Source organism: Marinobacterium sp. xm-g-59 (assembly GCF_013283315.1).
Taxonomy (GTDB): Bacteria; Pseudomonadota; Gammaproteobacteria; order Pseudomonadales; family Balneatricaceae; genus Marinobacterium_E.
The window spans coordinates 229,383-344,725 of record NZ_WBYR01000002.1 but is presented as its reverse complement, the minus strand read 5'-3'; the positions used below and the strand labels follow the sequence as shown (position 1 = coordinate 344,725).

Genomic DNA, 115,343 nt, shown 5'->3' with positions numbered 1-115,343 from the left:
GCCTTAAGAACGAATACGTTCATGCCAATCGGTGGGGTAATTAGGGCTATTTCAGTAACGACCACGACAATAATGCCGAACCAAATAAGATCGAATCCATTAGCGAGTACGATTGGGACGAATAGAGGTACACAGATCAAAATAATGGCCAGTGAATCCATTACACATCCTAACAGTAGGAATATGATCATGATCAGAGCGATCAATTCATAATTACTCAGACCTGAAGCCTCTACTGCACTCAATATACCTTCGGCTAGCCCTGAGAAAGATACAAATTTTGCGAACAGCATAGCGCCAAATAGGACAGAGTAGAGCATGACGGAGGTAAAAGATGCATCTAAGAAGATGTTTTTTAACTTCGCCCAGGTCATCCGTTTTTGCCAAACAGCTATGATTAAGGCAAATCCTGCCCCCATGCCAGCTGCTTCTGTAGCTGTGAATACCTTCGCGTAGATGCCTCCAAATATCAGAATAAACAGCATAAAGAATGGCCACACTCCTTTTAAGGATTCAACCTTCTCTTTAGCGTCTGATCGATCGCCTCGTGGTGCATGTTCTGGCTTGAAGAGTGCTACGACGTATATTGCTAACATATAAAATGCTAGTCCTAATAATCCCGGCACAACACCGGCTATGAACAGTTCCCCAATGTTTGTCTGTGTCAGAATGCCATAGATCATTAGAATAATTGATGGCGGTATAAGAATACCCAGAGTGCCACCAGCTGCTATTGACGCAGATGCCAGAGAATCCGAATATCCGTATTTTTTCATACTGGGGTAGGCGACTTTTGACATGGTAGCGGCCGTTGCAAGACTCGATCCGCATACAGCGCTAAATCCGGCACAGGTCACCATCGTAGAGAGGGCTAGTCCACCTCTAATGTGTCCTAGATAAGCATTGGCTGCTCTGAATAAATCCGCCGCTATTCCCGTTTTAGATAGGATGTTACCCATCAATATAAACAGGGGTACCACGGCTAGATCGTATGAAAATACAGCGTCTGATATGGTCATGGAGAGCATAGTGATCGACGTCGAATAGCCATAATCCCAAGCAATACCAAAGAAACTAACGGTTAGAAGAGAGAAGGCCAAAGGCACTCTTAAAAATGCCAGTACTAGCACTAGCCCTAGGCAGATTAAACCAAGAGTCATATTGGTTCCTCGGATGTGATATCTGAATGGTGTCTAGCCGGTAATAGACTTGCTAAACCTGCTGTAAATGAGCCGAAAGCAAATAGGTAGTACATGTAACTGCGTGGAATTAGAAGCTCATGACTCACTTCGTGAATCTCAGTTGCATCCAAGGCCGCAATGACAAATTGATAACCAATCAAACCTAATGCAGCTGCTACAAGGCAGCGAATTAAGAAGTGCCACCAGTTCAGACTATCCTTCATTAGGAATCCATCTAATAGGTCGACGCAGAGATGACCTCTCGCTGCAGTGAGTAGAGGCAAACCGGTGAATACAATAACAGCCATAAAGTGTTCGGTTAAATCGTGTGCACCGTAAATGGGAGTATTAAATAGACGACGGCCTAATACATCTGCAAAGGTGAGAGCCACCATTAGGAATAGTGAGATCATTAAGATGATCTCAATGGTTTTGAAGGTCTTATCTATAATAGGCTTCATTTTCTTCCGCCTCTATAAAGCAAGGGGCTATCTAACAGACAGCCCCTTTTTGTTATTTATTAGCGTGAGCGTTGTAACGTTCTTTATGGTAGTTGACAATTTCCATTGGATTGTCGATACCAAAGTTACTAGCATCAGAGGCCCACTCATTGATGATTTTCTCGCGAGCTTCTGTAATTAAGGCCATCAGTTCTGGAGATGGTTCGCTGAAGCTGTGCTCACCAGAGGCGCGCATTTTTTCTTCTGCTGCTTTTGATTGAGCGTCAAATGTCCCACCCCATAGTTTAGCAAATGCGGCACCTGAAACAGTTTCGATCGCTTCTTTATCAGCTTTAGAAAGCTTATTCCATCTTTTCTCATTCATAGCCAAGAAGAACGAAGCATCATAGAAACCTTCTGGGATCTTAGTATGGTGGGTTAAAACGCCATCCAGACGGAAGTTAACAACTGATTCCATAGGGTGTAGTGATGCATCAATGACACCACCATTCAACATTTCGTAGGCTTTAGTAGCCGGGGCAGCGACAGGTATCGCACCCACTGTTTCAATCAGAACTTTTTGAATAGGTCCGCCCATGCGAACCTTTTGATTTGCGAGGTCTGCCGGTGTAACTATGTCTTTAGAACCATGGTTGATGACTCCAGGACCGAGTGTCCCTACACCAAGGACCTTAACCCCGTCGAACGCTGTATTAGCCTCTAGATGAGTTTTGTAGGTATCCCATAAAGCAAGCGATGAAGCTTCAGCTGAGTCACCAATAAAAGGCACTTCCGAGAACCAAACTGCTTTGAAACGTTCTGGCTCGTATGTCCAGTTTCCCCAAGTGATGTCAGCGACCCCTTTGCGAGCTAGCTCCCAATGCTGTGGTGGACTACCAACTGCTTTTGGCAGCATGCGGACAGTCACTCGGCCCTCAGTTGCTTCGCTAACATCTTCAGCCCAGTCTTTCAAAATTACACTAACAAAGTGAGCTGGTGGAACCCAATTTGACATTGTGAGTGTTTCAGCTTGAGCGTTGAAGGATAGAGATCCAATCATTGTGGCCGCTGTTAGCGTGCCCATAATATTTGTTTTTATAGTCATTATTTGATCCTCAATAAAGGTCTATTTTATGGATGTTTCGCAGAAAAACTGCTCTATTAGGTCTACCCACATTTGAGTACCCACAGATAAAGCATCATCATTGAAATCATAGTGCGGGTTGTGTACGCTGCACGGCCCCACGCGTTTGCCATCGGTATGGCCGTTATCACCATTACCAATTAAGAAGTAACAGCCAGGAACGCTGTTTAACATGTAAGCAAAGTCTTCACTTCCAGTCAGAGGGGCTGCTTGTGAATCCACGAGCTCTTCACCGAATGCTCGCTCGGCTACTGTTCTAACAACCTCTGCATATTGAGCGCTGTTTTGCAGCACAGGGTAGCCGTATTGATAGCTGATTTGTGCGTTACAGTCATAAGCGGCTGCTTGATTATCGACCAGTTGTCTTATGCGCCTTTCAAGCGTGTCACGTACTTCTGGTTGCAGTGCGCGAACACTTAATTCAAGCTCGGCTCTCTCTGGAATAACGTTGTAGCTTTGGCCGGCTGTAATTTTTCCAACACTAATAACGCCTGTGTGAATTGGATCGGTATTGCGGCCAATAATTGTTTGCAGACCAAGTACGGTGGCAGATAACGGTAGTGTTGGGTCGATCGACATTTGCGGGAGTCCGCCGTGGCCGCCTTTTCCTGTAAAGGTAATCTTCACAAGATCTGATGAGCACATGAAGGGACCACTTCGGAATTCGACACGACCAACAGGAACGCCAGGGTAATTATGGAGTGCAAAGATGGCATCGCATGGGAATTGTTCGAACAAGCCCTCATTGATCATGCGTTGTGCACCACCTCCACCACCAACCTCTTCTGCTGGCTGAAAGATAAGGTTGAGTGTGCCATTAAACGAACTTGTATCCGCTTCGGATATCGATTTCGCAGCCCCTAACAAAATAGAGGTATGCCCATCATGCCCACAGGCGTGCATCTTGCCTCTATTTTTGCTCTGGTAGGGTAGACCCGTCATCTCTTGGATCGGTAGCGCATCCATATCGGCTCTTAGGCCTATTTTAGGACCACTGCCATCACCAAATACCTTTTGAGCAACCACTCCTGTTTCTGCAATGCCTGTGGTGACTTGATAGTTCCATGATGTTAGGAGTTGTTGTACCAATTGGCTCGTATCGTTCTCCTCAAAACCTAATTCTGGATTTGAGTGAATACTGTGGCGCCAACTCTTCATGAGGTTGATCTGTGTATCGGTGATTTTTTTCATATCAGTACTTCTTGTAATTTCCAAACAGATTAAAACGAGTATATGATCTCAGCTATATGACTTTTTTGGCTATGTGATCATTTTTTGGTGTCACTAATATGAAGCAGCAACAAATACGTGCATTGGTTGCGATTGCGGATATGGGATCTATTCGCAGTGCAGCTGTTGAGCTCAACACCAGTCAGAGTGCTTTGACTAGGGCGATGCGTGAGCTTGAAGAGAGTCTAGGTGTGGAACTTTTGCAGCGCAGTTATCGGGGAGTTACTTTCACCCCTGCAGGTGAAGCGCTTTTAAAGCGGGCAAGATTAATTGTTGCGACCATCGAAAGAGCCAAGGATGAGGTTCAGCAGATCGGTGGTGGACGAGGCGCTAAGGTCTCAATTGGCGTCACTCCTGTTGTTGCTGCAACGATCTTAGCGGATATCTACAAAGGGTTTCACTCTCGCATGCCAGAAGCAAAGTTGGTTCTGACAGAGGGCTTGTTGACGACAATTGTTCCAGGATTGATTGAAGGGGCCCTGGATTTTGGTATTGCACTTGCATCCAAAGAGTCCATACCGTCTGAGTTAGTGTTCGAACCCTTATGCAACGTTAAAACAGTGGTTGCTGGAAGGGCTGGACATCCTCTTGCACACTCTAATGACTGGTGTGAGCTACTGGATGCCTCTTGGGTTCTTAATATGTCACTAGGTAGTAGTTCAAACTCCTTACTCCAATGGTTAGAAGAGGAGGGTTTGCCAAGGCCAAAAGAGGTTGTTCAGTGTACCTCTCCGCAAGTGATGCTGGAGATGATGCGAAGAACCGACTTAATAGGTTATGCGCCTGGGAGATACATCACTGATTGCTTTTCTGGAGCAGGGGTAGAGCCCTTCTCTGTTGATAAATTGCCTCCAGAAAATCAGTTGGGTATCGTCAAAGTAAGGGGTGTTCCGTTAACCCCTGCAGCACAGTATCTTCAGACTATGGCTCAAAGGTTGTTAGGCAGTGACTTTTCAAAAGAGTTAAGCGATCCTAATATTGTGTAAAGATCTAGTTAGATACATTTTATTTTAATCACCTCTTCTTAGATGAAGTTGGATTCAATGTTGAGAACAATTATGTCCGTTGAAAAAGCACTGCTTAACAGAAAAACCGTTAGGGCCTTTAAACCTGATCCTGTTCCGAAAGCGTTAATCGAAGAGCTGGTTGAGATTGCCAATCGCGCACCATCCAACGGGAATTTACAACCTTGGCGTGTTATTGCTCTGAGTGGAGAGTCGCTGGAGGTTTTAAAAACCAAGGCTGTGCAGAAACTTCAGCAAGATGGTTTTGAACAACCAGAGTACCAAGTCTATGTTTCACCTATGCCAGAACCCTATAGATCTCACCGTTTCGCTGTAGGAGAAGCCCTCTACAAGACGATTGGTGTGGCGCGTGAGGATAAAGCTGGACGACAGGCTCAGTTTGCAAAGAATGCCGAACTATTTGGCGCTCCTTTGGGTCTATTCTTTTATATAGATCGCCGTCTTGGACCTGGGCAGTGGATGGATTTGGGGATGTACATTCAGAGTCTTATGTTGTTGTTGGAAGAGAGAGGGTTGAGTAGTTGTGCTCAAGGTTATTGGAGCTTTTTGCACGAGACGGTCACTTCAGTTACTGAAGCGAGTACTGAGTGGATGTTAGCCTGCGGTTTAGCTGTTGGATACGAAGATAAAGAGGCGTTTATTAATAGTTTAGAGTCTAGTCGTCAGCCATTAGGTGAATTCTTCCATCTCAAAGAGTAGTGAGCCAGTTGTCATAATAGAGCTGCAGTAGCTTATCTTTTAGCTATATCGTGGTTAGACTTATTTTAACTAGATGATCTAAAATTGATGTCATCCCTTTGCATCTGTTTTTTTAATATTTCTTAAAAGTAGGTTACCAATAATAGTCCTTACACTAAGGTGTATCTAATGACTAAACGGGCTGGATATCCAATAAAATAAAGGGCTCAGGCTCTTTATTCCTATTTTTAATTCAAAAAATTAACTCCTATAAATTTCCTTTCGTTAATAAATCCGTGGATGACTCCCCTCAAAAACAGTGTTCCATAAATTGTCTGGAAAATTGGTATAGGGTTGTTCTTTACAAAACGATGAGATAGTTTGATCTCAATGGATCGTCCGGGAGAGAGTATTTTATAGCGCATAAAATACCGCCGAAGGAGCACGTGCCCCGCAAACTCTCAGGCAAAAGGACCGGCGATCTTTAAAACATCCGAAGAGTGATCTGCGCACTTTCAGATCCACCGAAGGAGCAAGCGCAGTCGTCAAAGGGGCGGCGAGCGTGAATCTCTCAGGTACCATGACGGAGAGGGCAGTCGGACATAAATGCAGTTCTGCTTATCAATTATTGTCCGCAAAAAAGAGTGCAATCCTATGCAAAATATTGCTGTTTTAGGTGCCGGTATCACCGGTATTACGACTGCCGCTAAATTACACGAACAGGGTTTCAACGTTACGGTTATTGATCGTCAACGCTACGCTGCAATGGACACTAGCTTTGCCAATGGGGGGCAACTGTCCGCTTCGAATGCAGAGGTGTGGAATACTTGGTCAACGATTCTGAAGGGTCTTAAATGGATGCTTCAGTCTGATGCTCCCTTGCTTGTGAACCCTAAACCCTCTTGGCACAAGATCAGTTGGATGCTCGAATTTATGGGTAACATTCCCAACTACGAGCGAAATACAATTGCAACGACAGAGCTTGCGATAGCCTCTCGAGCGCACATGCATGCCCTTGCAGATCGGTGGGGGGTGGAATATGACTCATCAGACTGCGGTATTTTACATTTCTACTCTGACAAAAAAGACTTTGAACATGCTCGGCGTGTAAACAAACTATTGGCTAAAGGTGGCTTAGAACGTTTCGAGTTATCACCCTCAGAGATCATCGAAAAAGAACCACAACTTCATGGTGACTTTGTCGGCGGTTTTTGGACGCCTAGCGATTTTACCGGCGACATCCATAAGTATGCTTTTGGTTTGGCGGAGGCTATTCGTAAGGACGGCGTTAATTTTTTGATGGAGACCGAGCTGGTTGACGTTAAAACTGAGCAAGATGTCGTAAGGCTGAAAGATGCCAATGGCAGCGAGCTGGAGTTCGATGGCATCGTTGTTTGCTTGGGGGTTGGCAGCCGAGCGCTCGCCGCTAAGTTAGGCGATCGCATCAACATCTATCCAGTTAAAGGCTACTCGATTACCGTCAATTTGCGTGATGAGCAGAGCCAGCAGAGTGCGCCTATCCGTTCCCTTCTTGATGATAAAGCGAAGATAGTGACAAGTCGCTTGGGTGTTGATCGCTTCCGTATCGCTGGCACAGCTGAGTTTAATGGCTACAACCGAGATATTCGAGCAGACCGCATCAAACCGCTCGTTGATTGGTGTCAACATCACTTTCCTGGAGTGTCGACCGAAAGTGTGGTGCCTTGGGCAGGTCTTCGTCCAATGATGCCAAATATGATGCCTAAAGTAGGCGTTGGACGCCGTCAAAATGTCTTCTACAACACAGGGCATGGCCATCTAGGTTGGACGCTCAGTGCTGCAACCGCTGATATCGTGACGGCCGCTGTTGTCGAGGCCCGAGAAGGTAATGAGCACTTTAAAAAGCTTGCGCTTTAATCCTAACTTTTAAGCTATGAAACCCCTTTGTTAACAAGGGGTTCATAGTCAAAACCAAATTCAATTGGAGAAATTTATGTTAAATATTACACGCCTAGATATAGCTGATGCCGGACTTTTAATTGAGGGGGCTCGTGAAAAGGCTCAAGAGATTGGCATTCCAATGTGTATCTCAATTGTAGATGAGTCAGGAAATCTTATCGCTTTTGAACGTATGGATGGTGGCAAGATCACCAGTGTGACCATTTCTCAGGATAAAGCGTTCACTGCGGCTGCCGCTAAAAAAGCGACCCATGATTACAATGCTGTGTGTCAGCCAGGTTCTCTCGTTTTTGGCATACATACCGCGTTGGGTGGTCGTTTATGTGTTGTTGGTGGCGGTTTACCGATCGAACATGATGGCCAAGTCGTTGGGGGTATTGGTTTAAGTTCTGGCACGCCTACACAGGATATGGAGTGTGCACAGGCAGGTATTGATCACTGGCGCTCTAAGACCAAAACGCAATAAGGATTTTAATTGGCTACATTAGAGTAGCGCTTGGCCTAAACAAAAAGGGAAGCCGAAGCTTCCCTTTGATTAGTTAGTAAACATTACTTCTGGTATTTGCGGAACGCTTCTAGAGCGGCTTTTGCATCGACACCGCGATCGGCTACCGATTCCATCCACATTGCGTCAAGACCTTTCATGGTGTTACGCATGTCTGCAGCAAGTTTTTCGTAGCTATCAACCATATGAATGTTGGTACCTACCTCTTTTGCATGCGCCATACCGATCGCATCCATATCCTGCCATGTCTTACCCTGCATTCGAGATAGATTTTCACCTAGAGCTGCACGGATTGCTTCAGCATCTTTTGGATCTAGATCTTCCATGAATTCCTGGTTAGCTACGAAGCTGAATACTATGGTGTACAGTGCTGTTGGGAAGACGGTTAGGTGGTCAGTGACTTCATCCAGTTTAAAGAACTTGTGTTCACCAGCTGGAAGGAAGGTACCATCAACAACACCTTGCTGCAGCTTCTCGTAAGAGCTAGGCGCTGAACCGCCGACAGGGGTCACTTCCAAGCGTGCAGCTAGTTCATTGACCATACCGCCGCCAAGACGGATCTTTTTACCCTTGAGGTCGTCTAAGCTGTTGATACGGAATTTAGAGTGGATAATGCCAGGTGCGTGTACCCACATGCCTAGTAGTTCTAGGCCTTCGTATTCGTTGGCATCAGCAAAATACTCTTGCTGCACCTTCCATAATGCTACAGATGCATCTTCTGCATCCGACATTTCACCTGGGATTTCAGCAACACCGGTTAAAGCAAAGCGACCTGGCGTGTAAGCGTTTACACCCCAAGAGGCATCAATGATGCCATCTTCTACTGACGAGTAGATTGTCTTTGGGTGACCTTGGAAGTTTTCGATAACAACCTTAACGCGGCCTTCAGTTGCCTCTTCAACCATCTTTTTGAACTCTGGCATCGCAACAGAGTTTTGTGGGTGAGTAGGTGGTAGCCAAGTCGCAACACGCATGGTTGTTTCAGCCATTGCGTTCATTGAGATTGCAGCGCCTACCGCTAGGCCGATTGCTTTAAGTTTTAGGTTGGTCATGTTTATTGCTCTCATTTTAAATGGTTATTTTTATAGTAAAAAAACAGTAAAAGTTATTTTAGGGATGACTTCCACTGCACCTTAGTCGAAACTGTTAACGATATAGCAGATCCGGCAAGAATAGGGTGATCGGTACAAAAGCGACGATCAGTGCTAAGCGTACAATGTCGGCACACCAGAATGGTGTTACGCCTTTAAAGATCGTGCCGGTTTTAATGTCTTTGAGAACAGCGCTGAGGACAAAGACATTCATACCCACCGGCGGTGTAATCAGACTGATCTCTGTCACTACAACCACCACGATGCCATACCAGACAAGATCGAATCCTAGGCTATCAATCAACGGGTAGAACACAGGGACCGTTAGCAGCAGCATTGATAGGCTTTCAAATACCATTCCCAAAAGAATGTAGATGCAAAGAATAACGATAATGACGGCCATGGGAGAGACATCAAGCGACTGCACAAACTCAAGAAGCCAAACGGGTAGACCGGCACGGTTGATGAAGTCAGAGAAGATCAATGCGCCGATGATCACGGCAAATAGCATGGTCGATGTTCGAACGGTATCCGACAGTACTTCGTAGGTTTTCACCAGATTGAGTTGTCCACGAAGTAGGGCGATCAAGAATGCGCCTGCCGCACCAATACCGGCTGCTTCGGTAGGCGTAAAGACGCCTAAGTAGATACCGCCCATTACGATCGTGAACAGCAGAAGTACACCCCAGATGCCTTTCAGTGCCTGCATGCGTTCTGCCCAGGTGAATTTCTCACCGGCTGGGCCCGATTTAGGATTGCGCATAACGACCCAGCGCACAGCTAACATGTAAAGAATGACGCCTAAAAGACCTGGTATAAAACCTGCCGCAAACAGTTCGCGGATACTGGTCTCTGTCAGTAGGCCGTAAATAACAAGGATGACTGACGGTGGTATCAGAATGCCAAGTGTACCGCCCGCTGCAATGGATGCGGTTGCAAGTGAATCGGCATAACCAAACTTACGCATTGGTGGCAGTGCAACCTTGGCCATGGTCGCCGACGTTGCTAGGCTGGAGCCACAAATAGCAGAGAAGCCACCACACGCAACAACCGTAGACATGGCGAGACCGCCGCGACGATGACCCAAAAAAGTATAAGCGGCGTTGTATAGCTCTTGAGACAGGCCTGAGCGAGTGACAAAGTTACCCATTAATATGAACAGAGGGACTACTGAGAGAGAGTACTCCTGTGCCGTCTCAATGACACGGTTAGAAGCCAAAGTCAGTGATGCTTTCCAACGGAAGTCGAAAAGGTTATCAAGAGTTAGGCCCTGTAAAATAGCGAAACCAAAGAACCCGACGATCGCCATCGCAAAGGCGATGGGCATTCGGATGACTAGAATTAAAAAGATAAGGAGCGCGAAGCCTATAATTACTGCGGTCATCGTGATAAATCCTTAATGCTTCTCTTTGTATATACGATAGATGCCATAGGTGATCATACCCAGTGCAGTGAACCAACTCATGACGGCGATGTACTCAATTAGATAGCCTACTGGTAGTTCCAAGTATTCTGTTACCTCGCCTCGGCGCAGTTTTCGTGCACCCAGTTGCCAAATACGTACACCGACAACGTAGAAGGAGGTTGAGATCGCCAGTGCCGAAAACATAGCCAGAATACGCACGATTTTGTGGCCAAGTGTTGAGTCTAAAAGGTCCACTAAAATGTGTCCTCCACGCCATGTCACAACAGGCATTTCGGCGAAGATAATGATGGCAAGACCTAGTTGGGTGATCTCAAAAGCACCATCAACCCCATTGTTGAAGAGGTAACGGCCGAAGACATCGGCAACGGTCAACATCATTAAAAAGAAGAGGCCACAAGCCGCTATGACTTCTAAGCCAAAAGCGATCCATCTGAAGGGGCCGGGCTCTGGGTAGTGTTGATCTAGCCACTCCGCGCGGCTAAGGGTAGTCTCGTTACTCATATGACCTCAAAAAAATCGATCTCTACACAGTCAGGTTTACGAACACCCGTGCCGATAAACAGACGTTCCGTAATCCACTGAAAGCGTTCGGCACTGGTTTCAAAAATAGGGGTGCACTTGAAGTAGACTTCGCTTGGATCGACGGGGATTCCATCGATGATCTTTTGTGTTACTTCTGGATCAGCAGCGCGCAGTGCTCGATTCTGTACAAATATGGTCTCGCCATCATCCGACTCAAGCACATAACGTGCATCCAGTTCGGCTAATCCTGGTGAAACGATACGTTGAAAGTCAGCACCACCAGGTAAAACACGGCCATTCCAGCCCTTACCTTGAACGGTGCCACCTGTAATCGGAATCACTCTGCGCGTGCCAAATTGTGCTGCACCTATCTCCTGGGGTGTAGCAATTTCAACACGCAGTGATGCGAAGTGCTTTAACTGTGGAATATCCATTAACGCTATACTCTATTTATTATCTGTAGTTTTTGGATACGAAGCTTATTGTTTAGGTGTACAACATATCACGTGTCGTCTCTAAATCTATGCACTTTTCCAACTAATTCACAAAAAATTATGGCTTTTGCGATTTTTGAACAAGGGTCAGGATATCGTAGCTTGCGACAAGCTCACCGTTTTGATTAACGACTTCGACATCCCAAGAGACAACACCGATAGCATCGCCTTTGTTGTTGACTTTACCTTGGTCAATTTTCGTCTTGCATGTGATTCTAGCTTGTATGGTATCGCCGATACCAACAGGGTTTACGAATCTGAGTGTGTCTAAACCATAGTTGGCCAGGACAGGCCCTACACCCGGATCAACGAATAGGCCAGCGGCCGCTGAAAGCACAAAATAGCCATGAGCGATGCGTTTCTCGAACATGGAGTCACAGGCCGCTTGCTCATCGAAGTGCATGTAAAAATGATCGCCTGAGAGGCATCCAAAATTAACAATATCAGCTTCTGTAACCGTTCTTCTGTGAGTTAATAGAGTCTGACCGATCTCGAGCTCATCGAAATGGTAACGGAATGGATGAAGCGGTTTTTCGATTTTGTCTGCGCCACGGACATATTGGCCTGTCACCGCCATCAGCATCGTTGGTGATCCTTGAACAGAAGCACGTTGCATGTAGTGTTTAACCGCTCGAATTCCGCCTAGTTCTTCACCGCCGCCAGCTCGACCTGGTCCGCCATGTTTAAGCATGGGTAACGGTGACCCGTGACCAGTAGATTCTTTTGATGAACGTTCGTCCAAAATGTGAACGCGTCCATGCCATACAGCCAGTTTAGGTGCTACCACGCCTGCGATGGCAGGGTCTTTAGTGGTTAATGTTGTCACCAAAGAGCCTTTGCCGCGTGCAGCGAGTGTGCAAGCGTGATCAACGTCTCTGTACGGCATCAGTGTGCTAACAGGTCCAAAAGGTTCAATATCGTGAGCCCCTCCCTCTGCGTCTGGAGAGGTGTTTAGTAGCAATGTAGGTTCAAAGAACGCGCCCTTTTCAGTGCCTTCACCAAAGGGTTTGCACTCTGCACCTCTACCAAGAAGCACGTCGCTGCTGGACATCAACATCTCTAGTTTTTCTTGTACATCACGCTGCTGATCTATTGAAGCAAGGGCTCCCATTCGAACACCTTCAATCGTTGGATCACCTAAAGTCGTTTTACCCAGTCTCTGTGTTAATGCACCTGAAACCGGTTCGATAAGATGCTCTGGGACTAGGATACGACGGATTGCAGTACATTTTTGTCCTGCTTTGACCGTCATCTCACGCGCCACCTCTTTAACAAAAAGCTCGAATTCCGCATCCTCTGGTGTCACATCAGGTGCTAGGATCGCACAGTTTAATGAGTCTGCCTCTGCATTGAATGGAATAGAGTGATTTAGAATGTTCGCATTGCTTTTTAACATCCGAGCGGTGTCTGCAGAGCCGGTAAAGGTTACGATGTCTTGAGAATCAAGTCGATCCAACAGGTCACCTGTAGACCCTATGATCAGTTGTATAGATCCTAATGGAAGCAGATTAGATTGATGCATCAGCTTCACGCACGCCTCGGTTAAGTAAGAGGTTTGCGAGGCAGGTTTAACGATAGCGGGCACGCCAGCAAGAAAATTGGGGGCGAATTTTTCTAACATTCCCCAAATAGGAAAGTTAAATGCATTGATGTGAACCGCAGCACCTTGCTTCGGAACTAGGATGTGGCTGCCAAAAAATTGTCCGACCTTACCCAGTTGGACAGGATCTCCCTCGTGAAGTGTATTGCCAGAGGGGAGTTCATTACGCCCCATGCTTGAATAAGCAAACAGTGTTGCAATACCACCTTCTATATCGATCCAGCTGTCATTTCTTGTAGCACCAGTATGAGCAGAAATCTGATAAAGAGACTCTTTGTGCTCCATCAGATATTTGCCTAGGTTTCTCAACACCGTGGCTCGTTGTTGAAAATCGAGAGCCAACAGACTTTTGTGACCAATCGTCTTTGCGTAGTCCAGACTTGAACTAAAATCTATTGCTTCAGAGTGAGTAGAAAAGACGGCATCACCATTAATTGCACTATTGAGTGTTTGATGAGCATTCTGACCAATCCATTGGCCTGCGATGAAACTTTGAACGATTGGTGTTGATGACATGATAAATCCGTTTATTGATTATAGTTTTTTATATTTGATCGAAATCTAGAACGACTTTGTCGCTTATTGGGTATGATTGGCAGGAGAGTACAAACCCCTCTTTGACCTCATAGTCTTCAAGCCCGATGCTAACATCCATCTCAACCTGACCCTCAACCACCTTGCATTTGCAGGTTGAGCAGACGCCTGCTTTACAAGAGTAGGGCAACTCTGCACCTTGTTCATTCGCTGCATCTAGGATGTTTTGAGTGTTCTGGGCAAGATCAAACTGCTTAACATGCCCATCGCGCATGATTTCAATGCTAGATAGGTGTGTTGCACGCTCAGCGGCTTCTGTTCGCTGTGCTCTTTTTTCACTACCCTGAGTCGTTCCGAAGAGCTCAAAATGAACGTTTTGCTTCGCGACTCCCGCTTTAATAAGTGATTCACTCACGGTTTCTGTCATTGATTGAGGACCACAAATAAAGACATCCGTTAATTGCTTAACATCGATCCATTTAGAGAAGAGGGCTTCACATTTCTCTGCGTCGATATGACCGTTATAAAGGTCTATGTCCTGTTGTTCGCGACTGAAGATGAAAATGAGATTTAAACGTCCCATGTAACTGTTTTTAAGATCTTCCAATTGATCTTTGAACATGGTGGAACCCGTCGCTCTGTTGCCATATATCAGTGTGACGCGGCTTTTTGGCTCCGATCTCAAAATGGTTTTGACCTGCGATAGAATAGGTGTGATACCACTGCCTGCTGCCATTAAAAGATAGTTACCTGAGCGCTCTTCATTAAGATCGGTATAGAAGTGCCCCATGGGTTCCATGACATCAATTTCATCCCCAATTGCCAACTGATCATTGGCAAAGTTGGAGAACAAACCGTCAGGCACTCGCTTTACAGCAACTCTAAGCTCGTTGTCATGGACACCACTGCAGATTGAATAAGAGCGGCGTACCTCTTCGTTATTGATGTTAGCTTTTAATGTTAGGTATTGACCTTGATTAAATCGAAAACGTTCCTGAATCTCGCACGGTACTTCGAAAGCTAACGAGACTGAGTCGCGTGTCTCTTCTGTGCGATCAGCAATTTTTAAACGGTGGAAGTTGCTCATTTTATCTCCCTAGCTTAGATGCATTTGAAGTAATCAAATGGTTCTAGACAGTCGTTACATTGGTACAGCGCTTTACACGCTGTGGAACCAAATTCTGTAATCTCTTTCGTATTGCTACTATCACAAACTGGACAAGGAATCGCTTGATCGAGTTGTGGCTTGTCAGCACTGCCGATGGGCGGTGCTATGCCATACTCTTTTAAACGGAGGCGACCGCGTTCTGTGATCCAGTCTGTCGTCCAAGCGGGTGCAAGTCTTTGCTCAATAGTAACGGCATTGAACCCCGAATCTTCAAGGGCTCGTTTAGCGCTCTGTTCAATGTGCTCTGTGGCTGGACAACCGGAATAGGTTGGCGTTAAAACGACTTGTAATAGTCCACCAACGGGTGTGATTTCGCGAACAATACCCAAGTCAGTAAGACTCACAACCGGTACTTCCGGATCCATGACTTCATCCAGAACTGACCAAGCTAACTTAATTGACTCTTCTGTCAGCTCAGGTCGATCAGTTGCAATCAACTCACCAGCTTGCATTCGGGTATGCTCGTTGTAAAAACTGCATCTCAGCTAAGATAAAACCAAGGCTTTCTGTATGCAGACCCTTAGCTCCACTGAGGTAGTTGTTATCAGCAGCCTCAGGTTGCATCAGTGTTGCTTCAGTTAATGTCTTTGAGATGATCGCGTGCCAATCACTGCAAAGATCATTTACACCTGGTGCAATACCAGATGAATCCAATGTCTTGAACAGTTCGCACGGCTTGGCTGGCTCGAATGTGAAATGCCAGATTTTGTCTAATGCGGATTGCATGCGTTCGTGGCTTTCAGAAGTGCCGTCGCCCAGTCGTTTTATCCATTCACTCGAACGACGGATATGATAACTAGACTCTTTAAGGGACTTAGCCGCGATGCCCGCTATTTTCTCATCAGATGAACTACACAGTTTTTCAAGAAGAGGATAGTGCCAAGCATCAAATAGAAACTGCTTAGCCATCGTCATCGCAAAGTCACCGTTTGGCTGTTCAACAATTAGAAGATTTCTGTACTCGCCTTGGTCTCTCAGGAAGACCAGATCGTCGGCTGTGCGACCATCACCAATACGTTCAGCGGCATACTCTAACCAGTTACGCGCTTGTCCGACTAGATCAAGGCCGACATTCATCAATGCGACTTCTTCTTCAAGAGCGGGTGCTCCTCCAACAAGTTCACACAGACGCTGGGCCTGTATCATGGCGCTATCGCCAAGTTGAAGCAGAAGTTCCGTTGTATCATCAAAACGTTTCATAGGGGCCTCTACATGTGTCCAACTTCATCAGGCAGTTTGTAAAAGCCAGCATGTCGGTAAATTTTGTCATCGGATGGATCGAATAACGCCTCTTTTTCATCCGTTGCTGTGGCCGTTATCGATGCAGATGGTACGACCCAAATACTCACTCCCTCGTTGCGTCGTGTATATAGATCGCGCGCGTTCTCGATAGCCATCTCAGAATCCGCGGCATGCACACTCCCGACATGCTTATGGTTTAGGCCGTGTTTACTTCGGATAAACACTTCAAATAGGGTCCAATCAGCCATAGTAGTTCTCCAAATTAAGCAGCATTACGCTGTTGTTTTTTGTTGGCGTAAGCAACAGCAGCTTCACGAACCCAAGCGCCTTCATCAATCGCCTTTTTACGCTGGGCAACACGCTCTTTATTACAAGGGCCGTTACCTTTGAGTACTTCGAAGAACTCTGTCCAATCGATTTCTCCATATTCCCAATGTCCGGTCTCTTCATTAAATTTCAGATCAGGGTCAGGCGCAGTACAGCCTAGAATTTGCAGTTGTGGAATGGTTTGATCGATAAAACGCTGGCGTAGCTCATCATTTGAGTGACGTTTGATTTTCCAAGCCATTGATTGGGCGCTATTGGGTGAGTGAGCATCGGATGGCCCAAACATCATCAGTACAGGCCACCAGAAACGGTTAATGGAGTCTTGAACCATCTCCTTTTGAGCGTCGTTTCCTTCGCGCATAAGGTGCAGAAGAATTTCATAGCCCTGGCGTTGGTGGAAACTCTCCTCTTTGCAGACTCGGATCATTGCTCGAGAGTAGGGTCCATAAGAGGTTCTTTGCAAAGGTACTTGGTTCACTATGGCCGCACCATCGACAAGCCAACCAATGGTTCCCATATCAGCCCAGTTCAAAGTAGGGTAGTTGAAAATACTGGAGTATTTCGCCTTGCCCTCGTGCATTTTTTGGACCTCTTCATCACGATCAGCGCCCAGTGTTTCCATAGCACTGTACAGGTACAGACCATGCCCGGCTTCATCTTGAATTTTGGCCATTAATTGAAGTTTTCGCTTTAAGGTAGGGGCGCGGGTCACCCAGTTGCCCTCAGGCAGCATGCCCACGATTTCTGAATGCGCATGTTGTGAAATTTGACGTATCAGTGTTTTCCGGTATGCCTCTGGCATCCAGTTCTTAGGTTCAATCTTTATTTCCGCGTCAATACGAGCCTGAAATGCCTGTTCTTCTGATGACATCTCTGTAGTTGATTTGACACTTTTAACACCGGTTTCAACCATCTGTGCGTACATAACAGACCTCTCTTTAAATGATTCAAGTCATCATATCAAAAGCGACACTAAAAAATAACAAGTATTTAAATTTTTGTATCGCATTTGGGCTCAAGTTCACACGATATTGCGTGTGTTCATTTATCGCTCATCAAATACGCGCTGTGCTTTACCTTCTGAACGAGCTATGGACCCTATGTCTCGAAGTTGAACACCGATACTGATGCCGACTGACGATTTTACATGATGCTTCAATGCCGCGATTTGTTGAGCCGTTGTCTCCTCAGGTTGTTGAGCAAACTCTGAACGTAACTCTATATGAACCATCATGCTGTCCATGTTTCCTTCGCGGTGCAGGTGGATTTCGTAATTTTCCGAGAATTGCGGAACTTTACAAACCTCTTCCTCAATTTGAGTAGGAAATACGTTTACACCGCGAATGATCATCATGTCATCACTACGGCCGGTGATTTTATCGATTCGACGCATAGGGCGAGCGGTACCCGGAAGAAGCCTTGTCAGGTCTCGCGTTCGATAGCGCAGCATAGGCAAAGCTTCTTTGCTCAGGGTTGTGAAGACTAATTCACCAAGCTCACCATCGGGCAGTACTTCACCGGTTTCAGGGTTAATAATCTCGGGGTAGAAGTGATCTTCCCATACTGTGGGTCCATCCTGTGTTTCGCCACACTCTTGTGCTACACCTGGTCCCATGATCTCTGAGAGACCGTAGATATCGGTAGCCGTGATGCCAAGACGTCGCTGCATGGAAAGACGAAGATCATTTGTCCAAGGCTCAGCACCAAATATCCCGAGTTTTAGACTCAATTGATGTGGGTCGATACCCTGTCTCTCCATCTCATCGGCAATATTGAGCATGTAAGAGGGTGTGACCATAATGATGTCAGGATTGAAATCCCTAATTAAGCGAACCTGCTTTTCTGTCTGTCCACCGGACATAGGGATGACAGTACAGCCAAGCCGCTCTGCACCATAGTGGGCGCCTAGACCACCCGTAAATAGACCGTATCCATACGATACATGAACCTTATCGCCCGGTTTTCCTCCTGCCGCACGAATCGATCGTGCTACGAGATTGGCCCAGTGATCGATATCATTTTTAGTATAACCCACCACAGTTGGATTACCTGTTGTGCCACTTGAAGCATGAAGTCGCACGATCTGATCCATGGGCGTTGCAAACAACCCAAATGGGTAGTGGTCTCTCAAGTCACTCTTGGTGGTAAATGGGATAATAGATAAATCATCCAGTGTTTTGATGTCTGAAGGGTGTATACCTTTATCATCAAAGCGCTTTTTGTATAGAGCGACATTATCATAAGCGTGAGATACGCTTTTCTTTAAACGATCTAGTTGTGTGGCGCGAAGCTCATCAATACTGGCCCGTTCCATCGGGTCCAGTTGATCTGGTGTGAAAGAGGTATCAACCATCATTGCTTAATTCCTTTTAAAATCTTGTTATGAGTGCTCACTTTCCGGAAGAACAGTTCCTTTTAAGGCATAGGATTTGCCTCTAAAAATCGCAATTAATTTATTATCTTGATTACGTATCTCAACATCATAATTACCCGTACGCCCTGATCGACTTCTCTCTTGTGCAGTTGCAGTTAAATGATCACCCATCAAACCAGGTGCAACGTAGTCGATGCTGCAACCTATCGCAACGCAGGGCTGATTGTAGGTATTACAGGCGAGTGCAAAGGCTGAGTCAGCCAGTGTGAACAGATAACCACCATGACATGTATTGTGGCCCTGTACCATAAAGTCTTTAACGAACATCGACATAGAGGCTTGACCAGGTGACACGCTGCTCATCTTCATTTCAAGATGATTGGTTGCAGTATCACGGGAATAGAGCTCCTTTGCGCAGGCTTCAGCAAGCTCTTGTGCTGTTTGAGATCTTGAATCCTTCATAATTAGCAACCTTTATAGTCAGGCTGGCGCTTTTCAATGAAGGCGTTAACACCCTCTTTATAATCATCTGAATTGCCAAGACGGGTCTGTATGTCTCGTTCAACGTCCAATTGATCCTCAAGGGAATTGTTAAAGCTTAGGTCCAGTGCCTGCTTTGTTTTGGCCAGCGCTAGTGTGGGTTGTGTCGCCAGTTGCTTTGCGAACGCGATCGATTCTTCATGAAGGAGGTCGTCGTCAACGGCTTTAAATATTAGGCCCCAATCAACGGCTTGTTCGGCGCTTAAAGGGTTCCCAAGCATAGCGAGTTGCTTCGCACGTGCCAGGCCAACCAAACGAGGTAATAGCCATGTGCCGGCTGAATCGGGTATCAGACCTATCTTACAAAAGGCTTGAACAAACTTAGCGGATTTAGCAGCGATAACGAAATCACACGCCAGTGGAATATTGGCACCTGCGCCTGCTGCGATGCCATTGACTGCACAAACGACGGGTTTTTCCATGTGGTAGAGACGTTTTACAGTGTTATTGTAGTAGGACTCGATAACATTTCCGAGGTTTGGCATTGGCTCAGCAGGCTTAACCATAGCATCAGAGAGATCCTGACCAGCGCAAAAAGCACGTCCAGCACCGGTTAAATAAACAGCTCTTACTTGAGAGTCCTTGGCGGCTGAATCCAATGCTAAATGCAGCGAATGATGCATTGCTTCATTAAAACTGTTTAAAGTGTCTGGTCTGTTGAGTGTAATCATAGCTACACCCTCAGACACCTCATATATGATATCGGTTAAATTCATTACTTAGACTCGTGCTCTTGTCGTTATTCATTAATGCACAGAAATTAAGTACCCGTGTACTGGATACTTTGTTAACGTATCTAAATATGCCGTAAAAAAAGATACATTTCAAATTATGCTTTCTGTATTTTTGTATCGCTTTATTTGGAAATAGATTAATGCAACAAACCTTATGCGCCGATTTGTGCATCCAGCGCTTTCAATCTCAAACACCTCTCAGGGTGCCTTCTCTTATTATTAGTGTTTGGGGAGATTCGATTGTTGCCCATGGTGGTGAAGTATGGCTCGGAAGTCTGATTCGACTTTTGGAACCCTTTGGTATCAATGAACGTTTGATGCGAACATCCGTTTTTCGCCTGACACAAGAGGGCTGGCTCCTATCCCATAAAGTGGGACGCAAAAGCTTTTATCGACTAAGCCCTGATGGTGAGTACCGTTTTAGTGCAGCGTTTAATCGCGTCTATCGGCTGAATGTCCCTCAGTGGCAAGGAGTTTGGACGTTATTGCTAATCTCCGCTCTAACTGCAGATGAGAAAAAGTCGCTTTCAGATGATTTATCACTCAGCGGCTTTGGCTCACTCAGTAACTCTGTACTAGCCTTTCCTCAAGCCGATCGCGATGACGTCATATCAATCCTGAGAGAAAATGGATTAGCTGATAGAGTGGTTCTGTTCGAATCTCAGGTAGTGAATGAAAGTGAACAAGCATTTCGAAATCTTATTTGGCAGGGCTGGGGTCTGAAGTCTTTGAATGACGCCTATATTGATTTTGTCGATTTCTATCAGTCTCTTAATGCCCCTGCGATGCATGCTCAGCTTCAAGATCCCAAAACGGCATTCATTACTCGAACGCTCATGATTCATGAATATCGAAAACTGGCACTAAGAGACCCTTCTTTTCCTGATCAAATACTCGGCAGCCGATGGCTAGGCAATGAAGCTAGAAGCTTATGTGCATCACTTTATAAGCAACTGACACCGGCGGCCCATCATTGGATTATCAATGAGTTAGAGGGGAGGCAGGGTAAATTGCCGCCGATATCCAATGATTTTTTGAATAGATTCGACGGCATTAATGTTTAAATTTGGATTCCAGGGCTAAGGTGCAGGGTTTGGTTGTGAGTTATGAATCTTGTTAATTGCTTTTAGCTGATCTTTATCCAACACTAACGCTTCACTAACAATGTTGGATTTCAGTTGTTCCATTGTAGTTGCACCAATGATCGTTGAGAGAACAAAGGGTTGTTGGTTAACAAATGCCAGTGCCATTTGGGAAGGTTCCATCCCCCACTGCTCTGCAAGCTGACAGTACGCTTCGATTGTTGTTTCACACTCTTTGCTTGAGTAACGCGCGAAACGTTCAAAAAGAGTGATTCGAGCGTTTTCAGGCTTGGCTCCATTTCGATATTTACCACTCAGGGCTCCAAATGCCATGGGCGAATAGGCCATTAAACCGACGTCCTCCCTATGGGATACTTCGGCCATGCCAATTTCATACACACGACTCAACAAGTTGTAAGGATTTTGAACCGTTTCGATTTTAGGGAGTCCCTGTGTTCGAGCGAGCTCTAAATACCGCATAGTTCCCCACGGATTCTCATTTGAAAGCCCAATTGAGCGAATTTTTCCGCTCTTAATCAGTATGTTCAGAGCCTCTAGAGTTTCATGAATCGGGGTGTCATCGGTTTCGCGGTGGCGATAGCCAAGCTGACCAAATATATTCGTACTTCGCTCTGGCCAGTGTAGCTGGTAAAGATCAATGTAATCTGTCTGCATTCTGCGAAGACTGTCATCGACCGCTTTGGTTAAGTACTCTAAATTGTGTTTTGGGCCGCCGCGGAGATACTCCATGCTGGCGCCGGATCCAGCTGCCTTAGTTGCTATTACCCAATCCTCTCGATGTCCATTCTTTGCAAACCAAGTACCAATGATCTCTTCAGATCGGCCAGCTGTCTCAGCAACAGGGGGAACAGGGTACATTTCAGCACAGTCCATGAAGTTGATGCCTTGATCCATTGAGTATTGGATCTGTTCGTGGGCTTCTGCTTCACTGTTCTGCTCACCCCAAGTCATAGTGCCTAGGCAGAGCTTGGATACCTTTTTTCCATCAATGCGGGTTAGTGACATGTTTAATTCCTTAACTACTTAACGGTGTCCTGTTTTGGTAAAACTTTCTCACCAATACTGATCGTTTTTCTATTTGGCTCAGCTTCTGTGAGTGGCTCTACTTCTACACATGATTTGAGAGACTCTTTCGCCAGTGCAATATAAGCCTCTGTGCCTTTGTGTTTCCAAGCCATCTCTTGCTCTGATAGTTCGCGCACTACTTTTGCGGGTGTTCCCAAAATCATCGAACCCTCAGGAAAAGAGTCCCCTGTTTTTACAAAGCTGTGAGCCCCGACAAAGCTTCTAGCACCGATCTCGACTTTATCCATGACGGTTGCGCTCATACCTACCAGTACACCTTCACGGATGGTGCATCCATGCAATATTGCACCATGCCCTATGTGGCCATAATCCTCGACAACAACCGTGATATCTTGGAAGCTGTGGACCACTACGCAGTCTTGGATATTGACACCCTTGCCTAGTTTGATGGCTCCAAAATCACCTCGCAGGCTTGCCAGAGGTCCTACGTAGCAATCTTCACCAATGTGTACATCACCCAAAACGACAGCTGTTGGATGAACATAGGCGCTAGGGTGAATGACGGGTGTGACACCTGCTAATTGATAGATGGGCATGTTACTTTACCAATATTATTTTGATTGAATGTGTAATATATTGCATGTTTGGTTTTATTGATAGTCAGTTCGAAGGTTTGGTATGGATACTCTAGAAAATCTTAATAGCGATCGTTTTCCGTCGCTTAATCTTTCACTTCATGGATCCGTGTTGTTGATTCAATTCAACAGACCTCGTGAGCTCAATGCGTTATCGACTGATATGTTGGGTCAAATAGCGACGTGTTTGGTCGAGGCGGATGCTGATACCAACATTTCGGTGATGGTCCTAACGGGTGATGAACGAGCTTTTGCTGCGGGTGCTGATATTGATGAGTTGCAACGTAAAACAGGCGCGGACGTAGCAACCGATCCGCGAAATCAACACTGGGCAGCTATACGACAACTACAAAAGCCTTTACTCGGTGCCGTTAACGGCTTTTGTTTGGGTGGCGGTAATGAATTGGCTATGCTGTGTGATTTCTTGGTAGCAGGCAATAATGCTAAGTTCGGACAGCCCGAGGTTAATCTTGCTATCTTGCCGGGAGCAGGGGGTACTCAAAGACTTGCTACCCTTGTTGGAAAGGGGAAAGCGATGCGCTGGTGTTTAACGGGCGAGTTTATTGATGCCAATGAGGCTCTCTCTTGTGGTTTGGTAACAGAAGTCTGTCAACCCGAGCTAACGATCGAAAAGACTTTGGATATTGCTAAGTTGATCTCAACCAAAGCACCACTTGCAGTTATCGAAAATAAGAGAGCTATTAAAGCAGCCGTTGATCTGCCACTTGATGCAGGTTTGGATGCTGAGCGCTCATCATTTTCTCGTCTTCTTGACAGTGAAGATAAGCATGAGGGTATTTCTGCTTTTAAGGAAAAACGACGCCCTAATTATCAGGGGAAATAACAATATGAAATATATTGCATTGACTTATCTCAAAGATAATGCAACATATAGCCTATAACAATATATAAAATAGGCTTCAGATTATGAATCAAGCGCGTTTCCACGACCTTATTGCGCCGGTGACCCAGTGGTTGGCTGGCCGTGATATTTCTCCTGCCCTAACCGACTCCCTCAACTCAGAGTTTGCCAGTGACAGTGAATGGTTTTCTGAACTCAAAAGTCTCTGCTCCATCGGTGTAGATGAGGGGTGGCTGTGCCAATACGAGGCTGGCGGCATCAAATATGGTCGGGTGTTTAAGCCTAGTAATGACCTTGCAGGTTTCAGCGTCGATGTTGTGCTGATGAATGATGTGGTTGGTCCGCATCACTCGCATCCTAATGGTGAAGTGGATCTGGTTATTCCATTGAACGAAGGCGCTGCATTTGATGGCACCGATCATGGTTGGAAAGTTTACTCACCTGGCAGTGCGCATAAACCGACAGTGGCCAACGGTGAAGCCTTTGTCATCTATCTGTTGCCTGATGGTGCAATAGAGTTTACTCGATAATTCTAAAAATAATTTCTCTTAAGACGGTCCTTAGAACTGTCATTAATAATAAAGGAATCAAGCAATGGATTTTGAATTAAGCAGCTGCGATCACTCGCAAAATCCGCCTGTGGTCAATGTACCTCGAAACTATAATGCAGCCTATGATTTGATGCAGCGTAACTTAAACGCTGGCTTCGGTGATAAGCTTGCTTATATTGATGATCAAGCGACAATTACCTTCTCAGAATTAGACCGAAGGTCCAATCGTCTCGGTTCATCACTTAACTCGCTAGGCGTTCAGGCTGAGCAAAGGGTTTTCTTGTGTGCGCTGGATACTATTGATTGGCCCGTATCGTTCTTGGGTTGTATCAAAGCGGGTGTATTGCCAATAGCAGTCAATACGCTACTCACTTCTAAAGATTATGAGTACATGCTTAATGATAGTCGCGCTAAAGTGGCTATTATAGATCCTAGTTTTGTTCCGACGTTTAAAGAACTTCTAGGTAAAGTACCTACGTTAGAAACTCTGATTGTAACGGGATCAGAGTCTGTGGATGGGTGTGATTCGGTGGCGGATTTAGAAGCAAAAGGCACCGACTCATTCGTAGGGCCTATGACGACTTGTGATGATCCCTGTTTTTGGTTGTACTCGTCAGGTTCGACTGGTGCACCCAAGGGTACGGTTCATATTCACTCCTCCATCATTCAAACGGCGGAATTGTTTGGCAAGGGCGTTCTTGATCTTCAGCAGGATGATGTTGTTTTCTCGGCGGCTAAATTATTCTTTGCCTATGGTTTAGGTAATGCGTTTAGTTTTCCACTATCGGTGGGGGCTACAACGATTCTCTATTCTGGTCGTCCAACGCCTGATTCCGTTTATGAGCGTCTTGAGAAGCATTCGGTAACGGTATTCTGCGGCGTACCTACTTTGTATGCCGGAATGTTGGCAAAACAAGATAAACCTGCAAAAGGCTTATTGCCTATACGTATGAGTACCTCGGCTGGTGAGGCCCTACCTGCTCAATTGTTAGAACAGTGGAGAGAGGAAAGGGGTAGCGACATTATTGATGGCATCGGTTCTACCGAGATGCTTCACATATTCCTATCTAATGCTCCAGGTCGCGTGGCACCCGGTACTACAGGTCAACCGGTGCCGGGCTATGAGGTTAAGTTGTTGGATGCTGACGATAATGAAGTACCTTCTGGTGAAATTGGTGATCTTGTAACCAAGGGGCCCTCTACAGCGATCATGTATTGGAATAACCGTGCAAAAAGTACTGCGACCTTCCAAGGTGAATGGACTCGCAGTGGCGATAAGTTCTACATCAATGAAGAGGGTAATTACGTCTACGCAGGTCGCTCAGATGACATGCTCAAAGTGAGCGGAATATATGTATCTCCTGCTGAAGTAGAAGCGACACTTATTCGGCATCCTGCGGTACTTGAAGCCGCCGTTGTCGGAGCGATGGATGATAACGACCTGGTCAAGCCGAAAGCGTACATCATTCTCAAAGAGTCTGTTCAAGAGACTCCAGAGTTAAATCAAGAGTTGAAAGACTTTGTTAAGGCTAATCTTGCGCCGCATAAATATCCGCGTTGGTTTATTTATGTCACGGATTTACCAAAAACAGCGACCGGTAAAATTCAACGGTTCAAATTGCGCGAGCTTGGTTAGTGGTTAATTTTATTGAAGTAGATGGCCGCCAGCATGAGGCGGTTATAACAACACCAGCAGGTGGCGCTAGAAATAGCGTCGCCTTTATTTTGTTGCACGAGGGGCTTGGTTGTGTTGAGTTGTGGAAGGATTTTCCTCAGCAACTTGCGGATCAAACCGGTTCGGATGTTGTTTCTTATAGCAGGGGTGGGTACGGTAAATCGTCTCCCGTTGAGGTACCTCGTCGATTGGACTACATGGCTGAAGAAGCCACAGTCTGGCTGCCCCAAATTATGCAGCAACTTGAGTACGATCAATTTATTCTAGTTGGCCATAGTGATGGCGGTTCAATCGCGTTGATTTTTGCAGGCACCTCAACGGATGATCGTGTGATCGGTGTTGTAACACTTGCAGCCCATGTGTTTAACGAACCTGTTTGTGTAGCAAGTATCGAGAAGGCCCGTGACGCTTATGAGTCAGGCGGTCTTCGCCAAGGGTTGGCCCGTTACCATGGTGACAATGTTGACTGCGCCTTTTGGGGATGGAATAAGGCTTGGCTTGATCCAGACTTTCTCGATTTTAATATCGAGTCCTACTTGGAGTCGATCCGAGTGCCTTTGCTCGTTGTTCAAGGTGATCTAGATGAGTATGGAACACTTGATCAAGTTGATGCAATTGTCTCACAGGCCGGTTCTAGATCCGAGTCATTAGTCATCCCAAATTGTCGTCACTCTATCCATAGAGATGCGCCGGAGCAGTTAATTGCTGCAATAAAAGAATTTAAGCACAGTTTATAAGACGTTAAGGAGTAAATAACCATGCGAATGATGAGTTACCTATTAGGTGAGTGGCAAGATAACGGTAGCACCGCAGCAGACGTTTATTGCGCGTTGGATGGCTCAGTAATGGGTAACATCGCAGGTTACGAAGTCAGTGGGGGTGATATTCTCGATTTTGCTCGAACAGAGGGCGGTTCAGCGCTTCGTGGCATGACCTATTTAGAGCGTGCCGGCCTATTGAAACAGATAGCCGCTGTTCTGGGTGAGAACAAAGAGGAGTACGCTGAACTCAGCGCAAAAAATAATGGTGCCACCGCAATGGATACATTTCTAGATGTGGAAGGCGGTATCGGTACACTAAAATACTACGCTTCATTGGGTAAGAAGCTTGGTGATCGTAAATGGATTGCAGATGGTGAATTTGAACAGCTCACAAAAGATGAGAACTTCAGAGCGATTCATGTAAAGACGCCACTGCGAGGTGCTGCTGTTCACATAAATGCATTCAATTTCCCAGCATGGGGCATGCTAGAAAAGCTCGGTGTTGCGCTTCTGTCTGGTGTGCCCGCGGTGGTTAAACCAGCGGCTGTCTCTTTGCCGGTTGCATGGGTCATGGCGCGCGATATTATTAATGCAGACATTCTTCCTAAAGGTGCATTTAGCTTTTTGGCGGGAGGTGGTCGAGATTTAATGGATCACATTACATCTGCAGACGCGGTAGCGTTTACAGGTTCAGCGGATACCGCGGCCATGCTTGCATCGCACCCAAGGGTTATCAGTGAATCAGTTCGATTCAATGCCGAAGCCGATAGTATTAATTCATCCATCCTTGGACCCGATCTTACTGCAGGTTCAGACGGATTTAATTCATTTATTCACGAGGTCTCTAAAGAGATGACGATTAAGTCGGGGCAGAAATGTACCGCTGTTCGTCGCATCTTTGTGCCTGATTCGGAGTTAGAGGCTGCGAAGGAAGCGTTGGTTGCAAAGCTTTCTAAAGGAAAACCAGGTAACCCCGCTAATGAAGGTGTTACTTATGGTCCATTAGTCAGTGCAGCGCAACAGTTAGCAGCAGAAGAGGGTGTCAAAGCACTGCTAAGTGAGACAGAGATAGCTTTTGAAGGTGATATTGGAACATTAGATGGCGAATCATCTGGTTTTTACGTCACGCAAAAACTATTGGTGTGTCAGGACCCTAAATCAGCTACTCAAGTACATGAAACAGAAGTGTTTGGTCCTGTTGCAACACTGATGCCTTACAGCAGCGAAACAGAACTTTTCGAGTTGGTGCGCCGAGGTGGAGGTTCATTGGTGAGTTCAATTTTCACTAACGATGATCAATTTGCTATGAACGCAGTGGTCGAGCTCGGCTCGACTCATGGGCGTCTTTTGATTGTTGATGACAGTGTTAGTCGCGGTCATTCAGGTCATGGCAATGTGATGCCGATGTGTATTCACGGTGGCCCGGGTCGTGCAGGCGGTGGTCAAGAATTAGGTGGTTTACGAGGATTAGACTTCTACCATGTGACAACTGCTGTGCAGACTAATCTAGCGCGGGCAACTGCGTTAAGAGGTGAGTGATGTCTTTATCAAATAACTACGAATGTCTTCAAGTTACAGAGACAGATGGTGTTGTTGAATTAAAATTGAGCCGTCCTGACAGACTCAATGCGTTCAGTAAAACTATGCACGCAGAGTTAAAAGTAGCTCTTAGAGAGATTGAGCGTTTGGAGTCTTTACGCTGTCTCATTTTGACAGGCGAGGGTCGTGGTTTCTGTGCAGGGCAGGACCTTGAGGAGCGTCGTATTCCTCATGGAGAACCCAAGCCTGATTTGGGGGACTCTCTAAAAAACACCTACAGTCCTCTGGTTATTAGATTGAGAAATCTGCCTGTTCCTGTCATTGCTGCAGTTAATGGTGTCGCTGCTGGAGCTGGTGCATCGCTCGCGCTAGCTTGTGACATTGTTATTGCAAAGAAACAGGCAAAGTTCACTTTTCCTTTTAGTCATTTAGGTTTGGTGCCTGATGCTGGTGCAACAGCGACGCTGGTGAGGAATGCCGGTCAGGCTAAAGCTATGGCTATTACCATGCTCGGTGAGGTTGTTACGGGTGAAGAGGCAGCTGAATATGGACTCATCTGGAAAGCGGTAGAAGAGGATCAGTTCTCATCAGAGGTAGATAATATTGTTTCCAACTTAAAGGGTAAGCCTAAGTTGGGCTTGGAGCTCATTAAACGTAGCCTCTATCGCGCTTTTGATAATGACTTTGCCGCTCAACTGGAACTGGAAAGTCAATGCCAGAAGCTAGCCGGTCGCAATCCGGAATTTTGGCAGAAAGTTCAGCAATTTTTAGATAAGAAGTAATGATATGACCACACAATACAAAACGGTTGACCAAATTAAACAGGTGGGCGTAGTTGGTGCAGGCACTATGGGTGCAGGAATCGCTCAGGTCGCTTCTCAAGCTGGTTTAGATGTAGTGCTCTTTGACTTGAGTGAATCGGTACTCGAGGCTGCAAAAGCGAATCTAAAAAAATCGATGGATAAGCTGGTTTCACGCGGTAAATTCAGTGAGGAAGATGCACAGGGCATTTGCGATCGAATCTCCTACGTCAATGATATCAACTCTATGGAACGGGCCGATCTGGTTGTAGAAGCTATTGTTGAGCGTTTGGACATTAAGCAACAGCTGTTTCAACAACTGGAGTCGATCTGTTCAGACCAAACTATTTTAGCAACTAATACCTCCTCAATCTCCGTGACTGCTATTGGATCGGCGTTGAAAGATCCTGCTCGCTTAGCAGGTCTGCACTTTTTTAATCCTGCACCTATTATGAAGTTGGTTGAGGTGATTCATGGCTTGGCGACCGACGCTAAGGTTGTTGAAACATTACTTGCACTGTCTAAGCAGTGGGGCAAAGTGGGTGTGGCTGCTAAATCCTCGCCAGGTTTTATTGTTAACCGAGTAGCACGTCCTTTTTACGCTGAAGGGCTTCGAATGGCTGAAGAGGGTGTCACTGAACCTGAGCGAATCGATCTTTTATTAAAAGAAGCCGGCGGTTTTCGTATGGGGCCTTTCGAGTTGACTGATCTTATCGGGCAGGACGTTAACTACGCAGTGACGAGCTCAGTATTTGAATCTTACTATTTTGATCCTCGATTTAAACCATCGCTCATGCAAAAAGAGTTAGTTGATGCCGGTTGGCTTGGACGTAAGAGTGGTCGTGGCTTTTATCAGTACCCTGAGGGTAAACAGTTAGTCCCAAACCTTGAGTGGGATGATATCCGTTTTGGTGGGTTCTTTAATATTAGCAGTGCTGTGGTATCACCCGCGATTAAGTCGCTTATTGATAGAATTAAGGCGCGTGGAATAGAGATTCCTACCGAGACTGAAGGTGATGAGGGCGAAATCGTGTTTGCTAACGGCGCAACACTGGTTTTGACGGATGGTCGCACAACCCTAGAGCGTTCTCTGGCTGAAGATAATCGCAACCTTATTCAAATGGATCTCGCTATCGACTATTCGACATGTGAATCTCTAGCGCTATCAACACATCCGGAAATGCCTGAAGAGGTTTGGACTGAAGTCTATGCAATGTTCGATTTCTTGGGTGTCAAAACTCGGGTTGTAAAGGACTTGCCAGGTCTGATAGTGATGCGAACAGTCGCTATGCTTATTAATGAAGCGTCTGATGCGCTTCATTTAGGAATTGCTGATGCCGCTGGAATAGATGCCGCTATGCAGGCAGGTGTGAACTATCCGACCGGTCTATTAGCATGGGCCGATAAGCTAGGCACCAGTTTCGTAGCCGATGTGTTGGATAACATCAGCCTATATTATGGCGATGATCGTTACCGAGTATCGCCTGCGCTGCTCCAGCGTGCATTCGTAAATGCCCCTTTTCATCAGATTGATTAAACAAGGATTTAAACATGGCTGAAGCTTTTATTTGTGCAGCAAAACGCTCTGCTATTGGTCGTTACGCAGGTTCACTGGCCACCGTTCGCCCTGATGACTTATTAGCTCAGGTTATTAAAGCAACTCTGGCTGAGGTTCCCTCTTTAGATACAGCGTCAATTGATGATGTGCTGATGGGCTGTGCTAATCAGGCAGGTGAGGATAATCGAAATGTTGCTCGCATGTCAGTATTGCTCTCAGGTTTGCCCACTTCGGTTCCTGCTTCAACCATCAACCGCCTATGTGGTTCTGGTTTGGATGCCATTGGTACCATGGCTAGAGGCATTAAAGCGGGTGAGCTGAATGTTGCACTTGCTGGCGGCGTCGAATCGATGACGCGAGCTCCCTTTGTTATGGGTAAGTCTGAAACTTCTTTTGGGCGTTCTCAAATTTTAGAAGACACCACGATGGGGTGGCGATTTACTAACCTTGCGCTTAAAGCGATGTATGGCGTTGATACCATGCCACAAACGGCTGATAACGTAGCGGCTGAATATGGTATCAGCCGTGAAGAGCAAGATCTGTTTGCATTTAACAGTCAGGCTAAAACAGCGGCTGCTCAAAAAGCGGGTCTTTTTGCTGATGAGATTGTACCAATCGAAATTAAAGACCGTCGCGGCAACATTAGCTATTTTGATGTCGATGAGCACCCGCGTGAATCATCACTCGAGAAGTTAGCTCAATTAAGAACAGTTAATGGTGGTGATGGTTCGGTGACTGCGGGCAACGCTTCCGGCATAAATGATGGCGCCTGTGCCGTGCTGCTGGCCAGCGAATCCGGTGCCGCTGCTAACGGGTTAACACCTCGAGCGCGTGTTGTTGCTATGGCAACCGCTGGTATCGATCCTCGAATCATGGGTGTTGGCCCAATCGAAGCAGTCAATAAAGTACTGAAACTATCTGGTCTAACATTGGATCAAATGGATCTTATTGAGTTAAACGAGGCCTTCGCTTCTCAGGCATTGGGCGTATTGAGGGGACTCGATATTGATCCCAATGATACTCGACTTAATCCTCAGGGTGGTGCTATCGCGTTGGGTCATCCACTTGGCATGAGCGGTGCACGTCTTGTCACAACTGCTATGACTCAGCTTGAGCGTAGCGGAGGTAGATATGCACTGTGTACCATGTGTATCGGTGTGGGGCAGGGTATTGCTGCCATTATCGAGAGAGTCTAGTGTGCTTAATGAACTAGAGTTCCGGTTTCATTTCTATTATCAGAAATTTAATTCAAATAAATGATAAAAAACTGTAGTAAATCAATAAAAGATGAACTATAGTGCATTTATTGAATGGACAAAACGATAATAAGTGTATCCGGAGAAAGGACAGATGATCGATTTTCAAACCAAACCAGCCGACTACAATCACTGGAAACTAGAATTTGAAGGTGATGTTTGTCGCCTGATTATGGACGTTAATCCTGATGCAACTCTTGCAGAGGGCTACCAGCTTAAAATGAACTCATACGACCTAGGTGTTGATATTGAGTTAAATGACGCATTGCAGCGCATCCGTTTTGAGCATCCTGAAGTTAAGACGGTTGTCATTGCATCAGGTAATGATAAGATCTTCTGTGCCGGTGCTAACATTAAAATGTTAGGTCTCTCTACTCATGCACACAAAGTAAATTTCTGTAAATTTACTAATGAGACTCGTAACTCAATCGAAGACTCTAGTCAGAACTCTGGTCTTAAGTTCTTGTGTGCGGTTTCTGGCACTGCTGCAGGCGGTGGTTATGAATTGGCTCTTGCTGCTGACGAAATCTACTTGGTTGATGACGGAAGTACAGCTGTTTCACTGCCTGAAGTGCCGCTCCTAGCTGTTCTGCCAGGTACTGGCGGTCTAACTCGTGTCGTTGATAAGCGTAAAGTGCGTCGTGACCGTGCTGATATTTTCTGTTCTATTGAAGAGGGTGCTGCTGGTCAGAAAGCAGTCGATTGGCGTTTGGTGGATGCTGCTGTGCCTCGCTCTAAATTCGCTGAGGCAGTCGATGTGCGTGCGAAGGAATTGGCCTCTTTGTCAGATCGTCCAGGTGGTCAGGGTTGTGATTTGACTCAGCTTAACCGCACTATTTCTGATAATGCAGTTGAGTACTCTACTGTCTCTGTTGCCGTTGACCGCGATGCACGCACAGCAGAAATTACCATCAAAACAAACGATTCATCTATGCCAGCTACAGCCGATGCTGCGCTAGCTCAAGGTGCTGAGTTCTGGGTTCTTCGTATGACTCGTGAATTGGATGATGCCATCCTTCACTTGCGTGCTAACGAGCTAGAGCAGGGCGTTTTATCTCTGAAAACCCAAGGTGATTTGGATGCCGTAATGGCAGCTGATGCCTTCTTGCAAGCAAACGCTGATCATTGGTTCATTCGTGAAGTGACCGCCTACTTCAAACGCGTTATGAAGCGTGTTGACATGACCTCACGTACTCTTGTGACGCTTGTTGAGCCAGGAAGCTGTTTTGGTGGCTTCCTAGCGGAACTGATGTTTGCGTCAGATCGTACTTACATGCTTGAAGGTCAGTTTGAGGGTGATGATACCCCAGAAGCCTCTATTGAGCTGAGTGCGATGAACTTTGGAACACTGCCAATGAGTAATGATATTTCCCGTTTGGATACGCGATTTTTAGGTGAGCCAGAATCTGTTGAAAAAGCAAAAGCAACAATAGGAAACCGTTTAGACGCAGCTGCTTGTGCTGTGTTGGGTCTTGTAACGGACGCGCTTGATGACATTGACTGGGAAGATGAAGTCCCTCATGTCATTCAATCACGTGCCAGTTACTCACCAGATGCATTAACAGGCCTTGAAGCTAACTTGCGATTTGCGGGTCCTGAAACAATGGAAACTAAAATCTTTGGTCGCTTAACAGCATGGCAAAACTGGATCTTCCAGCGTCCAAATGCAGTTGCCGAGGGCGGTGCATTGAAGCTCTACGGTACGGGTACCCGTGCTGAATATGATTTTAAACGTGTATAACTGAACGAAGTGTTGGAGAGTATAAAAATGACTACTGAAAACGTCCGCGTAGAAGTTAACTACGACGATTTAATTCCAAACAATGTTGATCTATCAAGTGACCGTCGTCTTTTAAAGGCGCTTGAAGAGTGGCACCCTAAATTCCTTGAGTGGTGGGGCGATCTTGGTCCAGACGGCTTCAATGATAAAGAAGTTTACCTGCGCACAGCTGTTGGTGTTGACCCTAAAGGCTGGGCTGTATTTGGCCACGTTAAAATGCCGGAGTATCGTTGGGGTGTGCTTTTAGCACCTCAAGTTGAGGGTCGTACCATTCCATTTGGTAAACATAAAGGCGAGCCTGCTTGGCAAGAAGTCCCAGCTGAATACCGTTCACTGTTGCGTCGAATGATTGTTGTTCAGGGTGATACTGAGCCGGCTTCAGTTGAACAGCAGCGCCATCTCGGTTCTACGGCACCATCATTGTATGATATGCGTAACCTTTTCCAGATCAATGTTGAAGAAGGTCGCCACCTTTGGGCAATGGTCTACCTTCTAATGAAGTACTTTGGCAAAGAGGGTCGTGAAGAAGCTAAGATGATGCTAGAGCGTAACTCTGGTAACGAAGACAAACCACGTATTCTTGGTGCCTTCAATGAAGAGACTCCAGATTGGTTGTCATTCTTCATGTTTACTTACTTTACTGATCGCGACGGTAAGATGCAGCTTGAATCCCTAGCTCAGTCTGGTTTTGATCCGTTGTCACGTACGTGTCGATTCATGTTGACTGAAGAAGCGCATCACATGTTTGTTGGTGAGTCGGGTGTTATGCGTGTGTTAGAGCGTACTTGTGCAGCGATGAAGGAAGCGGGCATTACTGATCCTAACGATATCGAAGCTGTGCGCGCACTTGGCGTAATCGATCTGCCGACTATTCAGAAAAAACTGAACTTCCATATGGCGGTTACACTGGATCTGTTCGGTGCTGAGCTGTCGACTAACGGCGCTGCTGCATTTGAGGCAGGTATCAAGGGTCGTTACATGGAAGATAAGTTAGATGACGACCACCAGCTCTACAATGAGAAGTATCCAGTACTTCAAGTTGTTGATGGTCAGCTAGTTGAGGTTGAGGAAGACGCAATTTCAGCTATTAACGGTCGTCTACTTGATGATTACATCAAAGATGCGACGAGCGGCATTAAGCGTTGGAACAAGGCGATTGCTAAAGCTGGTATTGAGTTCGAATTGGTACCACCACACAAAGCCTTCAACCGTAAGATTGGTACGTTCGCTGATATCAATGTTACCCCATCTGGTGAAATTGTTGATGCGCAGACGTTTGAGGCAAACCTTGCTAACTGGTTGCCTAATGACTCTGATCTAGAGTTTATCAACAGCCTCATGGTTCAGTGTACTGAGCCAGGCAAGTATGCAAACTGGATTGCTCCTCCGAAAGTGGGCGTAAACCAGCAAGCGTCTGACTTTGAGTACGTAAAACTAGCGTAACTCACTCTGCCCGGTTCCAACAGAACCGGGCATTTTATTCACTTATAACAAGAGCAATCAGTCATGACTTCACTTAGACAGCACCTTATCGATCCTGAAGTTTGTATTCGTTGTAATACCTGTGAAGAGAACTGCCCAGTAGATGGAGCAATCGAGCATAACGATGATAACTACGTTGTGAATGCCGAGCTTTGTAACAACTGTATGAGCTGTATAGCTCCTTGCCCTACAGGTGCAATTGATAGTTGGCAACTAGTTAATGTGCCTTACTCTCTAGAGGAACAGTACTCTTGGGATGAGCTGCCTGAAGAGATTGAGCTTGTTAATGTTGATTCGGAGTCTGAAGCATCAGAGTCTGAAGCTAATGATATTCTTGATGTTGCCCACGCTTCTAGCGGCGCAGTGCCAGCTCCAGCAACAGCATCAAAACCACAGATTAATCTCTGGACCCGTGATAACCCAGCTAAGGCTAAGGTAACAGGTAATATGCGTATTACTGAAGAGGGTACAGAGTCTGATATCCATCACATTGTTTTGGATTTTGGTTCGCAGAGTTTCCCTGTTTTAGAGGGACAGTCAATTGGTATTATTCCACCGGGCGTAGATGATAAAGGGAAGCCGCATTTGGTTCGGCTCTACTCAATTGCGAGTGCCCGTGACGGCGAGCGTCCTGGTTACAACAATCTAGCGCTTACTATTAAGCGCGTTACTTTCGATGTTGATGGCGAATCACGTCAAGGTGTCGGTTCAGGTTACATGTGTGACCTACAGAAAGGCGATGAGGTTCAAGTAACTGGACCATTTGGTAGTACCTTCCTAATGCCTAATGATCCTGATGCCAATCTGATGATGATCTGTACAGGTACAGGCGCGGCACCATTCCGCGGTATGACAGAGCGCCGTCGTCGTTTAGCTGCCAATGGCAAAGGCAAGATGATGCTGTTCTTTGGGGCCCGCACCGCTAGCGAGTTACCTTATTTCGGGCCACTACAAAAGGTTCCTGCAGACCTTCTTGATCAAGAGCTTGTTTTCTCACGAATGACCCGACTTGATGAGAACGATAAAGAGTACGTTCAAGATCGTATGTTGAAGCGTTCAGACGATGTTGCAGCACTTCTTAAAGATAACAACACTCACATTTACATCTGTGGTCTGAAAGGCATGGAAGAGGGTGTTGAATCTAGCTTTACACAGATCTGTGCAGATAATGGCATGGATTGGAGTGAAATTCGTTCGTCACTTAAATCGGAAGGTAGGTATCATATAGAGACCTATTAATTCGTTAAGAGTCTTTCCAATGAATGCTCCTCTGATTTATAAGCGTCGCCCCCAATGGGGCGACACTGATGCAGCTCAAATAGTCTATACAGGTCGGATTGCTGATTACGTCTTGGAAGCGATCGATCACTTCATGCGTGAAGTGTTAAAAATGCCTTGGTTTGAACTCAATATAGATGAGCATATTGGTACGCCATTTGTTTCCGTTAAGTACGATATTTTCGCACCCTTAACCCCTCGGTCTGAACTCGATTGCAAAGTACTAGTTAGCAAGGTTGGTCAGACCTCTGTTGGCTTTCATGTCACCATCAGAAATGATGACGGCCTTAAGTGTGTTGAAGCTAAAACAGTCAATGTCTTCGTCGATAACCAATCGATGACAAAAATCGATATTCCTGATAAGTATCGTGATCTTCTTGAGTCTTATGTAAAAGCTTGTGGAGAGATCGATGACTGAATCAGAACTTCAGACCCAGTTTGACGAAATCGCATTGCAAAAATACATAGAAGAGATCGGTAATAGAGTTCGGTCCCTCAGAGCTAAGCGCGGCATGACTCGTAAGAGTTTATCTAAGCACTCTGACGTTTCTGAACGTTATCTTGCTCAGTTGGAGACGGGTAAAGCTAACATCACACTGAGTGTCTTGTGGCGAGTCGCTGAGGCGTTTGATATTCCGTTTTCAGAGATTATTCCTGATCAATGCCGTGACGGTATTAATCCACTGTTTGCTAGCTTTGTATCCTCTTTGACTGAGGAGCAACAAAATAGCGCTTTACAGCTTTTGAAACGACATTTCGCAAGCAGCTTAGCATCGGGGCATGGTGTTGCATTGGTTGGCCTTCGCGGAGCAGGTAAAACCACTTTGGGCCAACTGCTTGCCAAAGAGATGAATGTTCGCTTCATCCGCCTGACTGCTCTAATCGAAGAACTCGCAAATATGTCTATCGGAGAGATTTTAGATCTTGGTGGGCAGAAGAAATTCCGTCGTATTGAAGCGCAAGCGCTTGAATATGTTTTAAACCTGAATGAACCGGTTATTTTAGAAACGGGTGGTTCACTGGTCTCTCAAACTGAGTCGTTCAAATTACTCCTCGATAACTTCTTCTCGGTTTGGATTAAAGCTTCGCCAGAAGAGCATCTTTCTCGAGTTATGGATCAAGGTGATACTCGTCCAATGGCTGGTCTTAAAGAGGCGATAGAGGATCTTAAACTGATCTTAGAAGAGCGTGAATCGGGCTACAAACTGTCTGATTATACTCTTGATACGACAGGCCGAACTGAATCCGAGTGTTTAGCAGAACTTAAAAAAACGGCAGGAGCTTTCCTTCACTGAATTCTACCTGGCTAGAAGTTGACCGTTTTTAGTCAGGCACACATAGGTCTAATGATGACAATAAAAAAAGGAGTCAATCATGAAAAAAACAGCAATGATTTCGGCATTAACTGCAGGTGTGCTAAGTGCCTCAATTGCGTCAGCTGAGACGACTAAAGTTGGCGTTCTTCTTCCTTTTTCCGGTGTTTATGCGGCACTGGGTAAAGAGATTGATGCAGGTTTTGCATTGGGTATGGAAGAGTTTGGTTCAGGTCTAGACATCGAATATGTTCGTGAGGATTCTGAAGCTGATCCAGGTAAATCAGTTGCCAAGGCCCGTAAGCTGGTTCTTCAAGATAAAGTCGATGTGATGACTGGTTTGGTCTCTTCGGCCGTTGCTGGTGCGCTTCGTGATTTTGTTCATGGTGCTAAAGTACCGCTTCTAATTACTAACGCTGGTGATAACTCTGTAACAGGAGCGAAGTGTAGCCCTTACATCTCTCGCTTCTCGTTCTCTAATGGTCAAATCAACCGTCCAATGGGAACTTGGATGGCAGAAAACGGCATCAAAAAAGTGTATACACTCGCACCTGATTACACAGCGGGCCGTGAAATGATTGAAGGTTTCACTGGCACGTTTGAAGCTGCAGGTGGCGAAGTCGTGGGTGGCGAATACACGCCATTCCGCAAGACAAAAGACTTTGGTCCTTACCTAGCTAAAGCCAAAGCATCGGGTGCAGATGCTGTTTACAGCTTCTACGCTGGCGGTGAAGCCATTGCTTTTGTTAAGCAATACGATAGCTTCGGTCTAGATGAGACTATGCCACTATACGGCTCAGGCTTCCTGACTTCACCACTTTACGTGAAGGCTGAGGGTGATGCTGCTGTAGGTGTTACAACCGTTCTGCACTACGCCCCAACGATTGACACTGATTTGAACAATGCCTTTGTTCAAAAATTCCAATCAATCAACGATGGTCGTTCCCCATCTGAGTTTGCTGTGGCGGGTTATGACGCTGCTCAGGCTCTAGCGCTTGCCCTAAAAGGCGGTGCAGATGATCGTGCTTCTATTGCAGAAGCTATCTCGAAAGTTTCGTTCTCGGGTCCACGTGGCGAAGTCTCTATTGATCCTAAGACAAACAACATTGTGCAGCCACTTTACGTCTATGAAACCGTAAAAGATGGTGAAAAATTGACTCAGAAAGTTGTTGCTCAACTTCCGAGTGAACGTGACCCAGCGGGTAGTTGTTCACTCTAATTTCGTTTCAATTTGCAATAAAAGCTGGGCGCAAGCCCAGCTCATTTCGAGGCCTTCCAATGGATACCGGTTTTTGGATTCTGCAATTGCTGAATGCGTTGCAGCTATCGATGCTTTTGTTTCTTTTATCAGTGGGTTTGACCGTAATTTTCGGTCTAATGCACTTCGTTAACCTTGCGCACGGTGCGCTCTATGCCTTTGGTGCTTATGTTGCTGCTACGATCGCAGCCAGCATGGGTTATTGGGTAGGGCTGTTTGTCGCGCCTTTAGCCGTTGCTGTTCTTGGGTTGGTGCTCTATCAATTTTTGATCAAAAGTATGCGCTCCAGTGGTCCAATGGCTCAGGTCTTGGTGACCTTTGGATTGATCTTCGCATTTCTGGATATTACTCGGATTATTTGGGGTGACTTGGCTTTGGCTCTTGATGTGCCAGAGATTCTTTCCGGCCGATTGTCGCTGTTAGGTGTTGAATATCCTGCCTATCGCTTCTTTGTGATGCTGGTTGGCTTGACTGCACTTATCATTCTTAATTTAGTGCTAAATAAAACACAAATTGGCGCAATGATTCGTGCGGGGGTTGATAACGATAAGATGGCCTCTTGCTTGGGGATCAACGTTGAACGTCTATTCTTTTTAGTCTTCTGTGTGGGCTGTGCCTTGGCAGGCCTAGCAGGCGCAGTGGCGGCTCCCTTGCTATCGGTTGTTCCCGAGATGGGATTAGAAATTCTTATACCCACGCTTATCGTTATTGTTATTGGCGGATTGGGTTCTTTAAAAGGAGCTATTGCTGGCTCGCTTATATATGGTTTTGTACAAACCTTTGGCTCTGTTTTTGCTCCTCAGTTTGCGTCAGTTGTTATCTACCTTCTTTTGGCGTTTATTTTGGTCACCAAACCTGCTGGTCTGTTCCCAGCAAAAGGAGGGTAAATCATGTTTTTTCAAACGCCTTTAAGAAATTTTATAATGATAGGCTATCTATTGATTTGCGCGTACATCGCAATGACAGCCGACTATTTTGGTGTCGAGATACTCACTGAATTGCTCATCTTAGCGATGATCGCTCTGGCGCTTGATTTGGTTGCAGGGTTCGGCGGCATGGTGTCGCTCTGTCACGGTGCTCTGGCCGGTCTAGGTGCCTATGTCTTTGCAACTTTGTGTACTAAGTTGGGTTTTGGGGCTTTGGAGTCGGTACTGATAGCATGTGTTCTGACGGGGATGGTCTCTTGGTTAATCGGCCTTATCTGCTCTAAATCCCATGGCATCTATTTCATTATGGCAACTTTAGCTTTCGGACAAATGGCCTACTCTTTCGTATTTGAGTCAAGTTACTTAGGGGGTGATAACGGAATGGCAGGGATTCCCCGTCTAGACCTAACTCCCATCAGTATCGATCTATTTGATTCAACTAACTTTGCTCTGTTTTGCCTGTTTTGTTTGGCTATCTCATATCTATTTGTCGCTAAAGTGCTTTCATCAGGCTTAGGTCGAAGCATGGTAGGTATCATGTACAGCGAGAAACGTTCTAGAGCGCTGGGTCAGCCAGTCACGCTGATTAAGGCCAATATATTTGGACTTTCAGGTATTGTGTTAGGTCTTGCAGGCTCTCTATCGGCTCAGCATTTTATGTTTATCTCACCTAGCTTGCTTTCGTGGACGCACTCGGGGGAGGTGCTAGTTGTAGTCATACTGGGTGGATTGGGAACCCTGGTAGGCCCAATTATCGGCGCAACGGCCTTTGTCGTGCTGAAACATGAGATTAGTAATTACACCGACCATTGGCATTTGATTGTTGGCATTATTCTCATTTTGGTTGTTATGGGTGGTGCCAAAGGGATCTACGGTATGTTGGAAAGTTATATCGAGCAGCGCAGAACTAAAGCGGCTGGTCCACGAAAAGTATTGAGCGAGGAGTAAGCATGCTTGAGGTAACTAATTTATCTAAGCACTTTGGTGCTCTTCATGTGACACGTGATGTCTCTATGAGTGTTGCCAAAGGTGAGCGAAGAGTCATTCTTGGGCCGAATGGCGCTGGCAAAACAACCCTGTTCAATCAGTTGGTTGGTGAATTTATGCCAGACTCAGGAAGTATCAAAATCAATAACGAAGATGTGACCTCCTGGAGTGTAGCGAAACGCGCTAATTTTGGTTTGAGTCGAAGCTATCAACAAAATACTTTGTTTGATGGTCTAACTATTGCTGAAAATCTAGGCTTAGCAGCGTCCGTTAAAACTAAAAAATCAACCGCACTTTGGCGTGACTCGCTCACTTCTCCTGACGTGCGAGCCTTAGTAAGAGAGACTGCTGCTCAAGTTGATCTTACAGAGCATCTGAATAAGCGTGTTTCTGATGTAGCTTATGGTATTCGTCGTCAGCTAGAGGTTGGTATTGCCCTTGCTACTCAACCACGTGTGTTGCTGATGGATGAGCCTACGTCTGGTGTTGGGCCTGAAATGATTGGCGCATTTCATCACCTTTTAAAGCGCCTGCCCGAGGATCTAACCGTTGTAATCATAGAGCATGATATGGGTTTGGCATTTGATGTTGCTGACAGTATGACGGTTCTAAATTACGGCGAAGTGGTGTTTGAAGGGACTCCTGATGAGGCCCGTGAAAGCACTCTATTGCAAGAGATTTATCTGGGGACGTTTGAAGATGCTTGATGTTAAAGGTTTAGAATCTGGCTACGGTGAGACACAGGTTCTATTTGATTTGTCGTTTACAGCTCGCGCTGGCAAGGTTCATACTCTGCTTGGTCGAAATGGCGCTGGTAAATCAACCACACTAAAAACCATAATGGGACTTGTTAAACCCAAGCAGGGTCGTATCGCTTTGGAAGGGACCGAAATTCAAAAATTGGAGCCCTATACCGTTGCTGGAAAAGGCATCGCCTACGTGCCTGAAACGCGTGATATATTTCCCTCTTTAACCGTGCTCGAAAATTTAGAGCTAACTGCTAAACGTTATGTTGACGCTGACAATGCTGGGCAGAAACGTTGGACGATTGAACGAGTGTTTGACGTTTTTCCGCGTCTGTCTGAGCGTGCTAACAATTTTGGTAATGAGTTGTCGGGCGGTGAGCAGCAAATGCTAACGATTGCTCGTGCGCTTTTAATGAACCCTAAGCTGCTTATTCTTGACGAACCAACAGAGGGTCTTGCTCCAATCATCGTAAAGCAGATTCATGCTCAGCTTAAGTCCCTAAAAGAGACAGGTTTGACGATTATTTTGGTTGAACAAAATTTTGGCTTTGCGGTTAGCTTAGCCGATGATGTCAGTGTGGTGGGTAAAGGACAGATCGTGTGGCAAGGTTCACCGGAAGAGATTAAGGCCAATACCGAAGTCCAGAAGCAGTGGTTGGGCGTATAACTCAGTAAATTTATTAAAGGTGTTTAACTAAGAGTGTTTAGAGGCATTTTTCCCAAGACTCACTGGAATGATCTGCTTGATCACTTGGAAAGGTCAGGTCCAGATATTGTTGAAGTTGAGATTAATAGAGATGGGGTCATTGTTGATCATGAGCTCGTCTCTTTTATTAGCGAACTTGATGATGATGTAGTGATGCTAATTGAGCGCGATAAGCTTTTGGAGACTCGTACCGACGGTCTAGTGGAGTTGAAACACTACTCTAATGAATCTCTATTAATCGAGGACGAGACAAATAGACAGCAGTGGGTCGTAGAGTTAGTACGGCCCATCTATTTACATTAATCATTCAAAGCCTAGGCCGAACATTGCCTCCAAATCGTGTTTTGAATAGGCTTTAAAAGCCAGCATCGTCTCAGTCTCTTCAATATGATCAACCTCAGCTAATTTGTTGGTAATCAGATCAGATAACGCCTCGTTATTTTCAACACGAGCCATCGCAACTAAATCAAAATTTCCGCTGACAGAGAAAACTTCTGTAAAACCTTCCATTCCAGCGAGAAGCGTAGCGGTATCTTGAATTTTTTGTCTTTGAACTTTTAACAATATGATCGCTGTAACCATTTTTATCTCCAGTTAATTACTGCTTCATTTATAGCATGGATTTAGTTGTGGTTAATAGGTACAAAAAAGCGACCCGTAGGTCGCTTTCTTATTGAGCAGTATGGCGATTAGCCGTTGTACTTCTCGAACACCAGAGTCGAGTTGGTACCGCCAAAGCCGAAGCTGTTCGACATAACGCGCTGTAGGTCGACGCCATCTTTGCGTGTAGTCACGACAGGTAGGCCTTCAGCCTCTGGGTCGATCTCTTCAATGTTCGCTGAGGCGCAGATGAAGTTGTTCTCTTGCATCAGTAGACAGTAGATCGCTTCCTGTACGCCTGTAGCGCCCAGTGAGTGTCCCGCCAGTGACTTAGTCGAGCTGACCGGTGGCATCTCTGTACCGAAGGTCTCTTTCATCGCTTTCAGCTCTTGAATATCGCCTGCTGGTGTCGAAGTGCCGTGTGAGTTGATGTAATCGATCTTGCCATCAACCGTGCTCATAGCCTGTTGCATACAACGAACAGCGCCTTCGCCGGATGGAGCAACCATGTCGTAACCATCGGAGGTTGCGCCATAACCTACGAGTTCAGCGTAGATTTTAGCGCCGCGTGCTTTAGCGTGCTCCAGCTCTTCAAGAACCAGCATGCCGCCGCCACCTGCGATCACGAAACCGTCACGGTTTGCATCGTAAGCGCGAGACGCTTTTTCTGGTGTTTCGTTGTATTTGCTTGATAGGGCGCCCATGGCATCAAACATGACACTCAAAGACCAGTGTAGCTCTTCACCACCGCCAGCAAAGACAATGTCCTGTTTGCCGAGTTGGATCTGCTCCATCGCGTTGCCAATACAGTGTGCGCTGGTCGCACAAGCAGAGGTGATTGAGTAGTTCACACCTTTGATTTTGAATGGGGTTGCAAGACAGGCTGATACAGTAGAGCCCATGGTGCGAGTCACACGGTATGGACCGACACGACGAACACCTTTATCGCGAAGAATGTCAGCGGTTTCAACAATGTCGGCTGACGATGCACCACCAGAACCCGCGATTAGGCCTGTACGTACATTTGATACCTGATCTTCAGTCAGGCCAGCATCTTTGATGGCTTGTTCCATTGAGATGTAAGAGTAAGCAGCTGCATTACCCATGAAACGGCGCAGTTTACGATCGATCAGTTCATCAAGATCCAGGTCATCAATACTGCCAGCAACCTGGCTACGGAAACCAAGGTCAGCGTATTCCTGTTGGAATTTGATGCCTGACTTGCCCTCTTTTAGTGATTCCAGAACGCTCTCTTTGTCAGAACCTAGACAAGAAACGATACCCATTCCGGTAACAACTACTCGACGCATGTTTACTCTCTCTCTAATTGTGTTTCTAAGCGTTAACGCTCTTAGAAGTTTTCGGTGCTGGTGAATAGACCGACTTTAAGATCTGTTGCTGTGTAGATCTCGCGACCATCCACTGATACCGAACCGTCTGCAATACCCATAACCAATTTACGCTCAATCACGCGTTTCATCTGGATGTTGTAAGTGACCTTCTTAGCAGTCGGTAGTATCTGACCTGTGAATTTAACCTCACCTGAACCCAGTGCGCGACCGCGACCTGGGTTGCCTTTCCAGCCTAGGTAGAAGCCAACGATCTGCCACATTGCGTCTAGACCAAGACAGCCAGGCATTACAGGATCGCTAGGGAAGTGACAGTCGAAGAACCAAAGATCTGGACGGATATCAAGTTCAGCGATGATTTCGCCTTTACCGTGCTCGCCACCTTCAGCAGAGATCTTGGTAATACGGTCCATCATAAGCATGTTGCCAACAGGTAGGCGGGCGTTGCCTTCGCCAAACATTTCGCCGTGGCCACAGCTTAGAAGTTCGTCACGGTTAAAAGATGATTGTCTAGTCATGGTGTTCTAATTCACAGTCTTAATTACAAAAATTTGCCGGATTATACCTTTTTAGGGCTCGCTAAGCACGACATCGATCAGTTAAATTACCCGAATCACCCCATTTTAAGGAAAAACCCCTATGAAACACGCCTTCTGGCATGAGCGCTGGACTGAAAATCGCATCGGTTTTCACCAGTCAGATTTTAACCATTGGTTGACGAAATATTGGTCCACACTTGAGCTGTCTGGAGAGGAGTCTGTCTTTGTCCCGCTCTGTGGTAAAAGCCGTGACATGCTCTGGTTGCGTGAACAGGGTCATAAGGTGACCGGTGTTGAGTTGAGTGATCTGGCGTGCCGTGACTTTTTTGCAGAGCAGGGTGTCGATATCGATGCCATTGGCGATGGTGCTTTTCACCGTCGTGAGCGTGATGGAATCTCTCTGTTGGCTGGTGATGTGTTTAAAACCACCCGTGCAGCGCTCAATAACCCGCGAGCCATCTACGATCGAGCGGCATTGATAGCACTACCGCCTGAGATGCGAATCGACTACGCCGCCCATATTGCTAAGGTGACGGTTGCAGGCGATCAGATTTTGTTGATTGCGCTTGAGTATGACAATCCTAGAGACGAACCGCCGTTCTCAGTAAAAGGTGATGAAGTGCAACGTCTATTCTCTGCTGAGTTTGAGATTGAAGAGCTTGATAGCGCTGATCTAAGTGAAGGGCGTTTTGAAAATCAGCGTGAAGTGGTTTATCGGTTGGTGCGTCGGTAAGGCGGGGGTCTGACCTCTGGTCTGACCCGACTTTATCAGCGTCTTCCAGAATCCGCAGTGTAACAATAGAGCGGTGTCAGACCATAGGTCAGACACCGGTCGTCTACTGGGTTCTTGCGATAGCCAAATCAGCAATCTGATTCAGCGTCTCTTTAAACGAAGTGTCTGGTAGAGAGGCGATGGCGTTTTTCGCTTTATCGATCTCTTCGGCTGCTTTTTGACGCGAGTAGTCGATCGATCCATTGCGTTGCACGATCTCGAGTACCGGTGATAAATCATCCAGTCCGCCTTTGCGAATCGCTTGGCGAATCAACTCTCTATCTTCATCGCTGCCGACGCGCATTGCATGAATCAGCGGCAGTGTGGCTTTGCCTTCGGCGAGGTCATCACCAACGTTCTTACCCATGGTTTCGCTATCAGATAGATAATCGAGTAGGTCATCGACGATTTGGAAGGCGATGCCAAGGTGGCGACCATAAAGTCTTAGGGCTTCGCGATTCTCTGCAGAGCTGTCCGCTAGAATTGCTCCGACCTCTGTTGCTGCTTCAAACAGCATGGCCGTTTTGCCAAGAATGACCTGAAGGTAAGACTCTTCACTGGTATCTGGGTTGCGCTGGTTTAGCAGCTGCAGAACTTCGCCTTCGGCAATGATCGTAGTGGCGTGTGAAATGACCTGCATGATCTCCATGCGGCCAATCTCAACCATGATCTGGAATGAGCGAGAGTAGAGGAAGTCACCGACTAATACGCTCGGCGCATTACCCCACTGAGCGTTTGCGGTGGCGTTACCGCGACGTAGCTCAGAGTTGTCGACCACATCGTCATGCAGCAGTGTTGCCGTATGAATGAATTCGATGACCGCTGCCAGTGGAATGTGTTGTTCCCCTTTATAGCCAGCGGCATTGGCAGCCAGTAGAACCAACAACGGACGCAAGCGCTTACCGCCACCTTCAACAATGTGATGTGCAATCTTCTCTACTAGAGGGACATTGGAGCCAAGATTGTTAAGGATGTAATCCGTAACGGCATCGAATTGAGGCTCGATCAGTGGGTTGAGTTGGTGTGGTTGCATTTTGGTTACTACTTATAAATGACAGACGGATGCTAGGGGGTGAGAGCGGGGGTGTCAATATGACTCTGGTGTATAGGCCTTCCAATGCCTCAATTTAGTGTAAATAAGGGTTGAGTTTGAGTGGGGGGTTCTGTATTATTCTGCGCCCTAGCTTGTCCAAATAACGCTCCCTGTGCGAGGGTGTCGTAAGACATCAGCCCTTCAGAGCAGGTTTCGTATTAGTAGCCGGGTAAGCAAAATATTGGAGAACACAGATGTTTGCAGTAATCGTAAGCGGTGGTAAACAGTACCGCGTACAAGAGGGTCAGACCCTTAAAGTAGAAAAGCTAGCTGTTGAAGCTGGTTCAAACGTTGATTTCGATCGCGTACTACTTGTTAGCAACGGCGACGACGTTAAAGTTGGCGCGCCAGTTGTTGAAGGTGCTAAAGTTTCTGCTGAAGTGGTATCACACGGTCGCGGTGACAAGGTGAAAATCATCAAGTTCCGTCGTCGTAAGCACCACATGAAGCGTCAGGGCCACCGTCAGTGGTACACTGAAGTTAAAATCACTGGCATTAACGGCTGATCAACGAATCTAGGAGATTAGAGAATGGCTCATAAGAAGGCAGCCGGCTCAACGCGTAACGGACGCGACTCGGAGTCGAAACGCTTAGGCGTTAAACGTTTTGGTGGTCAGGAAGTACTTGCGGGTAACATCCTGGTTCGTCAGCGCGGTACTAAATTCCACGCTGGTACAAACGTAGGCATCGGCAAAGACCACACTCTATTTGCGAAAGCAAACGGTGTTGTTAAGTTCGAAGTTAAAGGCCCTCACAACCGTAAATTCGTTAGCATCGAAACTGCCTAAGTTTCGTTGTTACGTAAAAAACCCGCTTAGGCGGGTTTTTTTGTTTTTTAGGCCGTGTCAGCGTGTCAGGCTGAAGCCAGACGCGGTTTCAAAAGGCATAAAGATTAAAAAAGCATGTAAGGTTGATTCTTACCAGAGTAAAATCAGCCCACTGAGGGAAAATAGGATCATGTCGTTAGTTTTGGTAGACGATCTGGCCCTATTTTTCCTCCATTTAGGAGAAAGAGATGAAGTTTGTTGATGAAGCACTGATTACCGTACAAGCCGGTAAAGGCGGAAACGGTTGTATGAGTTTCCGTCGCGAGAAGTACATTCCAAAAGGTGGCCCAGATGGTGGCGACGGTGGTGATGGTGGTTCTATTTTTGTCGAAGCCGATTCAGGTCTTAATACGCTAATCGATTACCGCTTTACGCGTCACTACAAAGCACAAAACGGTGAGGGCGGTCAGGGTCGTCAGTGTACCGGTTCCAAAGGGGAAGATCTGGTGCTTAAAGTGCCAGTCGGTACCACCATTGTGGATGTGGATACCGATGAGGTGTTGGCGGATCTGACGGCTGTCGGTCAGGTCGAAAAGATCGCTCAGGGCGGTTGGCACGGCTTGGGTAATACGCGTTTTAAAAGCAGTGTAAACCGTGCGCCTCGTCAAACGACTAAAGGTTCCGAGGGTGAGTTGCGTAACGTTCGTCTGGAGTTGCGTGTCCTGGCTGATGTCGGCCTTCTTGGTCTGCCAAATGCCGGCAAATCGACGCTGATTCGTTCGATCTCAGCCGCTAAGCCTAAAGTGGCTAACTACCCATTCACTACCTTGGTACCTAACCTGGGTGTCGTTCGCACCGAAGCGCACCGCAGTTTCGTCGTTGCCGATATCCCTGGAATCATTGAAGGTGCCGCAGAGGGTGCCGGTCTTGGTATTCGCTTCCTAAAACACTTGGCGCGTAACCGTGTACTGTTGCACCTGGTTGATATGGCGCCTTGGGACGAGGTGACACCTGCTGAAGCAGCGGTCACTGCAGTTAATGAGCTGAATAAGTTCTCGCCTACCTTGGCTGATCAGCCTCGCTGGTTGTTGCTGAATAAGATCGACATGGTGCCAGAAGAGGAGCTTGAAGAGCGTTGTCAGTCAGTGATCGATGCGTTGGAATGGGATGGTCCGGTATTCCGTATCTCTGCGATTAACAAGCAAGGCACTGATCTTTTGGTCCATCAGTTGCAAGACTATCTTGATGAGAAGAAAGAGGCGCTTGCAGAGAATCCAGAATTGGTGGATGCAGAGCGTGAGCTGCGTATGCAGATTGACCGTGAAGCGCGTGAAAATCTTGAGCGTATGCGTGCCGAAATGCGTGCGCGTCGTGAAGCGGGCGAAGCTGATGATTGGGATGACTTCGATGATGACGATTACGATGTTGAAGTGGAGTACGTAAAGTAACATGTCTGCATCACGTCAACGGTTAACAGAAAAGGGTCGTTGGGTCGTCAAAATCGGCAGTGCGCTGCTGACGGATGATGGTAAAGGTCTAGATCAGCAAGCGATTGTTGGCTGGGTTGAGCAGATCGCTAAACTGGTGCAGCAAGGTGTTGAGGTGGTTCTTGTCTCTTCGGGTGCTGTAGCCGAGGGGATGAATCGTTTGGGCTGGTCAGAACGTCCAAGCGAGATGTATAAACTGCAAGCCGCCGCCGCTGTCGGTCAGATGGGTTTGGTGCAAGCGTATGAGTCCAGCTTTCAGCAACACAACCTTCATACCGCTCAGGTTCTTCTGACGCATGATGACCTCTCTAACCGTAAGCGTTATCTAAACGCACGTTCGACGTTGCGCTCTCTAATCGATCTGGGCGTTGTAGCCATCGTTAATGAGAATGACACGGTTGTGACCAGTGAGATTCAGTTTGGTGATAACGATACGCTCGGTGCGTTGGTGGCTAATGCCATTGAAGCTGATGCGCTCATTCTACTGACGGATCAGAAAGGGCTGTTCACTGCGGATCCTCGCTCTAACCCTAATGCTGAATTAATCGCCGAAGGTCGTGCCGAAGATGATCACTTCCTTCAGATCGCCGGTGGCGGTGGTAAGTTGGGTCGTGGTGGTATGGCAACCAAAGTGCGTGCTGCTCGACTTGCGGCTCGTTCAGGTGCTGTAACGGTTATTGCTAGCGGTCGTGAAGAGAGTGCGTTGTTAAGAATCTTCTCGGGTGAAGAGATTGGTACGTTGTTAGTACCTGATCACGGTCGCCAAGCTGCGCGTAAACACTGGATCGCAGGGCATCTTCAGGCGCGTGGTCGTCTAGTCTTGGATGCTGGCGCGGTGAAAGCGCTTAAAACGGGTGGCAAATCACTGCTGCCTGCGGGCGTTGTCAAAGTAGAGGGTGATTTCTCACGGGGTGAGATGGTCGAGCTGGTCGATACTGACGGTGAGGTTATCGCACGCGGCTTGGTTAACTACGCCTTCGATGAGGCGGACCGTATCAAAGGTCACGCCAGCCAAGAGATCGAATCCCTTATCGGTCATATCACCGATCCAGAGCTAGTCCATCGCGATAATATGGCGTTGGCTTAAATCGTTGGAGCGGTTTTGGTGTCTGGCTTCAGCCTGACAACCGCTATCCCAGCAGGTTAATCCTCTAGCTAATAGCACCAGTGACAGGCTTCAGCCTGTCATCTGCTTTATCGGTGTTTTCCAGATTGGCAGTAAGGTCTACCAGTGGATGACAGGCTAAAGCCTGTTAAGCACAAGGATGTGATGTATACAGTAATTGCAGGAGCAAATTACTGTCACCGGTATGTGCTCTGTCAGCATCTTCCAGATTGCAGGCAACAAAAAACCCGCTAATAAGCGGGTTTTTAGAAAAGCTTTTAAGCAGTCGCTTATGCAGCCATCGCTTTGATGCGTGCGTTTAGGCGGCTCTTAGTGCGTGCAACAGCGCTCTTCTTGAAGATTCCTTTGTTTACTGAGCTATCTAGGATAGGCTGAGCAACTTTGAATGCTTCGTTAGCAGCAGCTTGGTCACCACCAGCAACTTCTTTTAGTACTTTCTTGATGTAAGTACGTACCATGGAGCGCAGGCTAGCGTTATGTTGACGACGCTTTTCCGCCTGGCGAGCACGTTTACGAGATCCTGCGGAATTTGCCACAGCTGAGCTCCTTAAATTTGAGTTAAATAAACGAGACAAGTGTCTCTCAAAATTGGATGCGAAATTATTCCGATATCGTTGCCGTCTGTCAAGCATTAAACACAGAAGAAATGCACTTTTAGTTGACCTTCTTCTTAGGTAGGCGATAATCGACGGATTAATTCGGCACTTTGAGGTTAAAAGTTGAGTCAAAAAGCGACATCTGGCGGCGGTCTGCTGCGCTCAAGTGCTGTAGTTGGCATCATGACCATGATCTCGCGAGTGCTGGGATTAATTCGTGATGTGGTGGTCGCGGGTTACTTTGGTGCCAGCGGTGCATCCGACGCCTTTTTTGTCGCATTTAAAATTCCCAACTTTTTACGACGTCTTTTTGCTGAAGGGGCTTTTGCTCAGGCTTTCGTGCCGGTGCTCTCTGAGTATCGATCGCAACGTGATCTAACTGCGGTTCAATTTCTCGTCAATCGTACCGCCGGCAGCTTGGGTTCGGTGTTGTTGCTGGTCACGCTGCTGGGCAGTCTGGGTTCGCCCCTATTGGCGATGCTGTTTGCGCCTGGGTTCTATATGTCAGGCTCCGAGAGCTTTGGTCTTGCGGCTGACATGCTGCGCATTACCTTCCCCTATCTGATGCTGATATCCCTAACCGCATTTTGTGGTGCCATTCTTAACTCCTATGAGCGATTTGCGGTGCCCGCGTTTACCCCCGTGTTGCTCAATGTCTGTCTGATCGGTTCAGCGGTCTACCTAAGCCCCATGTTTGATCCGCCCATTATGGCGCTGGCTTGGGGTGTGTTGATGGCCGGTACCGTCCAACTGCTGTTCCAGTTGCCGTTTTTAGCGCGCTTGCGTCTGTTGCCCGTGCCGCAAGCCGGTTGGAAGGATGAAGGGGTTCGGCGCATCCTGAAACTGATGCTGCCGGCTCTATTTGGTGTATCGGTTGCACAGATTAACCTGCTACTGGATACCGTGCTTGCCTCGTTCTTGCAGACGGGCAGTGTCTCTTGGCTCTACTACTCAGATCGTCTTGTAGAGCTACCCTTGGGGGTATTTGGTATCGCGATTGCGACGGTGATTCTGCCAAGCCTCTCTCGTAAACACTCTGAAAAGTCAGGGGAAGAGTTCGCTAAGATGTTGGATTGGGCGGTGCGAATGGTGCTTTTGATCGGCATTCCTTCGGCTGTGGCGCTGATTCTGTTGGCGGAGCCTCTGCTAACGACGCTGTTCCACTATGGTGAGATGACCGATCGCGATGTCAGTATGGCGGCTATGAGTCTTCGCGCTTATGGCTTAGGTCTGCTCGCATTTATGCTCATCAAGGTGCTGGCGCCTGGCTACTTCTCTCGCCAAGATACCAAAACCCCCGTCAAAATTGCTGTTAAAGCGATGGTGGCGAATATGGTATTTAACCTGATTCTTATCTTCCCTCTGGCGCATGCAGGACTTGCTTTAGCAACCGCGCTGTCGGCCTTCATGAATGCGGGTTGGTTGTTGCATGGCTTAATTAAACAGGGTGTCTTCAAGTGGCAAACTGGCTGGTTAAGGTGGTCGATGCAGTTGTTGTTTGCCAATGCATTGATGGCGGCGGTTATTCTTCTGTTCGCACCAGCTGCTTCCGACTGGTTATCGGCCGGTTTGTGGCAGAGAGTCGAGTGGATGTTCCTGCTCGTGGCTAGTGCTGTTCTGGTTTACTGCGCCGCTTTGATCCTTTCCGGTGTGCGAATTCGTCATTTGCGCGGCTAAATTTCCTTCAAACATAGTGCTTTAGGTCTTAATTAGAGGGGCCTGTATGCGCTATAATCGCGCGTTTATTATTTGTCTGATGCTTGGGTGAAACTGATAACGCAATGGAACTGATTCGAGGGCTTCACAATTTACGCGATCATCATCGCGGCTGCGTTGCGACGATCGGTAACTTTGACGGCGTTCACTTAGGTCATCAGATGATACTGTCGGGTGTGCGAGAAAAAGCGCAACAACTGGGTTTGCCCTCTGTTGTGATTGTATTTGAACCGCAACCACGTGAATTTTTTTCGCCAGAGTCAGCGCCACCTCGCCTAACGCGTTTCGGCGAGAAGCTTCGCCTGTTAGAAGCTGAAGGGGTTGATCGCGTGCTGTGTCTTAGCTTCAACGAGCGTTTACGTTCACTGTCAGCTGAGGCGTTTATTGATGAGCTGCTGCTGAAGGGCTTGGATGTAAAGCACTTTGTGGTGGGTGATGATTTTCGTTTTGGTTGTGATCGCCGTGGCGATTACGCACTGCTTAAGGCTGCAGGTGAATCACACGGTTTTACCGTCGCTGACACACCGACACTGATTTTAGAGGATGAGCGCGTCAGCAGTTCACGCGTTCGTGAAACGCTTACCGCTAACAACTTATCCTTAGCTGCTCGTTTGTTAGGGCGTCGCTATCGCGTCACCGGCCGTGTGCAACATGGGCAAAAAGTGGGTCGTGAGCTCGGCTTTCCGACAGCCAATGTACGCATGCACAAGTACGCCTGCCCTATGCGGGGTGTCTACACGGTAAGGGCGCACTTGGCGGGTAAGGCCTACAACGCGATTTGCAATGTTGGCAGTCGGCCGACACTTAATGGTGTTCGTCCTGTATTGGAAGTGCACCTGCTAGATTTTACGGGGCAGCTCTATGGTGAGCTGCTCAGTGTTGAATTTTTACATCCAATGCGTGCGGAGCAACGCTTTGATGGATTGGATGCTTTGCGAGAACAGATCGCAAAAGATATCGCTGCAGCGCGCGCTTGGTTCGCTGCCGCAAATACCTAAACTGGGACTGGATTGATGACCGATTACAAACCGACTCTAAACCTGCCGGAAACTGCGTTCCCAATGCGCGGTAACCTGCCATCTGCTGAACCTAAGCGTCTTGCTAAATGGAAAGAGATGGATCTTTACGCACGAATTCGTGAAGTGAGCGCAGGTCGACCAAAATTTATTCTGCACGATGGCCCTCCTTACGCTAACGGCAGCATTCACATTGGTCACGCGGTGAATAAGATCATCAAAGATATGATCATCAAATCCAAAACCCTAAGTGGTTTTGACTCGCCTTACACGCCGGGTTGGGACTGTCACGGTCTACCAATCGAGCACAAGGTTGAGACACTGATCGGTAAAGCGGGCGAGAAAGTTTCTTACGCGGATTTCCGTGCTAAATGTCGCTCCTATGCGACTGAGCAGATCGCCGGTCAGAAAGAGGACTTTATTCGTCTAGGTATTCAGGGTGATTGGGATGACCCTTACCTAACGATGAACTTCAAAACCGAAGCCAATACCGTTCGTGCATTGGGTAAAATTGCAGAACGTGGCCACCTAGTGAAAGGTTACAAACCGGTCTACTGGAGTGTCGTCGGTAAATCAGCCTTGGCTGAGACTGAGGTTGAGTACCAAGACAAAACCTCTACTGCGATCGATGTGCGTTTCACCTTTGTCGATCAAGCCAAAGTAAATGCACTGTTCGGCACTGACAAACAAAACGTTTCGCTTGTCATCTGGACAACCACACCTTGGACAATTCCTGCTAACCAAGCTGTATCGGTTAACGGTGAGTTGGAGTATGCCCTGGTTGAAGTTCACCTTGAGAGCGGTGTTGATTACCAGGTTCTAGCCGAGTCGATGGTTGAGTCGATCATGGAACGCTGGGGTGTTGATAAGTACGAAATGTTGGGTCGTGTGAATGGTGCGGCGCTGGAGCTACTGAAACTTGAACACCCTGTATTCGACCGTGAAGTGCCTGTGATTTTGGGTGATCACGTTACAACAGATGCAGGTACCGGTGCGGTCCATACGGCGCCTGATCACGGTATGGACGACTTCATTGTTGGCAATCGCTACGACCTTAAAACCCTCAACCTTGTTCAAGCGGATGGTGTCTACACCGACGCGGCAGGTGAATTTGCTGGCATCCATGTCTACAAGGCGGATGCACCAGTGACGGAAGCGCTTGAGCGTGAAGGTAAGTTGGTTCACCTGAAACGTTTCCAACACAGCTACCCACACTGCTGGCGTACCAAAACGCCACTGATCTACCGTGCAACGCCGCAGTGGTTCATCTCTATGGAGAAAGAGAACCTGAAAGCGGACGCAATGAATGCGATCAAGGGCGTACAGTGGTTCCCAGATTGGGGTCAGACACGTATCGAAGCGATGGTTGGTCAGAGCCCAGATTGGTGTGTATCACGTCAACGTACTTGGGGTACGCCGATTACGCTATTCACTCACAAGCAGACAGGTGAACTTCACCCACGCACGACTGAGTTGATCGAGCAGGTTGCGCAGCGTATCGAAGAGACCGGTATCGACGCATGGTTTGATCTAGATCCAGCAGAGCTGTTGGGTGAAGAAGCAGCGGATTACGATAAAGTGACCGATACCATGGACGTTTGGTTCGATTCGGGTGTCACGCACCACTCAGTTCTGCGTACCAAAGAGAGCCTGCACTTCCCAGCTGATATGTACCTAGAAGGGTCGGATCAGCACCGAGGTTGGTTCCAGTCGTCACTGAAAACATCTATCGCGATTAACGGTTGTGCACCGTACAAGCAGGTTCTGACTCACGGCTTTACTGTTGATGAGAAGGGCTACAAGATGTCTAAGTCACTGGGTAACGTCATTGCACCACAGCAGGTGAATGACAAACTGGGTGCGGATATTCTTCGCCTGTGGGTTGCCTCTACAGACTACTCTGGTGATATGGCTGTTTCGGATCAGATTCTTCAGCGTACGGCAGACAGCTATCGTCGTATCCGTAACACATCGCGTTTCCTACTGGCGAACCTAAACGGTTTTGACCCAGAAGCGCACAGCGTAAAACCAGAAGAGATGCTGGCGCTGGATCGTTGGGCGGTTGATTCGGCTTACCGTTTGCAGCAGCGAGTGATCGATGCTTACAACAGCTACCGTTTCTTGGATGTTTACCAGCAAGTTCACAACTTCTGTGCACAAGAGCTGGGTGGTTTCTACCTAGACATCATTAAAGATCGTCAGTACACGACTAAGCCAGATAGCTTGGCGCGTCGTTCATGTCAGACGGCTCTGTACCACATTGCGCAGGCACTGGTTCGCTGGATTGCACCGATCTTGAGCTTCACCGCTGATGAGATCATCGAAGTGCTACCAGGTAACAACCCTGAAAGTGCCATGCTAACGACCTGGTACGAAGGTTTGTTTGAGATGACTGCAGACGATGCCTTTGGTCGTGAGTACTGGGAGCGTGTGCTGCAGGTTAAACAGGCGGTTAACAAGTGTTTGGAAGAGGCGCGTAACGAGAAGCTAGTTAAAGCTTCGTTAGCCGCTGAAGTGACACTCTATGCTGATGAGCAGATCACTGCTGATCTGAATCGCCTAGGTGATGAGCTTCGCTTCGTATTGATTACTTCGACTGCTAGCATTGAGCCGCTAGCGAATGGCGCAGACGCTCGTGAAACGGCGGTTGAAGGCCTTAAAGTCGCAGTTAAAGCGTCGGAAGAGGCGAAGTGTGCTCGTTGTTGGCACCACCGTGAAGATGTCGGCCAAAACGCCGATCACCCAGAGCTGTGTACACGTTGTGTCGATAACGTAGAGGGCGAAGGTGAGCAGCGTCACTACGCGTAACCTTTCTGCACTGCAGTGGCTATGGCTCAGCCTAGCCATTGTAGTGCTTGATCTTGGCAGTAAAGCGTTGGCATCCAGTATGCTGAGCTACAACCTGCCGATCTCTATTCTTCCCATCTTCGATTTAAGGCTGCTACATAATACTGGCGCAGCCTTTAGCTTTTTAGCCAGTGAAGCGGGGTGGCAGCGCTGGCTATTTGTGGCCATTGCGGTTGTCGTGAGTGTGTTGATTGTTCACTGGCTTCGCCAAACGGAGCCAGAGCAAAAGATTCAAGCCTTTGGCTATGCCGCTATTTTAGGTGGTGCTCTGGGCAATCTTTTTGACCGTACTGTTCACGGTTATGTGGTGGATTTTCTATCCTTTCACTACGCAGGTTGGTATTTCCCAGCCTTTAATATCGCCGATGTGGGTATCACCCTCGGCGCCATCGCATTGATTGTTGATGCACTATTTTTATCAAAAGACCGGAGCAAATAGATGAGCGAACTCACCATTGAACAGGGCCGTAAAGTGACCATGCACTTCGCGATCAAACTCACCGATGGACAGATCGTAGACTCTAACTTCGAAGGCGCTCCGGTCGAATTCGAAGTGGGCGATGGTAATATCCCAGAAGGCTTTGAAGCCGCTTTGTCTGGGCTAAAAGTGGGCGATCATCTCGATCTAACCATCGATCCAGAGCGCGGCTTTGGTCAGCACAATCCAAGCAACATCCAAACCATGAAACGCTCAGACTTCAAAGATATGGAGCTAGAGCCAGGCTTGGTCATCTCATTCCAAGAGCCCGGTGGCGAACTGCCCGGTGTCATCGTCGAGTTCGATGACGAGCGTGTGGAGGTTGATTTCAATCACCCTCTTGCAGGAAAAACGATTCTTTTCGAAGTTCAGGTTCTGAATATTCAGTAAAACCCCCTCCATTTTCTGTTCCTCTGCTATATTTAATGAATGTAACGGAGGGACTCAATGCGTCACCAAAAAGGCTTTACTCTGATTGAATTGATGATCGTAGTGACGATCATCGGAATTCTTGCGGCCATCGCTTATCCGGCTTATCAGGATTATGTGCTTCGAGCCAAGCGTGGAGACGCGATGAATGGATTGGCTGCGCTTCGAATTGCTCAAGAGAAGTATCGGGCTAACAACGTATCGTTCGCTACAGATTCATCAAGTGTCTTAGGTGAGGATCTTTCTGTTTCGCCTGAAGGCTATTGGAGTATAAGTGTTGTATCGGGTGCGTCTGCACCTACAGAATCGTTATATTATCTATCGGCAGTACCAAAATCACCTCATACTGACTCTACTTGTACTGAATTTATTGCTGACCGGGCTGGTGCAGTTGATGTTTCTACTGCTCCATTAGATACCTGTTGGGAACGATAATGCAGCGCATAGGCATAAATCAGAAAGGCGTCACTATGGTTGAGGTGATGGTGACAGTCGCTATTATCGGAATCATTGCGGCTATCGCTATACCTTCATACCAAGATTACATCGCTAGAGAGCGTCTGTTAGGTGCTGCTCAGGCAATCTACAGTCAGGCAATATTGGCTAGGCGCCAAGCTGTATCGAACAATCGCACTAGATACTTCTTTGTCAGCGATGATTCGGGTGACTGGTGTGCCTATGCATCCAGTGCGAGTGACGCAACTTGTGCATCATCGGATGCACCAATCTATGCTCACGGACGTGATTACCCTGGCGTCACGGTTTTAACAGGAGTAAGTACAGCGTTTGTAATGCCGGCATTGTCAGCTGCGTCAGTCTCTATTTCAGTCACTGGTGAAAACGGTGATTCTCGAAAAATATCCATTTCCAATAATCAGTTGATTAGGGTGGTAGATGAGTAGAGTGAGAATGAAGTTTCAGTCTGGCTATACCTTGATTGAACTGATGATCGGAATGGCTGTGGGTCTTATCGTTCTCTCTGGAGCGCTGTTTCTCTACCTGCAGATATTTAACGTGAGTAAAACAACCTTGGCCTCGACTCAACTCAACCGAGAATTGAGCATTCTTCTAGATACCATGAGCGGCGAGATTCGTCGTCATGGCTATTCGGCTCAAGGTAGTAATAGTTACTACCAGACAACTAGCTCCGCTCTAGATGTTAATGTGAGTGGAGACTGCATTTTGTATGGTTACGATGTTAATTCTGATGATGCCGATAGTTCCGCTGATTCAACGGATCAGAAAGGTTTTCGTCTTGATAGTGGAGTAATTCATACAAAAGCAGACGAGTCAGCCAACTGTGACCCTGTCTTTGACAAAACACATTGGACTGCAATCACAGATGAATCAGTTATGGATATTAGTGATCTAACGATTACTTTGAATGCCGTATCCACAGCTAACGGTAGCGTTACCGTCTACACACGAACGGTTGATCTATCTATTACTGCATCTCATGCGACTGAATCACTCAGCTCTACTAAATCAGTCTCTATATTAATTCCTAACAACTACGTTGAGGACTGAAAATGATCATTTCTCACCGAATAAAAAATCAAAAAGGCATTGCGACACTTGTTACCGTTGTCGTTCTGTTGATCGCTACAACTATTACAGCTTTTACTATTTCATCTTCAATTATCAATGAAAAACAAGTTGTGGCAGACGAAATTCGTGCGGCCAAAGCTTTTGAAGCTGCGCGTTCAGGATTTGCATCAGCCGTAAATCAGTTGAGATCCACAAGCGATTTGCCGTTGGAAGCTTCAAAAGCATCAGGCTCTATTTCTGGCGCTGCTGAGAGCTGGAGTTATTGGCGAAGTTCATCAAAATCACCTTTAGTCATATATGCTACAGGTGAGAGTGATGATGCAAGCGTGTTGCGCCGAATACAGTCGCAGATGGCATATACTGAGATTGAGCTCCCAGAGGTATCTGTTGTAACAGCCGGAGTGATATCGGCTAGTGGTGGGATGACCATAATAAACACCCAAGGTAATTTCACAATTTGGAGCGGTGGCGCTTCTGGGTTAACAGGTTCCGCAAGTACTTGGGTGCCGGCGCTTGGAAGTACTACATGTACTTACAACACCACCAATTTTAATCCCGACCCTGTGTCCTGCCAGATAGGAACAGGTAAATCCGGAAGTGAAACGTATATTGGTGCCGATGTTATAGACCAAGACCCGCAACTTTCTGGATTGTCTGAGAGTGATTTTCAGAGAGCGTTTCTTGGAAAAAAAATGTCATCTTTTTGCACGAATTGGATCGATGTTGACGGAAAATCTGATTCTGAAATTCAAACTTTAGCTGATGCTGAAGGGTCTAAGGTTTGTTTGTTTAGTAGTGGTGATAACACGATAAGCCCAAATCTAGTTCTTGGAAGCCCGTCTGAACCGAAAGCATTAATTATCGATGGTGACTTTGAAGTTAATTCTAATGCCAGGCATTACGGAGTCATGTATGTGGACGGTGACATAAATTCTGCAAACGGTTCTGCTGCCTTCTTTGGTACGCTTATCGTAAGAGGTGCCATAAATATAGGTAAAGGTGGTTTTACAGTTGTTTTCGATTCATCACTCACGAGCATTATAGGTGACGAGTCTAATGCAGGCGTTTCTGTGGGAACATGGAGGGACTGGTGATGGTGGTTCGTAATACTTGTAAAGGCTTTGTTCTCATAGAGGCCTTAATTGCACTTATTGTCTCGGCCGTAGGCCTTTTGGGTATAGGTTTGTTTTCTAGTTATTGGATAAAGGAGTCTTCCAATACCAAAGCTCATGCAGAAGCATTATCAATAGCTCAAAACCAAATTGAAGTTTTGCATTCTCTTGCGGCAAATAATTTTGCAAGCTTGTCGCCCCCTTCTGCTATCTGGCCGACAGTAAACTCGCCAATTAATGGTGCCAATGGGCAATTTATCATCAGTAGTGCGTTAGCTTCCAGAGATTCAACCTCCGGTGAGGTGCTTGATGCATTGATTCAAGTTAGTTGGGATGGCCAAGAAGTCAGTTTAAGAACATCAGTTGTCGACGATATTTATGATTCAAAAGCATTGGTAAATACGGGCAGTGGTAGCGGTAGTGGCACTCCTTTTTATATAAATCCTCCAACTGGCGGTGCTAAGTATGACCAAACTAATGCACCAGGAGGTAACTTTAATCCAGACTTTCGTTTAGAAGATATGAGCGTTGTATCTGGTGCAGATGGAGTAGGTGTTGCCTTGGTCTACAACACGGCCTCAGGTGCTTTGCCTTTATTAACATATAGTGGCGATGCTTTTTCTGAAATACGTGGTGTTGTTTATGTAGATGTTTCGTCTGCAAATATGACAAGTGATTCAGTTAGCTCAATTGTTGTTAAACCTTCTGACACGGGTATTTGTCCTCACGGTTCTCCAAATCAATCTGGGAGTGATTGGTTTGTAGAATACATTTGCTATTTTGGCGCTGGTTGGTATGGAAACATAGATGTAGATACAACTAATTTTGAGGATCATTGTGTAGGAGACCCAGCATATACAAATGATGGTACCGATTTGAGCCGTCATGCTGTTTGGCTTGAACCTTCTGAGTATCGAAGAGCTTACAGGGGGTACACGATAGCTAGAACTCGGATTGGTACCGATGATTATTATGGTGTTGATTCTAGTGGTAATTTATTGTTGATTTCACATGGTATAGGTGAGGGTGATATTTATGGTTACGCGGATGCTAGTACCGAATCTAATGTAGTTATTGGCGATCCAAATCATGACTTCATGATTGTCGGAACGCCTTCAAATTCTTTGGATTTAGATGATAGTTGTATTGCACAGATGAATACAGTTAGTGTTGCTAGTTACAGCGGTTTATTCCCTGTGGGAATAACCTCATTTGAGTCAAACGGAGGGGACTTTATCTGTCTTCAGGTAGGGGGCTCCTTCAGTTGTCCTGGAACAATACCAAGCGCATTGGCTTCAACAAGCACAGTAAGCATATATAGTATTACGGGGACTGTATCTTCATCTTATGGGTCTGTAGTTGCATCTTCAACATCTCAATACCCCTCAGGGGATATAAAAAGTTGTGAGAGAAATTCGGACGGCTCAGTCGACATTAGTAGTTGTACTAATGTCGATATCTGCACAAATACAGATAACACATACAGCTGCAAAGTGTTTGTTCCTGATGGGGTGCCCTATAGTGATTCAATAACAATTTCACACAATGTACCTGATGCCTATGAAGTGTGTAATCCACTTGGGGGGCAGGAAGTATTCAGTAACATAATATCGAATATTTCAGGTTCAGAACTATCAGTGGTAATTGGAACTTGTCCGTCCATAGATTATTCAGGACAGTATGATGTTGTGCTGTTAAATAACACTGGTAGTTCTGGTTTTAATAACAAGGCCCTCGATTATCAAGAGAATGATTCGGTTAGCTGTACAAAAAAGGTGGGCTCTGAAATACAAGATGGAGGGACAGTTACAATAACTGATGCATGTGCTGTAAGTAGCGGTAGTTTAAATATTGGAGACACTATTGTTGTCGGTACAGGTGAAAATGCACGGAATGCAGTTGTTACGGCTGTTGTAGTTCCAGATTCCGAAAACTCTGGCACTATCAATGCAACTATAAACTGAATAATTCTAAACGGGAGATACCATGGACGGTTACAAGCACCCAAGGATGGGTGGCTATACCCTCATCGAACTGATGATCGCGGTCGTGATCATCGCTATTCTCTCTTCAATTGCACTGCCTGCGTATACTCAATTCACGGTGCGTGCCAAGTTGATCGATGCTCTGGCAGCAACGGAGCCGATTAAGCTGGCGCTGGTTGATTATGCGATTGCGAATGGCGGTACTTCAGGTTTAAAAGATTTGAAATGGAATACAGCCCTTAGTGAACTAGGCGTCAGTAATGAATACTTTGGGGATAACTCCGCTTATGTAAAGAATGCATGGTGGAGTCATTCCTCCGGCGAAATTCGGGTATCAATTGCCAATATTGATGAGTTGGAAGGGCGGCGGTTTGTGTTGCGGGCGGAGAATCCGGATTTTCCGACGACTTGGCGATGTATTAGCGATGATTCGGATGAGTCGTTGATTCCTAGTGAGTATTTGCCAAGTTTCTGCCAAACATCTGCGGATGATTAAAAGCGGTCGGCGTCCCTTTGGGTGGCCTCCTACAGGGTGTGTTTTTCCATGGTGCGGATGACAGGTTAAAACCAGTCACCTGATCGCTTCCTCTTTGAGAAAGCTCCAACAGGGTGCTTTTTATTGGGGTGGTGATAGGCTGAAGCCAGTCGCCATGAATGAATTTTCGGGCTTTTTCGCTTTGCTCAAATTCCCTCCTACGGGGGATGTGCGTATACTTTGGCAATCTATTTAATTTGAAGATTTCAGATCGCTTTATGTCTCAGCAACTTGTCGTCGCGCTCGCTCAAATCAATTTTCTTGTCGGTGATATTCCGGGTAATACACAAAAGATGATCGATGCTGCTATGGATGCAGCGTCTCAAGGTGATACGGATATTATCGTCTTTTCTGAGCTGTCGATTACCGGTTATCCGCCCGAAGATTTGTTGCTGCGTCCCAGTCTTAAACGTCGGGTTGATGAGGCCCTTGAACGGCTGAAAACTGAGGTCCGTGGCATTGCTTTGTTGGTGGGCTATCCAGCTGAGAAAGAGGGCGAGTTACGCAACATGGCGGCCATCATTGAGGATGGTGAGGTGTTGATCGAGTATGCCAAACAGCATCTGCCTAACTATCTTGTCTTTGATGAAGATCGCTACTTTGAACCGCACACTAATGACGGTGTATTTGAGTACAAGGGTCACACTTTAGGGCTGCAAATCTGTGCCGATATTTGGGAGAGAGAGCCGACTCAACGCCAGGCCGAGGCCGGTGTTAAAGCGATTCTTGTGCCTAATGCATCTCCCTATCACATGGGTAAAACCAATGAGCGTACCGAGGCGTTACAAGATCGTGCAACCACTGCAAATGCCCCGATTGTCTATGTAAACCAAGTGGGTGCGCAGGATGAGTTGGTCTTTGATGGTGGTTCGCAGGTCGTGGATGCCAAGGGGCAGCTAGCCTACATGGCGCCTCATCATGAAGAGGGTATCTACAAGGTATCTATCGATCTTGAATCGGGTGCTGTTGAGCCGCTACAGCCTTCAACGCCCGAAGCTGATCACTATAGTATGGTCTACCAAACGCTTGTAATGGGTGTGCGTGATTACGTTAACAAGAACGGCTTTAAGGGGGTAGTGTTTGGCCTATCTGGCGGTATCGATTCGGCATTAACGGCTGCAGTTGCTGTGGATGCCTTGGGTCCGGATCGCGTTGAGTGTGTCATGATGCCGTTTAAGTACACCTCCTCTATCAGTGTCGAAGATGCTGCACTGGAAGCAGAGGCTCTAGGCATTCGCCACTCAGTGATCTCGATTGAACCGATGTATGAAGCATTCATGCAGGAGTTGGCGGGCGAATTTGCTGGCACAGAGGTCGATGCAACGGAAGAGAACCTGCAAGCACGCTGTCGGGGTGTCTTGTTAATGGCGATTTCCAACAAGAAAGGCTACCTCGTTCTGACGACCAGCAATAAATCGGAAACGGCCGTTGGTTATTCGACCTTGTACGGTGATATGGCGGGTGGTTTCTGTGTCCTTAAAGATATTCCGAAAACTCTGGTCTATGAGCTATCGCGTTACCGCAATACGATCAGCCCAGTAATCCCAGAGCGTGTCATCACTCGTCCACCCTCGGCAGAGCTTCGCCCTGATCAGACAGATCAAGACAGCTTGCCAGATTATGGTCAGCTGGATGCGATCATCGAAATGTACGTTGAGCATGATTACAGCGCTGAGATGATCATTGCTGAAGGGTACAGCGAGGCCGATGTGCTGCGAGTGATTCGTCTGATTGATATTAACGAGTACAAACGTCGCCAAGCACCGATTGGTACGCGTATTACCAATCGTGGCTTTGGTCGTGATCGACGTTATCCGATAACGTCTGGTTGGAAGGCTGGGGTGTGACGCTGAAGTGTCACCGGGTCAGACCGGAGGTCAGACCCAGGTTTACTGTGTCAGGCTGAAGGGCAGACACCGCCACCAAAAAATCGCGGCCTTTTTAAGACCGCTCCAACAACAAGTTTAAGACCGCTCCAACAACAAGTTTAAGACCGCTCCAACAGCTACTTCGAGACGTTTTTGCTGATTAGTTGGCGTAGCGCGGCTGGTTTGACAGGTTTGTTCAGCAGTATTGCGCCATGCTCGGTTATTTCAGCTTTAACCTCGTCGGTTCGGTCGGCGGTGATGATGATGGCCGGCACGTCGCCGAGTCCCAGTTCAGCTAGCTCTTTCAATGCCATGATGCCGGTATCGGTCTCGCCAAGGTGGTAATCGACCAGCATGATGTCCGGTCTGAATGAACCATCGCTACAGGTTTCAACAGCCGCTTGAATGGAGAGGGCGGTTCGTACTTCACAGCTCCAGCCGGTCAGTAGTGCGGTCATCCCCTCTAGGATCTTCGGTTCGTTATCGATCACCAATACGTTGACGCCGTTTAGGCCTTTCGAGCGGATCCAGCCACGCTGTTGTGGTTTCTGCTTCACAGCAAGTGCAGGGTCGCCCAGCGGAACATCAACACTGAAGACCGTGCCTTTGGTCGGCCAGGATCGAACATTCAGCTTATGTTTCAGCATCTTGGCGATACGTTCTGTAATCGCCAAGCCTAATCCGAGACCCTGTACCTCTGAGTGGCGTGGGTTGTCGATGCGACGAAACTCTTCAAAGACTTCAGAGATCTTATCCTCTGCAATGCCGACACCGGTATCCCATACTTCAATGCGGATAAACTTGCTGTGGTGGCGAACACCCAGCAGTACTCGGCCCGAGTTGGTGTAGCGGATCGCATTTGAGATGAAGTTCTGCAGAATACGACGCAGTAGTGTTTGATCTGAATGCACCACCGCTTTGCAGTCGATACTCTTGAATTTCAGCCCTTTCTTCTCCGCCATAGCGGTGAATTCAGTATCCAGGTTCGAGAAGACGTTTTGGACAGAGAAGTGAGTCATGTTGGGCTCTAGCGCACCGGCATCCAGCTTGGAGATGTCCAGTATGGCAGTAATGAGCTCTTCCGCTGATCGCAGAGCACCATCCAAGTTATCAACCAACTGTGCGGTCTCGTTCTGGTGACTCTGTTGAGCCAGCGCCGATGTGAAGAGACGAGCCGCATTCAGTGGTTGCAGCAGGTCGTGGCTGGCCGCAGCCAAGAATCGTGTTTTACCTAAGTTGGCCGCTTCAGCATCCGATTTGGCCTGGCGTAGTTCATCTTCCATTAGCGCACGGACGGTGTTCTCTTTGCGCAGCTCTTTGTTAATTAGGGATACCGCTTGGGTGCGCTCTTCAACACGTTTCTCAAGGTTTTCATTAGTCTCTTGCAGAGCGATCTCGGCATTACGGCGCTCTGTGATATCTTGGTAAAGTGTGAAGTAACCCAAGATGTCCCCGTACTCGCCAATGTGCGGAATCATCGTTAACTCAGCAAAGCGCAGTGAATCGTCTTGGGTCGGTAAGCGAGCTTCAAATTTGACACGTTCACCCTGCAATACACGTCTCACGAACGGCTGGCGCAACTCATACTGATCTTTAGGCATGATGGTATGACTAGGTGTGCCGGCAATGGTATGTCGGTTAATGCCAACGCCATCAGCAAACGCTTTGTTGACGAATAGGTAGTTCTGCTCCGGATCGAGATAGCTGATCATGACCGGCACGTTGTCGGTATAGACGCGGATGTTCTGCTCACTCTCACGCAGTGCGTCTTCGACACGCTTGTGCTCGGTAATATCCATGTAGGTGTTGACGTAACCGCCATCGGGCATCGGGTTACCGCGTACCTCTAACACTTGGCCGTTCGGGCGATAACGTTCAAACCCGTGCGGTTTGCCAGAACGCAGCAGCTGCATGCGCTGTTCAACCTGTTCATCGATGGAGTTTCCAGAGAATCCATACTCACCATGAACCGCGTTGAAACGGATAATCTCCTCGATGGGGCGGCCGACGCTAATTAGCTCTTCTGGGTAGTCGAACATGTCGATGAACTTTTGGTTCCATGCAACCAGACGATACTTCTGATCGACTACGCTGATGCCCAGAGAGACGTTCTCAATGGTCGACTGTAGCAGCGATTTGTTGAAACGCAGTGCCTGTGATGCCTCATCAACAATCGCAACGACATCGCCAATCTGCATATCTTTACCGCGCAGTGTCGAGTCCATGACGATTCGAGCTGAAGACGCACCGATCACACCGGCCAGTAAGCGTTCGATGTATTGAATCAGTTCGTTATCCGCTTTGACACCCGCTGGCAATGGCTCTTCATCGCGACTGCTCCAATACTCGTTCATCGCCTCTTGTGTGCGGCGAATGCCCAAGAAACGCTCGGCAAGCATCTGCAGGTCGCTGATGGTGACGGGTGTCGTCTGACGGCCTGGCTCTGTTGTTTCATCGCGTCGGCTATCGACATATGCACTGGCCTGAATACGATCCACCAAGCGGGCGCGCGTTAGGTTGGATACTAGGTAGTAGGCCAGAATGTTAATGCCCAGAGACCAGATGACACCATGAGTCAGTGGGTTAATTCCTTGAATTCCAAATAGGGAGGTTGGTTGTAACCAAGTTGGAATGACACCGTCACGTATCAGTGTATCAGGAACTAAATTGGCGACTTCGAATACAGGGTAGACTAGCGTATAGCACCAGAGTGCAAAGCCGCTTACTAAGCCAGCAATGGCACCGCTTCGGTTGCCCTCTTTCCAGTACAACGCACCGATGATACTGGGTAAGAATTGAATCGCTGCGACAAAGGCGAGTAGACCAAAGGAGGCGAGGGAACCCTGGTCCCCCAAAATTCGGTAGTAGAAGTAGCCCATCAACAGAAGCATGAAGATGGTGATACGGCGCACACTTAACAGTAGTCGGCCAAGATCTTTGCTCTCTGCAATGCGAAGACTCGGAATGCGCAGCAGAATAGGAATGACTATGTCGTTACAGACCATGGTAGCCAGAGTAATAGAGGCCACGATAACCATACTGGTCGCCGCTGATAGGCCACCGATAAAGGCAAAGGTTGCCAGTCCAGGATAGCCCTGGCTTAACGGTAAGGTCAGTACCCAAGAGTCCGGGTTAAGCGCGAAGGTTGGCAGTGAGATAGCACCGGCCGACGCGATGGGCAGAACAAATAGCGCTAGCAGGAATAGGTAAGTGGGGAAGAGCCAGCGGGCGATTCTAAGGTTGTTGTGTTTGATGTTCTCGACAATGGTCACGTGGAACTGGCGTGGTAGACAGATGATCGCCCCACAGGCCAACAGAATTTCAGTTAAGAAACTCCCCGCAAACAGTGAACCTGAAAAGTTTATCGAGTGCAGTTGCGATTGAACGCTGGCAACGGTCTGCTCTACACCACCATAGAATTCAAAGGTGACAAAGAAACCGACCGCAAGGAAGGCGGTCAATTTGATGACCGACTCAAACGCAACGGCTAATACCAAACCCTGATGGTGCTCAGTGGCATCGATATGGCGAGTACCAAACAGAATCGCGAATAGGGCCATTGTTAGTGCTACTACAAGGGCGGTATCACTACCTTTGCTCAGTGCCTCGGTCGCAGCAGGCGCAATCGCGTTGTAACTCACTGCAACCGCTTTTAGCTGAAGTGCGATGTAGGGAATGGTTCCCAACACCGCTATGACTGTAACCAGAACGGCGATGGTTTGACTTTTGCCGTAACGTGACGAGATAAAGTCGGAGATAGTAGTAATGTTCTGCTGTTTACTGACACGACTGATCTTTTCGATGACCTGCCAGCCCAAAATGAAGACAATGACCGGCCCTATATAGGTCGCCAAAAACTCCCAACCAGTGGTATGAGCTCGTCCGACGGCACCATAGAAGGTCCAAGATGAACAGTAAACCGCTAAGGAGAGAGAATAGATGATCGGGTTGCCTGCCCAGCTCTTTCCGGCACGACTTCGATCGCCTAAGTAAGCGATCGCAAACAGAAGGCCAAGGTAGCCTAAAGCGATGAGGGTGACGGATAGACCTGACAGCATGGTGTAATTCCTAACAACAGTTGCCTAGCATTCTAACGATTTGTGCCGTTTCGACCAAAAGTTTCAGTTTAATGCTTAAAAACAGTGTATTTGATGTATTTTTAGTTATAAAGGTATATCTAAAAGTTTTAAAAAATCATTAAAATCAGCCACTTACTTAAGTCTCTGCGACTAAAGTTGCTCTCCTTTTAGGGAGGTGGCTTAGGTATGATGATCATCAACTGTGGTAATCACAGCCTTTTTGTTTATAACAACAACTTGTAAAGGGATAGGTTATGTCAATGACCAAAGAAAATGCGCAGGCATACTGGGGTGAGAACCTTCGCATTATTATCACCTACATGGCGATCTGGTTCGTCGTATCGTTTGGATGCGGTGTGCTATTCGTCGATGCTCTTGATCAAATCCAATTCTTCGGTTTCCCGCTAGGATTCTGGTTTGCTCAACAGGGTTCAATCTTTGTATTCGTCGCGTTGATCTGGGCTTACGTGTCTAGCATGAACAAACTTGACGAAAAATATGACGTTCACGAGTAAGGAGTAAATCATGAGTCTTGACGCGTTAACGTTTCTATTTGTAGGTGGCTCTTTCGCCCTTTACATTGGTATTGCGATCTGGGCACGTGCCGGATCAACTAAAGAGTTCTACGTTGCAGGCGGTGGTGTACCACCAGTTGCAAACGGTATGGCGACTGCTGCGGACTGGATGTCAGCTGCATCGTTCATCTCACTAGCGGGTATCGTATCGTTCATCGGTCGTGATGCTTCTGCCTACCTAATGGGTTGGACAGGTGGTTACGTACTACTAGCGATGCTACTTGCACCTTACCTACGTAAGTTTGGTAAGTTCACAGTGCCTGACTTCATCGGTGATCGTTACTACAGCAACACTGCTCGTACGATTGCGGTTATCTGTACCATCATCATCTCGTTCACATACGTAGCTGGCCAGATGCGCGGCGTTGGTATCGTATTCTCACGTTACCTACACGTAGACATCAATACTGGTGTAATCATCGGTATGGCGATCGTATTCTTCTACGCTGTACTAGGCGGTATGAAGGGTATTACTTACACTCAGGTTGCTCAGTACTGTGTATTGATTCTTGCATTCATGGTTCCTGCGATCTTCCTATCAGTTCAGGTAACTGGTCACTTCCTTCCACAGACTGCACTAGGTGCAACTCTGGAGAGCGGTCAGTCAGTACTTGCGACTCTGGATGCATTGTCTGTTGAGCTAGGTTTTGCTCAGTACACTGCAGGTTCTAAAACTACGGTTGACCTATTCTTCATGACGGCTGCACTAATGTGTGGTACTGCAGGTCTTCCTCACGTAATCGTTCGCTTCTTCACTGTACCTCGCGTAAAAGATGCGCGTATCTCAGCTGGTTGGGCGCTTATCTTCATCGCTATCCTTTACACATCTGTACCAGGTGTTGCAGGCTTCGGTCGCGTAAACCTAATCCAGACTGTGAACGGTACTGCTGAAACTGCGGCTTCTGGCGTTGCTAACACTGGTGTTAAATACGAAGACATCCCTGAGTGGTTCGCTCGTTGGGAAAACACTGGTCTTATCAAGTGGGAAGACAAAAACAACGATGGCGTTGTTTTCTACAGCAAAACAGATGCAAACGAGCTAACAGTTAACCGTGACATCATGGTACTTGCTAACCCAGAGATCGCTCAGCTTCCAGCTTGGGTAATCGCTCTAGTGGCAGCAGGTGCGGTCGCAGCGGCACTATCAACAGCAGCGGGTCTACTGTTGGTAATCTCGACATCGATCTCGCACGACTTGATGAAGAAAACCATCAATCCGAACATCACCGACAAGCAGGAGCTTCTATACGCACGTGGTGCGGCAGTAGTTGCCATTCTTGTAGCCGGTTACTTCGGTGTTAACCCTCCAGGCTTCGTAGCACAGGTAGTTGCATTGGCATTCGGTCTAGCAGCATGTTCTGTGTTCCCTGCGATCCTAATGGGTATCTTCAGCAAGCGCATGAACACTCAAGGTGCAGTCGCTGGTATGGTCGTTGGTATCGTATCGACTATGGCTTACATCGTGTACTTCAAGTTCATGGGCGGCACTAAAGACGAAATGTGGTTCGGTATCTCTCCAGAGGGCTTCGGTACTGTGGGTATGATCTTGAACTTCGTAGTGGCTAAAGTTGTCTCTTCTATGACAGCTGAACCACCTGCTGAAATCCAGCAGATCGTTGAAGACATCCGTATCCCACGTGGTGCGGGCGCAGCTCAGTCTCACTAAGAGCTAGCTGACAATGAGAAAGGCGTCCTTCGGGGCGCCTTTTTTAATTGCCGATGGTGGCTTTGTATAGATGTCGGGGTTTGTCGCTGCGCGCCAATTCCCTCCTACAACCTAACTTTGTAGGAACGAATTTAGTGAAACTAAAACCGTGACGCTTTTCAGAAAAAGTTGATTTGAGTTTCTGCAATTTTTTCTAAAACGCGCAATACTCAAACGATTATTCGACGATCTAAGTGAGGGTCCAATGCCTGATTCTTTTAAGATGGGGAATCTCCCTTTTAGCCTGCTGACTGAGTCCGAACAGGAGTTCTTGCGCTCCAATCTTGATATCGGCTACTACCAATCTGGTGAGGTGATCATTAAAGCGGGTGAGCAGTCAGAAGGTGTCTATGTGGTCTTTCGAGGTCGCGTAGCAGAGAGTGAGCCTCAGGATGAAGATGATGAGATGCTACACGTCTTCATGCACTATGAGAATGAGGACTACTTTGGTGGTTGGTCCGCGATGCATGGTTCTGCCATTCATAACTTCACAGCCGAAGAGGAGACAATCTGTCATATCTTCTCGACCGATATTCTGCTTGAACTGATCGACTCGAACCCCGGTTTTGCCGACTATTTCCAACAAAATCTAGCCGCGAAATCAGAAATCGTTGCGCAGCAGGGCGAAGGCCAGGATATGGCTGAGTTTATGCTGGCGACGATAGAGGAAGCGGTGGTTCGTGACCCTCTGATCGTTAATGAAGGGACTAGCATTAAAGAGTCGACTCAACTGATGCGCGAGACTAAGTCGGATTCGGTCTTAGTTCGTCGTGGTAGTCGTATTGGTATGGTGACTGGTACCGATATTCTCAATGCTATTGTTCTCAATGATGGTTCAGTCGATGAGGATGTTGCGACCATCGCGACCTATCGATTGATCACCTGTAAGCCGGATGACTTCTTATTTAACGCTTTGGTCATTATGACGCAGCAACAGATCGAGCGTGTGGTTGTCATGGAGGGCGATACCCTGGTTGGCGTGGTGCAACTGACGGACGTGCTCTCCTACTTCTCTAGTCACTCGCACGTGATTGGTCTGCGCCTTGAGCGAGCCAGTACGATAGAGGATCTCAGAGAGGCAGCAACAGGGTTGAACAACCTCATCAAAGCGCTGATCTCTACCGGTGTTCGTATTCGTTTTACTATGGATCTTCTTGCGGCGATGAATAAACGGATCATCGCTAAGCTGTTTGATCTGGTGGTGCCGGCCGATATGCAGCCTCACGTCTGCTTGATTGTGATGGGGTCTGAAGGTCGCGGTGAGCAGATCATGAAGACGGATCAAGACAACGCGTTGATCTTTCGTAATGGCCTTAACTGGGCTGAAAAGCGACAGACCATGCAGCGCTTTAGTGAGACGTTGATCTCGTTTGGCTTCCCGCCTTGTCCGGGCAATATCATGGTCTCTAACCCTGAGTGGATCAATTCAGTCGATGACTGGACCCAGAAACTGCAGGACTGGTCGATGAGCAGCGATCCGGAGGACCAGATGCGACTGGCGATAGCGGTGGATGCCAAGCCGGTCGCGGGTAACGTAGCACTGTTTAAAGTGGCTCGAAACTGGTTCCTGCGTACTATGCGTAACAATGATCTGTTCTTCTCGCATTTTGCTAAAGCGGCGGTTGAGTTTGATACACCGTTAACCTTCTTTGGCAATTTAAAAGAGCGTGGTGAGTTAGATATCAAGAAGGGCGGAATTTTTCCTATTGTTCATGGCGTAAGAACCTTCGCGCTTGAGCAGAGAATCCTTGCTACCAATACCTTTGAGCGTTTAGAGGCCCTGGTCGATGCAGGGGTAATGCAAGAGAGTGTCTCTAAAGATATCTCAGAAGCACTAGGTCTGTTTGTGAACATTCGTCTGCGTCAGCAGATCCGTCGTGCAGAGCAGGCAGAGGATGGTATTGACCCAACGCCTAATATCATTGAGTTGCAACAATTGAATAAAATGGATAGAGAGTTGTTAAGGGATGCTCTGTTAGTCGTGAAAAGCTTTAAGAAATCACTAACGTCCCGATTCCATCTGTCGAGCTAAGCTGAATAGTGCTTCTGAACCAAAAGGATATTGGTTAAACATGATATTGCCTCGTGCTATACGCAAATTTAAAGACAAACGTGCGGTTAAAGATCCGCGTTGGGTCTCTCTTTTTGATCAGTATGAGGGTGATGAGGTTGTCTCGTTAGATTGTGAGACAACCAGTCTTGATGTCAGCGAGGCATCAATACTGTCGATTGGCGCCGTCAAAATCAAAGGTAAGCGCGTAAAGACCAGTGATCGTCTTGATATTAAATTGAAACCACCGGCTGATTTGACGGCTGAATCGATCAAAATCCATAAAATCCGCGCAGCCGATCTGGCCGACGGTGTCTCCATTGAGGAGGCGCTGGAGCAGGTGTTGGAGTTTGTCGGTAATCGCCCCATCCTCGGCTACTACGTCAACTACGATATTCGCATGCTCGATAAGTTCTTGCGTCCTGCGTTTGGCTTTGGTCTTCCTAATAAGGCGATCGAGCTGTCGCACGTCTATCACGACATCATTAAGTGGCGTCACGTTGGGGGTGATGTCGACCTGCGGTTCGACACTATTGCTGACAAACTGAATATGCCTATGATTCAACGTCATACGGCGTTAGGTGACGCAATCTCCGTAGCGTTGATGTATGTCCGTCTCAAGCACGGCGATACTCCGCTTTAACTGCTATCTCTACCTGACTACAGATGGTAATAAGGTTATAATTTCGCGAATTGTAATTTGCTAACCTTTTGGAGTCTTTGTGGCGCAGGCGCTTTTAACAGCCCAATCCCTATTTTGTGAGCGCGATGATCGTATTCTGTTCGATCAGCTACAGCTGACTGTCTCCGAAGGTGAAATCTGGCAGGTCGAAGGACGCAATGGCTCCGGTAAAACGACGCTACTGAGTATTTTGTGTGGCCTCAGCTCACACTATGAAGGTGAGCTCTATTGGCGTGGTGAGCCAATGGATGAGGTGCGAGAGCAATTCCTATCAGAACTTCTATACATAGGTCACCAAGCCGGTGTCAGTGCCATGCTGACGGCAGAGGAGAATCTGCATTGGCAGTGTGCATTACACCCCTCGCTGGATGCTAGTCGAGCGCAACAAGCACTTGAAAGTGTTGGTTTGAAAGGGTTTGAAGATGTTCCTGCGCATCAGCTGTCCGCCGGTCAGAGGCGTCGTATCGCACTGGCAAAACTCTATATGAGCAGAGCGAAACTCTGGATACTCGATGAGCCGTTTACAGCAATCGATAAAATTGGTGTGGCAGCGAAAGAGGCGTTAATGGTTGAGCACATTCAAGCGGGTGGCAGTGTCATTATGACTACGCACCAGGATCTTAGTGCAGAGATTCCTCTGCATACCATCAATGTTGAACACTTCGCCTCGTCTCAACGGGAGTGGTCATAATGAGTTCCACTCTACAGCTGTTTAAGCAGACTTTTAAGCGTGATCTTACGCTCGCGTTTCGTCGCAAAAGCGAACTGGTGAATCCGCTGATCTTCTTTTTAATTGTCGCGTCACTCTTTCCAATCGGAGTTAGCCCTGATCCGAATTTTCTCTCTCAGTTAGCCCCCGGTCTGGTCTGGGTAGCGGCTCTGTTGGCGACACTGTTGTCGATGGAGACCCTGTTTAAATCGGACTACGAAGATGGCTCGTTAGAGCAGTTGCTGCTATCACCTCAGCCAGTCTTTTTAGTGGTGCTATCCAAAGTGTTGGCTCACTGGTTACTATCAGGTTTGGCGCTAACCCTAGTGGCACCTCTTTTGGGTGTAATGTTGTTCTTGCCTTCGGAGGGGATGCCCGGGTTGATGCTCAGTCTGTTGTTGGGCACTCCAACGCTGTCACTGATCGGTGCGATCGGTGCAGCACTGACGGTGGGTCTGCGTCGTGGTGGCGTGTTGATCTCTCTGTTGGTTTTGCCCTTGTATATTCCGGTGCTCATTTTTGGCTCTAGCGCCGTACAAGCAGCAGTAACAGGTTTGCCCCTAGATGGTTATCTGGCGCTGTTGGGGGCTATGTTGGCATTAGCATTGGCATTGGCGCCTATTGCAGCCGGTGCGGCATTACGAATTTCAGTGAGTGGATAAAAGTTATGGCTAGTAGTTGGTTACCTCGTTGGTTCTATCAGTTGGCATCACCTCGTTGGTGTTACTCGATCACCGGTAAATTGATTCCCTGGTTTGCGGCCATTGGTGGTCTTTTGTTTGTTATTGGTCTGGTGTGGGGGCTAGCGTTTGCGCCATCGGATTATCAGCAGGGCAATAGCTTCCGCATTATCTATCTGCATGTACCGACGGCGATTCTGGCGCAGAGCTTCTATATGTTGATGGCGATTGCCGGTGCAATTGGCCTGATCTGGAAGATGAAAGTGGCCGATATGGTAGCCAAATCTGTGGCGCCACTGGGAGCTGCGCTCGCTGTGTTAGCTCTGGCAACCGGTGCTATTTGGGGTAAGCCTACCTGGGGCTCTTGGTGGGTTTGGGATGCGCGTTTAACCTCAATGTTAGTGCTTCTATTCCTCTACTTGGGGGTGATGGCGCTCAACTCGGCTATTGAGAGTGAAACCACAGCCGCTAAGTCGACGGCGGTATTGGCGTTAGTGGGTCTGGTTAACATTCCGATCATTAAATACTCGGTGGAGTGGTGGAACACACTGCATCAGCCAGCCACTTTTAAAATCACAGAGAAACCGGCCATGCCCGCTGAGATGTGGATGCCACTTCTGGTGATGGTGATCGCTCTCTACCTAGTGTTTGGGCTAGCGATGATGTTGCGTCTTCGTAATGAGATTTTAACTCGCGAACGCCGTGCAGGCTGGGTAAAAGAGCTTCTTGGTAGTTAAGGTTTGCGTCAGAAAATGACACTACCTTACAGCCAACTCAAATTTTAGGTGAACTATGGCGTTTGAAACCTTTGCAGATTTTTTAAATATGGGCGGTCATGGCCTGTATGTCTGGTTAAGTTATGGGCTGGGTCTGCTGACCATCGCACTCTGCCTTTATCTGCCCATTATTCAAGGCCGCGAGACTCGTCGTTCGCTTCGCCGCCGCATTCAACGTGAAAGTGTTAAGTCATGAATCCAAAACGTAAAAAGCGATTAATCATTGTTCTTATGATTGTATTTGGCGCCAGTGCCGCGATCGGTCTGACGATGTATGCACTGAGTCAAAACATTAACCTATTCTACTCTCCGACTCAGATTGCCAAGGGTGAAGCCCCTGCAGACACCCGTATTCGTGCCGGCGGCATGGTCGTTGAAGGCAGTGTGAAACGCGATCCAAACTCGTTGCGTGTTACCTTTGAGGTGACCGACTACGAGAACAAGGTTGCCATTGAGTACAGCGGTATTCTTCCTGATCTGTTCCGTGAAGGGCAGGGCATTGTTGCGCAGGGTAAACTTGACGCCTCTGGCACACTGCAAGCCGTTGAAGTTCTTGCGAAGCATGACGAAAACTACATGCCGCCTGAAGTGGCAGAAGCGTTAGAGAAGAGCGGTAAGATGCCGATGCCTTCAAAAGAGGAGTTCAACAAGTGATTGCCGAACTGGGAACCTACTCTCTAATCTTAGCTATGTTTTTAAGCATTCTGCTGTCGGTTGTTCCGATGGTAGGTGCTCAGCGTTCGAGCCTGTTGTTAGTCAGCTACGCTCGCCCGCTGACGATCGGTGTAACTTTTTTTGTTGGTCTGGCCTTTGCTTTTCTGGTCTACGCCTTCTTAACCAACGACTTCAGTGTTGAGTACGTTGCCAATAACTCTAATACGGCCCTACCTTGGTACTACCGTGTCAGTGCAGTATGGGGTGGTCATGAGGGGTCTCTTCTACTTTGGGTACTGACCCTTGCTGGCTGGACGTTAGCCGTTGCTCTGAAGAGTAAAGCGTTGCCGTTGGACATTATTGGTCGCGTTTTAGGTGTGTTAGGCATCATTACGACCGGTTTTCTGTCGTTCGTCATCTTTACCTCAAGCCCGTTCGAGCGTCTTTTACCTCGTTCTCCGGCACAGGGTGCAGACCTTAACCCACTGCTTCAAGATTTTGGTTTGATTGTTCACCCTCCAATGCTCTACATGGGCTATGTTGGCTTCTCAGTTGCGTTTGCCTTTGCTATTGCGGCCCTGTTGAGCGGACGTATGGATGCCGCTTGGGCACGCTGGTCACGTCCATGGACGAACGTTGCTTGGGCATTCCTGACGCTGGGTATTGCACTAGGCAGTTGGTGGGCCTACTACGAACTTGGTTGGGGCGGCTGGTGGTTCTGGGATCCAGTCGAAAACGCGTCATTGATGCCGTGGCTAGTTGGCACTGCATTGATTCACAGCCTGGCAGTCACTGAAAAACGTGGCGTCTTTAAAAGCTGGACGCTACTGCTTGCGATCTTTGCCTTCTCGTTAAGTCTGTTAGGAACCTTCTTAGTTCGTTCCGGCGTTCTGACCTCGGTGCATGCCTTTGCATCGGATCCAGCACGTGGTTTCTACATTCTGGTCATGCTTGCGGTTGCCATTGGGGGATCGCTTCTACTGTACGGTATTCGTGCCGCTCAGGTGAAGAGTGACTCTAGCTTTACCTTGGTCTCGCGTGAAACCCTGCTGTTGGTCAACAACGTTCTACTGACAGTCATCGCATTCACAGTGCTACTAGGCACCCTCTATCCTCTGCTTATTGATGCACTGGGTATGGGTAAAATGTCGGTTGGACCTCCCTACTTCAATGCTTTGACGGTTCCTTTAGGCGCTCTGCTGATGGTTGCTCTGGGTGTCGGTGCGCTGGTGCGTTGGCGTCAAACCGATGCGACGCAACTGTTTAAACGTCTGATCGGTCCTTTAGTGCTTGCTGTCGTCTTTGGCGTCGCAACCATGATGATTCGTGGTGGCGAGGGTTGGGATCACTGGACATATGTGGGCATTATTCTGGCCTACTGGATCGTATTCTGTGCTCTTGTCGATCTATACGATCGTGCTGGTAAGCGTTCAGGTTCACTCTTTGCCTCACTGAAAAAACTGCCTCGTGCTTACTGGGGTATGCATTTGGCACATTTGGGAATGGCTGTTCTTGCGGTGGGTATCGCGATGGTCTCTGCGTTTACTGAACATCGTGATATGCGTATGGCGCCCGGTGATCGCCAAGAGGTTGGGCAGTATGTGTTTGAATTTAAAGGTATCGAGCACGTTGAAGGACCTAACTACACCTCTGACAAGGGTGTCATCAACGTCTACCAGGATGGTCAGCTCTACGAAGTCATGACACCCGAGAAGCGTCTCTACACCGCCCGTGGCAACGTGATGACCGAAGCGTCGATTGATGCGGGTCTATTTAGAGATCTCTATGTGGCACTGGGTGAGCCTCTAGAGGGCGGGGCTTGGGCGATTCGTCTCCAGTTTAAACCCTATGTTCGCTGGCTCTGGTTGGGCGGTCTGTTGATGACCTTTGGTGGTTTCCTCGCGGCGATGGATAAGCGTTACCGTAAGATGTCGCAGCGCGATGCGAAATTGGCTTAAGGAGTCGTCATGAAGAAACTGTTTCTATTTGCTCCGCTGGCGCTCTTTATCGGTTTAGGCTTCTTTCTTTGGAAGGGCCTATATCTAGATCCTCGCGAACTGCCCTCAGCACTGTTGAACAAGCCGATGCCTGAGTTTGAATTGACCTCTGTTACTGATCCAAGCCGCAAGCTGACGGTGGATGATTTTAAAGGCGACATCGCACTGGTCAATGTCTGGGCTACTTGGTGTCCCACCTGTAAAGAGGAGCACGCCTTCCTTAATCAGTTGGCCAGCCAGGGTGTCACCATTTATGGCATCAACTATAAAGACGATTTAACCAAAGCGAATGATTGGTTACGTCGCTATCTAGACCCTTACAAAGAGGTTGTTTTTGACCCCCAAGGTCGTCTCGGATTGGATCTAGGGGTCTACGGTGCTCCAGAGACCTACGTGATCGATCAGCAGGGTGTTATTCGTTACCGTCATGTTGGTGCGGTGGATGCAACAGTTTGGCAGGATCTCTCGTCCGTCATTGAGACGATCAAGGGTGAAGCTTCATGATTCGCGCACTGTTTCTGTTGGTTCTATTGTCGAGCTCCAGCTTCGCAGCCATTGATACCCACAACTTCAAATCAGTGGAAGATGAGAAGCGTTTTCATGCTTTAGCGGCTGAACTGCGTTGCCCTAAGTGTCAAAACCAGAATATTGCCGATTCGGACTCCCCCATCGCAAAAGACCTACGCACCGAGGTGTTTCGCATGATCGATGAGGGGGCTGAAGATGAGTCGATTATCGATTTTATGGTGACTCGCTACGGGGAATTTGTTCTCTACCGCCCCAAAATGAACAGTCAGACTTGGTTGCTATGGAATGGGCCGTTTTTAGTATTGGGCTTTGGTGTGTTAGTGATTTTAGCGGTTGTATGGCAGCGCCGTTCGCGTCGAAAAGTGAGCGAGGCAGCGCTAAGCTCTGATGATCAGGCACGTCTCGATGCGCTTTTAAAACAGGATAAAGAGTAATGTTGTATTTGTGGTTGGGTATTGCGCTGTTATCGGTCGTAGCAATTCTGTTTGTTATCTACCCGGTTTGGAAACAGTTCAAAGATAAAGTCGATACGGTCGTTACCTCTGACCCGCAACGCGATAACGTCGAAGTCTTTAAAGATCGTCTTCAGGAGTTGGAGCAAGAGGTCGCATCGGGATCATTGTCACAAGAGGACTTTGCCGTTCTTAAAACAGAGCTTGAAAAGAACTTGCTGATTGATGCCAGCACGGAGAGTCGTTCGCTCAGTTCCGAATCGATCTCAACTAAACAGTTTATGGCTGCCTCTTTTATCGCGTTAGTGGTGGTGGTTGCTTCATTAGGGCTTTACGCCAAAGTCGGTAGTGCACCAGCGCTAGAAGTGGCACTGAACATGTCTGAAGATCCATTTGATGGTCGTCAGCCCACGCTGCAAGAAGCGATTGATCAGCTGCGTAAAGAGCTGGAGCTACAACCCGCAAACCCAGAAGGTTGGTATCTGTTAGCCAGCACGCTGATGGGCCAACAAGATTATCAGGGTGCGTTAGAGGCTTATCAAAATACCTTAGCCTACCTCACGCCTCAGGATGTTCAGTACGCGACAGTGATGGGGCAGTTGGCTCAGTCTATGTTCTTCGTTGCCGGTGGCATGACGCCTGAAGTTCGTGACCAAGTTGATAAAACGCTAGCGGCGGAACCGTTCGAAATCACAGCACTAGGCATTTTGGGAATCGATGCCTTTGAGCGTAAGGCCTATCGCGATGCGATTGGCTTCTGGTCAACAGCGCTAATCAATGCCGATGGTGTTTCTGCTCAGTCGTTACAGAATGGCGTTGAGCGTGCTCGAAATGAGTTAATCGCCTTGGGTGAAGATGTCAGCGATATCGAAATGCCTGCGATGGCGGCTATACCCGTAAAAGTTTCAGTGGCTGCTGAACTGCTCGCTAATGTACCAGCAGAGACGCCAGTCTTCATTGTTGCGCGTCCTTTAGAGGGTGGTATGCCACTGGCAGGTGTGCGTTTAACGGCGGCCGATTTGCCGGTTGAGTTGGTGTTAAGTGATGCCAATGCGATGACACCTCAAGCCCGTCTATCGGGTTATGAGACCGTTTCAGTCAGCGCCCGAATCAGCCTCAGTGGTGATGTGACTCCACAGCCAGGCGATATGATTGCGGAAATCACTGATATACCTACAAAAGGTTTGTCTCAACCACTAGAAATAGTGGTCTCTGAAGTTGTAAAGTAGGGGTTTACAAAAAGCATAAATTTCAGTGGTTCAAGGATAGCGTTTAATGGAGTTAAGAGATTGGTTGATGGCGGCAGGTGCCGTGCTGATTCTGCTTATCCTTGTCGATGGATGGCGACGTATCAGCGGTGGCTCCAATCGAATCCGCATGAAGATCGATCCCTCCTCTGAATCGACTGACACTGATGAAATTGCCGATAAACATAATCCTGAACTGCCTAACGGGGGTGCTCGAGTAAAGCGCAAAGTTGAGCGCCCCGATATCGATGCCTTAATGGCAGCCGAAGCTCAGCAAGCCAGTCAAACTGAAGACCCACTTGATAGTCTAACGGCGCAGCCTGAACAATCCTCTGTTGAAGCTGAGCCAGTGATTGATGACCCTCTCGCTGATCTTCGAGTCGATGATCTTGAGCCCGATCCATTTGATAGCCTATCGGATGAAGGTATCGTATCGGCTCCTCGCAAAACCAATCTTAAGCCCAGTGAGCCGACGCTCTCTATTGACAGCCCTGAGTCTGAGAACAGCCCTGAGCTTGAGAGCAGTCCTGAGCCTGTAAGTAGCCTTGAGCTTGAGAACAGTCCTGAGCCTGAAGATAGCACTGAGCCTGAAGAAACGCTTGAGCAACCCATCGAAGAAGCCGTTCTAGAAGAGTCTGTCCAAGAAGAGGCAATCCAAGAGGAAGCCGTTCAGGAAGAGCCCGCAGCACCTGAAGTTGAAATTGCTGACGAGTCACCTGAAGAGGCGCTTGAACAAGAGATTACAGTCGAACAGACTGCAGAGCCAGAGCCAGAGCCAGAGCCAGAGCCAGAGCCAGAGCCAGAGCCTGAACCCGTTGCAGAACAACCTGTCGGTCACGTCGATGACCTATTTGGTCTAGATCTAGATCGCCCAATTCATGAGTTGGTCGATGCGGGCGCCAAAAAAGAGAAGCCAGTTCGTAAACGCAAATCACCTGTCAAAAAGCCCGAACCAGAGACCAGTGAGTTCGATCAGCTTCTTGAGCCTAATGTAGATGCCGTTGATGAACCGCTTGAGGATATTGAATCACTGGTGAGCTCGCTGCCAGAGATCGAAGAGCCTGAGCTGAACGACCAGAGTGATGCTATGCAGGACTCCGAGACTCAAGAGGCTGCAGTCGCCGCTGCATCTCCATCGACCGGACGACAGTTCCGTGAACTTGATCTCAGTGATCCAGAAACCCGCTTAGTTGTCTTTGTCGTTGCACCTAAGGGTGGCTCGCTATCGGGTGCTCATATTCAAACCGTGGTTGAACGCTGTGGTATGGAGTTTGGTCAGATGGATCTTTTCCATCGTTACGAAGACAACAGTGATCACTCACCGATTCAATTTACCATGAGTGATGTGGGTGAACCTGGCTCATTCAACATAGAGACCTTGGCTGAACATGAGACGCCTGCGGTCACCTTCTTTATGTCGATGACCGAACCACGTGATCCTTCCTACGCGGTTGATTGCATGTTGGCCACGGCGGAGACGTTGGCTAAGGCACTGGGCGGTGAGATGCTCGACAGTGATCGTTCAGTGATGCGCCCACAAACTCAAGAGCACTATCGTGAGTTGGTGAAGGCCTACAAGCTTCGTTCACGCGCTAAGAGCCGTCGTACTCGCAAATCCAAATAAGTCCAAACCTTATGTCGATTGAACAACAGATTCTGGAGCTCAGAGAGCAGCTCCAACAGCACGCCTATCGCTATTATGTACTCGATGATCCCTCGGTCACGGATGCTGAGTATGACCATCTCTATCGCCAGCTTGAATCACTCGAAGCAGACCACCCTGAGTTAGTCACCGCGGATTCGCCAACACAACGTGTCGGCGCTAAACCCGAGGGTGGCTTCGCCGAGGTGGTGCACGAGATCCCTATGCTGAGTCTGAGCAACCAGTTCAATCGTGATGAGGTTCATGCATTCTACCGTCGTGCTCAAGAGGGGTTGGAGAGTGATGCCTCTCTGGCGATTACGCTTGAACCAAAACTGGATGGTCTGGCCGTCAGCGTCCTCTATGAGAACGGCATGTTGGTTCGAGCAGCGACCCGTGGAGATGGCTCTACCGGTGAGGATATCACCAGCAACGTACGCACCATTCAAAGTGTCCCTCTGAAATTGATGGGAGCGGGTTGGCCAGAGCGTATTGAAGTGCGTGGCGAGGTCTATATGCCGCGGGCTGGGTTTGAAGCGCTCAATCAACAGGCGCGTGAGACGGGTCAAAAGAGCTTTGTGAATCCGCGTAATGCTGCAGCAGGCAGCCTGCGTCAGCTCGACCCATCGATTACCGCCAGTCGTCCTTTGACCTTCTGCTGTTATGGAACGGGCGTTGGTTCCGATGAGCTGCCTGATAGTTACTATGAGACCTTGCAGTTAATTAATAGCTGGGGCCTCAAGATCAGTGATCAAATCGCTCGTGTTGAGGGCGCGGATGCCTGTTTCGACTACATCGAGGCTCTGGGTGCTAAACGTGACGCTCTCCCTTATGACATAGATGGCGTGGTATTGAAGTGCGATTCGCGAGAGGTGCAAGAGACCCTAGGTTTCCGCTCACGTGATCCTCGCTGGGCTACGGCGTTTAAGTACCCTGCCCAAGAGGAGGTGACACAGCTTCTCGATGTTGATTTCCAAGTTGGCCGTACAGGTGCTGTGACCCCTGTTGCTCGTTTAGAACCCGTATTCGTCGGTGGAGTCACGGTCAGTAATGCCACCCTACACAACATGGACGAGATCGCGCGACTGGATGCGAAAGTAGGGGATTGGGTTGTTATTCGCCGTGCAGGTGATGTTATTCCTCAGATTGTCAAAGTAGCTACCGATCGTCGCACCGGAGATGAGAAGCCGATTGCTATCCCTTCTGCTTGTCCTGTGTGTGGCTCTGAGGTAGAGCGTGTGCAACTCGTTAAGCGCAGCAAAGGACAGGAGCAGAGAGTCGAAGGTTCGGTCTACCGTTGTGTTGGGCGCCTCAGTTGCAGTGCCCAGTTAAAGCAGGCGTTGATCCACTTCGTCTCTCGTAAAGCGCTCGATATTGATGGTCTGGGCGACAAGGCGATTGAACAACTGGTGGATCGTGAGCTGGTTAAATCACCTGCGGATCTGTTTAGACTGACCAAAGATCAGGTGTTAACCCTAGAGGGATATGCTGAGCTGTCAGCGCAAAACCTGATCGATGCGGTCGGTCAGTCTAAAACCATCTCTCTAGCTCGCTTTATCTATGCCCTCGGTATTCCTGAAGTAGGGGAAGAGACGGCTCGAACTTTAGCGCTAAGTTTGGGGACGCTTGAACGAATTCGTCAGGCGCAGTCTCGTACGTTGACCCTTCTTCCAGATATTGGTCTGGAAGTAGCCCATGAGATTACCCACTTTATGGCGGAGGAACATAACCAGAAGGTTCTGGATGATCTCCTGTCGTTAGGCATTCAACTGGAAGAGCAGGAGCAGATTGCCGCCAAGCTGCAGGCCAGTGTCAGCTTTGCTGAGCTGATTGAGGGGTCTAACATTAAAGGTGTAGCAGCGACCGGTGCTAAGGCTTTGGCAGCCCATTTTGAAACAGTCGAAGCGCTTTTGGCTGCAGATGAAGATGCGCTTAAAGCTGTGCCTAAATTGAGTAGTCGTGCGGCAGCTGGCGTCCTAGAAGCGATCCAAGATGAGACTTGGTGCCAACAGTTGCAGCGTTTTGAAACGCAGCTGATTGAGTTCGGTATGCATTGGTACTCTGAGAGAAGGGTCAGCGACGCCAGTGCGCCATTAGAAGGGCAGACTTGGGTGCTTACTGGTACGCTTGAAACTATGGGACGCAGTGAAGCGAAAGCGCTTCTTCAAGAGATGGGTGCGAAGGTCTCTGGCAGTGTCTCGTCCAAAACGGATGCGGTGGTCGCAGGACCCGGTGCTGGGTCCAAATTGGCCAAAGCAGAGCAGTTGGGCATCCGCGTGCTAGATGAAAATGAATTTAACCAGTTGTTAGGAAGAGTGTAGTGATTGTTCCAGCGAATATGCTTTCGGATGATGCCCTACGTGGCATGATCGAAGAGTTTGTTACCCGTGATGGGACAGACTACGGTGAACAGGAAGTGAGTCTTGAAGAGCGTGTCGAAGAGGTGAGAGAGCAGATCCTTACCGGTAAAGCGCTGATCATGTTCGACAGTAAAACCGAGACCACAACCATTATCCCTGCTGAAGATCTTGCCAAGATTCAGCAGCAGAACGCAGAGCAAGCCTCAGAATAAGCGATTAGCTGATTAAACCTGGCTCAAGCTTACTAGCGGTTCGCATTAGCCTTTTGAATGAGCCGCTCTAATCAGATCGCGGATCGCAAATCGCTGTGGCGATAAGATATCCACCAACTCCTGCTCTAAGGGGTAGGGCTGGTGGGTGATTTGCGCGGCAATGATCTCCGCTGCGATAGGGCAGGTGATCAACCCTTTAGAGCCATGCCCCACACTGACATAGAGCCCCTCAAGCCAAGGCGCTGTGTCATTGAACTCTGTACTGGCATCGACACTTAAGCGCTGGTACTGCTCAACCAATTTCTCTGTATCACACAAAGCCCCGACCATCGGCAGGTAGTCGCGAGTCCCTGCTCGCTGCGATGCTCGTCCAGAGAGTTCTCTGTTTTGCACCGATTCAGACAGCTCAGGCAGCGCCCGTTCAAGAAGATCTAAGTTGTGTTGGTGCTCTGCCTGTTTCAGATCCTGACTAGTGTCATTCACCTTAAATGAGGCGCCAAAACAGTACTGTCCATTCAGAGCCGGTGAAATGTACCCCTCACCGCACACCACGGTTTTTAAGTTCGGTGTCTCTTCGGATGAGCACCAGCTGGTCTGGCCACGAATAGGCTTCAGATCAAGCTTCGCTAACCCTGTTAGTAGCTCTGTCTCATACGCACTGCAGATAACCACCTGTGAATAGGCTTCACCGTTGATTAGCCATTGGCTGCCGTCACGCTCAAGGGTTTCAATGGGGCAGTTAAAGTGGCTGCGAATATTGTCATGTTTGAGTAGATAGTCGACCAGTTTAGGAGGCGATGCCCAACCCGCGTCTGGAAAATAGAGTGCTGAATGTTCTGTGACGGTACCTGCCAGTTCAGACGCCTCTTCTGCAGATACCCGTTTAACCAGCGATTCAGGGTAGTTGTTTGCTTCGATCAACTTCTGCTGCAGTTTTTGATCTTTTTCACTGACAGCGAGCTGTAACACCCCACACAGATCGGCGTGCTGTTGGTCATCAAGGTTTAATGCCTTGAGTTGATTGACGGTGAACTGCAGGCCGTTGGCGTGGACGCGGGATGCCGCAGTCGGCACCGCCGGTAACTTGGCATAGAGCGCCCCTTGTGGGTTACCGGAGCCGCCCGTTGCGGGTTTCGGTGCTCGCTCATAGAGATCAACCTCTATGCCCCGCTCAGCTAATGCGTGAGCAACGCTAGCACCGGCAAGCCCAGCCCCGATGACAGCGCAGTTTTTGCCTCTCTCTTGAGCAGTCGGGCGAGCTAACCATGGCTTAGTCTGCGACTGTGAATCTCTGGCCTGAATAAATTGGCCGTGAATCATCTCTCGCTTTCGGCCGAATCCAGGAATCTTTTTGATCTCAAAACCCACCGATTGCAGGCCTCGTTTAACGATGCCGGCAGAAGTAAAAGTCGCAAAACTGGTGTTCTCACTGCTCAATCTGGCCAGCTGTTTAAACAGACCTTCGTGCCACATCTCAGGGTTTTTTGACGGAGCGAACCCATCTAAGAACCATGCATCCACTCTGGCGTCGATCTGCGACAGTTGTTGGGCTGCATCGCCGAATAGGAGCCATAACTGAATTCGCCCGTTGTCGAAGCTTAATTGGTGAAACCCAGGTAGAGCAGCAGGCCATAGCCTCACCAGTTGATCAACGCCCTCTGCGAACGGCTCTTTTGCACCAATGGGTGTCAATGCGCGCTTAAGATCAGCGAGGCGCATTGGGTACTTTTCACAACTGATGAAGTGCAGTGTTTGCTGCGGTTTAGCCGTCGTTAAAAAATGGTGACGAGCTACTAGGAAATTAAGTCCGGTACCAAATCCGGTTTCACCAATGGTGAACATTGGCTTGTCGAGTGATGCTAGTCTCTCTGGAAGCTGATTGGATTGAATGAACACATGCTCAGTCTCGGCGATACCATCTTCAACACTGAAGTAGATATCACCAAACTGAGTCGACTCGGGTTGTTCGTCACGCCAGTTCAGCTGGGCGTGTTCAATCTTTTTATCGGTCACAGCAACCTTTTGAAATTAGGCGTTGGTTAAACAGCTGCGTCCCATACAGTAGTAGGTTATGCCTGCTGATTGGACGCGGTTTGGATCATACAGATTGCGCCCATCAATGATAAGAGGATTCTCCAACTGGGAGGCGATGCGATTGAAGTCGGGTGATGCGTACTCTGGCCAGGCCGTCAGTACCAACAGCGCATCGGCGCCCTCACAGGCGTCGTAGTTATGCGTCATCAGTTGTATCTGCTGGTTGCCTGGATAGCGCGCGGCTAGTGTCTGTAGCGCTTCAGGATCATGGATCTGTAGTTTAGCCCCCTGCGCCAACAGTGCATCGATGACGCGCAGTGCGGGTGAGGTCTCAACGTCGGCCACACCTGGCTTGAATGCAACTCCCCAGATAGCAAAGGTCTTGTTACTTAGGTCACACTGATAGTGTTGCCACAGGGTTCTAAATGGCCACTCTTTATTGACCTCATTCTGCTGCAGTAGGGTGTCGACAAAGACAGAGCCCTTCTGTTCACTGAGCAGTGTTGATAGTCCTTCTAGATATTGGGTGAACTGCTGACCACCAAATCCAGAGCCTGGTTGCAGGTAGTGGCTACCGATACGCACATCGGTCGTCATGCCACGGCGAATCGCATCAATATCGATACCCAGTTGATCGCACAGTCCCGCCATCTCGTTGATGTAGCCTAGACGGAGCGCCAAGATACCGGTGATCGCATACTTAACGAACTCGGCCTCACGGCGTGTCATGCGTTGAATGGCTCTCTGCCCTAGGTGGAAGGGGCGTAACAGGCTTAGCAGTAGATCTGTTGCTACCTCGTGCTCACTGCCGATCAGTAGAGCCTGAGGGTTGGCAAACTGCTGCATCGCTTGGCCTGCTTGCAATACATCGGGGAAGTAGACGACGTACTGCCCTTTGCTCTCATCCAGCATCGACTGCAGCTCATCGCTGGCGCCAACCCCAAAGTTACTCTGGTTAATCAGAAGCAGAGGTTTGTCAGATTCGGCTAAACGCTCGACCAGCGTTTTCGCTTCATCGAAAGCGCTCGACTCCATGGCTATCCAGTGAACATCGGACTCTAGGGCTTTATGAGGGTCGATAATCAGACGCTGATTAAACTCGGCTGCTTGGATGCTGGTAAGAAGTCCTGGCTCAGATCGCAGGTGGCTCTCAATGGGTTCGTTATCGGCGACCGCGTGGTAGATGTCATTACCATAGGCAGCCAATTGCGCACGGGCAATCCATGCGCTGAGTTCGTGTCCCCAAACGCTGATCTTCATTGTCCATTACCTCGCAAATTTTGAATCTCATTCAGAAGTCCCTCGGTAGCCGGGTCGTACTGATGGTCGGCACTTTGGTTGAGTGCAGTAATTAGATCGTTCGCCACTTTTTTACCCAGCTCAACACCCCACTGGTCAAATGGGTTGATGCCCCAGATAACTGCTTGGACGTAGACCTTGTGTTCATAGAGGGCAATCAGGCTGCCTAAGTTGTAAGGCGTTAGCTCATCCAGCATCAGAACCGTGCTGGGCTGGTTGCCGAAGTAGCGTTGCCAGGCTGGACGCTCAACACCATCGGTCAGCGCTGCATCGCCTAGCGCAAGCACTCGAGCTTGAGCTAAACAGTTGGCCAGCGCCAGTTGGTGCTGCTCTTGCAGTGAGCTCTCACGATCGACGTAGCGGCGTGCAGGGACAATAAAGTCACACATCACACGCTCAGTACCCTGGTGAAGAAGCTGGTAAAACGCATGCTGTGCATTCGGGCCAATTTCACCCCAAAGAATCGGACAGGTACGCTGTGCAATCGAGTTTCCATCAATGCCAACACTCTTGCCGTTACTCTCCATCTCCAACTGCTCTAGATAAGCGGGAAGATGGGCTAATCGACCGTCATACGGCAAGATCGCATGGGCATGAATGTCCTGGAAGTTGATGTTCCAGATACCGATCAGCGCCAGAAGAACCGGAAGGTTATAGGCAAACTCCGCCTCTTCGAAATGTTTGTCCATGCTGTGTGCACCAGCCAGCAGATCACGGAAGCCCTGCATCCCTATGCTGATAGCAATCGGTAGGCCGATCGCGGACCAGAGAGAGTAGCGCCCGCCGGTCCACTCCCAAAACTCCAGCAGTGTCTCTTCAGAAAGGCCCCACGCGATGGCTTTTTCGGGAGCGGCAGTGACGCCAATAAAGTGCTGTTTGATCAGTAGCTCGCGATTTAAACCGCTACGCTCTTGTAGCCAATCCACCGCAGTTGCCGCGTTAGCTAGCGTATCAATGGTGCCAAAGGATTTAGACGACAGAACAAATAGAGTGGTTTCAGAATCCAGCTCGAGCAAAAGATTCGAGAGCTGACTGCCATCCATAGAGGAGACAAAGTGCAAACCGATGTTCAATGACGCTTCTGGTCGGAACTGGTGGGTCGCTTCACACACCATCAACGGCCCAAGATCAGAGCCCCCGACACCGATGTTGACAACGTCGGTGATCGGTTTCCCCGTGTAGCCACGCCACTGCCCCTGATGAATCTGGTTAACAAACTGCTCCATGCGATCCAAAGTTTTGTGAACATCACTGACAACATCTTGGTCATCGACTTGGAGCTGTGCACTTTTAGGTAGACGAAGGGCAGAGTGAAGCGCCGCTCTATCTTCCGTATTGTTGACGTGTTCACCTTGTAACAGCGCTTTGATGGCTGACGGAAGCTGCTTCTCGTTGGCCAGTGCAAGTAGCTCACTCATCACCTGAGCATCGATTCGCTGACGACTGAGGTCCATCAACATCCCTTCATGTCGGAACGACAGTGTTTCAAAGCGTTGATCGGTATCGATCAATTCACGAAGATGCTGTGCACTCAGACGTGCAGCTGATTGTTCCAGTTTCGACCAAGCTTGAGTCATATCGACCTCTTAGAGTTGCTTCTTAGCTAGGAAGTCGCGCATCGCATCAGCGGTTTCAGGGTGTTTCAAACCGAATGCAAGGTTAGCTTGTAGAAGACCCGCTTTGTTACCACAGTCATAGACGGTACCACGCATGCTGTAGGCCTCCATTGTTGACTCTGATAGTAGCTCTAGCATCGCATCGGTTAGTTGGATTTCGCCGCCGGCACCGGGTTGTGTCGTCTTCAACAGCTCCATCACACGGTTAGGCAGAATGTAACGACCGACAATCGCTTGGTTTGATGGCGCTTGATCGACGGGTGGTTTCTCAACCATGCCATGAATTGGGGCGCCTGTGCCGGCGGTCAACTGTTGGCCGCCGCAATCAACGATACCGTAACGATCAACATGTTCCTGTGGCACGCCCTCTACCATGATCTGGCCTGAACCGTTTTTCTGGTAACGTTTCACCATCTCAGAGAAGTCACTGGCAAGACCTTCATCGTCAATCACCATATCGGGCAGCATGACGGCAAAGTCCTCTGAACCAATCACGTGGGCAGCACACAACACGGCATGCCCCAAGCCTTTTGCACTAGGTTGGCGCACAGAGATGACCTCGATGCCCTTTGGTAGTGAGTTCTCTACCGCATTCAAAAGAGCAGTCTTATTCTTAAGCGCAAGCATCTGCTCTAGCTCGTAGTTGGCATCGAAATGGTTCTCGATCGACTCTTTGCCCGAGCGTGTCACCAAAACAATCTGGCGAAATCCTGCGCGTGCGGCCTCTTCCACGACGTGTTGGATAACTGGTTTATCGACGACGGGCAGCATCTCTTTCGGAATGGCTTTAGAGGCTGGAAGAACTCGAGTACCTAGGCCGGCAACGGGGATGATCACTTTAGAGAGCATTGAATTTCCTTAATCAATAAATCTACTTTATAGGTATAACTGTCATTATAAGCATAAAAGCACGACAATTTTCTTACATGTGCTATTACTTAATAGTCATCAGCTATTTACCCAAACTTACGGAGATCACATGCAACTATTGGGCCAAGATTCAGATGAGAGTCGTGCATCTAAGGTTTTAACGATTCTTTTGAGCCTGCTGTTTCTGGTTGCGCCCTTCTATTACCAGGACAATTTAGGTGGTGAAGGGTTGAATCTACCGTTTAATGCGGTGGTCTGGTTGCCGGTGCTCTTTATCATTGCGGGCGCCATTTTTAAGATTATAGAGTCTGGTGAATGGGTGCGTCCAAACTACCTTTGGTTAATTTTGGCGATGCCGATAGGGCTCTACCTGACGGGGTTTGTATCCGGCATGGATCGCCCCGGCGAGTGGCTAATTCGACTCGGTGTGGTGTTTGGCGGTATCGCGCTCTGGTTCTCCGTGTTGCAGTATCGACTCAGTGAGCAACAGATGAATCAGTTGCTCTATCTGTTATTGGCGTCGATGTTGATTCATGCTCTGGTCGGCCTGGTACAGATGATTTCACACCCACTGTTTAGAGGTTGGGTGCCTATCTCATCGGGCAATCGGCTGCTGGGGATGTTCCAGCAACCCAATTTACAAGCCTCATTGATGGCAACGGCAGTGGCGCTGGCACTCTGGTTAGCGACTACGAAAACCTTCAGTGAACAGCGCTGGCCGCAAAAATCAGCGCTCTTTCTGACGCTGTTTCTAGCGTCACTAGAGGTCGCCGCATCCGGTTCTAGGGTCGGTTTGATCGGTGCTGTGCTAGCGCTGTTGTTAATCTGTGTTGGGCGCATTAAAGCGTTAATCAGTCAGCCGCTATTGGCGATTGCGTTGGCGTTCACGCTGGGAACCGGAGCTATTGCCGGTTATCAAGCCAATGATGGTGCACTGCAGGCCTACAACAAGATCGAAAAACTGGCTGAGGAGGGTAAGGATGCTCGTCCTCATATCTATCGTATCGCCTATGATGTTTTTGAGCGCTCGCCGCTGTTTGGTCACGGCATCGGTAGCTTCCAGTCTGAATTCCAAAAAGAGCGTGTCACCTACTATCAGACAACGGACGCTTCAGCGGTCGATGGAAGTCCTCGATTCTCCCATCCTCACAATGAACTGCTGTTTTGGATGGACGAGGGCGGCTTGGTCGCACTGCTGGCCATTGGTATCGCGGTCTTAGGGGTTGTGTTGCAGTTGATCCGTTTAGGGTGGGGAGAGGGGTTGGCGCTTGCCGCACTGCTATTACCCATCGCTCTGCATACCCAGACAGAGTTACCTTTTTATATTTCAACATACCACTGGATTCTACTGACACTGCTGTTAGCCGTGCTCTTCTCGCACCGCACTCTTATCAAACCGGTCAAACTCTCGCTGGGTGCGACCGCTCTTTTGAAAGGTAGTCCACTAGTCATTGTGCCGATTATGGTGCTCTTTTTGGTTCACTCGCTGTTGTCGCAGACCGGAATCATGCAGTACTACAAACATCGCGGCACTGAGCCCACCCATTTGAGGTTCGCGCTCAACAATGTCTACTTTAAAGAGTTGGGTGAGTACTTTGTAATGCGCTCTTCACTCTATGGTGCGATAGAGCATCAAGATCAGAATGCTGTATTGGGCTTTATTGAGTGGGGCGAAGCTTATCTTGAACAGATACCGGATATTCAACTCTATAGAGATGTGGCGATTGCTCGTCAGAATATTGGGGATGAGGAGGGTGCGCTAGCGCTGATTGATCAAGCAAAAGCGATCTACCCTAAGGATCGATCCATCGAAGATACTCACCGTCGATTAGAGGCCGGTGAGCAGTTGGTTACATCGAGCCTAGCCTTGCTTCAATCCGAAGAGTGATTGGGGGCTTCTCGATCCCTAGCTACTTCAATCAGTTCCGCGTTTTTGGTCTTGTCGATCTGTTTTAAGCGCTGATGCATGGCTGTTTTGGCTAACAGGTGCCCTGTCAAAGGGGCGCTGATGAACAGGAACAGCGTGATCAAGAGTTGCTGCACACTTAATGAACCCTGATCGAACAGAGTGAATAGCATTGATGCAATCAAGATCGCACCCATACCGAGGGTGGTCGCTTTTGTAGGCGCGTGCAAACGAGTGTAAACGTCAGGAAGACGAATCAGACCCAGTGAGCCAATCAGAATTAACGATCCTCCTAGCAGTAGTAGCAGAGATAGGATCAGTTCAATCGCAAAATTCATAGTTCTTCTGTCCTATCCCTTACTCAATGATATCGCCGCGCAGAAGGTATTTGCAGAGCGCGGCCGTGCTGACAAAGCCAAGCATGGCGATTAACAGTGCGGCTTCAAAGTTGATGGAGCTGGCTTGCACAATGCCATAGATCAGAATCAAACCAATACTGTTAATGTAGAGCGTATCCAAGCTCAGAATGCGCTCGGGCAACGAGGGGCCTCTGACTAAACTGTAAGTGTTCATGATAAGAGCGATGCTGATCATGACGAGAACGATTTTAAGGCTGATCTCTAACATTGGAATATCTCCTTCAGCGGGGTCTCGTAACGCTGTTTAATCTCATCAATCAACGCTTGCTCGTCGGGAAGATCAAGGGCGTGTATGTAAAGCCACTCTCGATCCTTGCTCACTTCGGCACTCAAGGTTCCAGGCGTCAGTGATATGGTTGAGGCAAGCAGGGTGATCGGGAGATCCCCCGTTAAGTTAAGCGGGTAGGCGATAAAACCAGGTTGCAGTGCTTTGGTTGGCCCTAGAATCAATTTGGCTACCGCAAGATTGGCGACCACGATATCCCACAGTAATGCCAGAATGTATCTGATCAGTTTTAGCGGTCTCTTAACCGCCATCTGTTGAGTCTGTAGAGGTTCTGTCAGTAGTGGGATTCCCAAGGCTAGGATCAACCCCAGCACTATTTGCCCGAGCGAGAAACTGTTGTTCATCAGCAACCAGACAATTAACAGAACCAGTGATAAGAAGGGGCGTGGTAGCCAAGATCGTACGAAACTCATCGTTGCACTCCTTTAGCCATAATCTGTGTCGGGTCCTGCTCAAACGCTCGTAACTGCTCAACAGTTGCGTCTGTGTACTGGGTGATTGGGCCGGCAAATAGGCTCATCAACGGTGCAGCGCTCAGCAGTATGCCGACCGCAATAAATTTACGCGTTGCTGAGGCCTTGCTGCTATCCGGTTTACCGTTGGAGCGCCAAAACAGTGTCGATCCTGCGCGTGAAAAGGCGACCAGTGCTGCCAAACTGCCGATCAATAACAGCGGCCAAGCCCAGACCAGTGCCGAGCTGCTGTCGATCGACTTCATGATCAAAAACTTACCAATAAAGCCCGACAGTGGTGGCATGCCGATCAGAGTTAGAGCTGCAATGAAAAAGAGTATCCCAATGCCCATCGGCTGCGCCAAAGAGCGACCGGCCACGATTCGGTCAAACGAGCGTTCACGCTGCTCAGCGATAATGTCCCCGATTAGGAAGAAAGCAGCGCCCGCTAGCGTAGAGTGAACGGCGTAATAGAGCGCTGCTGATAGCGAGTTTGCACTGCCAAAACCGACGGCCACCAACAGCGTGCCGACAGACAAAATGACTAAGTGAGCGGCTAGACGTTTCACGCTCGGTGCTGAAATAACCCCCAGAGTTGCCATCACCAGTGTGCCGAGCGCCAATACCCAGAGCCAATCCTGTCCTAGATCGGTTAGAGCACCAGCGCTGTCACCAAAGATCAGGTTTTGAACGCGAATGATTGAGTAGATGCCCACTTTGGTCATGATGGCAAAGAGCGCCACAACGGGGCCTGGGGCCGATGCGTAGGTTCTTGGCAGCCAAAATTGTAGAGGCAGTAGCGCCGCTTTCAGAGCGAACACCGAGAGCAGCATCATGCCGCCAATCTTAGTCAGTTGAATCTCAGACTCATTAAGCTCACGTACTCGCAGCGCCATATCGGCCATGTTTAGGGTGCCGAGCGTGCCGTAGATGATGCCTAACGCAAACAGAAAGATCGCAGAGCCGACAAGGTTCAGGAAAACATAGTGCACAGCTGCACTGGTTTTGTGTTTTCCGCCACCGTGAATCAGTAGAGAGTAAGAGGCGATCAGCAGGATCTCAAAAAAGACGAATAGGTTGAATATATCCCCTGTCAGAAAAGCACCGTTGATCCCCATCGCTTGGAACATCATCAATGGGTAGAAGTAGCGCCCTTGGTTATCGTCACCTGCGCTGGCATAGAGATTGGCGGCCAATAACAGAACAGAGGTCAGCAGAACCATCAGACTCGATAGACGATCTCCAACTAGCTGGATGCCGAACGGCGCATCCCAGTTACCCAGTGCATAAAGCGTTACATTACCTGCTGATGCTGACATGAGCAGAGCGACTGAGACGATCACCATAGTGAGCGAACCTACCAGGCTGATGACACGTTGGCGCTCAATGCTTTTTTCAAACAGAGGCAGTAGCTGCAGCGTGGCTAACAGAAGCGGCAGAATGATAGGCAGAGTGATTAGGTGATTCATTTCTGCTCTCCGCTCTGTTCTGGTAGTCGGCCATCGACATGATCGTTACCTAGGTCGGCACGGGCTCGAATGGCCAGGATGACCGCGAAGGCGGTCATCGCAAAACCGATAACAATGGCGGTGAGAACCAGCGCCTGCGGAACAGGGTCCGGTATTGCTAGGCCAGATTTCAATACCGCGGCACCATCAATGACGAGTCGACCGGCGGAAAAGATAAACAGGTTCACAGCGTAAGAGAGCACCGTTAAGCCAAGTACCACTGGGAAAGTACGACCACGAAGTACTAGAAATACCCCCACAGCGGTGAGTAGGCCAATAATCAAACTGATCAATAGCTCCATTATTTAGACTCCTCTGGACGTGCGTGGGTCGTTAATGCGCCTAGATTCCCGAGTATAAGTAGGGTGGATCCAATGACGGTTAGGTAGACCCCTAGATCAAACAGCATGGCACTGGCCAACTCGAACTTTCCGATACCCGGCAGATAGAAGTAATCAAACCACGAACTTAAGAAGGGGTAGCCAAACAGCCAGCTGCCCATTCCCGTAGCGCCTGCGATGATCAAACCGACAGAGATCAGCCACTGGTAGTTCAGTTTCGAGCGTTCGCGCATGAAATCGACACCGTTGGCGATGTACTGCAGGATCAGTGCTACAGCGGTTACTAGACCGGCAATAAAGCCACCACCTGGCAGGTTGTGGCCACGTAAGAAGATGTAAGCCGACACCAAAAGTGCTAAAGGAAGCAGTGCTCTTGAGACGGTCGCAAGCATCATCGGGTGGTGATCGTTGCTCCAAGGTATGCCGTTAAGATCAGCTGATGGCATGAAGAGTTTCATACGTGCGATCAGTTTGTAGATACCTAAACCGGCAATGCCCAGTACAGTGATCTCGCCAAAGGTATCAAAGCCCCTGAAGTCGACCAGAATCACGTTGACCACATTGGTGCCGCCGCCACCTGTTTTTGAGTTGGCGATGAAGAAGTCGGCGATCGAGGTTTGCGGATGCGTCATCATGGCGTAACTAATGGTTGCCATCACACCACCAATCAGGGTTGCCAAACCAAGATCACGTACCACCGATGAGGGGCTAGCGGCTTTTGCAGTGACCTGTGGTAAGAAGAAGAGTGCGAGCATCAACAGTATCACCGTGACCACTTCAACTGAGAGTTGAGTCAGTGCTAGGTCAGGTGCTGAGAAGCGGGCAAAGATAAGCGAGACGATTAAGCCGACGACCGAGACAGCAATCAGTGCGATCATCCGTTTGCGGTGCCAGATCAGCGTCACCAGTGTGGAGACGACCAAAATGATGGTAGCGACGATGCTAATACCATCGACCGGCAGCAGTGGGCGTGCTCCCTCTAAATTGATCAGCTTCGTCATTGGAACCGTCGTAAAGAGCGCAACACTCAAGATGAACAGCATGGTGTAGCGTTGCAGCGATCCGTTCTCAAGTGTGCCGTAAATTCTTGTGGCAGCATCCACAATGCGCTTGATGTTTTGATCAAAGATCGCTTTAGCGTCTCGTTCAGGGAATTGCGCCTGAAACTCAAACAACTGCTTACGGGTCGCGTAGACGACAATGCCACCCAACAGTGCAATGAAACTCATCAGCAGTGGGAAGTTAAATCCGTGCCATATGGCCAAGCTGTAGTAGGGCGTCTCGCCTTGCAGCAGAGAGGTTGCAGCGCTGTGTAGAATCTCTGCAACTACCAGACCAGGGGCAATACCCACGACAAAACAGAGTGCGACCAGTATCTCGACCGGAATCTTCATGTAGCGTGGAGGCTCATGCGGTGTCTTAGGAAGATTGATCGGTTCACCGTTAAAGAAGACGTCATGAATGAAGCGCAACGAGTAGGCAACCGAAAAGATACCGGCAACAGTCGCTAGAACAGGCAGAATCCATGAGAGCGCACCCAGTGACCCCTGCTGTAGGGTCTCTGCAAAGAACATCTCTTTGGACAAGAAGCCGTTCAGTAGCGGTACCCCTGCCATGGCCAGTGCCGCGACCATCGCTAGCATTGCTGTGTGAGGCATGTATCTCCACAAGCCGTTCAGCTTGCGCATATCCCGTGAACCCGTCTCATGATCGATGATGCCCGCTGCCATGAACAGTGAGGCTTTAAAGGTCGCGTGGTTAATGATGTGGAAGGTAGCAGCGACCGCCGCAAGCTTTGAGTTTAAACCGAGTAGTAGCGTGATCAGACCTAAGTGACTGATAGTGGAGTAGGCGAGAAGCCCCTTAAGATCGTGCTTAAACAGAGCCATGTAAGCGCCAACCAGCAAGGTGGCAAGACCGGTCAAGGTGACAATCAAGAACCACATATCGGTACCCGCAAGTGCCGGGTAGAGTCGAGCCATCAAAAAGATGCCCGCTTTCACCATGGTTGCTGAGTGTAGATAAGCGGAGACCGGTGTCGGCGCCGCCATTGCGTGGGGCAGCCAGAAGTGGAATGGAAACTGTGCCGACTTTGTAAAAGCACCCAAAAGCACGAGGACTAGAATATAGGGGTAGAGCTCAGAGCCGCGGATTAGATCCCCTTGAGACAATACATCCGTCAGGTTGTAGCTGCCGACTACCTGGCCAATCAGCAAAATGCCTGCAAACAACGCCAAACCACCCATTCCAGTAATGGTCAGTGCCATGCGAGCACCTTTGCGCGCTTCGCTCTTGTGATTCCAGAAGCTGATCAACAAGAAGGAGCTGATGCTGGTCAGTTCCCAAAATAGCCAGAGTTGAATCAGGTTCTCTGACAGCACAATACCCAGCATCGCAGTCATAAAGAGAATCAACATCGCATAGAAGCGCGGCATGTTGTCCTGCTCGGAGAGGTAGTAACGAGCATAGAGGATAACAAGAAGGCCGATGCCTAAGATCAACAGGGCAAACAGCAGTGCAAACCCATCGAGTCGGAAGGCGAGTTCTAATCCGGCTGCTGGAATCCATTCGAATCGCTCAACAAAGCGCTCGCCATCGAGTACCGAGGGTGTGTATGAGATCAGGATAACCAAAGCGACCGCTGGCAGTGCGGCCGTCGCAAACGCACAGGCCGTTCTCGACACCTTGTTGGCAGAAAGTGAAACGAACACCCCTATGAGTGTCAGTAGGGGGATCCAGAACAGGTTTAGCACCGAAGTAGACCTCTGAAATGTAAGGTTTTATCTTATTTCTGATCTATAAAGAGTGCGGGTAAAGGGATTGATTTTCAAGCAACTGATCCCTTTTTTTATTCCATAATTCAATAAAGGTATAACCAAGCGTTGGGTGTTGCTGGTTTGGGCATAGATCGGCGGCTGGCAGTAACACGTGTGCGTAGTTTTCTAGGTCCTTGTGTGGCAGGTTGAACTGTTCAGATTCGACGATCTCTTGGTCAAAACAGAGCAGGTCGATGTCGAGAGCGCAGTAGCGACCACTCATTCGTCCCTGCTGAATCTCGATCGACTTCAGTGCACTAATCAAGGACTCTTGGTCTAGTTCTGTTTCAGCTTTGGTGACGAGATTGAGGTAGTCGGGTTGAGTAGGATCGATGGCGGAGCTTCGATAGCAGGGTGAGTGTTCGATGTTGCTGCAAAAGTGAGTGAGCTGCTCTAGGCCGGCGCGAATGTTGGATTCAGCATGATGGTTGCTACCGACGCCGAGCAGAATGTGGTGCACTAGAAACTTACTCCGCGAGCAATTCGAACGCCGACCAGTTCCGCTTCAGCTACGGCGATCGGTTTGCCGATTTCAAGACGCAGTCCAGGAATATTGAATTGAGCCATTAAGAACTCGGATAGATTTTCGGCGAGCGTCTCTAGTAGCTCCGCTTTGGCCTCTTGGCAGAACTGGATAACCGCTTCACTGACGGCGGCGTAATTGATAGAGGCCTCTAAATCATTGTTCTTGGCCGCGTCACGAATGTCGTTGGCCATCTCTAAATTGATCACCATAGGCTGAAGTTCTGTCCGCTCATGCGGATAGATGCCGATGATCGCTTCGAATCTAAGATTTTTTATAAAGATAGTGTCCATCATTGCACCTCTCCAACTGAACCAAGGGCTGGCAGTGTCTCCATTGGCCAGCGTGGCTGGGCTGTAATGGCGAGCGGTGAACGCTCTCCAGCCATCAAGCGCTGAGTGCCTGCATAGGCAATCATCGCGCCGTTGTCGGTACAGAACTTGGGGCGGGCGTAGAAGAGTTTAGCGCCCTCTTTTTTGGCCATATCGCCCAATTTTTTACGAAGTTTTTTGTTGGCGCTAACACCACCTGCGATCACCAGCTCTTTAAAACCGGTCTGTTGAATCGCACGGCGACACTTAATCGCCAATGTATCGACCACGGCATCTTCAAAACAGGCCGCAATGTCAGCTGAGGTTTGTTGATCCAGTTCGCCCATTTCGCGTTTTGCTGCTTCGACGGTGTTCAAGGTGAAGGTCTTTAAACCTGAGAAGCTAAAATCGAGCCCAGGACGATCGGTCATCGGTCTTGGGAAAGTATAGCGATCGCTGTTGCCATTTTCGGCCAGTTTGGCGATCAGCGGGCCACCAGGGTAGTCCAGCCCCATCATTTTGGCCGCTTTATCAAAGGCTTCGCCGGCTGCATCATCCAAAGATTCGCCCAGCAGTGAGTATTCGCCGATCCCTTTGACGCTGACGAGCTGGGTGTGGCCACCTGACACTAAAAGCGCGACAAAAGGAAAGCTGGGCGGTGTCTCCTCTAGCATCGGGGCTAATAGGTGGCCCTCCATATGATGGACGCCCACCGCAGGGATACCTAGAGCTAGAGCCAATGCCCGACCGGTAGAGGCACCGACCATCAGGGCACCAATTAGACCGGGGCCAGCCGTATAAGCAATGGCATCAATAGAGTGCAACGTACACTCTGCCTCTTTACAGACTTCTCTAATCAGTGGGATTAGCTTGCGCACGTGATCTCGCGAGGCGAGTTCTGGTACGACGCCACCATACTCGGCGTGCATCTCTACTTGCGAGTAGAGCGCGTCACCTAAAAGGCCGCGTTCGCTGTCATAGAGCGCTACGCCGGTTTCATCACAGGAGGTTTCAATACCGAGTACAAGCATTCAGAGCTGGCCTTAATCAGTGCTATTAATGGTGCCTCATATTATTCAGAAATCTGGCTAGTTAGTGAAGCGTTAAATTGCTTTACATCAGCTGTGGTGCTCTGTATTATTTGGCGCCCTCGGAAAATTACGTCCGAGGTTAATTTAAACCAAACTTGAAAGGTAATTGGAAAACATGCCAGCCGTTAAAGTTAAAGATAACGAGCCATTTGACGTTGCACTACGTCGTTTCAAACGTTCTTGCGAAAAAGCAGGTATCCTAGCTGAAGTTCGTAAACGTGAAGCGTACGAAAAGCCAACAACTGCTCGTAAGCGTGCAGCTGCAGCAGCAGTTAAGCGTCACGCTAAAAAGCTTCAGCGTGAAAACGCTCGTCGCGTTCGCCTTTACTAATTAAGTAAAGACGCAGACTAGATTCCTTGTGGTCGAGTCTTTGTAGTAAACGATAGATTAGGTTATTGAGATGTCTTCATTGAAGAGTCAGATTACTGATGAAATGAAGGTTGCAATGCGCGCTAAAGATAAAGTGCGTCTTGGAACGATCCGATTGATGCTGGCTGAGTTAAAGCGCATCGAAGTGGATGAGCGCATCGAACTTGATGATGATCGCGTGCTCGCGGTGCTAGACAAGATGGTCAAGCAGCGCAAAGACTCGATTGCCCAGTATCAGGCGGCTGAGCGTCCTGAACTGGCGGAAAAGGAGCAGCAAGAGACGGAGGTGATTAAAACTTTCTTGCCGCAGCCTCTCAGTGATGTAGAGATCGATGCAATTATCGATGCAGCAATTGCTGCAACCGATGCTTCCGGCATGCAGGCGATGGGCCAAGTAATGGCCATCATCAAGCCGCAACTTCAAGGTCGTGCCGACATGGGAGCCGTTTCAGGTAAGGTCAAAGCGAAACTCTGATAGAGTGTTCGCTGGAACAGACAGCGAGCAGTTGAATGTCAGGAAGAATTCCGCAGCACTTCATAGATGACCTTTTAGCGCGAGTAAACATCGTTGATGTGATCGATTCGCGTATCAAGCTTAAGCGTGCCGGTAAAAACTACTCCGCACTCTGCCCATTCCATAAAGAGAAATCCCCGTCGTTTTCAGTCAGTCCTGATAAGCAGTTCTACTACTGTTTTGGTTGTGGTGCTGGCGGCAATGCGCTCGGTTTTGTTATGGAGTATGAGAAGCTCAACTTTCCTGAAGCTATTGAAGAGTTAGCGCGTACCGTTGGTGTGGATGTGCCGCGTGAGCATGATCGTCAGCGCGATGTGGCTTATGAGAAACAGGTCAAGAAACAGTTTGATCTGCTCGAAAGTGCTAACGCCTTTTATCAACAGCAGTTGCGCAATCACAGCGACAAAGCCAAAGCAGTAGCCTATCTGAAAGAGCGTGGCCTAAGTGGTCAGATCGCTGCGCGTTTTCAATTGGGTTATGCCCCTCCGGGTTGGGATAATCTGCAGAAACATATTGCCAAAGAGACTGAAGATGCTGATTCGCTGCTGCTAAAGTCCGGCATGATGGTTGAAAACGAAGAGCGCGGCCGTCGTTACGACCGTTTTCGCGATCGCATTATGTTCCCTATTCGTGATATGCGTGGTCGCACGATCGGTTTTGGTGGACGTGTATTAACGGACGAAAAACCGAAATACCTCAACTCCCCAGAGACCGATACCTTCCATAAGGGCAAAGAGCTTTATGGTCTCTATGAGGCGCGTCAGCATACCGGCTCGTTAGAGCGTCTGCTGATCGTGGAAGGCTACATGGATGTGGTGAGTTTGGCGCAGCACGGTTTAACCTGGTCGGTGGCAACCTTGGGTACTGCAACCACTGAAGCTCACCTCGAGCGCATCTTTAAGATAGTGACCGAAGTGATCTTCTGTTTTGATGGGGATGCTGCAGGGCGTCAAGCGGCCAAGCGTGCGTTGGATACCTGTGTTCCGGTTATGAAAGATGGCCTAACAGCCCGTTTTCTATTCCTGCCCGATGGTGAAGATCCCGACACACTGGTGCGCAGTGAAGGTCTGGATGCCTTTACGGCACGAGTGGATGAGTCTCTGCCGTTCAGTGAGTATTTCTTTAAAGCCTTGAGTGACAACATCGATCTCACTTCTATGGATGGTCGAGCTCGATTTTCGACCCAGGCGCTGCCCAAAATTCGTAGCATGCAGACCTCGGTGCTGCAGCAGATGATGTTGGATCGGGTTGCCGAGATGACCGGCTTAACAATAGAACAGTTGGATACTATCGCTAACCTGCACTCCAAAGTGGAGACGATCGCGCCTGAGCCTGCCGCTCGACCCAAACCCTCGTATAAGCCAGAGTCGATGCCGGATTATGACTCGGGTGAGTATCAGCATCCGCGCTATTTCGAATCGGAGCCGAGCTACTCAGATTCTTACTCCTCTCAGACTTCACAAGCTTCAGGGCCGGTGAGATCGGGTATCAGTACTAAGATCAACTTGGTTAACTCTGCAATCTCGATACTGCTGCACCGTCCTGACTTAGCGCATCAGGTGGTTCAGGCGACTGAATTGGAAGGGCTCTACGTTGAGAATATATCGCTGCTTAGGCAGTTGCTCAGCTACCTGCAGACCACTCCCGATGCTAGCCTAGGTACGCTGCTGTTGGATTGGCAGCGTGACCCAGAAATGGCGCCCAATCTGCTAATGCTCAATGAGATCTCACAGGTCGATCCAGTGCTCGACAATGTCGATGCCAAGGTGTTGCTGGATGATGCCATGGGGCGCTTATTATCACGTAAATACGAGCACGAATTGGCTGAATTGACACGTCTCTCGCGTGAGCGACCACTGACTAACGAAGAGAAACAACAGCTGGCGCAACTCTTGGCGCGTAAGGCCTTGTAAACCCTTTGCTCTGTCCCCATTTATAAACTATTAATAACCCTGCCGTTAATCCGTCTTTAACTGGCAGAGGTTGAACTTTTTAGCTATACTTCGGCGCTTGCAATTTTTGCGCGCCCAACGTGGCTAGACACAGGATTTTAAATGTCTGACAACACTGAACAGCAGCAATCACGCCTTAAGGAACTTATCGCTAAAGGTAAAGAACAAGGCTATTTGACCTACGCTGAGGTGAACGATCACCTCCCTGAAGATATCGCCGATCCCGATCAGGTAGAAGATATCATCCGCATGATCAATGACATGGGTATCTCTGTGTCTGAAGTTGCGCCGGATGCTGAGACCCTTCTAATGACCGATGGTGATGCAGGTGACGACACTGACGAAGAGGCGGTTGCCGCTCTTGCTGCAGTGGAGTCGGATGCCGGTCGTACTACCGATCCCGTGCGCATGTACATGCGTGAGATGGGTACCGTTGAGCTGCTGACTCGTGAAGGCGAGATCGAAATTGCGAAACGTATTGAAGAGGGTATCCGTGGTGTCATGGGTGCGCTTGCTCAGTTCCCAGGCAGTGTTGCCTTGGTGCTTGATGCCTACAAAACGACCGTTGAAGAGGAGGGTCGTTTAAGCGATTTGTTCAGCGGTTACATCGATCCTGATGCTGAAATCGCCAATAACAATCCTGTTCCTGAAGAGGAGGAGATTGAAGACGCAGACGATGATTCGGATGACGACGACAGCAACGATGATGATTCAGAAAAGGATCGTGGTCCAGACCCAGAAGAGGCGGCTGAACGTTTCGGTGCCATCGAAGAGGCTCTGGCTAAACTGATTAAAGCAGAGAGCAAAGGTCGTGATTCATCAGCATTTGGTGCAGCCCTTGAAGAGCTAGCACTGGTGTTTGCTCCCGTTAAACTGTCTCCACGCTACTACGATATGTTGGTTAGCCGTGTTCGTGGCTACATCGATCGTATCCGTACACAAGAGCGCAACATCATGCGTATGTGTACTCAGAAGTGCCGTATGCCGCGTGATCAGTTCATTAAAACCTTCCCAGGTAATGAAACTAATCCTGATTACTTCGATGATCTCGTTAAAGCGGGTAAGCCATACTCTGATGCGATCTCAGCAAGCCTAGATGATCTTAAACGTGCACAGCGTCGTCTGGTTGCCGTTGAAGAGGAGCTAAACATTGATCTAACCGAGATCAAAGAGGTTAACCGTCAGTTATCGATCGGCGAAGCGCGTTCACGTCGCGCGAAGAAAGAGATGGTTGAAGCCAACTTACGTCTGGTTATCTCGATCGCTAAGAAGTACACCAACCGTGGTCTGCAGTTCTTGGATCTGATCCAAGAGGGTAATATCGGCTTGATGAAGGCGGTTGATAAGTTTGAATACCGTCGTGGTTACAAGTTCTCGACCTACGCGACCTGGTGGATCCGTCAGGCGATCACTCGTTCGATTGCCGACCAAGCACGTACTATCCGTATTCCAGTTCACATGATCGAAACGATCAACAAACTGAACCGTATCTCGCGTCAAATGCTGCAAGAGATGGGTCGCGAAGCGACACCGGAAGAGCTGGCAGAGCGTATGGAGATGCCGGAAGATAAGATCCGTAAAGTATTGAAGATCGCGAAAGAGCCGATCTCGATGGAGACTCCAATCGGTGACGACGAAGATTCGAGCCTAGGTGACTTTATCGAAGATACAACGATGGACTCACCGATCGATTCAGCAACGGGTGAAGGCCTACGTGAATCGACTCGTGCTGTCTTGGCGGGTCTCACTGCTCGTGAAGCAAAAGTACTTCGTATGCGCTTTGGTATCGATATGAACACTGACCACACTCTAGAAGAGGTGGGTAAGCAGTTCGACGTAACGCGTGAGCGTATTCGTCAGATCGAAGCGAAAGCACTGCGCAAGCTTCGTCACCCAAGTCGTTCTGATCACCTACGCGGTTTCATCGACGAATAAATCTTTGATTTATAAGTTATTGCGCCCATAAAACCAGCTAGGTATTATGGGCGCGCTTCTTAGGGCCCATAGCTCAGTTGGTTAGAGCGCTCGACTCATAATCGATCGGTCGCAGGTTCAAGTCCTGCTGGGCCCACCACTTCCTCTAGCTCCAACGGCGATCCTCCAATCTCGATAGTGCCGGTGACTAGCTTCAGCCTGTCATCCGCAGGCAGAATTTAATGCCTATCTGGAAAACACCGGTATAGCAGATGTCAGGCTAAAGCCAGACACCGGTGCTAATAGCTAGATTCATACAAAAAATAATCGCGGCCTTTTCAAGACCGCTCCAACAGTGCCTGTTTCTAATCTCGTGCCAATTTGTCCACGTCCGATCGAGAGTGAGTACGATGGTTTTTCACGGTTAAGAGTTCAATCGGCTGAGGCCCGGATGGCCGAAGTCTGCAACGGAGGCAGGAGCCGACTTATTGCCATGGAAGGCATGTATTCCGTTAATGCAGGAGCAATTAACGGTTTGCAGTGTCCTATTGGACTTCAGTGAAAAATCATTGAACGGAGCGTGCCGCAGGCCGAGTGAGCGTGGTCAGTTTTTGCTTACTTTTTTCTGACAAAAAAGTAAGGCTGGTCGCCTTTAGGCGAGTAGAAAGCTTTTGACCTAGATCTTAAAGAAAAGATCGCCTCATCTTCGATAAGGCTCCAACCCCATTACCGGCTACAAATCGCTCCACCAATCTGTACCCACTCATCATCATTTTGAATCTGCAGTACATCAAACACCTGCACTTCGGCCGGTTTAATGTCGTAACGGGTCAGGAGTTGGCAGACGCGTTCTGCATCGCTATTACGGTTTTGGCCGTTGGGTAGTACGCCTACCCCTAAAATATGCCCCTTATCCCACCAGACAGGGCGAGCGGGGAAGGTAGGGTCTTTAGCAAGTTCTGCTTCTACTTGTGCACGAGTCTGTGGTGATACTTCCGGCTTGCCACTCTCAATGTAGTAGGTAACGCCGGCAGCTAAAATAATCAGAATGAGCAGGGTAAGACGCTTATAGCTTTTCAAGGGGAGACCTCATTTATCAATTGAGGCGCAGTGTAGTATGCAGGGAGGGGAAGAACAACTCGACCAAAGAAAAAGGCCGCTGATGCGGCCTTTGAACAAGAAATTAGTTAATCCAGTGCACAATCTCCGCCAGAGGCTATGGACTGACAAGTTACATTTTGTGAAGTATTCCCAGCTACAGCAACTGTAAAAGGTAATTCGCCACCAAATGCAGCATTACATGCTGAGTTAGTAGTTACTGCAGAAGCAATCGCAGAGGAAGTGGTGCCTTGCGCTGTTTCGATCATAATATAATTAGCTGCACCTTTTGCTTCGGCTAAACAAGCATTATTGCGCGAATCAGTTACATATTCATTATAAGCCGGCAATGCGATCGCAGCCAAAATGCCGATGATCGCTACTACGATCATCAATTCGATTAGGGTGAAGCCCTTTTGTGTTTTCTTCATCATAAGAAACTCTCCAGTGAGTTAACTATTAATTTAAATAAGCGGTACATCCCTTGTGCCACTTGAACCCTCCCTGAGGGCTTCTCAATCCGTTGTCTTAAACATAGACCAGATTTGTGAAGTTCCAAGTAAAAATTTAAAAAAATTGTAAATAAATGTGAAAAACCCTGATTTGACTCACTTTTTTTCGTTTAAAGGTGCAGGAATTCGATTTCTTTGCCATAGTTAAGAGAGTTAATAGAGAATTTTTGACCCATTATTTAGGAATCTTCTGTGCAGGCATCGAGTAACTTAAGCGGTTTAGCGAAGCGGTTGGTTAGTGACGGTGTGTTTACAGCCGAGACTGCGCAACAGGCTCTGCTTAAAGCGCGTGCCGAGCAACGCTCGTTTATCTCTTACCTGATTGCCAATCGTGTTATCAGTGCCCGTCGTGCCGCCAGTGCGGCCTCTGAAGAGTTTGGTCTGCCGGTATTGGATCTAGATGCGATCCCATTAGATGTAATCCCTAAAGATGTGGTCGATTCTAAGGTGATTGTTCGCCACCACGCACTGCCGCTGATGAAGCGTAATTCTCGTCTCTATGTGGCGATCTCGGATCCGACCAATATCAAAGCCCTCGATGAGATGCGCTTTACAAGCGGTCTTCCGACCGAAGCGATTTTGGTGGAAGAGGATAAGCTGACGCGTAAGATCGAGATGGTGCTCGATTCCGAGGACAGTTCCGCCTCCCTTGGTGATCTTGGTGATAGTGACTTAGATAACCTTGAAGTGAGTGATACAGAGCTGCCAAAAGAGGAGAGCAGTGCTGAAGATGCTGCATCCGATGCGCCGATTGTTCGCTTTATCAATAAGATTCTGTTGGATGCTATTAATGGTGGTGCGTCCGATATCCACTTTGAGCCCTACGAAAAGAGCTACCGTGTCCGTTCGCGCATCGATGGTATCTTGCAAGAGGTTAGCTCACCGCCTAGAAACCTGGCAGCGCGCCTCTCTGCACGTCTTAAGGTCATGTCCAATATGGATATTGCCGAGCGTCGTGTGCCGCAGGATGGCCGCATTAAATTGAAGATATCGGCAAAACGCTCGATCGACTTCCGTGTAAACAGCTTGCCGACTCTATGGGGCGAGAAAATCGTACTGCGTATTTTGGACCCCTCCAGTGCCAAGATGGGCGTCGATGCGTTGGGCTTCGAGCCAGAGCAGCGTGAGCTCTATTTAGATACTCTTGCCCGTCCTCAAGGTATGGTGTTGGTGACCGGACCAACCGGCTCGGGTAAAACGGTGACGCTCTACACCGGTTTGAACATCCTCAACGAAGAGGAGCGTAACATCTCCACCGCGGAGGACCCGGTTGAGATCAATATGGATGGGATCAACCAGGTCCATGTGAATCCGAAAGTGGGTTTAACCTTTGCCGAAGCCCTGCGCGCTTTCCTACGTCAGGACCCGGATGTCGTTATGGTCGGTGAGATTCGAGACTTGGAGACTGCCGAGATCGCGATTAAAGCGGCTCAGACCGGCCACATGGTGCTATCAACCCTGCACACCAACTCTGCACCAGAGACGTTGACCCGCCTAAGGAACATGGGCGTGGCTTCATTCAATATTGCGACCTCAGCCACTTTGATCATTGCTCAGCGTCTGGCTCGTCGACTCTGTACCGGTTGTAAAAAACAGACCGATATCCCTCGCGAAACTCTGTTAGAGCAGGGCTTTGAAGAGTCTCAACTCGCCGACCTTAATCTGTTCGAGCACAACCCTGACGGATGTCCACGCTGTAATCGTGGCTATCGCGGTCGTGTCGGTATCTACGAGATGCTGGAAGTCACGCCAGCCGTGGCAGAATGCATTATGGAGAATGGTTCGTCGCTCGACATCCTTGAGGTGGCGAAACGCGAAGGCTTTGCTACGCTTAGGACAGCAGGACTTAAAAAGGTTGCTGAGGGACTGACCAGTCTCGAAGAGATGAACCGCGTTATTAAGAACTGATTATTGACGCTTAATTGTTTGATAGAAGTACTCTGAATGGCAAAGACCCTAGCGCGAAAAAAAATTAAAGAGCCAAAAATTCTGACCTTTGCATGGACCGGTAAAGATAAAGCCGGTAACAAGAGTAAAGGTACGGTTGATGCGTTGACGCTCTCTGAAGCGAAGATCCAGTTGCGTAAGCAGGGTATCAACTACGATAAGGTCAAAAAACAGAGCGTTTCGATCTTCTCTAACAAAGATAAACCGATTAAACCGATCGATATCGCCTTCTTTACTCGTCAAATGGCCACCATGATGCGTTCGGGCGTTCCGCTATTGCAGGGCTTAGATATTGTCGGTCAGGGTGCTGAGAAGGCAAAACTGAAAAAGCTCATCTACGATATTCGTGCGGATGTGAATGGTGGCTCGGACCTATCGACCGCGTTGTCACGATTTCCACAATATTTTGATGATCTCTACGTCTCTTTGGTCGCTGCTGGTGAGCAGTCGGGTTCGCTAGAGGCGATGCTGGATCGCTTGGCACTCTACAAAGAGAAGAGTGAAGCGCTTAAAGCCAAGATCAAAAAAGCACTGACCTACCCAACCGCGGTAATTGTGGTCGGTCTTCTGGTTACCGCGATTCTGTTGGTTAAAGTGGTGCCGGTGTTTGAGGATGTCTTCGGTAGCTTCGGTGCCGACCTGCCCGCCTTTACTAAGTTCGTGGTTAATCTCTCTGAGATCGCGCAAAGCTATTGGCTCTATGTGCTGGGCCTGCTGTTTGTCGGTGGCTACTTCTTCCGGCGCGGCATGATCCATTCGAAAAAGTTCAGAGACTCCGTCGAACGAGCCAGTCTTAAAATCCCAGTGATTGGTGGAATCCTATATAACGCAGCGGTTGCCCGATTTGCTCGGACACTGGCGACGACGTTCTCGGCGGGTGTACCTTTGGTGCAAGCTTTAGAGTCCTGTGCAGGTGCCGCTGGTAACGTGGTGTTCCACGATGCCATCATGCAGATCCGCAACGGTATTGCGGCCGGACAATCTTTGAAGAATGCGATCAATATGACCGGTGTATTCCCCGTGATGACCGTCCAGATGGTCGCCATCGGTGAAGAGGCCGGCTCACTCGACTCCATGCTCGATAAAGTCGCCGAGTTCTTTGAAGCGTCTGTCGATAACGCCGTCGATAACCTATCCAGCCTGTTAGAACCGCTGATCATGGTGGTGCTAGGTACACTTGTCGGTGGATTGGTGATCGCCATGTACCTACCGATCTTCCAGCTTGGGCAAGTTGTAGGAGGATAGTTTTACTATCCTCCAGTGACAGGCTTCAGCCTGTCATCTGCTGGTAGATTTTAATCGGCGATCTGGAAAACGTTGAAAGAGTGGATGTCAGGCTAAAGCCAGACACCGCTGCTGTTGGCTAGATCCCCATTAATACCCATCGCGGCCTTTTCAAGACCGCTCCAACAAAGTGCCTGATTCGAATCTCGTGCCAGTCGTCCCCGTCCGACTGAGAACGAGCACGGTGCTCTTTTTCGTTAAGACGTTGAAAGGATCGAGCCCCGGATGGGCGAGAGTTTCAGCGCCTGCACGGAGCAGGCTTAGAAACACGATGTTTTGTATGCAGATGATGCAGGAGCAAATCATCTGTCTGGAATGTGCCTTTCGATGTTAGAAAAAGAGTATCGCGCGCAGTGTGCCGAAGGCCGAAGGAGCGGGGTGTGTTTGATCCACAGGATGTGGTGAATGCCGAAAGTGCAGGAGCACACTTTCGGCCCTGCTTCTTCTTTGCTCACACAAAGAAGATGGCTAGCCGACGCTAGTCGGATAGATTGCCCTTGATCTTCCCAAAACAACAACACAAAAATAGTTAGCTGGCTTAGATCAAACCCATTAAAATAAGAGCCTATTATTTTTAACTCCGAGGAACTCTCCATGGCTGTCGGTCCTGACACTCTTCCTACGCTCCACCCTGTTGCAGGTTTCAAAATTGGTATTGCCAGTGCGGGCATTAAGAAGCCTGGGCGTCGCGATATTGTGGTGATGGAGTTTCCAGAGAGTGCGTCAGTAGCGGGCGTATTCACCAAAAATGCTTTCTGTGCGGCGCCTGTCCATTTAGCGAAAGCCAATATGGCGAAGGGTCAGGTGCGTTACTTGGTCACTAATACTGGGAATGCGAATGCCGGTACCGGTGAGCAGGGGATGGCGGATGCTAAAGCGGTCTGTGCTGAGCTTGCACAGCGCGCGGGTGTTGCCGAGTCTCAGGTGATGCCCTACTCAACGGGCGTGATCGGTGAGCCTCTGCCTGTCGATAAGATCGTTGGTGCATTAGATGCGGCATTAGCCGATCTTAAAGAGGACAACTGGTTGGATGCTGCTTGGGGCATTATGACGACCGATACCCGTGCTAAAGCAGCCTCTGAGCAGATCGAAGTGGATGGCAAAACCATCACGATTACCGGCATCTCCAAAGGTGCAGGGATGATCATGCCAAACATGGCGACAATGCTCGGCTATGTGGCGACCGATGCCGAGATCGATCAGGTCTTGTTGCAGTCGTGGATGAGTGCTGCGACGGAACGATCCTTTAACCGCATCACTGTCGATGGCGACACCTCGACCAATGATAGCTGTACACTCGTTGCGACGGGCGCTTCTGGGGTTCGAATAGAGGCAGACAGCGCTGCTGCGACAGCCTTTGTTGAAGCCTTCAACCGTATTATGTTGCAACTCGCTCAGTTGATCGTACGCGATGGCGAGGGTGCAACCAAATTTGTTGAGATCCGTGTCGACTCGGCTGAAACGTCAAAAGAGGCGTTGGATGTGGCCTACACCATTGCTCATTCTCCACTTGTGAAAACGGCTCTATTCGCTAGTGATCCTAACTGGGGCCGTATCTTGGCCTGTGTGGGTCGTGCCGGCATTGAAAACCTTGATCTGGACGCGCTGCAAATCTACTTAGGCGATGTCTGCATTGTCGAGAAAGGTGGTCGAGCGGGCAGCTACACCGAAGAGCAGGGACAGGCGGTGATGAATGAGGAGGATATCCTGATTCACGTGGTGCTCAATCGGGGTAGTGCGAGCGAGACGGTTTGGACGACTGACCTATCGAAAGAGTATGTGTCGATCAATGCCGACTACCGTTCATAAGAGACTGTTCAAATAATCGCTATGAAACAGATACTGGTTGCCGCCGCTGCAATATTGAATCCACAAGGCCAACTGCTGATTGCCAAGCGCCTCGATGATAAACATCAGGGCGGGCTTTGGGAGTTTCCGGGCGGTAAGGTAGAGGCCAATGAAATGGTTGAGACAGCACTTAAGCGTGAACTGCTAGAAGAGATCGGTATTGAGGTTGTGCAGTGCGAACCTCTGGTCCGCATTGAGCACGACTACAGTGATAAATCGGTGGTCTTAGATGTCTGGGTGGTTAGCTCATTCAATGGTGAAGCGTCCGGTTTAGAAGGCCAACCCATTGAGTGGATCAACCCTGTTGATATGGATTCCTACCAATTTCCAGAAGCGAATCTGCCGATTATCGCCGCACTGAAAACGAGATTGGGCCTCTAATGCCTCCGTTTATTTTGGGGCTAACTGGCGGCATAGCCAGCGGTAAAACGGCCGCCGCTGATCGTTTAGAGTCCCTAGGTGCGACACTTGTGGATACCGATCTTATTTCGCGCGAAGTGGTGGAGACTGGTCAGCCGGCGCTGACTCAGATTGAACAGCACTTTGGGCCTGAAGTGATTCAAGACGATGGCCATTTGAATCGTGGGGCGCTGCGTGAGAGGGTCTTTCAAGATCCCAGCGAGCGTCAGTGGTTAGAGGCCTTGCTGCACCCGCTGATTCGTCAAACGACCCTCGAACGAGCTTTAAACGCAGATACCCCTATTGCGGTGGTGGTTGTGCCGTTGCTGTTTGAGAGCGGGCAATACCAAGAGATCGATGCGTCGCTAGTGATCGATGTGCCGGTCGAGGTACAACGACAGCGAACCTTGAGTCGTGACGGTGTAAGTGAAGCGCAGGTCGATTCGATTCTTGCCGCCCAGATGGATCGTCAGTCACGAATTGATCGGGCCGATTATGTGATCAGCAATACCGGCACCCTGGATGAGCTTTATTCTCAGGTGGATGCGCTCTATCATCAGCTGACCACTCAACAAACGACATAATCCGACAGGAGCCCTTGTGAAAGTTAAATGCCCCACCTGCGAAAAAAAGGTCGAGTACTCCACCGAAAACAAGTACCGCCCATTCTGTTCAGAACGCTGTAAGTTGATTGACCTAGGCGAGTGGGCAAGCGAGGGGTACAAGGTTGCGACTCAGCCGGATATTGAGGATTTCAGCTCGGGTATGAGCCCGGAAGAGTTTGAGCATACACCGACTCGGCATTGAGTTTGTTGGCAAACTCATTTAAAGCCAGAACTTTCTAATCGCCTAAAGGCGATCAACCTTACTTTTTGGTCAGCAAAAAGTAAGCAAAAACTGACCACGCTCACTCGGCCTGCGGCACGCTCCGTTCAATGATTTTTCACTGAAGTCCAATAGGACACTGCAAACCGTTAATTGCTCCTGCATTAACGGAATACATGCCTTCCATGGCAATAAGTCGGCTCCTGCCTCCGTTGCAGACTTCGGCCATCCGAGCCTCAGCCGATTGAACTCTTAACCGTGAAAAACCATCGTACTCACTCTCGATCGGACGTGGACGAATCGGCACGAGATTTGTATCTGTCACTTTGTTGGAGCGGTCTTGAAAAGGCCGCGATTGGTATGCAATAAAATTTTTTAAAAAACACCAGTGACTGGCTTTAGCCTGTCATCTGCTATACCGGTGTTTTCCAGATTGGCAGTAAAGTCTACCTGCGGATGACAGGCTGAAGCCAGTCACCGGCACTATCGCGACCTCTGCGAGATCGCTCCTACGATATTACTTATCTGAACTAGACCAACCGCATTGATAGATCAATCGCGCGGCAGTGCTTGGTGAGCGCGCCAATCGAAATGTAGTCGACTCCGGTTTCGGCGTAACTCACCAGGGTGTCGTCGGTGATGTTGCCGGACGCTTCCAGTTTGGCTCTGCCATCAACCAAGGCAACCGCTTCGCGCATCTGATCGGGAGTGAAGTTATCGAGCATGATGATGTCTGCACCCGCTTCTAGGGCTTGGTTTAACTCGTCAAAGCTTTCGACTTCGACCTCCACCGGTTTGCCTGGGTGGTTGGACTTGGCTTGTGAGATGGCGGATTCAATGCCGCCGGCCGCTAGAATGTGATTCTCTTTGATTAGAAACGCATCAAACAGACCGATGCGGTGGTTGTAGCAACCGCCGCAGGTGACGGCGTACTTCTGTGCCAAACGCAGCCCCGGAAGTGTCTTGCGCGTATCTAAGAGTTTAACTGGGGTGTTGGCGACCTTGTCAGAGTACTGTTTGGAGAGGGTGGCAGTGCCTGATAACGTTTGAAGGAAGTTCAGTGCTGCGCGCTCTCCGGTCAATAGGCTTCTGGCCGAACCTTTTAGAGTGAAGAGCAGTGTGTTCGGTGCGACGGAGTCCCCATCTGCCACTTTCCAATCTACCTCTACGGTCGGATCGACCTGCTTAAAGACCTCATTGACCCAAGCACTGCCGGCAATCACCGCTTGATCGCGTGAGATGATCTCGGCTTTGGCCTGCTGGTTCTCTGGGATCAGCTCCGCCGTGATGTCACCTGTACTGACGTCCTCTTCAATAGCAAGACGGACATTCGCTTCAATGGTGGGCTGTAGGGTTTCTAGCGTTAGCATCGACAGGGACTCTTCGGGTAATATGATCAGAGCAGGTATTGTACGTGATCTTGCCTGCATCGCCACTGTTAGCGGGGTTCAATTTGTCAGTTAGTTTCAGTATCGATCGACCTTCAGGTCGGCTCATAGGCGCCGACTGGATCGCCTCGCCCAATTGTAATGAGCGACCTAGTGATGAGATCTCACTGTTGGTGATTCATAACATCAGCCTGCCTCCAGGACAGTTTAATACTCAGGCGGTAGAGCGCTTCTTTTGTAATGAGTTGGACTGCAGCGAGCACCCCTACTACCAACAGATAGAGGGGTTAGAGGTCTCTGCCCATCTGCTTATAGAGCGGACGGGGCGTGTGGTTCAGTTTGTACCATTTAACAAGCGTGCATGGCATGCGGGGCAGTCCAGTTTTGATGGACGCGAACAGTGTAATGATTTCTCGATTGGCATTGAATTGGAAGGGAGCGATGATCAACCCTTTACCGATCAGCAGTACGACCAATTGGTTCAGATCACTGAGCAACTGCTGACCCACTACCCGCTGATTACCCCACACCGAATCACCGGCCATAGTGATATTGCGCCGGGACGTAAAACCGATCCGGGTCCCTGTTTCGATTGGGATCGTTATTTAAACACCCTTGGATCTCTGCCAGCTAACTAATGGGAAACAGTCGCGACAGTAACACGGGCACAGCAGTCTCGACCCGTAAAATCCGCTCCCCAAGGTGAATAGCCTCTAGCCCCTGTTGCTGCATCAGATCGACTTCGTAAGGGATAAATCCGCCTTCAGGACCGACTGCTATCAATGTCTCTTTATCTGATGGTTCAGGGCAGAGTGAAGCGTTGTAGGGGTGGGCGATCAGTGCGCGTTTCCCATTAACCAGCGCTGGCAGTTCATCCTCAACAAAGGGTTTAAATCGTTTACGGATATGCACTTTGGGCAGTTGTGTGTCGCCAGCTTGCTCTAGACCCAGAATCAGATGTTCGCGGATCGAGTCTTCTGACAGGACAGGCGTTGACCAGTAGCTCTTATCGACGCGATAGGCGTTGATCAGGTAGATCTCTTTTACCCCCATGGCGGCTAGGGTTTGAAAGGTCCGTTTCAACATTTTTGGACGGGGTAGGGCCAGTAGTAGAGTCGCTGGCAGTGGTTTGGGGGGCTTTTTTTGAAGGTCAACCTTAAGGGATACCGACTCA

General features: G+C 48.4%; 110 protein-coding genes, 1 tRNA gene, 1 pseudogene and 1 riboswitch (2 of these 113 cut by a window edge). Of the genes and pseudogenes, 70 read left to right on the top strand and 42 right to left on the bottom strand.

What is annotated here, in order from left to right; translation table 11 throughout:
• The 4 genes in view from XMG59_RS04110 to XMG59_RS04095 are tightly spaced (at most 52 nt apart) and all read right to left on the bottom strand, a layout consistent with a single transcriptional unit that may run on beyond the window.
• A protein-coding gene (locus XMG59_RS04110; protein ID WP_173494768.1) for a TRAP transporter large permease crosses the window boundary here: on the bottom strand, positions 1–1,160 show its 5' portion. It extends 133 nt beyond the left edge of the window; only the first 1,160 of its 1,293 coding nucleotides appear in the window; it begins with the start codon at positions 1,158–1,160; its stop codon lies beyond the left edge, outside the window.
• On the bottom strand, positions 1,157–1,642 hold the full coding sequence (locus XMG59_RS04105) for a TRAP transporter small permease (RefSeq protein WP_173482919.1): 486 nt from the start codon (positions 1,640–1,642) through the stop codon (positions 1,157–1,159). The genes XMG59_RS04110 and XMG59_RS04105 overlap by 4 nt, the downstream gene beginning before the upstream one ends.
• A 52-nt stretch (positions 1,643–1,694) precedes the next feature.
• Positions 1,695–2,726 (bottom strand): TRAP transporter substrate-binding protein, encoded by a 1,032-nt coding sequence (locus XMG59_RS04100; protein ID WP_173498265.1) that lies wholly within the window; start codon positions 2,724–2,726, stop codon positions 1,695–1,697.
• 21 nt (positions 2,727–2,747) lie between these two features.
• Complete coding sequence (locus XMG59_RS04095; protein ID WP_254443093.1) at positions 2,748–3,956, bottom strand: M20 aminoacylase family protein; 1,209 nt, start codon at positions 3,954–3,956, stop codon at positions 2,748–2,750.
• Between the two features lie 98 nt (positions 3,957–4,054).
• On the opposite strand from XMG59_RS04095, the gene XMG59_RS04090 reads away from it, so the two are divergent.
• From XMG59_RS04090 to XMG59_RS04075, 4 genes are all read left to right on the top strand, one after another.
• Positions 4,055–4,981 (top strand): LysR family transcriptional regulator, encoded by a 927-nt coding sequence (locus XMG59_RS04090; protein WP_173498264.1) that lies wholly within the window; start codon positions 4,055–4,057, stop codon positions 4,979–4,981.
• Positions 4,982–5,053: 72 nt separating this feature from the next.
• A complete protein-coding gene (locus tag XMG59_RS04085) occupies positions 5,054–5,719 on the top strand; it encodes a nitroreductase (RefSeq protein ID WP_173482994.1) in 666 nt (221 codons plus the stop codon).
• Positions 5,720–6,088: 369 nt separating this feature from the next.
• Positions 6,089–6,184, top strand: a riboswitch (glycine riboswitch).
• A gap of 168 nt (positions 6,185–6,352) precedes the next feature.
• Complete coding sequence (locus XMG59_RS04080) at positions 6,353–7,594, top strand: D-amino acid dehydrogenase (protein ID WP_173498263.1); 1,242 nt, start codon at positions 6,353–6,355, stop codon at positions 7,592–7,594.
• A 76-nt stretch (positions 7,595–7,670) separates the two neighbouring features.
• Positions 7,671–8,102, top strand: coding sequence for a heme-binding protein (locus tag XMG59_RS04075; protein WP_173498262.1), 432 nt, complete (start codon positions 7,671–7,673; stop codon positions 8,100–8,102).
• Positions 8,103–8,185: 83 nt separating this feature from the next.
• Here XMG59_RS04075 and XMG59_RS04070 read toward each other — a convergent pair whose 3' ends face one another.
• From XMG59_RS04070 to paaG, 13 genes are all read right to left on the bottom strand, one after another.
• Positions 8,186–9,193, bottom strand: coding sequence for a TRAP transporter substrate-binding protein (locus XMG59_RS04070; RefSeq protein WP_173498261.1), 1,008 nt, complete (start codon positions 9,191–9,193; stop codon positions 8,186–8,188).
• Between the two features lie 94 nt (positions 9,194–9,287).
• Positions 9,288–10,616, bottom strand: coding sequence for a TRAP transporter large permease (locus tag XMG59_RS04065; protein ID WP_173480335.1), 1,329 nt, complete (start codon positions 10,614–10,616; stop codon positions 9,288–9,290).
• Positions 10,617–10,628: 12 nt separating this feature from the next.
• A complete protein-coding gene (locus tag XMG59_RS04060; protein ID WP_173480336.1) occupies positions 10,629–11,159 on the bottom strand; it encodes a TRAP transporter small permease in 531 nt (176 codons plus the stop codon).
• On the bottom strand, positions 11,156–11,614 hold the full coding sequence (locus XMG59_RS04055; protein ID WP_173498260.1) for a DUF3237 domain-containing protein: 459 nt from the start codon (positions 11,612–11,614) through the stop codon (positions 11,156–11,158). The genes XMG59_RS04060 and XMG59_RS04055 overlap by 4 nt, the downstream gene beginning before the upstream one ends.
• A 118-nt stretch (positions 11,615–11,732) precedes the next feature.
• Complete coding sequence (gene paaZ / locus XMG59_RS04050; RefSeq protein WP_173498259.1) at positions 11,733–13,790, bottom strand: phenylacetic acid degradation bifunctional protein PaaZ; 2,058 nt, start codon at positions 13,788–13,790, stop codon at positions 11,733–11,735.
• Positions 13,791–13,818: 28 nt separating this feature from the next.
• Positions 13,819–14,895: a 1,2-phenylacetyl-CoA epoxidase subunit PaaE gene (gene paaE / locus XMG59_RS04045; protein ID WP_173482912.1), complete on the bottom strand. Its 1,077-nt coding sequence runs from the start codon at positions 14,893–14,895 to the stop codon at positions 13,819–13,821.
• Positions 14,896–14,909: 14 nt separating this feature from the next.
• On the bottom strand, positions 14,910–15,428 hold the full coding sequence (paaD, locus tag XMG59_RS04040; RefSeq protein ID WP_173482911.1) for a 1,2-phenylacetyl-CoA epoxidase subunit PaaD: 519 nt from the start codon (positions 15,426–15,428) through the stop codon (positions 14,910–14,912).
• Entirely contained in the window at positions 15,415–16,176 is a 762-nt protein-coding gene (gene paaC / locus XMG59_RS04035; protein WP_173482910.1) for a 1,2-phenylacetyl-CoA epoxidase subunit PaaC, read from the bottom strand. Before paaC ends, paaD begins: the two co-directional genes overlap by 14 nt.
• A gap of 8 nt (positions 16,177–16,184) precedes the next feature.
• Positions 16,185–16,466: a 1,2-phenylacetyl-CoA epoxidase subunit PaaB gene (paaB, locus tag XMG59_RS04030; RefSeq protein WP_173480342.1), complete on the bottom strand. Its 282-nt coding sequence runs from the start codon at positions 16,464–16,466 to the stop codon at positions 16,185–16,187.
• 14 nt (positions 16,467–16,480) lie between these two features.
• Positions 16,481–17,470 carry a 1,2-phenylacetyl-CoA epoxidase subunit PaaA gene (gene paaA / locus XMG59_RS04025; protein WP_173480343.1) on the bottom strand — a complete coding sequence of 330 codons (990 nt, stop codon included), beginning with the start codon at positions 17,468–17,470 and terminating at the stop codon, positions 16,481–16,483.
• A gap of 120 nt (positions 17,471–17,590) precedes the next feature.
• The gene (gene paaK / locus XMG59_RS04020; protein WP_217362003.1) at positions 17,591–18,898 is read right to left on the bottom strand and encodes a phenylacetate--CoA ligase PaaK; all 1,308 of its coding nucleotides are present in this window, start codon (positions 18,896–18,898) and stop codon (positions 17,591–17,593) included.
• A gap of 27 nt (positions 18,899–18,925) precedes the next feature.
• The gene (paaI, locus tag XMG59_RS04015) at positions 18,926–19,381 is read right to left on the bottom strand and encodes a hydroxyphenylacetyl-CoA thioesterase PaaI (protein WP_173480345.1); all 456 of its coding nucleotides are present in this window, start codon (positions 19,379–19,381) and stop codon (positions 18,926–18,928) included.
• Positions 19,382–19,383: 2 nt separating this feature from the next.
• Positions 19,384–20,175 carry a 2-(1,2-epoxy-1,2-dihydrophenyl)acetyl-CoA isomerase PaaG gene (gene paaG / locus XMG59_RS04010; protein WP_173482908.1) on the bottom strand — a complete coding sequence of 264 codons (792 nt, stop codon included), beginning with the start codon at positions 20,173–20,175 and terminating at the stop codon, positions 19,384–19,386.
• Positions 20,176–20,333: 158 nt separating this feature from the next.
• Here paaG and paaX point away from each other — a divergent pair, with 158 nt between their 5' ends.
• The gene (gene paaX / locus XMG59_RS04005) at positions 20,334–21,257 is read left to right on the top strand and encodes a phenylacetic acid degradation operon negative regulatory protein PaaX (protein ID WP_173498258.1); all 924 of its coding nucleotides are present in this window, start codon (positions 20,334–20,336) and stop codon (positions 21,255–21,257) included.
• Between the two features lie 15 nt (positions 21,258–21,272).
• Here the strand turns inward: paaX and XMG59_RS04000 are convergent, their stop codons facing one another.
• On the bottom strand, positions 21,273–22,301 hold the full coding sequence (locus XMG59_RS04000) for an NADP(H)-dependent aldo-keto reductase (RefSeq protein ID WP_173482906.1): 1,029 nt from the start codon (positions 22,299–22,301) through the stop codon (positions 21,273–21,275).
• Between the two features lie 14 nt (positions 22,302–22,315).
• Positions 22,316–22,918, bottom strand: a complete 603-nt coding sequence (locus XMG59_RS03995) for a transferase hexapeptide repeat family protein (protein ID WP_173482905.1) — start codon at positions 22,916–22,918, stop codon at positions 22,316–22,318.
• 82 nt (positions 22,919–23,000) lie between these two features.
• On the opposite strand from XMG59_RS03995, the gene XMG59_RS03990 reads away from it, so the two are divergent.
• The 19 genes from XMG59_RS03990 to XMG59_RS03900 all read left to right on the top strand — a co-directional run bounded on the left by XMG59_RS03990 (position 23,001) and on the right by XMG59_RS03900 (position 42,738).
• Entirely contained in the window at positions 23,001–23,801 is an 801-nt protein-coding gene (locus tag XMG59_RS03990) for an enoyl-CoA hydratase-related protein (protein WP_173482904.1), read from the top strand.
• An 83-nt stretch (positions 23,802–23,884) separates the two neighbouring features.
• Positions 23,885–24,349 carry a DUF4863 family protein gene (locus tag XMG59_RS03985; RefSeq protein ID WP_173495175.1) on the top strand — a complete coding sequence of 155 codons (465 nt, stop codon included), beginning with the start codon at positions 23,885–23,887 and terminating at the stop codon, positions 24,347–24,349.
• Between the two features lie 64 nt (positions 24,350–24,413).
• Entirely contained in the window at positions 24,414–26,006 is a 1,593-nt protein-coding gene (locus tag XMG59_RS03980) for a benzoate-CoA ligase family protein (protein WP_173494758.1), read from the top strand.
• Positions 26,006–26,782, top strand: a complete 777-nt coding sequence (locus tag XMG59_RS03975) for an alpha/beta fold hydrolase (protein ID WP_173482901.1) — start codon at positions 26,006–26,008, stop codon at positions 26,780–26,782. Before XMG59_RS03980 ends, XMG59_RS03975 begins: the two co-directional genes overlap by 1 nt.
• A 21-nt stretch (positions 26,783–26,803) precedes the next feature.
• Positions 26,804–28,345 (top strand): 3,4-dehydroadipyl-CoA semialdehyde dehydrogenase, encoded by a 1,542-nt coding sequence (locus tag XMG59_RS03970; RefSeq protein ID WP_173482900.1) that lies wholly within the window; start codon positions 26,804–26,806, stop codon positions 28,343–28,345.
• Positions 28,345–29,127, top strand: a complete 783-nt coding sequence (locus XMG59_RS03965) for an enoyl-CoA hydratase-related protein (protein ID WP_173482899.1) — start codon at positions 28,345–28,347, stop codon at positions 29,125–29,127. Before XMG59_RS03970 ends, XMG59_RS03965 begins: the two co-directional genes overlap by 1 nt.
• 4 nt (positions 29,128–29,131) lie before the next feature.
• Complete coding sequence (locus tag XMG59_RS03960) at positions 29,132–30,682, top strand: 3-hydroxyacyl-CoA dehydrogenase (RefSeq protein WP_173482898.1); 1,551 nt, start codon at positions 29,132–29,134, stop codon at positions 30,680–30,682.
• Positions 30,683–30,696: 14 nt separating this feature from the next.
• Positions 30,697–31,899, top strand: coding sequence for a 3-oxoadipyl-CoA thiolase (gene pcaF, locus XMG59_RS03955; protein ID WP_173482897.1), 1,203 nt, complete (start codon positions 30,697–30,699; stop codon positions 31,897–31,899).
• A 154-nt stretch (positions 31,900–32,053) separates the two neighbouring features.
• On the top strand, positions 32,054–33,700 hold the full coding sequence (gene boxC / locus XMG59_RS03950) for a 2,3-epoxybenzoyl-CoA dihydrolase (RefSeq protein ID WP_173482896.1): 1,647 nt from the start codon (positions 32,054–32,056) through the stop codon (positions 33,698–33,700).
• Between the two features lie 27 nt (positions 33,701–33,727).
• Entirely contained in the window at positions 33,728–35,182 is a 1,455-nt protein-coding gene (gene boxB / locus XMG59_RS03945; RefSeq protein WP_173494752.1) for a benzoyl-CoA 2,3-epoxidase subunit BoxB, read from the top strand.
• A 63-nt stretch (positions 35,183–35,245) separates the two neighbouring features.
• Positions 35,246–36,460 (top strand): benzoyl-CoA 2,3-epoxidase subunit BoxA, encoded by a 1,215-nt coding sequence (boxA, locus tag XMG59_RS03940; RefSeq protein WP_173483845.1) that lies wholly within the window; start codon positions 35,246–35,248, stop codon positions 36,458–36,460.
• A 19-nt stretch (positions 36,461–36,479) separates the two neighbouring features.
• Complete coding sequence (locus tag XMG59_RS03935; protein ID WP_173498257.1) at positions 36,480–36,917, top strand: thioesterase family protein; 438 nt, start codon at positions 36,480–36,482, stop codon at positions 36,915–36,917.
• Positions 36,910–37,794: a helix-turn-helix transcriptional regulator gene (locus XMG59_RS03930; RefSeq protein WP_173498256.1), complete on the top strand. Its 885-nt coding sequence runs from the start codon at positions 36,910–36,912 to the stop codon at positions 37,792–37,794. The genes XMG59_RS03935 and XMG59_RS03930 overlap by 8 nt, the downstream gene beginning before the upstream one ends.
• Before the next feature lie 79 nt (positions 37,795–37,873).
• Positions 37,874–39,031 (top strand): ABC transporter substrate-binding protein, encoded by a 1,158-nt coding sequence (locus XMG59_RS03925; protein ID WP_217363679.1) that lies wholly within the window; start codon positions 37,874–37,876, stop codon positions 39,029–39,031.
• 59 nt (positions 39,032–39,090) lie between these two features.
• Positions 39,091–39,957, top strand: a complete 867-nt coding sequence (locus XMG59_RS03920) for a branched-chain amino acid ABC transporter permease (RefSeq protein ID WP_173498255.1) — start codon at positions 39,091–39,093, stop codon at positions 39,955–39,957.
• A gap of 36 nt (positions 39,958–39,993) precedes the next feature.
• A complete protein-coding gene (locus tag XMG59_RS03915) occupies positions 39,994–40,944 on the top strand; it encodes a branched-chain amino acid ABC transporter permease (RefSeq protein WP_217361976.1) in 951 nt (316 codons plus the stop codon).
• Between the two features lie 2 nt (positions 40,945–40,946).
• Positions 40,947–41,690, top strand: coding sequence for an ABC transporter ATP-binding protein (locus XMG59_RS03910; RefSeq protein WP_173498254.1), 744 nt, complete (start codon positions 40,947–40,949; stop codon positions 41,688–41,690).
• Positions 41,683–42,396, top strand: a complete 714-nt coding sequence (locus XMG59_RS03905; RefSeq protein ID WP_173494747.1) for an ABC transporter ATP-binding protein — start codon at positions 41,683–41,685, stop codon at positions 42,394–42,396. The genes XMG59_RS03910 and XMG59_RS03905 overlap by 8 nt, the downstream gene beginning before the upstream one ends.
• 33 nt (positions 42,397–42,429) lie before the next feature.
• Positions 42,430–42,738 carry a hypothetical protein gene (locus tag XMG59_RS03900; protein ID WP_173482887.1) on the top strand — a complete coding sequence of 103 codons (309 nt, stop codon included), beginning with the start codon at positions 42,430–42,432 and terminating at the stop codon, positions 42,736–42,738.
• On the opposite strand, the gene XMG59_RS03895 is transcribed toward XMG59_RS03900, so the two are convergent.
• The 3 genes from XMG59_RS03895 to fabA all read right to left on the bottom strand — a co-directional run bounded on the left by XMG59_RS03895 (position 42,739) and on the right by fabA (position 44,902).
• Positions 42,739–43,017 (bottom strand): Lrp/AsnC family transcriptional regulator, encoded by a 279-nt coding sequence (locus XMG59_RS03895; protein ID WP_173498253.1) that lies wholly within the window; start codon positions 43,015–43,017, stop codon positions 42,739–42,741.
• Positions 43,018–43,124: 107 nt separating this feature from the next.
• Entirely contained in the window at positions 43,125–44,345 is a 1,221-nt protein-coding gene (gene fabB, locus XMG59_RS03890) for a beta-ketoacyl-ACP synthase I (protein WP_173480359.1), read from the bottom strand.
• A 41-nt stretch (positions 44,346–44,386) separates the two neighbouring features.
• A complete protein-coding gene (gene fabA, locus XMG59_RS03885) occupies positions 44,387–44,902 on the bottom strand; it encodes a 3-hydroxyacyl-[acyl-carrier-protein] dehydratase FabA (protein ID WP_173480360.1) in 516 nt (171 codons plus the stop codon).
• A 121-nt stretch (positions 44,903–45,023) separates the two neighbouring features.
• Here fabA and tmpT point away from each other — a divergent pair, with 121 nt between their 5' ends.
• Positions 45,024–45,656: a thiopurine S-methyltransferase gene (gene tmpT, locus XMG59_RS03880; protein WP_173480361.1), complete on the top strand. Its 633-nt coding sequence runs from the start codon at positions 45,024–45,026 to the stop codon at positions 45,654–45,656.
• A gap of 103 nt (positions 45,657–45,759) precedes the next feature.
• Here the strand turns inward: tmpT and ispB are convergent, their stop codons facing one another.
• A complete protein-coding gene (gene ispB / locus XMG59_RS03875; protein ID WP_173480362.1) occupies positions 45,760–46,728 on the bottom strand; it encodes an octaprenyl diphosphate synthase in 969 nt (322 codons plus the stop codon).
• Between the two features lie 254 nt (positions 46,729–46,982).
• Here ispB and rplU point away from each other — a divergent pair, with 254 nt between their 5' ends.
• The 4 genes from rplU (at position 46,983) to proB (ending at position 50,129) form a co-directional block, all read left to right on the top strand.
• Positions 46,983–47,294, top strand: a complete 312-nt coding sequence (rplU, locus tag XMG59_RS03870; protein ID WP_173480363.1) for a 50S ribosomal protein L21 — start codon at positions 46,983–46,985, stop codon at positions 47,292–47,294.
• A 24-nt stretch (positions 47,295–47,318) separates the two neighbouring features.
• Positions 47,319–47,576, top strand: coding sequence for a 50S ribosomal protein L27 (gene rpmA, locus XMG59_RS03865; RefSeq protein WP_173480364.1), 258 nt, complete (start codon positions 47,319–47,321; stop codon positions 47,574–47,576).
• A 227-nt stretch (positions 47,577–47,803) separates the two neighbouring features.
• Entirely contained in the window at positions 47,804–49,003 is a 1,200-nt protein-coding gene (cgtA, locus tag XMG59_RS03860) for an Obg family GTPase CgtA (RefSeq protein ID WP_173480365.1), read from the top strand.
• A 1-nt stretch (position 49,004) separates the two neighbouring features.
• Positions 49,005–50,129, top strand: coding sequence for a glutamate 5-kinase (proB, locus tag XMG59_RS03855; RefSeq protein WP_173498252.1), 1,125 nt, complete (start codon positions 49,005–49,007; stop codon positions 50,127–50,129).
• A gap of 308 nt (positions 50,130–50,437) precedes the next feature.
• Here proB and rpsT read toward each other — a convergent pair whose 3' ends face one another.
• Positions 50,438–50,704 carry a 30S ribosomal protein S20 gene (gene rpsT / locus XMG59_RS03850; RefSeq protein WP_173480367.1) on the bottom strand — a complete coding sequence of 89 codons (267 nt, stop codon included), beginning with the start codon at positions 50,702–50,704 and terminating at the stop codon, positions 50,438–50,440.
• A gap of 243 nt (positions 50,705–50,947) precedes the next feature.
• On the opposite strand from rpsT, the gene murJ reads away from it, so the two are divergent.
• The 12 genes from murJ to XMG59_RS03790 all read left to right on the top strand — a co-directional run bounded on the left by murJ (position 50,948) and on the right by XMG59_RS03790 (position 64,277).
• On the top strand, positions 50,948–52,441 hold the full coding sequence (murJ, locus tag XMG59_RS03845) for a murein biosynthesis integral membrane protein MurJ (protein ID WP_173498287.1): 1,494 nt from the start codon (positions 50,948–50,950) through the stop codon (positions 52,439–52,441).
• Positions 52,442–52,545: 104 nt separating this feature from the next.
• Positions 52,546–53,478, top strand: coding sequence for a bifunctional riboflavin kinase/FAD synthetase (ribF, locus tag XMG59_RS03840; RefSeq protein ID WP_173498251.1), 933 nt, complete (start codon positions 52,546–52,548; stop codon positions 53,476–53,478).
• Positions 53,479–53,493: 15 nt separating this feature from the next.
• Positions 53,494–56,304, top strand: coding sequence for an isoleucine--tRNA ligase (gene ileS / locus XMG59_RS03835; RefSeq protein ID WP_173498250.1), 2,811 nt, complete (start codon positions 53,494–53,496; stop codon positions 56,302–56,304).
• Positions 56,282–56,782, top strand: a complete 501-nt coding sequence (gene lspA, locus XMG59_RS03830; protein ID WP_173498249.1) for a signal peptidase II — start codon at positions 56,282–56,284, stop codon at positions 56,780–56,782. Before ileS ends, lspA begins: the two co-directional genes overlap by 23 nt.
• Positions 56,783–57,211: a peptidylprolyl isomerase gene (locus XMG59_RS03825; protein ID WP_173482879.1), complete on the top strand. Its 429-nt coding sequence runs from the start codon at positions 56,783–56,785 to the stop codon at positions 57,209–57,211. It abuts the gene before it with no gap.
• A 57-nt stretch (positions 57,212–57,268) separates the two neighbouring features.
• Positions 57,269–57,685 carry a type IV pilin protein gene (locus tag XMG59_RS03820; protein ID WP_173498248.1) on the top strand — a complete coding sequence of 139 codons (417 nt, stop codon included), beginning with the start codon at positions 57,269–57,271 and terminating at the stop codon, positions 57,683–57,685.
• Positions 57,685–58,152 (top strand): GspH/FimT family protein, encoded by a 468-nt coding sequence (locus XMG59_RS12070; protein ID WP_173498247.1) that lies wholly within the window; start codon positions 57,685–57,687, stop codon positions 58,150–58,152. Before XMG59_RS03820 ends, XMG59_RS12070 begins: the two co-directional genes overlap by 1 nt.
• Positions 58,153–58,159: 7 nt before the next feature.
• Positions 58,160–58,777 (top strand): PilW family protein, encoded by a 618-nt coding sequence (locus tag XMG59_RS03810; protein WP_173498246.1) that lies wholly within the window; start codon positions 58,160–58,162, stop codon positions 58,775–58,777.
• 2 nt (positions 58,778–58,779) lie between these two features.
• On the top strand, positions 58,780–59,892 hold the full coding sequence (locus tag XMG59_RS03805) for a hypothetical protein (protein ID WP_173498245.1): 1,113 nt from the start codon (positions 58,780–58,782) through the stop codon (positions 59,890–59,892).
• On the top strand, positions 59,889–61,874 hold the full coding sequence (locus XMG59_RS03800; protein WP_173498244.1) for a hypothetical protein: 1,986 nt from the start codon (positions 59,889–59,891) through the stop codon (positions 61,872–61,874). The genes XMG59_RS03805 and XMG59_RS03800 overlap by 4 nt, the downstream gene beginning before the upstream one ends.
• Before the next feature lie 22 nt (positions 61,875–61,896).
• On the top strand, positions 61,897–62,391 hold the full coding sequence (locus tag XMG59_RS03795) for a prepilin-type N-terminal cleavage/methylation domain-containing protein (protein ID WP_173498286.1): 495 nt from the start codon (positions 61,897–61,899) through the stop codon (positions 62,389–62,391).
• A gap of 257 nt (positions 62,392–62,648) precedes the next feature.
• Positions 62,649–64,277 (top strand): NAD+ synthase, encoded by a 1,629-nt coding sequence (locus tag XMG59_RS03790; RefSeq protein WP_173498243.1) that lies wholly within the window; start codon positions 62,649–62,651, stop codon positions 64,275–64,277.
• A 158-nt stretch (positions 64,278–64,435) separates the two neighbouring features.
• Here the strand turns inward: XMG59_RS03790 and XMG59_RS03785 are convergent, their stop codons facing one another.
• Positions 64,436–68,356: a NahK/ErcS family hybrid sensor histidine kinase/response regulator gene (locus tag XMG59_RS03785; protein WP_173498242.1), complete on the bottom strand. Its 3,921-nt coding sequence runs from the start codon at positions 68,354–68,356 to the stop codon at positions 64,436–64,438.
• Between the two features lie 281 nt (positions 68,357–68,637).
• Between XMG59_RS03785 and XMG59_RS03780 the strand changes: the two genes are divergently transcribed.
• The 16 genes from XMG59_RS03780 to XMG59_RS03705 all read left to right on the top strand — a co-directional run bounded on the left by XMG59_RS03780 (position 68,638) and on the right by XMG59_RS03705 (position 84,646).
• A complete protein-coding gene (locus XMG59_RS03780; protein ID WP_173482871.1) occupies positions 68,638–68,892 on the top strand; it encodes a DUF4212 domain-containing protein in 255 nt (84 codons plus the stop codon).
• A 10-nt stretch (positions 68,893–68,902) separates the two neighbouring features.
• A complete protein-coding gene (locus XMG59_RS03775; RefSeq protein WP_173482870.1) occupies positions 68,903–70,618 on the top strand; it encodes a sodium:solute symporter family protein in 1,716 nt (571 codons plus the stop codon).
• Positions 70,619–70,862: 244 nt separating this feature from the next.
• Positions 70,863–72,689: a DUF294 nucleotidyltransferase-like domain-containing protein gene (locus tag XMG59_RS03770; protein ID WP_173498241.1), complete on the top strand. Its 1,827-nt coding sequence runs from the start codon at positions 70,863–70,865 to the stop codon at positions 72,687–72,689.
• A 40-nt stretch (positions 72,690–72,729) separates the two neighbouring features.
• Positions 72,730–73,350 (top strand): 3'-5' exonuclease, encoded by a 621-nt coding sequence (locus XMG59_RS03765; protein ID WP_173480382.1) that lies wholly within the window; start codon positions 72,730–72,732, stop codon positions 73,348–73,350.
• A gap of 79 nt (positions 73,351–73,429) precedes the next feature.
• Positions 73,430–74,080 (top strand): cytochrome c biogenesis heme-transporting ATPase CcmA, encoded by a 651-nt coding sequence (gene ccmA, locus XMG59_RS03760; protein WP_173498240.1) that lies wholly within the window; start codon positions 73,430–73,432, stop codon positions 74,078–74,080.
• Entirely contained in the window at positions 74,080–74,760 is a 681-nt protein-coding gene (ccmB, locus tag XMG59_RS03755) for a heme exporter protein CcmB (RefSeq protein WP_173498239.1), read from the top strand. The genes ccmA and ccmB overlap by 1 nt, the downstream gene beginning before the upstream one ends.
• A gap of 5 nt (positions 74,761–74,765) precedes the next feature.
• On the top strand, positions 74,766–75,515 hold the full coding sequence (gene ccmC / locus XMG59_RS03750) for a heme ABC transporter permease CcmC (protein WP_173480385.1): 750 nt from the start codon (positions 74,766–74,768) through the stop codon (positions 75,513–75,515).
• A gap of 55 nt (positions 75,516–75,570) precedes the next feature.
• Complete coding sequence (ccmD, locus tag XMG59_RS03745) at positions 75,571–75,750, top strand: heme exporter protein CcmD (RefSeq protein ID WP_173480386.1); 180 nt, start codon at positions 75,571–75,573, stop codon at positions 75,748–75,750.
• Positions 75,747–76,208, top strand: a complete 462-nt coding sequence (ccmE, locus tag XMG59_RS03740) for a cytochrome c maturation protein CcmE (RefSeq protein ID WP_173480387.1) — start codon at positions 75,747–75,749, stop codon at positions 76,206–76,208. The genes ccmD and ccmE overlap by 4 nt, the downstream gene beginning before the upstream one ends.
• Complete coding sequence (locus XMG59_RS03735; protein WP_173498238.1) at positions 76,205–78,166, top strand: heme lyase CcmF/NrfE family subunit; 1,962 nt, start codon at positions 76,205–76,207, stop codon at positions 78,164–78,166. Before ccmE ends, XMG59_RS03735 begins: the two co-directional genes overlap by 4 nt.
• Positions 78,167–78,175: 9 nt before the next feature.
• Positions 78,176–78,709: a DsbE family thiol:disulfide interchange protein gene (locus tag XMG59_RS03730; RefSeq protein ID WP_173480389.1), complete on the top strand. Its 534-nt coding sequence runs from the start codon at positions 78,176–78,178 to the stop codon at positions 78,707–78,709.
• Positions 78,706–79,167, top strand: coding sequence for a cytochrome c-type biogenesis protein (locus tag XMG59_RS03725; RefSeq protein ID WP_173480390.1), 462 nt, complete (start codon positions 78,706–78,708; stop codon positions 79,165–79,167). Before XMG59_RS03730 ends, XMG59_RS03725 begins: the two co-directional genes overlap by 4 nt.
• A complete protein-coding gene (ccmI, locus tag XMG59_RS03720; protein ID WP_173498237.1) occupies positions 79,167–80,414 on the top strand; it encodes a c-type cytochrome biogenesis protein CcmI in 1,248 nt (415 codons plus the stop codon). Before XMG59_RS03725 ends, ccmI begins: the two co-directional genes overlap by 1 nt.
• A gap of 46 nt (positions 80,415–80,460) precedes the next feature.
• A complete protein-coding gene (gene zipA / locus XMG59_RS03715; RefSeq protein ID WP_173498236.1) occupies positions 80,461–82,056 on the top strand; it encodes a cell division protein ZipA in 1,596 nt (531 codons plus the stop codon).
• A gap of 11 nt (positions 82,057–82,067) precedes the next feature.
• Complete coding sequence (ligA, locus tag XMG59_RS03710; RefSeq protein ID WP_173498235.1) at positions 82,068–84,395, top strand: NAD-dependent DNA ligase LigA; 2,328 nt, start codon at positions 82,068–82,070, stop codon at positions 84,393–84,395.
• Positions 84,395–84,646, top strand: coding sequence for a YheU family protein (locus tag XMG59_RS03705; RefSeq protein WP_371731417.1), 252 nt, complete (start codon positions 84,395–84,397; stop codon positions 84,644–84,646). The genes ligA and XMG59_RS03705 overlap by 1 nt, the downstream gene beginning before the upstream one ends.
• Before the next feature lie 45 nt (positions 84,647–84,691).
• On the opposite strand, the gene mnmC is transcribed toward XMG59_RS03705, so the two are convergent.
• From mnmC to galU, 4 genes are read right to left on the bottom strand one after another with little or no spacing between them, the layout of a single operon-like run.
• Positions 84,692–86,659, bottom strand: a complete 1,968-nt coding sequence (mnmC, locus tag XMG59_RS03700; protein WP_173483864.1) for a bifunctional tRNA (5-methylaminomethyl-2-thiouridine)(34)-methyltransferase MnmD/FAD-dependent 5-carboxymethylaminomethyl-2-thiouridine(34) oxidoreductase MnmC — start codon at positions 86,657–86,659, stop codon at positions 84,692–84,694.
• 15 nt (positions 86,660–86,674) lie between these two features.
• Positions 86,675–87,940 carry a UDP-glucose/GDP-mannose dehydrogenase family protein gene (locus XMG59_RS03695; RefSeq protein WP_173480395.1) on the bottom strand — a complete coding sequence of 422 codons (1,266 nt, stop codon included), beginning with the start codon at positions 87,938–87,940 and terminating at the stop codon, positions 86,675–86,677.
• Positions 87,937–89,556, bottom strand: coding sequence for a glucose-6-phosphate isomerase (pgi, locus tag XMG59_RS03690; RefSeq protein WP_173498234.1), 1,620 nt, complete (start codon positions 89,554–89,556; stop codon positions 87,937–87,939). Before pgi ends, XMG59_RS03695 begins: the two co-directional genes overlap by 4 nt.
• 9 nt (positions 89,557–89,565) lie before the next feature.
• Positions 89,566–90,444 carry a UTP--glucose-1-phosphate uridylyltransferase GalU gene (gene galU, locus XMG59_RS03685; protein WP_173482860.1) on the bottom strand — a complete coding sequence of 293 codons (879 nt, stop codon included), beginning with the start codon at positions 90,442–90,444 and terminating at the stop codon, positions 89,566–89,568.
• A gap of 130 nt (positions 90,445–90,574) precedes the next feature.
• Here galU and XMG59_RS03680 point away from each other — a divergent pair, with 130 nt between their 5' ends.
• Positions 90,575–92,353 (top strand): O-antigen ligase, encoded by a 1,779-nt coding sequence (locus tag XMG59_RS03680; protein ID WP_173498233.1) that lies wholly within the window; start codon positions 90,575–90,577, stop codon positions 92,351–92,353.
• Here XMG59_RS03680 and XMG59_RS03675 read toward each other — a convergent pair.
• The 9 genes from XMG59_RS03675 to tsaD are packed head-to-tail and all read right to left on the bottom strand — an operon-like array spanning position 92,338 to position 100,058.
• Positions 92,338–92,709: a Na+/H+ antiporter subunit G gene (locus tag XMG59_RS03675; RefSeq protein ID WP_173480399.1), complete on the bottom strand. Its 372-nt coding sequence runs from the start codon at positions 92,707–92,709 to the stop codon at positions 92,338–92,340. The genes XMG59_RS03680 and XMG59_RS03675 overlap by 16 nt on opposite strands.
• 19 nt (positions 92,710–92,728) lie before the next feature.
• Positions 92,729–92,998, bottom strand: coding sequence for a K+/H+ antiporter subunit F (locus tag XMG59_RS03670; RefSeq protein WP_173480400.1), 270 nt, complete (start codon positions 92,996–92,998; stop codon positions 92,729–92,731).
• A complete protein-coding gene (locus tag XMG59_RS03665; protein WP_173498232.1) occupies positions 92,992–93,489 on the bottom strand; it encodes a Na+/H+ antiporter subunit E in 498 nt (165 codons plus the stop codon). Before XMG59_RS03665 ends, XMG59_RS03670 begins: the two co-directional genes overlap by 7 nt.
• Positions 93,486–94,997 (bottom strand): monovalent cation/H+ antiporter subunit D, encoded by a 1,512-nt coding sequence (locus XMG59_RS03660; RefSeq protein WP_173498231.1) that lies wholly within the window; start codon positions 94,995–94,997, stop codon positions 93,486–93,488. The genes XMG59_RS03665 and XMG59_RS03660 overlap by 4 nt, the downstream gene beginning before the upstream one ends.
• On the bottom strand, positions 94,994–95,338 hold the full coding sequence (locus XMG59_RS03655; RefSeq protein WP_173480403.1) for a Na+/H+ antiporter subunit C: 345 nt from the start codon (positions 95,336–95,338) through the stop codon (positions 94,994–94,996). The genes XMG59_RS03660 and XMG59_RS03655 overlap by 4 nt, the downstream gene beginning before the upstream one ends.
• Positions 95,338–98,130 carry a monovalent cation/H+ antiporter subunit A gene (locus XMG59_RS03650; protein ID WP_173498230.1) on the bottom strand — a complete coding sequence of 931 codons (2,793 nt, stop codon included), beginning with the start codon at positions 98,128–98,130 and terminating at the stop codon, positions 95,338–95,340. Before XMG59_RS03650 ends, XMG59_RS03655 begins: the two co-directional genes overlap by 1 nt.
• A gap of 43 nt (positions 98,131–98,173) precedes the next feature.
• Positions 98,174–98,653, bottom strand: coding sequence for a 2-amino-4-hydroxy-6-hydroxymethyldihydropteridine diphosphokinase (gene folK, locus XMG59_RS03645; RefSeq protein ID WP_173483869.1), 480 nt, complete (start codon positions 98,651–98,653; stop codon positions 98,174–98,176).
• Positions 98,653–99,012, bottom strand: a complete 360-nt coding sequence (gene folB / locus XMG59_RS03640) for a dihydroneopterin aldolase (RefSeq protein ID WP_173480406.1) — start codon at positions 99,010–99,012, stop codon at positions 98,653–98,655. The genes folK and folB overlap by 1 nt, the downstream gene beginning before the upstream one ends.
• Positions 99,009–100,058 (bottom strand): tRNA (adenosine(37)-N6)-threonylcarbamoyltransferase complex transferase subunit TsaD, encoded by a 1,050-nt coding sequence (tsaD, locus tag XMG59_RS03635; RefSeq protein ID WP_173480407.1) that lies wholly within the window; start codon positions 100,056–100,058, stop codon positions 99,009–99,011. The genes folB and tsaD overlap by 4 nt, the downstream gene beginning before the upstream one ends.
• Before the next feature lie 175 nt (positions 100,059–100,233).
• On the opposite strand from tsaD, the gene rpsU reads away from it, so the two are divergent.
• From rpsU to XMG59_RS03610, 5 genes are all read left to right on the top strand, one after another.
• Positions 100,234–100,449, top strand: a complete 216-nt coding sequence (gene rpsU, locus XMG59_RS03630) for a 30S ribosomal protein S21 (RefSeq protein WP_169451420.1) — start codon at positions 100,234–100,236, stop codon at positions 100,447–100,449.
• Positions 100,450–100,519: 70 nt separating this feature from the next.
• Positions 100,520–100,963: a GatB/YqeY domain-containing protein gene (locus XMG59_RS03625; RefSeq protein ID WP_173483871.1), complete on the top strand. Its 444-nt coding sequence runs from the start codon at positions 100,520–100,522 to the stop codon at positions 100,961–100,963.
• 35 nt (positions 100,964–100,998) lie between these two features.
• Positions 100,999–102,915: a DNA primase gene (gene dnaG / locus XMG59_RS03620; RefSeq protein ID WP_173498229.1), complete on the top strand. Its 1,917-nt coding sequence runs from the start codon at positions 100,999–101,001 to the stop codon at positions 102,913–102,915.
• Between the two features lie 141 nt (positions 102,916–103,056).
• The gene (gene rpoD, locus XMG59_RS03615; RefSeq protein WP_173494726.1) at positions 103,057–104,889 is read left to right on the top strand and encodes an RNA polymerase sigma factor RpoD; all 1,833 of its coding nucleotides are present in this window, start codon (positions 103,057–103,059) and stop codon (positions 104,887–104,889) included.
• 62 nt (positions 104,890–104,951) lie between these two features.
• Positions 104,952–105,028: transfer RNA gene (locus XMG59_RS03610), tRNA-Ile, on the top strand.
• A gap of 566 nt (positions 105,029–105,594) precedes the next feature.
• On the opposite strand, the gene XMG59_RS03605 is transcribed toward XMG59_RS03610, so the two are convergent.
• A complete protein-coding gene (locus XMG59_RS03605) occupies positions 105,595–105,948 on the bottom strand; it encodes a hypothetical protein (protein WP_173498228.1) in 354 nt (117 codons plus the stop codon).
• 346 nt (positions 105,949–106,294) lie between these two features.
• Positions 106,295–106,397, bottom strand: a pseudogene (locus XMG59_RS12025) (prepilin-type N-terminal cleavage/methylation domain-containing protein); the annotation flags it as partial.
• Positions 106,398–106,670: 273 nt separating this feature from the next.
• On the opposite strand from XMG59_RS12025, the gene pilB reads away from it, so the two are divergent.
• The 6 genes from pilB to yacG all read left to right on the top strand — a co-directional run bounded on the left by pilB (position 106,671) and on the right by yacG (position 112,763).
• The gene (gene pilB / locus XMG59_RS03595) at positions 106,671–108,386 is read left to right on the top strand and encodes a type IV-A pilus assembly ATPase PilB (protein WP_173498227.1); all 1,716 of its coding nucleotides are present in this window, start codon (positions 106,671–106,673) and stop codon (positions 108,384–108,386) included.
• Positions 108,387–108,422: 36 nt separating this feature from the next.
• The gene (locus XMG59_RS03590; protein ID WP_173498226.1) at positions 108,423–109,670 is read left to right on the top strand and encodes a type II secretion system F family protein; all 1,248 of its coding nucleotides are present in this window, start codon (positions 108,423–108,425) and stop codon (positions 109,668–109,670) included.
• Positions 109,671–110,303: 633 nt separating this feature from the next.
• Positions 110,304–111,518 (top strand): bifunctional glutamate N-acetyltransferase/amino-acid acetyltransferase ArgJ, encoded by a 1,215-nt coding sequence (gene argJ, locus XMG59_RS03585; protein WP_173498225.1) that lies wholly within the window; start codon positions 110,304–110,306, stop codon positions 111,516–111,518.
• A 21-nt stretch (positions 111,519–111,539) separates the two neighbouring features.
• Positions 111,540–111,938: an 8-oxo-dGTP diphosphatase MutT gene (gene mutT, locus XMG59_RS03580; RefSeq protein WP_173498224.1), complete on the top strand. Its 399-nt coding sequence runs from the start codon at positions 111,540–111,542 to the stop codon at positions 111,936–111,938.
• Complete coding sequence (gene coaE, locus XMG59_RS03575) at positions 111,938–112,540, top strand: dephospho-CoA kinase (protein ID WP_173498223.1); 603 nt, start codon at positions 111,938–111,940, stop codon at positions 112,538–112,540. The genes mutT and coaE overlap by 1 nt, the downstream gene beginning before the upstream one ends.
• Before the next feature lie 16 nt (positions 112,541–112,556).
• Positions 112,557–112,763 carry a DNA gyrase inhibitor YacG gene (gene yacG, locus XMG59_RS03570; RefSeq protein ID WP_173480423.1) on the top strand — a complete coding sequence of 69 codons (207 nt, stop codon included), beginning with the start codon at positions 112,557–112,559 and terminating at the stop codon, positions 112,761–112,763.
• A 548-nt stretch (positions 112,764–113,311) separates the two neighbouring features.
• On the opposite strand, the gene nadC is transcribed toward yacG, so the two are convergent.
• Positions 113,312–114,151 (bottom strand): carboxylating nicotinate-nucleotide diphosphorylase, encoded by an 840-nt coding sequence (nadC, locus tag XMG59_RS03565; RefSeq protein WP_173498222.1) that lies wholly within the window; start codon positions 114,149–114,151, stop codon positions 113,312–113,314.
• 101 nt (positions 114,152–114,252) lie between these two features.
• Here nadC and ampD point away from each other — a divergent pair, with 101 nt between their 5' ends.
• Positions 114,253–114,807, top strand: coding sequence for a 1,6-anhydro-N-acetylmuramyl-L-alanine amidase AmpD (ampD, locus tag XMG59_RS03560; protein WP_173498284.1), 555 nt, complete (start codon positions 114,253–114,255; stop codon positions 114,805–114,807).
• Here ampD and XMG59_RS03555 read toward each other — a convergent pair.
• Positions 114,800–115,343, bottom strand: the 3' portion of a protein-coding gene (locus XMG59_RS03555; RefSeq protein ID WP_173498221.1) for a 16S rRNA (uracil(1498)-N(3))-methyltransferase. It continues 173 nt past the right edge of the window; only the last 544 of its 717 coding nucleotides appear in the window; its start codon lies beyond the right edge, outside the window — the gene reads right to left on this strand; it ends in the stop codon at positions 114,800–114,802. The genes ampD and XMG59_RS03555 overlap by 8 nt on opposite strands.

What these genes read in the sequence shown, in the direction of transcription:
- XMG59_RS04105 (WP_173482919.1), bottom strand. Translation starts at nt 1,642, where the DNA reads ATGAAGCCTATTATAGATAAGACCTTCAAAACCATTGAGATCATCTTA.
- XMG59_RS04100 (WP_173498265.1), bottom strand. Translation starts at nt 2,726, where the DNA reads ATGACTATAAAAACAAATATTATGGGCACGCTAACAGCGGCCACAATG.
- XMG59_RS04095 (WP_254443093.1), bottom strand. Translation starts at nt 3,956, where the DNA reads ATGAAAAAAATCACCGATACACAGATCAACCTCATGAAGAGTTGGCGC.
- XMG59_RS04090 (WP_173498264.1), top strand. Translation starts at nt 4,055, where the DNA reads ATGAAGCAGCAACAAATACGTGCATTGGTTGCGATTGCGGATATGGGA.
- XMG59_RS04085 (WP_173482994.1), top strand. Translation starts at nt 5,054, where the DNA reads ATGTCCGTTGAAAAAGCACTGCTTAACAGAAAAACCGTTAGGGCCTTT.
- XMG59_RS04080 (WP_173498263.1), top strand. Translation starts at nt 6,353, where the DNA reads ATGCAAAATATTGCTGTTTTAGGTGCCGGTATCACCGGTATTACGACT.
- XMG59_RS04075 (WP_173498262.1), top strand. Translation starts at nt 7,671, where the DNA reads ATGTTAAATATTACACGCCTAGATATAGCTGATGCCGGACTTTTAATT.
- XMG59_RS04070 (WP_173498261.1), bottom strand. Translation starts at nt 9,193, where the DNA reads ATGACCAACCTAAAACTTAAAGCAATCGGCCTAGCGGTAGGCGCTGCA.
- XMG59_RS04065 (WP_173480335.1), bottom strand. Translation starts at nt 10,616, where the DNA reads ATGACCGCAGTAATTATAGGCTTCGCGCTCCTTATCTTTTTAATTCTA.
- XMG59_RS04060 (WP_173480336.1), bottom strand. Translation starts at nt 11,159, where the DNA reads ATGAGTAACGAGACTACCCTTAGCCGCGCGGAGTGGCTAGATCAACAC.
- XMG59_RS04055 (WP_173498260.1), bottom strand. Translation starts at nt 11,614, where the DNA reads ATGGATATTCCACAGTTAAAGCACTTCGCATCACTGCGTGTTGAAATT.
- paaZ (WP_173498259.1), bottom strand. Translation starts at nt 13,790, where the DNA reads ATGTCATCAACACCAATCGTTCAAAGTTTCATCGCAGGCCAATGGATT.
- paaE (WP_173482912.1), bottom strand. Translation starts at nt 14,895, where the DNA reads ATGAGCAACTTCCACCGTTTAAAAATTGCTGATCGCACAGAAGAGACA.
- paaD (WP_173482911.1), bottom strand. Translation starts at nt 15,428, where the DNA reads ATGCAAGCTGGTGAGTTGATTGCAACTGATCGACCTGAGCTGACAGAA.
- paaC (WP_173482910.1), bottom strand. Translation starts at nt 16,176, where the DNA reads ATGAAACGTTTTGATGATACAACGGAACTTCTGCTTCAACTTGGCGAT.
- paaB (WP_173480342.1), bottom strand. Translation starts at nt 16,466, where the DNA reads ATGGCTGATTGGACCCTATTTGAAGTGTTTATCCGAAGTAAACACGGC.
- paaA (WP_173480343.1), bottom strand. Translation starts at nt 17,470, where the DNA reads ATGTACGCACAGATGGTTGAAACCGGTGTTAAAAGTGTCAAATCAACT.
- paaK (WP_217362003.1), bottom strand. Translation starts at nt 18,898, where the DNA reads ATGGTTGATACCTCTTTCACACCAGATCAACTGGACCCGATGGAACGG.
- paaI (WP_173480345.1), bottom strand. Translation starts at nt 19,381, where the DNA reads ATGAAGGATTCAAGATCTCAAACAGCACAAGAGCTTGCTGAAGCCTGC.
- paaG (WP_173482908.1), bottom strand. Translation starts at nt 20,175, where the DNA reads ATGAATTTAACCGATATCATATATGAGGTGTCTGAGGGTGTAGCTATG.
- paaX (WP_173498258.1), top strand. Translation starts at nt 20,334, where the DNA reads ATGCAACAAACCTTATGCGCCGATTTGTGCATCCAGCGCTTTCAATCT.
- XMG59_RS04000 (WP_173482906.1), bottom strand. Translation starts at nt 22,301, where the DNA reads ATGTCACTAACCCGCATTGATGGAAAAAAGGTATCCAAGCTCTGCCTA.
- XMG59_RS03995 (WP_173482905.1), bottom strand. Translation starts at nt 22,918, where the DNA reads ATGCCCATCTATCAATTAGCAGGTGTCACACCCGTCATTCACCCTAGC.
- XMG59_RS03990 (WP_173482904.1), top strand. Translation starts at nt 23,001, where the DNA reads ATGGATACTCTAGAAAATCTTAATAGCGATCGTTTTCCGTCGCTTAAT.
- XMG59_RS03985 (WP_173495175.1), top strand. Translation starts at nt 23,885, where the DNA reads ATGAATCAAGCGCGTTTCCACGACCTTATTGCGCCGGTGACCCAGTGG.
- XMG59_RS03980 (WP_173494758.1), top strand. Translation starts at nt 24,414, where the DNA reads ATGGATTTTGAATTAAGCAGCTGCGATCACTCGCAAAATCCGCCTGTG.
- XMG59_RS03970 (WP_173482900.1), top strand. Translation starts at nt 26,804, where the DNA reads ATGCGAATGATGAGTTACCTATTAGGTGAGTGGCAAGATAACGGTAGC.
- XMG59_RS03965 (WP_173482899.1), top strand. Translation starts at nt 28,345, where the DNA reads ATGTCTTTATCAAATAACTACGAATGTCTTCAAGTTACAGAGACAGAT.
- XMG59_RS03960 (WP_173482898.1), top strand. Translation starts at nt 29,132, where the DNA reads ATGACCACACAATACAAAACGGTTGACCAAATTAAACAGGTGGGCGTA.
- pcaF (WP_173482897.1), top strand. Translation starts at nt 30,697, where the DNA reads ATGGCTGAAGCTTTTATTTGTGCAGCAAAACGCTCTGCTATTGGTCGT.
- boxC (WP_173482896.1), top strand. Translation starts at nt 32,054, where the DNA reads ATGATCGATTTTCAAACCAAACCAGCCGACTACAATCACTGGAAACTA.
- boxB (WP_173494752.1), top strand. Translation starts at nt 33,728, where the DNA reads ATGACTACTGAAAACGTCCGCGTAGAAGTTAACTACGACGATTTAATT.
- boxA (WP_173483845.1), top strand. Translation starts at nt 35,246, where the DNA reads ATGACTTCACTTAGACAGCACCTTATCGATCCTGAAGTTTGTATTCGT.
- XMG59_RS03935 (WP_173498257.1), top strand. Translation starts at nt 36,480, where the DNA reads ATGAATGCTCCTCTGATTTATAAGCGTCGCCCCCAATGGGGCGACACT.
- XMG59_RS03930 (WP_173498256.1), top strand. Translation starts at nt 36,910, where the DNA reads ATGACTGAATCAGAACTTCAGACCCAGTTTGACGAAATCGCATTGCAA.
- XMG59_RS03925 (WP_217363679.1), top strand. Translation starts at nt 37,874, where the DNA reads ATGAAAAAAACAGCAATGATTTCGGCATTAACTGCAGGTGTGCTAAGT.
- XMG59_RS03920 (WP_173498255.1), top strand. Translation starts at nt 39,091, where the DNA reads ATGGATACCGGTTTTTGGATTCTGCAATTGCTGAATGCGTTGCAGCTA.
- XMG59_RS03915 (WP_217361976.1), top strand. Translation starts at nt 39,994, where the DNA reads ATGATAGGCTATCTATTGATTTGCGCGTACATCGCAATGACAGCCGAC.
- XMG59_RS03910 (WP_173498254.1), top strand. Translation starts at nt 40,947, where the DNA reads ATGCTTGAGGTAACTAATTTATCTAAGCACTTTGGTGCTCTTCATGTG.
- XMG59_RS03905 (WP_173494747.1), top strand. Translation starts at nt 41,683, where the DNA reads ATGCTTGATGTTAAAGGTTTAGAATCTGGCTACGGTGAGACACAGGTT.
- XMG59_RS03895 (WP_173498253.1), bottom strand. Translation starts at nt 43,017, where the DNA reads ATGGTTACAGCGATCATATTGTTAAAAGTTCAAAGACAAAAAATTCAA.
- fabB (WP_173480359.1), bottom strand. Translation starts at nt 44,345, where the DNA reads ATGCGTCGAGTAGTTGTTACCGGAATGGGTATCGTTTCTTGTCTAGGT.
- fabA (WP_173480360.1), bottom strand. Translation starts at nt 44,902, where the DNA reads ATGACTAGACAATCATCTTTTAACCGTGACGAACTTCTAAGCTGTGGC.
- tmpT (WP_173480361.1), top strand. Translation starts at nt 45,024, where the DNA reads ATGAAACACGCCTTCTGGCATGAGCGCTGGACTGAAAATCGCATCGGT.
- ispB (WP_173480362.1), bottom strand. Translation starts at nt 46,728, where the DNA reads ATGCAACCACACCAACTCAACCCACTGATCGAGCCTCAATTCGATGCC.
- rplU (WP_173480363.1), top strand. Translation starts at nt 46,983, where the DNA reads ATGTTTGCAGTAATCGTAAGCGGTGGTAAACAGTACCGCGTACAAGAG.
- rpmA (WP_173480364.1), top strand. Translation starts at nt 47,319, where the DNA reads ATGGCTCATAAGAAGGCAGCCGGCTCAACGCGTAACGGACGCGACTCG.
- cgtA (WP_173480365.1), top strand. Translation starts at nt 47,804, where the DNA reads ATGAAGTTTGTTGATGAAGCACTGATTACCGTACAAGCCGGTAAAGGC.
- proB (WP_173498252.1), top strand. Translation starts at nt 49,005, where the DNA reads ATGTCTGCATCACGTCAACGGTTAACAGAAAAGGGTCGTTGGGTCGTC.
- murJ (WP_173498287.1), top strand. Translation starts at nt 50,948, where the DNA reads ATGACCATGATCTCGCGAGTGCTGGGATTAATTCGTGATGTGGTGGTC.
- ribF (WP_173498251.1), top strand. Translation starts at nt 52,546, where the DNA reads ATGGAACTGATTCGAGGGCTTCACAATTTACGCGATCATCATCGCGGC.
- ileS (WP_173498250.1), top strand. Translation starts at nt 53,494, where the DNA reads ATGACCGATTACAAACCGACTCTAAACCTGCCGGAAACTGCGTTCCCA.
- XMG59_RS03825 (WP_173482879.1), top strand. Translation starts at nt 56,783, where the DNA reads ATGAGCGAACTCACCATTGAACAGGGCCGTAAAGTGACCATGCACTTC.
- XMG59_RS03820 (WP_173498248.1), top strand. Translation starts at nt 57,269, where the DNA reads ATGCGTCACCAAAAAGGCTTTACTCTGATTGAATTGATGATCGTAGTG.
- XMG59_RS12070 (WP_173498247.1), top strand. Translation starts at nt 57,685, where the DNA reads ATGCAGCGCATAGGCATAAATCAGAAAGGCGTCACTATGGTTGAGGTG.
- XMG59_RS03810 (WP_173498246.1), top strand. Translation starts at nt 58,160, where the DNA reads ATGAAGTTTCAGTCTGGCTATACCTTGATTGAACTGATGATCGGAATG.
- XMG59_RS03805 (WP_173498245.1), top strand. Translation starts at nt 58,780, where the DNA reads ATGATCATTTCTCACCGAATAAAAAATCAAAAAGGCATTGCGACACTT.
- XMG59_RS03795 (WP_173498286.1), top strand. Translation starts at nt 61,897, where the DNA reads ATGGACGGTTACAAGCACCCAAGGATGGGTGGCTATACCCTCATCGAA.
- XMG59_RS03790 (WP_173498243.1), top strand. Translation starts at nt 62,649, where the DNA reads ATGTCTCAGCAACTTGTCGTCGCGCTCGCTCAAATCAATTTTCTTGTC.
- XMG59_RS03785 (WP_173498242.1), bottom strand. Translation starts at nt 68,356, where the DNA reads ATGCTGTCAGGTCTATCCGTCACCCTCATCGCTTTAGGCTACCTTGGC.
- XMG59_RS03780 (WP_173482871.1), top strand. Translation starts at nt 68,638, where the DNA reads ATGACCAAAGAAAATGCGCAGGCATACTGGGGTGAGAACCTTCGCATT.
- XMG59_RS03775 (WP_173482870.1), top strand. Translation starts at nt 68,903, where the DNA reads ATGAGTCTTGACGCGTTAACGTTTCTATTTGTAGGTGGCTCTTTCGCC.
- XMG59_RS03770 (WP_173498241.1), top strand. Translation starts at nt 70,863, where the DNA reads ATGCCTGATTCTTTTAAGATGGGGAATCTCCCTTTTAGCCTGCTGACT.
- XMG59_RS03765 (WP_173480382.1), top strand. Translation starts at nt 72,730, where the DNA reads ATGATATTGCCTCGTGCTATACGCAAATTTAAAGACAAACGTGCGGTT.
- ccmB (WP_173498239.1), top strand. Translation starts at nt 74,080, where the DNA reads ATGAGTTCCACTCTACAGCTGTTTAAGCAGACTTTTAAGCGTGATCTT.
- ccmC (WP_173480385.1), top strand. Translation starts at nt 74,766, where the DNA reads ATGGCTAGTAGTTGGTTACCTCGTTGGTTCTATCAGTTGGCATCACCT.
- ccmD (WP_173480386.1), top strand. Translation starts at nt 75,571, where the DNA reads ATGGCGTTTGAAACCTTTGCAGATTTTTTAAATATGGGCGGTCATGGC.
- ccmE (WP_173480387.1), top strand. Translation starts at nt 75,747, where the DNA reads ATGAATCCAAAACGTAAAAAGCGATTAATCATTGTTCTTATGATTGTA.
- XMG59_RS03730 (WP_173480389.1), top strand. Translation starts at nt 78,176, where the DNA reads ATGAAGAAACTGTTTCTATTTGCTCCGCTGGCGCTCTTTATCGGTTTA.
- XMG59_RS03725 (WP_173480390.1), top strand. Translation starts at nt 78,706, where the DNA reads ATGATTCGCGCACTGTTTCTGTTGGTTCTATTGTCGAGCTCCAGCTTC.
- ccmI (WP_173498237.1), top strand. Translation starts at nt 79,167, where the DNA reads ATGTTGTATTTGTGGTTGGGTATTGCGCTGTTATCGGTCGTAGCAATT.
- zipA (WP_173498236.1), top strand. Translation starts at nt 80,461, where the DNA reads ATGGAGTTAAGAGATTGGTTGATGGCGGCAGGTGCCGTGCTGATTCTG.
- ligA (WP_173498235.1), top strand. Translation starts at nt 82,068, where the DNA reads ATGTCGATTGAACAACAGATTCTGGAGCTCAGAGAGCAGCTCCAACAG.
- XMG59_RS03695 (WP_173480395.1), bottom strand. Translation starts at nt 87,940, where the DNA reads ATGAAGATCAGCGTTTGGGGACACGAACTCAGCGCATGGATTGCCCGT.
- pgi (WP_173498234.1), bottom strand. Translation starts at nt 89,556, where the DNA reads ATGACTCAAGCTTGGTCGAAACTGGAACAATCAGCTGCACGTCTGAGT.
- galU (WP_173482860.1), bottom strand. Translation starts at nt 90,444, where the DNA reads ATGCTCTCTAAAGTGATCATCCCCGTTGCCGGCCTAGGTACTCGAGTT.
- XMG59_RS03680 (WP_173498233.1), top strand. Translation starts at nt 90,575, where the DNA reads ATGCAACTATTGGGCCAAGATTCAGATGAGAGTCGTGCATCTAAGGTT.
- XMG59_RS03675 (WP_173480399.1), bottom strand. Translation starts at nt 92,709, where the DNA reads ATGAATTTTGCGATTGAACTGATCCTATCTCTGCTACTACTGCTAGGA.
- XMG59_RS03670 (WP_173480400.1), bottom strand. Translation starts at nt 92,998, where the DNA reads ATGTTAGAGATCAGCCTTAAAATCGTTCTCGTCATGATCAGCATCGCT.
- XMG59_RS03665 (WP_173498232.1), bottom strand. Translation starts at nt 93,489, where the DNA reads ATGAGTTTCGTACGATCTTGGCTACCACGCCCCTTCTTATCACTGGTT.
- XMG59_RS03660 (WP_173498231.1), bottom strand. Translation starts at nt 94,997, where the DNA reads ATGAATCACCTAATCACTCTGCCTATCATTCTGCCGCTTCTGTTAGCC.
- XMG59_RS03655 (WP_173480403.1), bottom strand. Translation starts at nt 95,338, where the DNA reads ATGGAGCTATTGATCAGTTTGATTATTGGCCTACTCACCGCTGTGGGG.
- folB (WP_173480406.1), bottom strand. Translation starts at nt 99,012, where the DNA reads ATGATGGACACTATCTTTATAAAAAATCTTAGATTCGAAGCGATCATC.
- tsaD (WP_173480407.1), bottom strand. Translation starts at nt 100,058, where the DNA reads ATGCTTGTACTCGGTATTGAAACCTCCTGTGATGAAACCGGCGTAGCG.
- rpsU (WP_169451420.1), top strand. Translation starts at nt 100,234, where the DNA reads ATGCCAGCCGTTAAAGTTAAAGATAACGAGCCATTTGACGTTGCACTA.
- XMG59_RS03625 (WP_173483871.1), top strand. Translation starts at nt 100,520, where the DNA reads ATGTCTTCATTGAAGAGTCAGATTACTGATGAAATGAAGGTTGCAATG.
- dnaG (WP_173498229.1), top strand. Translation starts at nt 100,999, where the DNA reads ATGTCAGGAAGAATTCCGCAGCACTTCATAGATGACCTTTTAGCGCGA.
- rpoD (WP_173494726.1), top strand. Translation starts at nt 103,057, where the DNA reads ATGTCTGACAACACTGAACAGCAGCAATCACGCCTTAAGGAACTTATC.
- XMG59_RS03590 (WP_173498226.1), top strand. Translation starts at nt 108,423, where the DNA reads ATGGCAAAGACCCTAGCGCGAAAAAAAATTAAAGAGCCAAAAATTCTG.
- argJ (WP_173498225.1), top strand. Translation starts at nt 110,304, where the DNA reads ATGGCTGTCGGTCCTGACACTCTTCCTACGCTCCACCCTGTTGCAGGT.
- mutT (WP_173498224.1), top strand. Translation starts at nt 111,540, where the DNA reads ATGAAACAGATACTGGTTGCCGCCGCTGCAATATTGAATCCACAAGGC.
- coaE (WP_173498223.1), top strand. Translation starts at nt 111,938, where the DNA reads ATGCCTCCGTTTATTTTGGGGCTAACTGGCGGCATAGCCAGCGGTAAA.
- nadC (WP_173498222.1), bottom strand. Translation starts at nt 114,151, where the DNA reads ATGCTAACGCTAGAAACCCTACAGCCCACCATTGAAGCGAATGTCCGT.